This is a genomic window from Halomonas sp. 111, from assembly GCF_052379685.1.
In the GTDB taxonomy this organism is placed as follows: Bacteria; Pseudomonadota; Gammaproteobacteria; order Pseudomonadales; family Halomonadaceae; genus Vreelandella; species Vreelandella citrativorans.
Genome location: NZ_JBQSYV010000014.1, coordinates 1 through 113,378, shown reverse-complemented (window position 1 = coordinate 113,378; position 113,378 = coordinate 1). Strand labels below are relative to the sequence as shown.

The 113,378-nt window shown below is 55.3% G+C and carries 109 protein-coding genes, 4 tRNA genes, 1 CRISPR repeat array and 1 riboswitch (1 of these 115 running past the window's edge); of the genes, 87 read left to right on the top strand and 26 right to left on the bottom strand.

What is annotated here, in order from left to right; translation table 11 throughout:
• The 23 genes from ACT3T7_RS12050 to ACT3T7_RS11940 form a co-directional block, all read left to right on the top strand.
• Positions 1–852: the 3' portion of a flagellar hook-length control protein FliK gene (locus ACT3T7_RS12050; RefSeq protein WP_444631164.1), read on the top strand. It extends 417 nt beyond the left edge of the window; 852 of the gene's 1,269 nt are visible here — the last part of the coding sequence; the start codon falls outside the window, past its left edge; its stop codon occupies positions 850–852.
• Complete coding sequence (locus ACT3T7_RS12045; RefSeq protein WP_193056595.1) at positions 836–1,120, top strand: EscU/YscU/HrcU family type III secretion system export apparatus switch protein; 285 nt, start codon at positions 836–838, stop codon at positions 1,118–1,120. Before ACT3T7_RS12050 ends, ACT3T7_RS12045 begins: the two co-directional genes overlap by 17 nt.
• A 112-nt stretch (positions 1,121–1,232) precedes the next feature.
• A complete protein-coding gene (gene flhD / locus ACT3T7_RS12040) occupies positions 1,233–1,562 on the top strand; it encodes a flagellar transcriptional regulator FlhD (protein ID WP_193056594.1) in 330 nt (109 codons plus the stop codon).
• On the top strand, positions 1,559–2,116 hold the full coding sequence (flhC, locus tag ACT3T7_RS12035) for a flagellar transcriptional regulator FlhC (protein WP_193056593.1): 558 nt from the start codon (positions 1,559–1,561) through the stop codon (positions 2,114–2,116). The genes flhD and flhC overlap by 4 nt, the downstream gene beginning before the upstream one ends.
• Before the next feature lie 191 nt (positions 2,117–2,307).
• Positions 2,308–3,177, top strand: a complete 870-nt coding sequence (gene motA, locus ACT3T7_RS12030) for a flagellar motor stator protein MotA (protein WP_193056592.1) — start codon at positions 2,308–2,310, stop codon at positions 3,175–3,177.
• The gene (motB, locus tag ACT3T7_RS12025; protein ID WP_087109056.1) at positions 3,174–4,097 is read left to right on the top strand and encodes a flagellar motor protein MotB; all 924 of its coding nucleotides are present in this window, start codon (positions 3,174–3,176) and stop codon (positions 4,095–4,097) included. The genes motA and motB overlap by 4 nt, the downstream gene beginning before the upstream one ends.
• 43 nt (positions 4,098–4,140) lie before the next feature.
• The gene (gene cheA, locus ACT3T7_RS12020) at positions 4,141–6,222 is read left to right on the top strand and encodes a chemotaxis protein CheA (RefSeq protein ID WP_444631163.1); all 2,082 of its coding nucleotides are present in this window, start codon (positions 4,141–4,143) and stop codon (positions 6,220–6,222) included.
• Positions 6,219–6,719: a chemotaxis protein CheW gene (gene cheW, locus ACT3T7_RS12015; RefSeq protein WP_087109052.1), complete on the top strand. Its 501-nt coding sequence runs from the start codon at positions 6,219–6,221 to the stop codon at positions 6,717–6,719. Before cheA ends, cheW begins: the two co-directional genes overlap by 4 nt.
• Positions 6,720–6,849: 130 nt before the next feature.
• Positions 6,850–8,139, top strand: a complete 1,290-nt coding sequence (locus ACT3T7_RS12010) for a methyl-accepting chemotaxis protein (RefSeq protein ID WP_444631169.1) — start codon at positions 6,850–6,852, stop codon at positions 8,137–8,139.
• A 53-nt stretch (positions 8,140–8,192) separates the two neighbouring features.
• Complete coding sequence (locus ACT3T7_RS12005) at positions 8,193–10,361, top strand: methyl-accepting chemotaxis protein (RefSeq protein WP_444631162.1); 2,169 nt, start codon at positions 8,193–8,195, stop codon at positions 10,359–10,361.
• Entirely contained in the window at positions 10,358–11,224 is an 867-nt protein-coding gene (locus ACT3T7_RS12000; protein ID WP_087109048.1) for a CheR family methyltransferase, read from the top strand. Before ACT3T7_RS12005 ends, ACT3T7_RS12000 begins: the two co-directional genes overlap by 4 nt.
• Positions 11,225–11,317: 93 nt before the next feature.
• Positions 11,318–12,379 carry a protein-glutamate methylesterase/protein-glutamine glutaminase gene (locus tag ACT3T7_RS11995; RefSeq protein ID WP_444631160.1) on the top strand — a complete coding sequence of 354 codons (1,062 nt, stop codon included), beginning with the start codon at positions 11,318–11,320 and terminating at the stop codon, positions 12,377–12,379.
• Between the two features lie 41 nt (positions 12,380–12,420).
• Positions 12,421–14,136 (top strand): methyl-accepting chemotaxis protein, encoded by a 1,716-nt coding sequence (locus tag ACT3T7_RS11990; RefSeq protein WP_444631159.1) that lies wholly within the window; start codon positions 12,421–12,423, stop codon positions 14,134–14,136.
• A 51-nt stretch (positions 14,137–14,187) separates the two neighbouring features.
• Complete coding sequence (gene cheY / locus ACT3T7_RS11985) at positions 14,188–14,577, top strand: chemotaxis response regulator CheY (protein ID WP_087109043.1); 390 nt, start codon at positions 14,188–14,190, stop codon at positions 14,575–14,577.
• Positions 14,578–14,619: 42 nt separating this feature from the next.
• A complete protein-coding gene (gene cheZ, locus ACT3T7_RS11980) occupies positions 14,620–15,315 on the top strand; it encodes a protein phosphatase CheZ (protein ID WP_444631158.1) in 696 nt (231 codons plus the stop codon).
• Between the two features lie 116 nt (positions 15,316–15,431).
• Complete coding sequence (flhB, locus tag ACT3T7_RS11975; protein WP_444631157.1) at positions 15,432–16,598, top strand: flagellar biosynthesis protein FlhB; 1,167 nt, start codon at positions 15,432–15,434, stop codon at positions 16,596–16,598.
• Entirely contained in the window at positions 16,595–18,676 is a 2,082-nt protein-coding gene (gene flhA, locus ACT3T7_RS11970; protein ID WP_444631156.1) for a flagellar biosynthesis protein FlhA, read from the top strand. Before flhB ends, flhA begins: the two co-directional genes overlap by 4 nt.
• 54 nt (positions 18,677–18,730) lie before the next feature.
• Positions 18,731–20,908, top strand: a complete 2,178-nt coding sequence (flhF, locus tag ACT3T7_RS11965; protein WP_444631155.1) for a flagellar biosynthesis protein FlhF — start codon at positions 18,731–18,733, stop codon at positions 20,906–20,908.
• Positions 20,905–21,483, top strand: coding sequence for a hypothetical protein (locus ACT3T7_RS11960; protein ID WP_444631154.1), 579 nt, complete (start codon positions 20,905–20,907; stop codon positions 21,481–21,483). Before flhF ends, ACT3T7_RS11960 begins: the two co-directional genes overlap by 4 nt.
• A 16-nt stretch (positions 21,484–21,499) precedes the next feature.
• Entirely contained in the window at positions 21,500–21,901 is a 402-nt protein-coding gene (locus tag ACT3T7_RS11955; RefSeq protein WP_192527291.1) for a flagellar protein FlhE, read from the top strand.
• 26 nt (positions 21,902–21,927) lie between these two features.
• The gene (locus ACT3T7_RS11950) at positions 21,928–22,629 is read left to right on the top strand and encodes an RNA polymerase sigma factor FliA (protein ID WP_444631153.1); all 702 of its coding nucleotides are present in this window, start codon (positions 21,928–21,930) and stop codon (positions 22,627–22,629) included.
• A 43-nt stretch (positions 22,630–22,672) separates the two neighbouring features.
• Positions 22,673–23,491, top strand: coding sequence for a motility protein A (locus ACT3T7_RS11945; RefSeq protein WP_444631152.1), 819 nt, complete (start codon positions 22,673–22,675; stop codon positions 23,489–23,491).
• Positions 23,492–23,495: 4 nt separating this feature from the next.
• The gene (locus tag ACT3T7_RS11940; protein ID WP_444631151.1) at positions 23,496–24,167 is read left to right on the top strand and encodes an OmpA/MotB family protein; all 672 of its coding nucleotides are present in this window, start codon (positions 23,496–23,498) and stop codon (positions 24,165–24,167) included.
• Between the two features lie 190 nt (positions 24,168–24,357).
• On the opposite strand, the gene ACT3T7_RS11935 is transcribed toward ACT3T7_RS11940, so the two are convergent.
• The 3 genes from ACT3T7_RS11935 to uvrA form a co-directional block, all read right to left on the bottom strand.
• A complete protein-coding gene (locus ACT3T7_RS11935) occupies positions 24,358–24,903 on the bottom strand; it encodes a hypothetical protein (RefSeq protein WP_444631150.1) in 546 nt (181 codons plus the stop codon).
• Positions 24,904–25,023: 120 nt separating this feature from the next.
• Positions 25,024–25,767 (bottom strand): Crp/Fnr family transcriptional regulator, encoded by a 744-nt coding sequence (locus ACT3T7_RS11930; protein ID WP_087109021.1) that lies wholly within the window; start codon positions 25,765–25,767, stop codon positions 25,024–25,026.
• Positions 25,768–25,938: 171 nt separating this feature from the next.
• Positions 25,939–28,782: an excinuclease ABC subunit UvrA gene (uvrA, locus tag ACT3T7_RS11925; protein ID WP_172117746.1), complete on the bottom strand. Its 2,844-nt coding sequence runs from the start codon at positions 28,780–28,782 to the stop codon at positions 25,939–25,941.
• A gap of 169 nt (positions 28,783–28,951) precedes the next feature.
• Here uvrA and ACT3T7_RS11920 point away from each other — a divergent pair, with 169 nt between their 5' ends.
• The 4 genes from ACT3T7_RS11920 to ACT3T7_RS11905 all read left to right on the top strand — a co-directional run bounded on the left by ACT3T7_RS11920 (position 28,952) and on the right by ACT3T7_RS11905 (position 32,784).
• Complete coding sequence (locus ACT3T7_RS11920) at positions 28,952–30,328, top strand: MFS transporter (protein WP_444631149.1); 1,377 nt, start codon at positions 28,952–28,954, stop codon at positions 30,326–30,328.
• A 102-nt stretch (positions 30,329–30,430) separates the two neighbouring features.
• Positions 30,431–31,102 carry a single-stranded DNA-binding protein gene (locus ACT3T7_RS11915; RefSeq protein WP_444631148.1) on the top strand — a complete coding sequence of 224 codons (672 nt, stop codon included), beginning with the start codon at positions 30,431–30,433 and terminating at the stop codon, positions 31,100–31,102.
• A gap of 51 nt (positions 31,103–31,153) precedes the next feature.
• Entirely contained in the window at positions 31,154–32,044 is an 891-nt protein-coding gene (locus tag ACT3T7_RS11910; protein ID WP_444631147.1) for a sugar nucleotide-binding protein, read from the top strand.
• Positions 32,041–32,784, top strand: coding sequence for a lysophospholipid acyltransferase family protein (locus ACT3T7_RS11905; protein WP_172117742.1), 744 nt, complete (start codon positions 32,041–32,043; stop codon positions 32,782–32,784). The genes ACT3T7_RS11910 and ACT3T7_RS11905 overlap by 4 nt, the downstream gene beginning before the upstream one ends.
• A 116-nt stretch (positions 32,785–32,900) precedes the next feature.
• Here ACT3T7_RS11905 and fabB read toward each other — a convergent pair whose 3' ends face one another.
• Positions 32,901–34,118 carry a beta-ketoacyl-ACP synthase I gene (fabB, locus tag ACT3T7_RS11900; RefSeq protein WP_444631146.1) on the bottom strand — a complete coding sequence of 406 codons (1,218 nt, stop codon included), beginning with the start codon at positions 34,116–34,118 and terminating at the stop codon, positions 32,901–32,903.
• A gap of 12 nt (positions 34,119–34,130) precedes the next feature.
• Entirely contained in the window at positions 34,131–34,646 is a 516-nt protein-coding gene (gene fabA / locus ACT3T7_RS11895) for a 3-hydroxyacyl-[acyl-carrier-protein] dehydratase FabA (protein WP_172117740.1), read from the bottom strand.
• Between the two features lie 374 nt (positions 34,647–35,020).
• Here fabA and ACT3T7_RS11890 point away from each other — a divergent pair, with 374 nt between their 5' ends.
• Entirely contained in the window at positions 35,021–36,859 is a 1,839-nt protein-coding gene (locus ACT3T7_RS11890) for a putative bifunctional diguanylate cyclase/phosphodiesterase (protein WP_444631145.1), read from the top strand.
• Here ACT3T7_RS11890 and phrB read toward each other — a convergent pair.
• Both phrB and ACT3T7_RS11880 read right to left on the bottom strand, forming a co-directional pair.
• Positions 36,856–38,280, bottom strand: a complete 1,425-nt coding sequence (gene phrB, locus ACT3T7_RS11885) for a deoxyribodipyrimidine photo-lyase (protein WP_444631144.1) — start codon at positions 38,278–38,280, stop codon at positions 36,856–36,858. The two genes, ACT3T7_RS11890 and phrB, sit on opposite strands and share 4 nt — an antisense overlap.
• Before the next feature lie 102 nt (positions 38,281–38,382).
• Positions 38,383–39,303: a MerR family transcriptional regulator gene (locus ACT3T7_RS11880; protein WP_444631143.1), complete on the bottom strand. Its 921-nt coding sequence runs from the start codon at positions 39,301–39,303 to the stop codon at positions 38,383–38,385.
• A gap of 477 nt (positions 39,304–39,780) precedes the next feature.
• On the opposite strand from ACT3T7_RS11880, the gene ACT3T7_RS11875 reads away from it, so the two are divergent.
• Positions 39,781–40,692: a TIGR01777 family oxidoreductase gene (locus ACT3T7_RS11875; RefSeq protein WP_444631142.1), complete on the top strand. Its 912-nt coding sequence runs from the start codon at positions 39,781–39,783 to the stop codon at positions 40,690–40,692.
• Positions 40,693–40,696: 4 nt separating this feature from the next.
• Here the strand turns inward: ACT3T7_RS11875 and rapA are convergent, their stop codons facing one another.
• Positions 40,697–43,642 (bottom strand): RNA polymerase-associated protein RapA, encoded by a 2,946-nt coding sequence (gene rapA, locus ACT3T7_RS11870; protein WP_444631141.1) that lies wholly within the window; start codon positions 43,640–43,642, stop codon positions 40,697–40,699.
• A gap of 115 nt (positions 43,643–43,757) precedes the next feature.
• Positions 43,758–44,561 carry a TlpA disulfide reductase family protein gene (locus ACT3T7_RS11865; RefSeq protein WP_172117734.1) on the bottom strand — a complete coding sequence of 268 codons (804 nt, stop codon included), beginning with the start codon at positions 44,559–44,561 and terminating at the stop codon, positions 43,758–43,760.
• A 67-nt stretch (positions 44,562–44,628) separates the two neighbouring features.
• Here ACT3T7_RS11865 and ACT3T7_RS11860 point away from each other — a divergent pair, with 67 nt between their 5' ends.
• Together ACT3T7_RS11860 and ACT3T7_RS11855 are read left to right on the top strand one after the other, a co-directional pair.
• Positions 44,629–44,865 (top strand): hypothetical protein, encoded by a 237-nt coding sequence (locus ACT3T7_RS11860; protein ID WP_172117733.1) that lies wholly within the window; start codon positions 44,629–44,631, stop codon positions 44,863–44,865.
• A gap of 224 nt (positions 44,866–45,089) precedes the next feature.
• The gene (locus ACT3T7_RS11855; protein WP_172117732.1) at positions 45,090–46,298 is read left to right on the top strand and encodes an ABC transporter substrate-binding protein; all 1,209 of its coding nucleotides are present in this window, start codon (positions 45,090–45,092) and stop codon (positions 46,296–46,298) included.
• Positions 46,299–46,471: 173 nt separating this feature from the next.
• Here the strand turns inward: ACT3T7_RS11855 and ACT3T7_RS11850 are convergent, their stop codons facing one another.
• The 6 genes from ACT3T7_RS11850 to typA all read right to left on the bottom strand — a co-directional run bounded on the left by ACT3T7_RS11850 (position 46,472) and on the right by typA (position 54,008).
• Positions 46,472–47,797, bottom strand: a complete 1,326-nt coding sequence (locus tag ACT3T7_RS11850; protein WP_172117731.1) for a branched-chain amino acid ABC transporter permease — start codon at positions 47,795–47,797, stop codon at positions 46,472–46,474.
• A complete protein-coding gene (locus tag ACT3T7_RS11845; protein ID WP_172117730.1) occupies positions 47,797–48,801 on the bottom strand; it encodes a branched-chain amino acid ABC transporter permease in 1,005 nt (334 codons plus the stop codon). Before ACT3T7_RS11845 ends, ACT3T7_RS11850 begins: the two co-directional genes overlap by 1 nt.
• A 14-nt stretch (positions 48,802–48,815) precedes the next feature.
• Positions 48,816–49,541, bottom strand: a complete 726-nt coding sequence (locus tag ACT3T7_RS11840) for an ABC transporter ATP-binding protein (protein ID WP_172117729.1) — start codon at positions 49,539–49,541, stop codon at positions 48,816–48,818.
• Positions 49,542–49,603: 62 nt separating this feature from the next.
• Positions 49,604–50,374, bottom strand: coding sequence for an ABC transporter ATP-binding protein (locus ACT3T7_RS11835; RefSeq protein ID WP_172117728.1), 771 nt, complete (start codon positions 50,372–50,374; stop codon positions 49,604–49,606).
• A gap of 59 nt (positions 50,375–50,433) precedes the next feature.
• Entirely contained in the window at positions 50,434–51,867 is a 1,434-nt protein-coding gene (locus ACT3T7_RS11830) for a sodium-dependent transporter (protein ID WP_444631139.1), read from the bottom strand.
• A gap of 314 nt (positions 51,868–52,181) precedes the next feature.
• Positions 52,182–54,008, bottom strand: a complete 1,827-nt coding sequence (gene typA / locus ACT3T7_RS11825) for a translational GTPase TypA (RefSeq protein WP_444631138.1) — start codon at positions 54,006–54,008, stop codon at positions 52,182–52,184.
• A 163-nt stretch (positions 54,009–54,171) separates the two neighbouring features.
• On the opposite strand from typA, the gene ACT3T7_RS11820 reads away from it, so the two are divergent.
• The 47 genes from ACT3T7_RS11820 to ACT3T7_RS11590 all read left to right on the top strand — a co-directional run bounded on the left by ACT3T7_RS11820 (position 54,172) and on the right by ACT3T7_RS11590 (position 89,136).
• A complete protein-coding gene (locus ACT3T7_RS11820; RefSeq protein WP_172117725.1) occupies positions 54,172–55,155 on the top strand; it encodes a biotin--[acetyl-CoA-carboxylase] ligase in 984 nt (327 codons plus the stop codon).
• Positions 55,152–55,991 (top strand): type III pantothenate kinase, encoded by an 840-nt coding sequence (locus ACT3T7_RS11815; protein WP_172117724.1) that lies wholly within the window; start codon positions 55,152–55,154, stop codon positions 55,989–55,991. Before ACT3T7_RS11820 ends, ACT3T7_RS11815 begins: the two co-directional genes overlap by 4 nt.
• A gap of 119 nt (positions 55,992–56,110) precedes the next feature.
• A tRNA-Tyr gene (locus tag ACT3T7_RS11810) sits at positions 56,111–56,194 on the top strand.
• A 104-nt stretch (positions 56,195–56,298) separates the two neighbouring features.
• Positions 56,299–56,372 (top strand) — tRNA-Gly (locus ACT3T7_RS11805).
• A gap of 14 nt (positions 56,373–56,386) precedes the next feature.
• A tRNA-Thr gene (locus ACT3T7_RS11800) sits at positions 56,387–56,461 on the top strand.
• Positions 56,462–56,634: 173 nt separating this feature from the next.
• Positions 56,635–56,710: transfer RNA gene (locus ACT3T7_RS11795), tRNA-Trp, on the top strand.
• Positions 56,711–56,781: 71 nt separating this feature from the next.
• On the top strand, positions 56,782–57,165 hold the full coding sequence (secE, locus tag ACT3T7_RS11790) for a preprotein translocase subunit SecE (protein WP_172117723.1): 384 nt from the start codon (positions 56,782–56,784) through the stop codon (positions 57,163–57,165).
• An 8-nt stretch (positions 57,166–57,173) separates the two neighbouring features.
• Complete coding sequence (nusG, locus tag ACT3T7_RS11785; protein ID WP_172117722.1) at positions 57,174–57,707, top strand: transcription termination/antitermination protein NusG; 534 nt, start codon at positions 57,174–57,176, stop codon at positions 57,705–57,707.
• 104 nt (positions 57,708–57,811) lie between these two features.
• Positions 57,812–58,243, top strand: coding sequence for a 50S ribosomal protein L11 (rplK, locus tag ACT3T7_RS11780; protein WP_172117721.1), 432 nt, complete (start codon positions 57,812–57,814; stop codon positions 58,241–58,243).
• A gap of 2 nt (positions 58,244–58,245) precedes the next feature.
• Complete coding sequence (gene rplA, locus ACT3T7_RS11775) at positions 58,246–58,938, top strand: 50S ribosomal protein L1 (RefSeq protein WP_172117720.1); 693 nt, start codon at positions 58,246–58,248, stop codon at positions 58,936–58,938.
• A 303-nt stretch (positions 58,939–59,241) separates the two neighbouring features.
• On the top strand, positions 59,242–59,745 hold the full coding sequence (rplJ, locus tag ACT3T7_RS11770) for a 50S ribosomal protein L10 (RefSeq protein WP_106374976.1): 504 nt from the start codon (positions 59,242–59,244) through the stop codon (positions 59,743–59,745).
• 111 nt (positions 59,746–59,856) lie between these two features.
• Positions 59,857–60,228: a 50S ribosomal protein L7/L12 gene (gene rplL, locus ACT3T7_RS11765; RefSeq protein ID WP_087108966.1), complete on the top strand. Its 372-nt coding sequence runs from the start codon at positions 59,857–59,859 to the stop codon at positions 60,226–60,228.
• 257 nt (positions 60,229–60,485) lie between these two features.
• Positions 60,486–64,562, top strand: coding sequence for a DNA-directed RNA polymerase subunit beta (gene rpoB / locus ACT3T7_RS11760; protein WP_172117719.1), 4,077 nt, complete (start codon positions 60,486–60,488; stop codon positions 64,560–64,562).
• 10 nt (positions 64,563–64,572) lie between these two features.
• Positions 64,573–68,787 (top strand): DNA-directed RNA polymerase subunit beta', encoded by a 4,215-nt coding sequence (rpoC, locus tag ACT3T7_RS11755; protein WP_444631137.1) that lies wholly within the window; start codon positions 64,573–64,575, stop codon positions 68,785–68,787.
• Between the two features lie 190 nt (positions 68,788–68,977).
• Positions 68,978–69,352 (top strand): 30S ribosomal protein S12, encoded by a 375-nt coding sequence (gene rpsL / locus ACT3T7_RS11750; protein WP_009098973.1) that lies wholly within the window; start codon positions 68,978–68,980, stop codon positions 69,350–69,352.
• A 155-nt stretch (positions 69,353–69,507) separates the two neighbouring features.
• On the top strand, positions 69,508–69,978 hold the full coding sequence (gene rpsG / locus ACT3T7_RS11745) for a 30S ribosomal protein S7 (RefSeq protein WP_018917738.1): 471 nt from the start codon (positions 69,508–69,510) through the stop codon (positions 69,976–69,978).
• Between the two features lie 232 nt (positions 69,979–70,210).
• Entirely contained in the window at positions 70,211–72,334 is a 2,124-nt protein-coding gene (fusA, locus tag ACT3T7_RS11740; RefSeq protein ID WP_444631136.1) for an elongation factor G, read from the top strand.
• Positions 72,335–72,363: 29 nt separating this feature from the next.
• The gene (gene tuf, locus ACT3T7_RS11735; protein ID WP_444627780.1) at positions 72,364–73,557 is read left to right on the top strand and encodes an elongation factor Tu; all 1,194 of its coding nucleotides are present in this window, start codon (positions 72,364–72,366) and stop codon (positions 73,555–73,557) included.
• A 159-nt stretch (positions 73,558–73,716) separates the two neighbouring features.
• On the top strand, positions 73,717–74,028 hold the full coding sequence (gene rpsJ, locus ACT3T7_RS11730; RefSeq protein WP_087108956.1) for a 30S ribosomal protein S10: 312 nt from the start codon (positions 73,717–73,719) through the stop codon (positions 74,026–74,028).
• Between the two features lie 149 nt (positions 74,029–74,177).
• Positions 74,178–74,816, top strand: a complete 639-nt coding sequence (gene rplC / locus ACT3T7_RS11725; protein WP_172117715.1) for a 50S ribosomal protein L3 — start codon at positions 74,178–74,180, stop codon at positions 74,814–74,816.
• A 15-nt stretch (positions 74,817–74,831) separates the two neighbouring features.
• Positions 74,832–75,437: a 50S ribosomal protein L4 gene (rplD, locus tag ACT3T7_RS11720; protein WP_172117714.1), complete on the top strand. Its 606-nt coding sequence runs from the start codon at positions 74,832–74,834 to the stop codon at positions 75,435–75,437.
• A complete protein-coding gene (gene rplW, locus ACT3T7_RS11715; RefSeq protein WP_087108950.1) occupies positions 75,434–75,730 on the top strand; it encodes a 50S ribosomal protein L23 in 297 nt (98 codons plus the stop codon). The genes rplD and rplW overlap by 4 nt, the downstream gene beginning before the upstream one ends.
• 17 nt (positions 75,731–75,747) lie before the next feature.
• Positions 75,748–76,578: a 50S ribosomal protein L2 gene (gene rplB, locus ACT3T7_RS11710; protein WP_172117713.1), complete on the top strand. Its 831-nt coding sequence runs from the start codon at positions 75,748–75,750 to the stop codon at positions 76,576–76,578.
• A gap of 33 nt (positions 76,579–76,611) precedes the next feature.
• On the top strand, positions 76,612–76,887 hold the full coding sequence (rpsS, locus tag ACT3T7_RS11705; RefSeq protein ID WP_027337511.1) for a 30S ribosomal protein S19: 276 nt from the start codon (positions 76,612–76,614) through the stop codon (positions 76,885–76,887).
• 18 nt (positions 76,888–76,905) lie between these two features.
• Complete coding sequence (rplV, locus tag ACT3T7_RS11700; protein ID WP_009723900.1) at positions 76,906–77,238, top strand: 50S ribosomal protein L22; 333 nt, start codon at positions 76,906–76,908, stop codon at positions 77,236–77,238.
• Between the two features lie 11 nt (positions 77,239–77,249).
• On the top strand, positions 77,250–77,954 hold the full coding sequence (rpsC, locus tag ACT3T7_RS11695; RefSeq protein ID WP_087108946.1) for a 30S ribosomal protein S3: 705 nt from the start codon (positions 77,250–77,252) through the stop codon (positions 77,952–77,954).
• A gap of 15 nt (positions 77,955–77,969) precedes the next feature.
• Positions 77,970–78,383, top strand: coding sequence for a 50S ribosomal protein L16 (gene rplP / locus ACT3T7_RS11690; RefSeq protein ID WP_007112000.1), 414 nt, complete (start codon positions 77,970–77,972; stop codon positions 78,381–78,383).
• The gene (gene rpmC / locus ACT3T7_RS11685; protein WP_027337514.1) at positions 78,383–78,574 is read left to right on the top strand and encodes a 50S ribosomal protein L29; all 192 of its coding nucleotides are present in this window, start codon (positions 78,383–78,385) and stop codon (positions 78,572–78,574) included. Before rplP ends, rpmC begins: the two co-directional genes overlap by 1 nt.
• A 1-nt stretch (position 78,575) precedes the next feature.
• The gene (gene rpsQ, locus ACT3T7_RS11680) at positions 78,576–78,836 is read left to right on the top strand and encodes a 30S ribosomal protein S17 (protein ID WP_009723897.1); all 261 of its coding nucleotides are present in this window, start codon (positions 78,576–78,578) and stop codon (positions 78,834–78,836) included.
• Between the two features lie 51 nt (positions 78,837–78,887).
• Entirely contained in the window at positions 78,888–79,259 is a 372-nt protein-coding gene (rplN, locus tag ACT3T7_RS11675; protein WP_172117712.1) for a 50S ribosomal protein L14, read from the top strand.
• Positions 79,260–79,273: 14 nt separating this feature from the next.
• A complete protein-coding gene (gene rplX / locus ACT3T7_RS11670) occupies positions 79,274–79,588 on the top strand; it encodes a 50S ribosomal protein L24 (protein ID WP_009723895.1) in 315 nt (104 codons plus the stop codon).
• 18 nt (positions 79,589–79,606) lie between these two features.
• Entirely contained in the window at positions 79,607–80,146 is a 540-nt protein-coding gene (gene rplE, locus ACT3T7_RS11665) for a 50S ribosomal protein L5 (protein ID WP_087108941.1), read from the top strand.
• A gap of 10 nt (positions 80,147–80,156) precedes the next feature.
• Positions 80,157–80,462: a 30S ribosomal protein S14 gene (gene rpsN / locus ACT3T7_RS11660; RefSeq protein ID WP_172117711.1), complete on the top strand. Its 306-nt coding sequence runs from the start codon at positions 80,157–80,159 to the stop codon at positions 80,460–80,462.
• Positions 80,463–80,494: 32 nt separating this feature from the next.
• Positions 80,495–80,887 (top strand): 30S ribosomal protein S8, encoded by a 393-nt coding sequence (gene rpsH, locus ACT3T7_RS11655; protein WP_444631135.1) that lies wholly within the window; start codon positions 80,495–80,497, stop codon positions 80,885–80,887.
• A gap of 9 nt (positions 80,888–80,896) precedes the next feature.
• Positions 80,897–81,427: a 50S ribosomal protein L6 gene (rplF, locus tag ACT3T7_RS11650; RefSeq protein WP_193053641.1), complete on the top strand. Its 531-nt coding sequence runs from the start codon at positions 80,897–80,899 to the stop codon at positions 81,425–81,427.
• A 9-nt stretch (positions 81,428–81,436) separates the two neighbouring features.
• Positions 81,437–81,787, top strand: coding sequence for a 50S ribosomal protein L18 (rplR, locus tag ACT3T7_RS11645; protein WP_008959159.1), 351 nt, complete (start codon positions 81,437–81,439; stop codon positions 81,785–81,787).
• A gap of 11 nt (positions 81,788–81,798) precedes the next feature.
• Positions 81,799–82,299, top strand: a complete 501-nt coding sequence (rpsE, locus tag ACT3T7_RS11640; protein ID WP_172117708.1) for a 30S ribosomal protein S5 — start codon at positions 81,799–81,801, stop codon at positions 82,297–82,299.
• 6 nt (positions 82,300–82,305) lie between these two features.
• Positions 82,306–82,488, top strand: a complete 183-nt coding sequence (gene rpmD, locus ACT3T7_RS11635) for a 50S ribosomal protein L30 (RefSeq protein ID WP_087108933.1) — start codon at positions 82,306–82,308, stop codon at positions 82,486–82,488.
• A gap of 3 nt (positions 82,489–82,491) precedes the next feature.
• Positions 82,492–82,926: a 50S ribosomal protein L15 gene (gene rplO, locus ACT3T7_RS11630; RefSeq protein WP_444627775.1), complete on the top strand. Its 435-nt coding sequence runs from the start codon at positions 82,492–82,494 to the stop codon at positions 82,924–82,926.
• Positions 82,927–84,258, top strand: coding sequence for a preprotein translocase subunit SecY (secY, locus tag ACT3T7_RS11625; RefSeq protein ID WP_087108929.1), 1,332 nt, complete (start codon positions 82,927–82,929; stop codon positions 84,256–84,258).
• A 50-nt stretch (positions 84,259–84,308) separates the two neighbouring features.
• Positions 84,309–84,422, top strand: a complete 114-nt coding sequence (rpmJ, locus tag ACT3T7_RS11620; RefSeq protein ID WP_009099023.1) for a 50S ribosomal protein L36 — start codon at positions 84,309–84,311, stop codon at positions 84,420–84,422.
• 123 nt (positions 84,423–84,545) lie between these two features.
• Positions 84,546–84,902, top strand: coding sequence for a 30S ribosomal protein S13 (gene rpsM / locus ACT3T7_RS11615; protein ID WP_192536496.1), 357 nt, complete (start codon positions 84,546–84,548; stop codon positions 84,900–84,902).
• Positions 84,903–84,941: 39 nt separating this feature from the next.
• Positions 84,942–85,328 carry a 30S ribosomal protein S11 gene (rpsK, locus tag ACT3T7_RS11610; RefSeq protein ID WP_009099028.1) on the top strand — a complete coding sequence of 129 codons (387 nt, stop codon included), beginning with the start codon at positions 84,942–84,944 and terminating at the stop codon, positions 85,326–85,328.
• A gap of 12 nt (positions 85,329–85,340) precedes the next feature.
• A complete protein-coding gene (rpsD, locus tag ACT3T7_RS11605) occupies positions 85,341–85,961 on the top strand; it encodes a 30S ribosomal protein S4 (RefSeq protein WP_087108925.1) in 621 nt (206 codons plus the stop codon).
• Between the two features lie 120 nt (positions 85,962–86,081).
• Positions 86,082–87,077, top strand: coding sequence for a DNA-directed RNA polymerase subunit alpha (locus ACT3T7_RS11600; RefSeq protein ID WP_172117703.1), 996 nt, complete (start codon positions 86,082–86,084; stop codon positions 87,075–87,077).
• Between the two features lie 39 nt (positions 87,078–87,116).
• Positions 87,117–87,503, top strand: a complete 387-nt coding sequence (gene rplQ / locus ACT3T7_RS11595) for a 50S ribosomal protein L17 (protein ID WP_018917717.1) — start codon at positions 87,117–87,119, stop codon at positions 87,501–87,503.
• 274 nt (positions 87,504–87,777) lie between these two features.
• Positions 87,778–89,136 (top strand): D-alanyl-D-alanine carboxypeptidase family protein, encoded by a 1,359-nt coding sequence (locus ACT3T7_RS11590; protein ID WP_444631134.1) that lies wholly within the window; start codon positions 87,778–87,780, stop codon positions 89,134–89,136.
• 123 nt (positions 89,137–89,259) lie between these two features.
• On the opposite strand, the gene ACT3T7_RS11585 is transcribed toward ACT3T7_RS11590, so the two are convergent.
• From ACT3T7_RS11585 to thiM, 5 genes are all read right to left on the bottom strand, one after another.
• Positions 89,260–89,997 carry a DODA-type extradiol aromatic ring-opening family dioxygenase gene (locus tag ACT3T7_RS11585; RefSeq protein ID WP_444631133.1) on the bottom strand — a complete coding sequence of 246 codons (738 nt, stop codon included), beginning with the start codon at positions 89,995–89,997 and terminating at the stop codon, positions 89,260–89,262.
• Between the two features lie 103 nt (positions 89,998–90,100).
• Positions 90,101–90,517 (bottom strand): DoxX family protein, encoded by a 417-nt coding sequence (locus ACT3T7_RS11580; RefSeq protein WP_444631132.1) that lies wholly within the window; start codon positions 90,515–90,517, stop codon positions 90,101–90,103.
• Positions 90,518–90,603: 86 nt separating this feature from the next.
• The gene (locus tag ACT3T7_RS11575; RefSeq protein ID WP_444631131.1) at positions 90,604–91,524 is read right to left on the bottom strand and encodes a LysR family transcriptional regulator; all 921 of its coding nucleotides are present in this window, start codon (positions 91,522–91,524) and stop codon (positions 90,604–90,606) included.
• The gene (thiE, locus tag ACT3T7_RS11570) at positions 91,521–92,135 is read right to left on the bottom strand and encodes a thiamine phosphate synthase (RefSeq protein WP_444631130.1); all 615 of its coding nucleotides are present in this window, start codon (positions 92,133–92,135) and stop codon (positions 91,521–91,523) included. Before thiE ends, ACT3T7_RS11575 begins: the two co-directional genes overlap by 4 nt.
• A complete protein-coding gene (gene thiM, locus ACT3T7_RS11565; protein ID WP_444631129.1) occupies positions 92,135–92,935 on the bottom strand; it encodes a hydroxyethylthiazole kinase in 801 nt (266 codons plus the stop codon). The genes thiE and thiM overlap by 1 nt, the downstream gene beginning before the upstream one ends.
• Positions 92,936–92,959: 24 nt before the next feature.
• Positions 92,960–93,055, bottom strand: a riboswitch (TPP riboswitch).
• Between the two features lie 228 nt (positions 93,056–93,283).
• Between thiM and gloA the strand changes: the two genes are divergently transcribed.
• Both gloA and ACT3T7_RS11555 read left to right on the top strand, forming a co-directional pair.
• Positions 93,284–93,817, top strand: coding sequence for a lactoylglutathione lyase (gene gloA, locus ACT3T7_RS11560; RefSeq protein WP_172117697.1), 534 nt, complete (start codon positions 93,284–93,286; stop codon positions 93,815–93,817).
• Between the two features lies 1 nt (position 93,818).
• A complete protein-coding gene (locus ACT3T7_RS11555) occupies positions 93,819–94,184 on the top strand; it encodes a DUF6164 family protein (RefSeq protein WP_087108910.1) in 366 nt (121 codons plus the stop codon).
• Here ACT3T7_RS11555 and ACT3T7_RS11550 read toward each other — a convergent pair.
• Together ACT3T7_RS11550 and ampC are read right to left on the bottom strand one after the other, a co-directional pair.
• The gene (locus tag ACT3T7_RS11550) at positions 94,181–94,846 is read right to left on the bottom strand and encodes a cupin domain-containing protein (RefSeq protein ID WP_444631128.1); all 666 of its coding nucleotides are present in this window, start codon (positions 94,844–94,846) and stop codon (positions 94,181–94,183) included. The two genes, ACT3T7_RS11555 and ACT3T7_RS11550, sit on opposite strands and share 4 nt — an antisense overlap.
• 131 nt (positions 94,847–94,977) lie before the next feature.
• Positions 94,978–96,141 carry a class C beta-lactamase gene (gene ampC / locus ACT3T7_RS11545; RefSeq protein WP_444631168.1) on the bottom strand — a complete coding sequence of 388 codons (1,164 nt, stop codon included), beginning with the start codon at positions 96,139–96,141 and terminating at the stop codon, positions 94,978–94,980.
• Between the two features lie 147 nt (positions 96,142–96,288).
• Here ampC and ACT3T7_RS11540 point away from each other — a divergent pair, with 147 nt between their 5' ends.
• Entirely contained in the window at positions 96,289–97,161 is an 873-nt protein-coding gene (locus ACT3T7_RS11540) for a LysR family transcriptional regulator (protein WP_441678133.1), read from the top strand.
• On the opposite strand, the gene ACT3T7_RS11535 is transcribed toward ACT3T7_RS11540, so the two are convergent.
• The 4 genes from ACT3T7_RS11535 to ACT3T7_RS11520 all read right to left on the bottom strand — a co-directional run bounded on the left by ACT3T7_RS11535 (position 97,158) and on the right by ACT3T7_RS11520 (position 100,763).
• On the bottom strand, positions 97,158–98,186 hold the full coding sequence (locus ACT3T7_RS11535; RefSeq protein WP_444631127.1) for a metal ABC transporter substrate-binding protein: 1,029 nt from the start codon (positions 98,184–98,186) through the stop codon (positions 97,158–97,160). The genes ACT3T7_RS11540 and ACT3T7_RS11535 overlap by 4 nt on opposite strands.
• 21 nt (positions 98,187–98,207) lie before the next feature.
• Positions 98,208–99,098, bottom strand: a complete 891-nt coding sequence (locus ACT3T7_RS11530) for a metal ABC transporter permease (RefSeq protein ID WP_172117693.1) — start codon at positions 99,096–99,098, stop codon at positions 98,208–98,210.
• Entirely contained in the window at positions 99,082–99,816 is a 735-nt protein-coding gene (locus ACT3T7_RS11525) for a metal ABC transporter ATP-binding protein (RefSeq protein ID WP_444627991.1), read from the bottom strand. Before ACT3T7_RS11525 ends, ACT3T7_RS11530 begins: the two co-directional genes overlap by 17 nt.
• Before the next feature lie 293 nt (positions 99,817–100,109).
• The gene (locus ACT3T7_RS11520) at positions 100,110–100,763 is read right to left on the bottom strand and encodes a hypothetical protein (RefSeq protein ID WP_444631126.1); all 654 of its coding nucleotides are present in this window, start codon (positions 100,761–100,763) and stop codon (positions 100,110–100,112) included.
• Positions 100,764–100,916: 153 nt separating this feature from the next.
• Between ACT3T7_RS11520 and cas1f the strand changes: the two genes are divergently transcribed.
• The 6 genes from cas1f to cas6f all read left to right on the top strand — a co-directional run bounded on the left by cas1f (position 100,917) and on the right by cas6f (position 109,623).
• Positions 100,917–101,891, top strand: a complete 975-nt coding sequence (cas1f, locus tag ACT3T7_RS11515; protein ID WP_172117690.1) for a type I-F CRISPR-associated endonuclease Cas1f — start codon at positions 100,917–100,919, stop codon at positions 101,889–101,891.
• Complete coding sequence (cas3f, locus tag ACT3T7_RS11510; protein ID WP_444631125.1) at positions 101,888–105,214, top strand: type I-F CRISPR-associated helicase Cas3f; 3,327 nt, start codon at positions 101,888–101,890, stop codon at positions 105,212–105,214. The genes cas1f and cas3f overlap by 4 nt, the downstream gene beginning before the upstream one ends.
• Before the next feature lie 417 nt (positions 105,215–105,631).
• Entirely contained in the window at positions 105,632–107,020 is a 1,389-nt protein-coding gene (gene csy1 / locus ACT3T7_RS11505; protein WP_172117688.1) for a type I-F CRISPR-associated protein Csy1, read from the top strand.
• Entirely contained in the window at positions 107,017–107,988 is a 972-nt protein-coding gene (gene csy2 / locus ACT3T7_RS11500) for a type I-F CRISPR-associated protein Csy2 (protein WP_172117687.1), read from the top strand. Before csy1 ends, csy2 begins: the two co-directional genes overlap by 4 nt.
• Before the next feature lie 27 nt (positions 107,989–108,015).
• Positions 108,016–109,050 carry a type I-F CRISPR-associated protein Csy3 gene (csy3, locus tag ACT3T7_RS11495; RefSeq protein ID WP_172117686.1) on the top strand — a complete coding sequence of 345 codons (1,035 nt, stop codon included), beginning with the start codon at positions 108,016–108,018 and terminating at the stop codon, positions 109,048–109,050.
• A 3-nt stretch (positions 109,051–109,053) separates the two neighbouring features.
• A complete protein-coding gene (gene cas6f, locus ACT3T7_RS11490) occupies positions 109,054–109,623 on the top strand; it encodes a type I-F CRISPR-associated endoribonuclease Cas6/Csy4 (RefSeq protein ID WP_172117685.1) in 570 nt (189 codons plus the stop codon).
• A gap of 129 nt (positions 109,624–109,752) precedes the next feature.
• Positions 109,753–113,325: a CRISPR direct-repeat array (repeat unit 28 nt; unit sequence GTTCGCTGCCGCCCAGGCAGCTTAGAAA).
• Positions 113,326–113,378 lie beyond the last annotated feature (53 nt).

Here is a 113,378-nt window from a genome sequence, read left to right as displayed (position 1 = left end):
CGCGATAGCGGGCTGTTTTATGAGTCCCATTTAAAGCGTTGGTTTCAAGGCGATATGGCACGTCAGCAACTGCTACGAGAGCCGCAAATGCAGCCCGGCCCACGCCCGCTCGCACTGCCCTCAGGCGTTGCGCTACAGCCAGGTGCGCCGCTGCAGCTCCATGCTCCGTTACAGCCCGCCGAGCCGTTATCGCCTAATGTACCGTTTTTATTAAAGGCTTCTTTTTCCGAGTCGCCTTTAACCAAAGCAATAGTGCCCGGCAGCGCTTTGCAGTATGTATCCAATGATCAGACTGCCGCCACGCGTGCAGCCCCAATGCCGAATACAGCAGCTTTTATGCAAAGTGCGCCGCCCGGTATGGAGGATAATGCCAGATTAACGCGTGATGCCATGGCCTATGAGCGCGGCATGGAAGCTCTCAGCAATCGTGGGCACCGCGAAGTCGTCCATGAAAGTTTGCAAAGTATCGTACGTCAGCAGTTGGACATGCTGGTCATGCCAGTGGTTCGTTGGGAGGGTGACGTTTGGGCAGGCATTTTTATGGCGCTCGTGATCCATCTACCTGATCAAGAAAAAGAGGGGGACGGTGAGGGTGATAATAATAAGGAGGAGGATGGATGGCGCTCTGAGATGCAGTTGGACGTGCCTAATTTAGGGGCATTTAGCGTCTCATTGTGGTTTTATCGAGCGGTGTTAAGTATTGATTTAACAACGGCCGATAAAGCCACGCATCAGTACCTGGAGCAAGGTATCCCTGCTTTAGAGCAGCGTTTGAATGCGCTGGATTTGGACAAAGCGCAGGTGCGCGCGCGGTATATGCCGCAGGAGAGTAGTGATGTCCTTGCCGAATGAGCGTAGTCGCCAGGCGGTTGCGCTTGCTTACCAGGAAAATGAACGTGCGCCACGTGTTGTCGCAAAGGGGTACGGCGAGCTTGCCGAGCGCATTATGGCGGAAGCTCACCGGCAAGGGATTTATGTGCATGATGCACCTGAGATCGTAGCACTTTTAATGCAGCTGGATTTAGACGCAGAGATTCCTCCGCGCCTCTATCAAGTAGTGGCAGAGCTGCTGGTGTGGGTATTTGAACTGTCAGACGAAGGCCTAAAACGCCATGATTGAGCCAAGTAGCCAATATATAGATAGTGTGCAACCATGGCGAAGGGGCAGAAAAGTCATCAAGGCGTCCGCATAACGGTTACAAGATTGCGCCTGTGTCATTTGATGGAACATTATGAGTCACACCAATTATCTCGATGAAATTGAAGAAATAAATTTAGCCTATTTGCTTCTCGCGCAGCGCCTGTTAAGTGAAGACCGCGAGACAGCACTATTTCGTTTGAAAATAGATAATGACGTCGCTGAACTGCTGTCTTCGCTGAGTGCTCGCCAGTTGACGAAGTTGGCGCGTACTAACCAGCTGATATGTCGATTCAGCCAGACGAGTGCTCAGCGGTTACGCCAGATCACTGAGAATCCGCGCGATCAGGGACTCGCCGGTCTACACGCTTCGCTGCTGTTAGCTGGCGATACATTTGAGTCATTATCAGGAGATAAGGGGTGACCCAGAAAAGCCTGGTGGATGAAATGCACCAAGTGCAGCTGGCAATTGAGCTGATTGAGCTGGGCGCACGCTTGCAGGTGTTGGAAACGGAAACCGAATTAAGCCGTACGCGCCTAATCAAGCTTTATAAAGAAGTCTGTGGGATGTCGCCGCCCAAGGGCATGCTGCCGTTTTCGACCGACTGGTTTATTACCTGGCTGCCCAATGTTCATTCATCGCTTTTTTACAATATCTACGCCAGTCTGCTGCGAGACACCTGCTGCGAGAGAATCGAAGCGTTTGTAAAAGCCTATCGACTTTACAACGAGCAGATGATGCTAGAGGGCGCCGAGCCCGTATTGGGTTTGACGCGTGCCTGGACGTTAGTGCGCTTTTTTGAAAGCGACCTGCTTGAGTTTAGCCGTTGTACCCGCTGTGGTGGGCAGTTTGTGGCTCATGCCCATAGCCCGGCCCACGACTATATCTGTGGTATTTGTCAGCCGCCATCGCGGGCAGGTAAAACCCGTAAGGCGCAGCAAGCCAAGGAAGATAGCCACGGCATCAGTGAAGGGTAAAAGAATTATCAAATGCGCCTTTAACGAATAGATAGCGTTAAAAGGCGGCGTTACTTTTTAATTAGACTGTACATTAGCCCTGGTATGATAAAGCTAATTTGTACTTGAGCCGGAACGCCACTCAACCATCCGAACAGATGGCTAAGTTTTGGTTCCCTACTTAATACTGAAACACCGCAAGGACCCTGCTTGTGCTGATACTTTTAGGCTATGTAGTCGTTTTGTTATGTGTATTTGGTGGCTATGTGTTGGCAGGTGGCAGTCTAGGCCCTCTGTACCAACCACTTGAGCTAGTCATTATCGGTGGTGCTGGTGTTGGCTCATTTATCGCTGCCAACAACATCAAAGCGATTAAAGCCACCTTCAAACTACTGCCCAGACTCAGGGGAGCAAAAAAATATAACAAAGCATTTTACATGGAAGTGATGGCAATGCAGTACAAGCTATTGTCAAAAATCCGCCGTGAAGGAATGCTGGGCATAGAGCGAGATATTGACAACCCTCAAGAAAGTCCCCTGTTTCAAGAGCATCCTACTGTATTAGCTGATCCGCATGTCATGACGTTCTTGACGGACTATCTGCGCTTGATGGTGAGTGGCGGCATGGAGCCTATGGAAATTGATGAGCTGATGCTGCACGAAATCGAAGTATTTGAACAAGAGGCTCATGTCCCCGTCGATGCGATTGCAAAAGTGGGCGATGCCATGCCCGCCTTCGGCATCGTGGCGGCAGTAATGGGGGTCATCAAGGCATTGACCTATGCGGATGCCACTGCGCAACAGATGGGTGAAATGATTGCCCACGCGCTGGTGGGAACCTTCCTGGGTATTTTGTTGGGTTACGGCTTTATTAACCCCATTGCCAGCTTCGCCGGTCGGCAAGCCCAGGAAGCAGAAAAGATGATGCAATGCATTCGGATAACATTATTGGCAAGTTTGCACGGCTACGCACCTCAGCTGGCCGTTGAGTTTGGCCGTAAAGCGCTGTATACCGCCGAGCGTCCAACTTTTTTCGAGCTTGAAGAGTATGTGAAAAATGCCAGGAAGGGCGGTACTGCATGAGTAAGGGCGGTGAAAAGCGCCCGATTATTATCCGGCGTAAAAAGGTGGTGCATGCGCATCACGGCGGCGCCTGGAAAATTGCTCTAGCGGATTTCATGACCGCGCTGATGGCGCTGTTCCTGGTAATGTGGATTTTAAGTGTCTCCAGTGAAGAAACGCGGCGCGGCGTGGCAGAATATTTCAGTACGCCACTGGTGACGGCGATCACTGGTGGTGATCAATCAGGCAGTACCAGGGTTATTCCTGGCGGTGGCCCGGACCCGACACACAGTGATGGTGAAAGAGCGCGCATCGATACCATGCAGCAGACCCGGCCAAGCATGCAGGAGCGACGTTTCTTCACCGATCTACAGGAGCGCATCGAACGCGCAATTGAGGCAGACCCCGAGCTGCGTCAGCTACGCAGGCAAATGCGCTTTGATTTAACCCGTGAAGGGCTTCGTATCCAATTGCTGGATACCGAGCAACGCCCAATGTTTGAGTTGGGCAGTGATCAGGTAGCCCCGTATATGCGCAATTTACTGCGTACTATTGCGCCGTTGCTTAACGAATTGCCTAACGATCTTAGTATTAGTGGACATACCGATAACGTGCCCTATGCCGGAGGATATCGGGGTTATAGCAACTGGGAACTCTCTAATGATCGTGCCAATGCCTCACGCCGCGAGCTGGTAACCGGGGGGCTTGATCCTGATCAACTGCTGCGCGTATCAGGCTTTGCTAACCGTGTCGTGTTACCCGATACGGATCCTCGGGATCCGGTTAATCGCCGTATTGAACTTGTCGTCTTGCTACCCGAAATCGCAGAGGCGATTCGCAACCCGGGAACGATGAGTTCTGATGCCACGCTGCCTGCTTCTGCGGATGACCTGGTCGAAGACTTAACGCAAGAGCCCCTGCCGACAAATGCGTCGGATTAGCGTTGGCTTGTGACAAAAATATGACGTTAGAGTGGAGTGGTGCATGGATATAGCGGATTTTTTTGACACCTTTTTTGAAGAGGCTGAAGAGTTGCTTGCTGATATGGAGCAGCACTTGCTGGAGCTTAATGTCGATAATCCCGACGTTGAGCAGCTAAACGCTATTTTCCGCGCGGCGCACTCGATCAAAGGTGGAGCAGGTACCTTCGGCTTTAGCGTGCTACAAAAGACAACGCATATACTCGAAAATCTGCTGGATCATGCACGTAAAGGGGAGCTTGTACTGCGTGCTGAGCTCGTGGATACCTTTTTAGAGGCTAAAGACATCATGCATGAGCAACTCGATGCCTATCGCAACGAGGAAGCGCCCAATCAAGAGGCGTACGAAAGAATTTGCCAAGTATTACAGCAGATAGCTCTGGAAGAAATTGGTCAAACATTGGATGCGCCGGTGGAGGCAGCGGCACCTGCACCGGTCGTCCAGGCTGAAGAACCAGCGAAAGCCTCAGCCGGTCAAAACCAGCTGATTGTCGCCCTGCTTAATGTGGTTGAAAAAGAGCGTACGTTGCTGGTTGAAGAGCTTGAGCAGCTGGGCGATGTTCAGTCGCAGTCTGGCGATGAGAAATGTTACGAAGTCATACTGAGTGGCGATGTCAGCGCTGACGATATTGAAGCCGTCATGTGTTTCATCATTGAACCAGAGCAGATTGAGATTCGTGTAGCGAGTGGTGCCCCTGCAACTGCACAAGAGGAGGCTAAAAGCACGCCGCCGCCTGCTCCTGCTCCAGTAACACCGGAGCCTACAACGCCTGCACCAGAAGCTGCGCGCCCACCTGCAGAGGCCAAAAAGACGCCCGATAGCAGTGCTAAGTCGAAAAAGGCGGCCGCCGAGTCCTCTTCCATTCGCGTTTCGGTGGATAAAGTCGACCAGATTATCAATCTGGTGGGCGAGCTAATCATTACCCAGTCGATGCTTGATCAAACGGTTAGCGATTTGGACGATCAGTCGGTGGGCAACAGCTCGCTTCAAAATGGCATGAGCCTTTTGCAGCGTAATGCCCGAGACTTGCAAGAAGCGGTCATGTCGATCCGCATGATTCCCATGGAATTCGTGTTTAGCCGTTTTCCGCGTGTTGTTCGCGATACCGCGGGCAAGCTGGGTAAAGAGATAGAGCTTGTGACCGAGGGTAAGTCCACGGAGCTTGACAAGAGTCTGGTTGAGCGGATTACCGATCCCTTAACTCACCTGGTGCGTAATAGCCTTGATCACGGCATTGAAATGCCGGATAAGCGCGAAGCGCTTGGCAAGCCCCGTATTGGCAAGCTCGTACTTTCTGCTCGCCATCAGGGCGGTAACATCCTGATTGAGGTGCGCGATGATGGCGCCGGAATGGATCGTGAGCGACTGCTAGCCAAGGCACGTGAAAATGGCCTTAGCGTCTCTGACACCATGAGCGACGAAGACGTTTACCAACTTATTTTTGCGCCAGGCTTTTCAACCGCTGAGGCCGTGACCGACGTCTCGGGGCGTGGTGTGGGTATGGATGTGGTTAAACGTAATATTCAGGGAATGGGCGGTCGTGTTGAGATCCAGTCCAAAAAAGGCGAAGGCACCAACACGCGGATCGTGCTGCCGTTAACGCTTGCGATACTGGATGGCATGTCGATTAAGGTCGGTGGGGAGACGTTTATTCTGCCGCTTTCTACCGTGCTTGAATCGTTACAGCCAACCAAAGGCGAGATGTACGCGATGGCCGGAGACGACGTTGTCTTAAAGGTACGCGACGAGTATCTGCCTGTTATTGCGGTTCATGAAGTTCTGGATGTGGAAAACGCCATTACGGATCCTACCCAGAGTATCGCGGTGATCGTGCAGGGCGAAGGACGTCGTTATGCCATGCTGGTTGATGAGCTGGTTGGACAGCAGCAGGTAGTGGTGAAAAACCTTGAAGACAATTACCGCAAGGTGCCGGGGATTTCGGCGGCAACCATCCTGGGGGATGGCAGCGTAGCGCTAATTTTGGATATCACAGGACTGCATCGCTTGAGCAGGGTCAAGAAAGAAGCGAGCAAAGTGATTAATAATCAACCTATCTCTTTTTATAAGGAGGCTGAGCCGTCATGAGTCAAGCAAATAATGAGGCGGTTCTCGCCGCGGATGAAGCTGAAAACCGTGAGTTTTTAGTATTTTCATTAGGCGAAGAAGAGTACGCCATTGATATTTTGAAGGTGCAGGAGATTCGCGGTTACGAAAATGTAACGCGTATTGCCAACGCGCCTGACTTTATTAAAGGGGTTACCAATCTACGCGGCGTGATTGTGCCGATTGTTGATCTGCGCATCAAATTCCATCTTGAAAACGTGGAGTACGGCGGCCAGACCGTGGTGATTGTGGTTAACGTCGCCGATCGCGTCGTGGGTATCGTGGTCGACGGCGTTTCTGACGTCATGACGTTAAACCCTGAGCAAATTAAACCGGCGCCTGAATTTGGTGTCACCCTGTCTTCTGATTTCCTGAGCGGTCTTGGCAGCCTGGATGACCGCATGCTGGTACTTGTCGATATCGATAAGCTACTTACCAGTGAAGAGATGGCATTGGTGGACAGCACCAGTAATCGTTAAGGCGACTGCCGCTACTTTGTACTAAAAAGGCCACACGGAACGTGTCTTCCCGAGTTGAACGGCCCCTCTAGCGCCAAGGAATGCGCCTGCGAGTGACGTTGTGTTTGGAGAAAACATTGTGACACAGCTAATGCGGCAGATGTTGGGAAACATGACCGTGCGGCTCAGTTGGGGGCTGGTGCTTGCTTCCTTTTCGTTACTGGTGATTGTGGCCTGTGGCATCGGGTTTTATGCCCTTCAGCATGGGGCAGCCATCATGCAGGCCGCCAGTGACGGCAACGTTCAACAGGCTGAGTTCTCGGACTTTACCGGCCGCATTCGCTGGGCGCTCATTGCCATTGTGGTGATTACAGTGACGACCGTCGTGGTGGTGATTTGGGGCGTGACGGTCAATGTACTTAAGCCACTGGATCGTTTGGTTGGCTATTTCGAACGCATGGCTCAGGGCGATTTAAGCCAGCAGATCTCGGTACCGGGCAATAATGAAATAGGCCGGTTATACGTTGCGATGGCGCATATGCAGGCTTCTTTATCAGAAACAGTGAGCGTTGTGCGTGGCAGTGGGTCGTCCATTTATGCGCGCTCTCAACAGATTGCCAGCGGTAATAACGACCTCTCCTCGCGTACTGAACAGCAGGCCTCTTCGCTTGAAGAGACCGCCTCCAGTATGGAACAGCTTGCCTCAACGGTGGGCCACAATGCCGATAACGCACGTCAGGCTAGCCAGCTTGCGCAAAATGCTACGTTAACAGCGAGGCGAAGCGGTGAAGAAGTGAGCGGCATTGTTGAAACCATGCAGGATATCAATGCCAGCTCTCATCAAGTGGCCGATATCATCACGTTGATTGATAATATTGCGTTTCAAACCAATATCCTGGCGCTTAACGCATCGGTAGAGGCTGCCCGTGCGGGTGAGCATGGCAAGGGGTTTGCTGTGGTCGCTCAGGAAGTGCGTAGCCTGGCCAGTCGCAGCGCTAACGCGGCGAAGGAGATTCGTACGCTCATTGATACCTCGCTGGGTAAAGTAGAGACCGGCACGCAGCGGGTCAATCAGGCAGGTGAGACCATGCAAGCGCTGGTTGATGCAGTGCAGCGGGTCAGCGATATCATGGATGAAATTGCTGCAGCCTCCGAAGAGCAGAGCAACGGTATTGCTCAGGTTAATCAAGCGGTTGCACAAATGGACCAAGTGGTTCAGCAAAATGCCCAGCTTGTTCAGCATGCCGCTCATAACGCCAATGAGCTTGAAGATGAAGCGGCGCGGTTAAGAAATACCGTTGAGCGTTTTCAGGTTGCTCATAACCCAACGCCTGTATCCGCCTCATCCACGGCGGGGCCTGTCGCGTCCGTCACTTCCAAGCCTCTTTCTATCGGCACTGCTTCAAGAAAGGTGGAAACAGAAGCCTGGGAAGCATTTTAATAGCAAACGCTATAAACAACGATAGTTTAAGAACTGAACAATAAGGCCCCTAAATGCGCAATAACCAACCCATTTCGCAGTGTGAAATCGAGCTAAAAGAAGACGATTTTCTGGTCTCTCGTACGGATTTAAAAGGTCGTATTACGTACACGAACCCGGCATTTATTGAGATAAGTGGCTACACGCATGACGAGTTGATAGGTGCTCCGCATAACCTGGTTCGCCATCCGGATATGCCGCCTGCCGCGTTTGAGAATTTTTGGCAAACCGTACAGGGCGGAGATACCTGGCGTGGGTTGGTTAAAAATCGCTGTAAAAATGGTGATCACTACTGGGTGGACGCCAGCGTAACGCCAATTATTGAAGACGAACAGGTTGTTGGTTACGCCTCGGTGCGCGTTCAAGCCTCACGTGAGGCCATAAAGCGTGCTGAACAGGCTTATGCTGAGATACGGGAAGGACGTAACAAGCATCTCTACCTGGACAAAGGGCGTCTGCGACAGCGTGGTGTCGGCCAGTGGCTGAAAAGGATTCAGTTGAATACCATCCGCGCCAAACTGGTTGGCATGATTGTGGTCGCTGCGGCGTTGCTGTTGATTAGCGGGGGCTTGGGTCTTTACGGTCTTAACGCGTCAAGTGAGCGGCTTGAGAGGCTTAATAGCGATGGTTTGCGCGACGTCGTCAGGCTGCAACAAATTGACCAAATGATCGCCAATACGCGCCAGGGAATGATTGAACCAGAGCGTATGGAGTTGATCAATCAGCGTTTTGAAATAGGTGAAACCATTGAGCAGCGTGCTGAAGAAGTAGCCACCGTATGGCAGGGCTATTACACCCGTGCGGTCAATAACACGCCGCTTGCCAGTGCGTTTAACGATCAACTTCAGGCCTTTCTTGAGGAGGGAATGGGTCAGGCGGCCCGTGTGCTGCAAGCCGAAGAGACCTACCAAGCGTTTACTGGGCTGGACGCCGTCATCAGCGTCATGTCTGATGAGGGGCGGGCACTTTCTGAAAGCGTGAATCAGCTCATTGAGCAAAAACAGCAAGCGGCTGAACAAATGGCGGTTGATGCCCAGCACGCGCAAAACACCATTATCGCAACGCAAGCGGTGGTGCTGGGGGTTGGGTTGGCGCTGCTGATAGCGATTGGTTGGTTAACCTTCCGCGCAATTATACGTCCCCTAAAGGGCGCGTCACGTTTTACGCTGCAAATCGCGGGCGGTAACCTGGCGGCTTCCGCGCCCAAGCGTCAGCATGATGAAGTGGGCCAGCTACTTGATGGGCTTAATGCCATGCGTAAAAGCTTAAGCAGCATTATTGGCGACGTAAAAGGCGGGATAGATATCGTAACGCCTGCCGCACAAGATATTGCAACAGGTAATGAAGCGCTCTCTTCACGTACCGAGCAACAGGCTGCTTCGCTACAGCAAACGGCCTCCAGCATGGAGGAGATGACGGCCACCGTACGCCAGAATAGCGACAACGCTCAAGAAGCCCGCCGACTCGCCGATAATAACTCTACTCGGGTTTCTCAAACGGGTGAGCTAATGACGCAGTTGGTAGACAATATGCAACGCATTACCCAAAGCTCTCAAAAGATGGCCGATATCATCAACACCATCGACTCGATAGCTTTCCAAACCAACATCCTGGCGCTGAATGCCTCGGTGGAGGCGGCGCGCGCCGGCGAACATGGGCGTGGCTTTGCCGTGGTGGCCGAAGAAGTGCGTAATTTAGCCGGACGAAGCGCCGGTGCTGCCCAGGAAATTCGAGGGTTGATTGACGGTTCTAACAAGGAAGTCAATGCGGGCGCTGGGCTGGTTGAAAAAGCAGAAACCGCGATCAGTGAGGTCGCTGAGGCGGCACGCAGTATTACCAATATCATGCACGAAATTTCGGCAGCGTCTGAAGAGCAAAGCAGTGGTATTGCGGAGGTAAACCAGGCAGTCGCCGAAATGGATCAAGCAACGCAGCAAAATGCTGTTCGAGTCCAAGAGACCGCCCGCGCGGCTGCCGCGTTAGAGCAACAAGCAAGCCTGCTGGCGTTATCGGTTGAAGCCGTTCGGCTTAACCAGAAGAGCCCAGAACGCCCTGTTGCCTTGGCGAACACGTTACCTGCTAAACAAGCAACAACGCTTGCCAGCCCCACAGCGCGCAACAAAGTAGCCGCGCCTGCTGTGCAGCGACAAGCGACACCTGTAGAGGAATGGGAAGAATTTTGAGCGAACAACGCGAACCAGGTGTCGACGCCAATCAGTGGGCGTCTAGTCATCAGATTGAACGAGATCTGATGCTCACGGATGCGGATTTCTTACGAATACGAGAGCTTATTTACCAGCGTGCTGGCATCGTGTTGGCCGAGCATAAACGCGAGATGGTTTATAGCCGGTTAGCCAAGCGCCTTCGACATCATGGTTTGACACGTTTTAGCGATTACTTATTGCGCCTGGAGCGTCAGCCTGATGCAAAAGAGTGGGAGGCGTTTACCAATGCGCTGACCACTAATCTGACCGCGTTTTTTCGCGAGGCGCACCATTTTCCCCTATTGGCAGAGCATCTTCGCCATAAGCAGAGCCCGGTCACTATTTGGTGTTCGGCCGCTTCAACGGGTGAAGAGCCCTATTCACTGGCCATGACGCTTTTGGAAACCCTGGGGCCCAAAGCGGCGCAGGCGAAAATCGTTGCCACCGATATCGATACCGATGCCCTAAGCCGCGCGCGCGCCGGTATTTATCCACAAGAGCAGGTGCGCAAGTTAGATGAAGCCCGTGTGAAACGCTTTTTTCAGAAGGGTACAGGGCAGCAACAGGGGCTCGCTCGTGTGCGCCCGGAAGTTTCCGAGCTGGTTGAGTTTATGCCTCTTAATCTGCTGTCGACACAGTGGCCGATTAAAGGCCCGTTTGATGCCATTTTTTGTCGAAATATCATGATCTATTTCGATAAAGAGACGCAGGCAAAGATTCTTAAGCGGTTTGCGCCCCTTATGAAGCCGGATGGCCTGCTGTTTGCCGGTCACTCTGAAAACTTTTCGTATATTAGTGATGCGTTCAAGCTGCGGGGCCAGACGGTATACACGCGGGCTTAATGGAACCATTTTCGTGTTTTTTATACGCCTAATGCGTGGTTATCCGTGCAAAAAAGGCAGCATACCCGGCATTAACTGCAAAGGAGGCGTGCATTGAGCGCTGCCAAGATCAAAGTATTGTGTGTCGATGACTCGGCGCTGATTCGTGATTTGTTAACCGAAATTATCAACTCGCAGCCGGACATGGAAGTGGTTGCCGTGGCGCCTGATCCACTGGTTGCCAGGGATTTAATTAAGCAACACAACCCTGATGTGCTAACACTTGACGTTGAAATGCCGCGCATGGATGGGCTCGATTTTCTGGAACGCCTGATGCGCCTGCGGCCCATGCCGGTCTTGATGGTGTCATCGCTCACGCAAAGCGGTTCGGAAATTACGCTGCGTGCACTTGAGCTTGGCGCGCTGGACTTTGTGGCCAAACCAAGCCTGGGTATTCGGCATGGCATGATGGAGTACGCCAATGAAATCGCCGAAAAGCTGCGTGCGGCCGCACGTTCACGGCCGCGTCAGGCGCGCCATAAAAATGCTCCACCGCCTGCACAGTTAAAAGCGCCGTTAGTCTCAAGCGAAAAACTGATTATCATCGGAGCATCCACGGGCGGCACGGAAGCCATCCGTGCGGTATTAGAGCCGTTGCCTGCCAACTCCCCTGCCATTTTGATCACCCAGCATATGCCGGGGGGGTTTACGCGCTCGTTTGCCGAGCGCCTGGATCGGTTGTGTCGAATAACCGTCCAAGAGGCGACTGATGGTGAACGTGTGCTGCCGGGCCACGCCTACATTGCCCCTGGCGACCAGCACTTAAAGCTCGTACGCAGCGGAGCAAACTATGTGGCACGTCTGGACAGCGGGCCACCGGTCAACCGGCATCGGCCATCCGTCGATGTGCTGTTTCATTCCGCCGCGGAACAGGCTGGGCGTAACGCCATCGGGGTGATTCTGACCGGCATGGGCAAAGATGGGGCTGTGGGGCTTTTGGAAATGCGCCAGGCTGGCGCGCCTACCGTTGCTCAAAACGAGGCGACGTGTGTGGTCTTTGGTATGCCGCGTGAAGCGATAGCCATGGGTGGCGCTGTCGAAGTTGCTGCACTCGATGATATTCCCGCCCGGTTGATGGCAATGGTAGCTGCCTCCGGTCGCTCCCAGCGGGTATAAACCTTTTTACTATAAAAATGCTTGGCGAAGGGGATGATCCAATGACGCGTTTACTGCGCAACCTGAGTATCCATGCGGCCGTTGTGGCGGCATTAATGTGTTTTGCCATGCTGATTATCATGCTGGCGAGCATCAGTTTTCTATCGGAGAACCGAGCACAGGAAAATCTGGCGACTTACGGGCTTATTAGTAGCGATCAGCTGAATGAGATTAATCGGGCCGATTCGCTACTTAACCAGGCCATGCTGGCCATGGAGATTGCCTCAAATTACTTAATGGTCGGCCATATGGGCCGAACCAATGAGCAGTTGGCGATTGCTGCCGACCGTATTGAGCGTTCCGAGATGCGTTTTGAGAACTTTGTGGCGACTCCTCGTACGCCGCAGGGAGAAGTGTTAGGAAGTGAGTTAATCGAAAATTTTCGCGCCGTTATGACATTGGTAAAGCAGCAGCACGAAAGCTTTGCACAGATGGATATGAATACCTATAACGACCTTCGCGATGCGTTAAGTGAACCGCTGATGAGCCTTGCAGCCAGCACGACAGCGTTTGTTGAGTATGGCTTCCAGCGGGTTGATGGTATTGGCCAAGAGGCGCACGCCCAAGGCAACTTTTTTAAACTGGTTAGCGCCATTGCATTGGGTATAGCGTTGCTGGTTACGCTTGCCATTTATATTGGCTTACGCCGCATCGTGACGACGCCCTTAAACGATGCGGTTAAACGGTTAAATAAAATTGCCGAAGCGGATCTTACCCAACCACTACCTGAGGCGGGCAATAACGAGATTGGTCGCCTGTTTTCGGCGATGGCCACCATGCAGCAAAACCTGACGGGGATTGTTGCTCGGGTCCGAGAGGGCAGTTCTGAAATCCACTATGGCACGCGGGAAATCGCTAGCGGTAATGCCGATCTTTCCTCACGTACGGAGCAGCAAGCGGCGGCCATTGAGGAAACCGCAGCCAGCATGGAAGAGATGACGGCCACCGTGAAGCAGAACGCAGATAATTCGCGTCAAGCCAGCACGCTGGCGGCAGATGCCTCGACAACTGCTGAGCACGGTGGCCAAGTGGTCAGCCAAGTGGTTCAAACGATGCATGGTATATCGACAAGTTCGCAAAAAGTGGCCGATATCACCAGTGTTATTGACTCCATTGCGTTTCAAACCAATATCCTCGCACTGAATGCTTCTGTGGAGGCTGCACGTGCCGGTGAACAGGGTCGTGGCTTTGCGGTGGTGGCGGGTGAAGTGCGCAACCTTGCTAGTCGTAGTGCCGATGCTGCCAAGGAAATCAGAACGCTAATTGATGCCTCGGTGAGCCAGATTAAGCAAGGCTCAACGCTCGTGGAGCAAGCGGGCTCTACCATGTCAGACGTTGTCACTGCCGTGCGCCGTGTGACTGACATCATGGATGAGATATCGGCCGCTTCACAGGAGCAAAGCGATGGCATTGAGCAGGTGAGCCATGCGGTTGGGCAGATGGATCAGGTCACCCAGCAAAACGCTGCCCTTGTCCAGGAAGCTTCCTCGGCTGCCGCCTCATTGGAAGAGCAGGCCAACCAGTTAGAGCAGGCGGTTGCCGTATTTAAGTTGCTAGGATCTCAGACGCCTCAGCGCACTTCATTGCCACCGCGCACTTCACTGCCTAAGCAAGCGAGCTCTACGCCGCCTCGCGCTGCGGAAAAAAGTTTACCGGCGGCCTCCGCGCCACGATCAACGCCAACCCACAGCGACCACGCAGAGTGGGAAGCTTTTTAACCCTGACTATATAACTCGTCATCAAGACGTGAATTGATAAGAGGATGAACAATGGCCGACAAGAACATGAGCTTTTTGGTAGTCGACGACTTTCCTACCATGCGCCGGATTGTACGTAGCCTGCTTAAAGAGCTGGGTTTTACCAATGTCGATGAAGCAGAAGATGGTCAGGACGCGCTTAATAAGCTGCGTGCAGGTGATTTTGAATTTGTTGTTTCTGACTGGAATATGCCTAACCTGGACGGTTTGGAAATGCTCAAGGAGATTCGTGAGGATGACGGCTTGAAGCATTTGCCGGTATTGATGGTAACGGCAGAAGCCAAGAAAGAAAATATTATCGCGGCCGCGCAAGCGGGTGCTAACGGCTACGTCGTTAAGCCATTTACCGCGGCTACCCTTGAAGAGAAGCTTAATAAAATCTTCGAAAAAATGGGTAAATAAAGCGGCTGGGCCGAAGGGCCTAGCGAGCGAGGAGATAATACCATGAGTCAGAATGAGCAGGTCGACTCTAACCCGCTATCCGAGGAAGGCGCTGAAGAGCTAATTCATCGCATTGGCAAGCTTACTCGCATGCTACGCGATAATATGCGCGAGCTGGGATTGGATAAAGAGATCGAAAAAGCGGCTGAAGCCATTCCTGATGCGCGAGATCGGCTGCACTATGTTGCCACGATGACCGAGCAGGCAGCCGACCGCGCATTGAATGCGATTGATCGTGCTCAGCCACTTCAGGATGAACTCTCTGAGCGTGCTGAAGGGCTTGATAAGCAGTGGGCTGAGTGGTTTGAAGCGCCCAAGGATCTGGAAGATGCCAAGGCGCTCGTTAAGGATACGCGCAGCTACTTAAGCGATGTGCCTACGATGACGGCGGCGACGAGTAAAGAGCTTCTTGAAATCATGATGGCTCAGGACTTCCAGGATCTGACCGGCCAGGTGATCAAGAAAATGATGGACGTGATCCGTGAGATCGAACATCAGCTTGTTCAGGTGCTGATCGACAACGTACCGGGTGCTCAGGTACGTGAATCGATGCAGCGCAAGGCCGAAGATCAGTGGAAAAACGACAGTGCACGACGTAAAGAGGATTTGTTGAACGGCCCGCAAATCAAGGAGAATGCGCCTGATATCGTCACTGGTCAGGATCAGGTGGACGACTTATTGGACGAATTGGGCTTTTAATGCGGCGTTATTAGAGCATTGTAAAAAGCCGCATCTGGCAATATAAGCGTTTTGTTCAGCCGTCCCTTGGGGCGGCTGACTTTATGGTGCGCCACGCACGATAAGCCGGATGTAGCATGGCAGATAACGATAGCGATCAGGAAAAGACCGAAGAGGCCACGCCCAGGCGTAGGAGTAAAGCGCGTGAAGAGGGGCAGGTGCCTCGGTCGCGTGAGCTAACCACGTTTCTGCTACTGCTGGGCGGTGTTGGTGGATTATGGGGCATGGGGCAGATTCTTTATGATCAGTTGGGAATGGTCATGGAGCAGGCGCTGCTGTTTGACCGGCGTCAGGCCATGGAAGAGATGCCCATGCTGGTCAATGCGCTAAACCTGGGGCAGCGGACGCTGTTTACCATGATGCCGCTATTTCTACTGCTGGCGGTCATTGCGTTAACGGCTCCTGCCTTACTGGGGGGGTGGCTGATATCCGCAAAGTCCATGCAGCCCAAGCTCTCCAAGCTAAACCCTATCGCAGGGGTTAAGCGGATCTTTTCGACCCAAGCGCTGATTGAGCTGGCGAAAGCGATTGCCAAGTCGGTGCTGGTGGGTAGCGTGGCTGGGACGTTTTTGTATCTCAACCTGGGTAAGTTTTTAGCGCTAATGGATCAGCCCGTGCATCAAGCACTGGTCAGTGCGCTTAATATGGCGGCCCAGGCGGCCGGTCTGGTCGTACTGTCGCTAGTGATCGTAATTCTTATCGATGTGCCTTTTCAGCTGTGGAGTAACGCCAAGAAGCTGCGCATGAGTAAAGAAGAGGTGAAGCGCGAGCATAAAGAGTCAGAAGGTGACCCCCATGTTAAAGGGCGCATTCGTCAACAGCAGCAGACGATGGCTCGGGGTAGAATGATGAGCAAGGTGCCAGAGGCCGATGTTATTATTACCAACCCAACGCATTATGCCGTGGCCTTGATGTATCAAGAGGGCAGCATGGGAGCGCCGCGTCTGGTGGCCAAAGGGGCGGATGCTGTTGCGGCAAAAATACGCGAGCTGGGCGCCGAGGCAGGCGTTCCTCGGTTGGAGGCTGCACCGCTGGCGCGCGCCCTTTATCATCATGTGGATCTAGAGGCCGAAGTGCCTGCCGAGCTTTATACAGCGGTGGCAGAAGTGATGGCGTGGGCTTACCGCTTAAAGCATGTTGGACAACAAGGAGGCGAGGTGCCCCCAACTCCCGATAATCTGCCGGTACCCCCGGAAATGCAAACCCCTGGCCGTCAGGCCAGTGGCAATGAGGCACCGCCATGAAAGGTTTAAACCAACTGGTCTCTCAGCGTGGCTGGATGGGCGAGGTACGCATGAAGCTGCTTGCCGGGCCGGTGCTGATTTTAATGATTTTGGGCATGATGATCCTGCCCTTGCCGCCCTTTGCGCTGGATATGCTGTTCACCTTTAACATCGCCTTGGCCATCATGGTGTTGTTGGTCAGCATGTTTGCCGAAAAGCCTTTGGATTTTGCTGCGTTTCCTGCTGTTTTGCTATTTACCACGCTACTGCGTCTTTCGCTTAACGTCGCCTCAACGCGGGTAGTATTGATGGATGGCTACGCGGGCGGCGCATCGGCCGGCAAGGTCATCGAAGCGTTTGGTACCTTTCTGGTAGGGGGTAATTTTGCCGTTGGCCTAGTGGTCTTCTTGATACTGGTCATTATCAATTTCATGGTGATCACCAAGGGCGCTGGGCGAATTGCCGAGGTCGGGGCACGTTTTACGCTGGATGCAATGCCTGGCAAGCAGATGGCCATTGATGCCGATTTAAATGCTGGCTTGATTGGTGAAGAAGAAGCCAAAAAGCGTCGTTCAGAAGTCGCCCAGGAAGCCGACTTTTATGGCTCTATGGACGGTGCCAGTAAATTTGTACGCGGTGATGCCATGGCGGGCCTGGTCATCATGGTGGTTAATATTATTGGTGGCCTGTTGATTGGTATGATGCAGCACGATATGAGCTTCGCCGATGCGGGCCGTACGTATACGCTGCTAACGATTGGCGACGGCCTGGTTGCCCAGATTCCGGCGCTGGTTATTTCCACCGCGGCTGGTGTGACGGTATCGCGCGTTAATACCGAGCAGGATGTTGGTCAGCAAATGATCAGCCAGCTGTTCGTGAACCCTCAGGTGATGGTTCTGGCAGCTGCGGTTATGGGCCTGCTGGGTCTGGTGCCGGGCATGCCGAACTTTGTCTTTCTGTTTTTTACCGCACTGCTGGGCGGTTTGGCTTGGCTCTTGATGCTTCACAAGCAGAAAGCCCAAGTGCAAGAGGAGATCGCTACAGAAGCACCTGTTACCCAGGAAACTCCTGAGGCCAGTTGGGAAGATGTCCAACTGGTCGATACCCTTGGACTTGAAGTGGGCCATCGTTTAATCCCACTGGTCGATGCCCGCCAAAAAGGCGAGCTTCTGGGGCGTATTAAAAGCGTGCGTAAAAAGTTTGCTCAGGAGGTCGGTTTCCTGCCGCCGGTGGTGCATATCCGCGACAACCTGGAACTGCCGCCTAATACCTATGTGCTTTCCATGAAAGGCGCTGAAATCGGTCGTGCCGAAGCGCAGACAGGCAAGTGGCTCGCCATTGACCCGGGGCAGGTCTCTGGGGAACTGCAAGGGACTGCCACTCACGACCCTGCCTTTGGTCTACCCGCGGTTTGGATCGACACCAATCAGCGTGAGCACGCCCAGGTGTATGGCTATACCGTGGTCGATGCCAGTACCGTTATTGCGACTCACCTTAATCATTTGCTACATCGACATTCACCCGAAATGCTGGGCCGCCAGGAGGTTCAGAAGCTGCTCGACAAGCTGGGCGAAGAGCAGAAATCACTGGTAGAAGAAGTGGTGCCCAAGGCAATTTCTCTGACCATACTGCAACGTATTTTGCAGAATCTGCTGGAAGAGGATGTGTCTATTCGTGACATGCGCACGATTCTGGACACTCTGGCAGAGTATGCCGGTCAGCAAAAAGATCCTAATGAGCTTACCGCGCTGGTGCGTATTGCATTAGGCCGGGCCATTACGCAGCAGTGGTTTGCCGGACAGGAAACCCTCAATGTGATGGGGCTGGATGCCCAACTGGAGCAGGTACTGATACAGGCGATGAACGGGAATGGCGCGATGGAGCCAGGCCTGGCTGAAACCTTGATGGATCAGGCGCAGCAGGCTCTGGAGCAGCATGAAAGTAGCGGGGAGGCGCCGGTATTGGTGGTTCAGCACTCGCTGCGTGGCGTGTTATCACGCTTTTTGCGCCGTCGTTTGCGCCATCTTGTGGTCATGTCACAAGCAGAAATTCCGGATGACCGCACGCTGCGTGTGACCACCACAGTGGGTGGCCGCTAACCATGACTGCAAGCAGCGAACGTGTCAGCTATGTGTACAAACAAAAGGTAAGACATGAGCGTTAGGCGTTTTACGGGAGCAAACAGTCGTGATGTCATGCGCCAGGTGCGTGAAACGCTGGGAGATGATGCGCTAATTTTGGCGAACCGTCGTACTGATGACGGCGTTGAAATCATGGCGATGGCCGATGAGGCTGTCGAGCCTGTCGACGCCGCGTTAGAGGTAACCGCAAGTACGGTAGAACCCGCTGCAGCGACGGACCCTCTTCAGGCCATGAGTGAGCGCCTACTGCGTGAAATGCAAGATATGCGCGCGCTTTTAACTAACCAACAGGTAACTAGCCAACAGGTGCCTCGGCCCACCGGGTCGGTGCAACAAGCTGCCGACACGCACGCGCGGCTTTCTCAGTTGTTGACGCGTGTTGGCTTTAGCGCTGAGCTTGGTGATGAAGTGCTCGCGGGTCTGCCAGCATCATTGAAAGCGCTTGGCCCTGAAAGTGAGCAACCGCTTGATTGGCTGCGCCAGCAGCTGACAAGCAGGCTTCATGTGTTAAATGACGAGGCCAGTTTTTTTGACCAAACGGGCATCGTCGCCTTGGTCGGTCCTACCGGAATAGGCAAAACCACGACCACCGCAAAGCTTGCGGCGCGCTTTGTAATGCGACATGGCACACGCCCCGTCGCGCTGGTCACCACGGATAGCTTTCGTATCGGCGCCCATGAGCAGCTCAGGATTTACGCACGCCTGTTGGATACCCCCATGTACGCCCTTGATGCTGAGCAACCGGTCGATGATCTGTTGGGCCGTCTTCATGGCAAGCAGTGGGTCATGATTGATACGGTTGGGATGAGCCAGCGTGACCAGCGTGTTATTGATCAAATTGCGCATTTGCAGGACGGAAGTTCCACGGTAAGACTGGTACTGCTGTTGAACGCGGCTAGCCAGCCAGAAACCCTGGAAGAAGTCGTGCTGCGTTATCGTCAGGCCGCGCGGGCGGCAGGCGCTGAGCTTGATGACTGTATTATTACCAAGCAGGATGAAGCCGGCCGACTAGCCCCCGTGCTGGATATTGTTATCCGTCACGGTATGCGCGTGCTGTTTAGCTCTCATGGGCAGCAAGTGCCCGAAGATATGAGCGTGGCACTGCCGGATGCGCTGATCAACCAGGCGCTGGAAAGCCAGGCGAAAGCAGCGCCGCAGCCTGGCTTCACGGCACCGGCTAGCATGCCTCGCTGGTCGCGAGATGTGCTTGGCCAAGGGCGGAGGCTGTCACTACTACTGACGCGGCTGCGCCAGCGTTTGGCAGGCTTCGCCACGCTGGAAGCCATGTGGGATGTTAGCGCTTTGCCGAGCGAGCTACAGAGCGCGCAGCTTACTCGTCTGTTGCCGCACGCGTTACCCGCCCCCGGTGTGGTATGGGCGGCACGCCGTAACGAGCGTGGCTGTGATTGGTCGATGCCGGATATCAGCATGGACGAACGGGGCGCTTGGCATGCCGTCCCCATGCTTCAACATCGCCAACCTGCGGGTTGGCAGGCCAGGCTTGAGACACGAATGGAGGCGGGCGCCACGGTGCATCTATTGCCCGTGCTGCCTCCGGCAGAAACCGTGCAGTGGCTGAATGAGCAACAGCTGACTTGGGTCAGCCTTGTGACATCTGCACAGCGCGTATACTTTCATGGCGAGCGTTCTGCGCTACGTGGACTATTTGAACAAAGCACGCTCAGCCATCATGTCAGCGTGCGGTTTCGTGGCCAGTCCATGCAGTTATGGACCGCCTATGCCGAAGTGCAAAATGAGGCGGGCAGTGTACTGCTTGCGTGGTATGGGGAGGTTCGTGACCCCGAAAGTACCAAGGTCGTTGCCCGGCGCTACTGGTTGACGCCGGCTCGTTTAGGCGCCGATGTACTTTTCCAACTGGTCATTCAGCTGCAAAGTGAGGGCCTGGCAGCGCTCACCAAACGCGCGTTGCAGCAGTTTAAAGAGGCCGATAGCGGGGACGTGGATCCAGAAGTACGTCTACTGTTAGCCAGCGGCGTCGCGTCAGTGGTCGGGCATTTGGATAACGCGGATGATGATGAGGCGTCCAGTCTGCGTAGCGATCTACTCAGCCTGTTGGGCACGCGCCGAAAACGCCGCGATACGGCCATGCTGGATGCGTTGATGTACGCCTTTATGGCGCGCGACGCCATTCGCCAATTGGGCAGCGTTAGCCGAGAGGTGAATGTATGAGTCAGGATCAGGCGGCGGGCTTGCGCCAATGGGCCGACAGCCAGCGTCAGAAGCAGGCACCCAGCCAGCCTGATGCGCCGTTGGCAAGTGATACGGAGGTGATGAGCGAAGCGCCTGCGCCCGCGCCAGGTGCTGTTTCGCCCACCCCCACGATTGACGAGCAGCCGGTCGCGAAAGCCCCTTCGCGACCTAAAAAGCCCTTGTATATTATTGGTTTGCCCGGGCAGGGCGCGCAGGCTGTCAAACAGGCTCAACATCGCCTGGCTCAATGGTCTGCGCTGGGCCGTCACTGGGCAGGATCACCTGACGATTGGGATATACAGGCGGTTAGCGTTAATGCGCCTGACCTTGCTCAGCTAAGTGCTCGGCATGCGCGTTGGGCGCTCTGGATTAACAGCGATGCTGACGCATTTGCCGAGATGTACCGGCTACTTCGCCAGGCGCGTGACAATGGCGGGCCGCGCCGGTTGCTGGCACTGCACGAGCCCTCTTTGTCGCGCCAAGGCTTGTTGGAAAACCTGCGTGAAGCCGCTAGCCACTATTTGGCCACCGACCTTCTGGTGCTGGCGCGCTGATAAGGAAATATTCGACATGTTAAGCAAGCTATTCAAAATGATGGGTGTTTGCGGGTTGATAGGTCTCATCAGTAGTGCTCAGGCGGCGGGCAGCTGGAGCACCTCGGTGCCGGGCGTGATGGTGGCCATGAGTGACCGGGAAACCCGTAGCCAGTCAATGACGCCACCCGATTCTGTACAGGTGCACAATCGTGTGATTGATCGGATACACTGGCAGCTTGAGACGCCGCCGGGCAGCGCTATCAACGCATGGCTATGCCATCCGGAGCAGTGTGTGGCTCTCTCGGGAGGGCGCGGAACGGTCACCGAGCTGGCGGGAAGGCAGGTAAGTGCTCCTTTGCAGTTTCGTTTTAAGTTACTGCCTGGACAGCGGCCAGTTCGCGTTCAGGGTCTGCAAGTCATTGTGAACTATCAGTAAAAGTTGTATAGCCGCGAGGCAAAAAGATGTACACAGCACAAGGCAGAATCAAGCAAGGCGAGCTATTCACACAATACATGCCACTGGTAAGACGTCATGCCTTAACACTGCAGGTCAGGTTGCCAGCCAGCATTGAACTTGATGATCTTATCCAGGCGGGCACGGTAGGGCTTTTAGAAGCACTGGGCCGTTTTGATGCCGCTCATGGGGCCAGCTTTGCGACGTTTGCCAGCCAGCGTATCCGTGGGGCGATGGTCGATGAACTGCGTACGCGGGATTGGTTGCCACGCAGCGTGCGCCGCGCTGCGCGCGCTGTGGACGACGCGATCCGGCGGCTAGAGCAGCAGCTCGGGCGCTCGCCGGAAGAGAGTGAAATTGCCTTGGCGCTTGAGATGCCGCTGGGTGATTACCAACAACTGCTCAACGACACCAATAACGGTCAGCTATTGCCGTTTGAAGAGTTGGTTGCCGACGGTGGTGAGCCGGTAAGTTTTGATGTGAGCAACTTGCCGTTTGAAAAGCTGCTGGATGAGCAGCAGCGCCAAACATTGATTGCTGCCATTGAGGCGTTGCCAGAGCGGGAGAAACTGCTCATGGCACTTTATTACCAGGAAGAGCTGAATTTAAAAGAAGTGGGCGCCGTGCTGGGCGTGACGGAGTCGCGCGTGTCTCAGTTGCATAGTCAAGCCATTAGCCGTCTGCGTGCCCGGTTGCATGATTCAGCCTAAACAACCGATACGTTAACTCACAATAACCGGCGAGGAGCCGTTGATGAACCCGTCCACGTTGATAGGTATATTCGCCAGTATGCTGCTGCTAGTAAGCGTGCTGTTCTTTACTGCGGAGTCCCCTGAAAGTTTTATCAATCTGCCGGGCCTGGCGATTGTTATAACCGGTACTCTGGCCGCTACTTTTATAAGCTATCCGCTAAAAGAGGTGTTACGCGTTGTACGCCTGGTAGGGCTTGTCTTTCGGCGTGAAAATACCTATATACGCGACGATATCAACGAGCTGGTCGCTATGTCCCGGCTATGGTTTAAAGGCGATGTGCGTGCAGTCGAAAAAGAGTTGGAGCACACGCGCAATCCGTTTTTACGTACCGGTATTCAGTTAGTCATTGCCAATACCAAAGAAGATGAGATCTTCGACATGCTGCGTTGGCGGATTGCCCGGCTCAAGGCTCGCGAGCACGCAGAAGCCCAGATTTTTCGTACCATGGCGACCTACGCGCCAGCGTTTGGCATGATTGGCACGTTGGTGGGATTGGTTAATATGCTGGAAGTCATGGATGCCGGTGACCTGGATGTCATTGGCCCCCGTATGGCGGTGGCGCTGCTCACCACCTTCTACGGTATTTTGCTGGCGAACCTGGTGTTTAAACCCATCGCGGTTAAGCTAGAACGACGTACGGAAGAGCGCCTGATTACCATGAACATGGTGCTGGAAGGTATTTCACTGATCACCAAGCGCCGCCTGCCCTCTTTTATTGAGGAAACGCTCAATTCATTTATCGCCAACTATAACGATGAGATTCGCGATGCCACTATAAAGCCCCGGCCTGATACACCAAGCGCGACGGCAAAGGGCTAAGGCGATGCTGGATAGCAATACGCGCCATGCGCTGGAGCTTCCCGCCGGGCAGGGTGAAAGCGATGAGAGCTGGCTGACCAGTTATCTGGACGTGCTCACCCTGCTGATTACGCTGTTTGTTTTGTTGCTGGCTTTGGCTCCCCCCGGTGGTAATGAAGCACTTGAGGGTGAGGAGGCGTCCATGGCCAGCGTGATTAGCTCTTTGCCCTTGGCAACGCTTGCCACCGGTATTCACCCGCGCCATAGCGGGTTGCAGCCCCAGATGGCGGCATTGGATATTCCCGGCGTCAGCGTATCGCAAGGCCAGGAGGGCGTAACGCTACGCATTGATGATAGCCTTTTATTTCCCAGTGGCGAGGCAGTGCTAACCTCTCTAGGCCAGGAGGTGATAGAAAGCCTTATTGATGTGTTCGCGGCCTTTGATGGTCAGGTTTCCGTTGAAGGGCACACTGACAATCTTCCTATTGCGACCACTCGGTTCCCTTCCAACTGGGAACTCTCCGCCGGACGTGCGATTGCCGTTATGCGCCACCTGGAAGGTCAGGGCATAGCGATTTCTCGAATGCGGGCCGTTGGTTATGCGGATACTCAACCTATGGAGAGCAACGCAACACCTGAAGGGCGAGCTGCTAACCGGCGCGTTGAACTGTTGTTACGACAACAGCCAGAAGGGTGAATGGACTACTCAAGGCTGGGGTTGTGCCTAAGCATCCCCTCTGCTGCAGTCGTATGCTGCCCTGTTGGTGCTTGATGTCGATCGTCGGCGCATCCAAGCGACCAGTACAAATCTGGCCGCGCTGATGGGACTCTCACGCCCATCGGTAACGCTAACCCAATTGCTGGGGACGCGTTTAATCCAGCGACTTTCAGAGCGACGCGGTTTCACATAGCGTTTGCATGCGCTCAATCGCTTGATCGGCGCCTTCAAGCTGAAACGTCATGTACCAGGGGGGCTGTTCGCCTCGATCAAACCCCAGGAAAAGTTGCTCGCCTTGTTCCATCTGGTGCATTAGTGTCTGCATATCAGCAAGATAAAAGTGTACGTAAAAGCCGTTATCGCCTCGCTCGGTGATGAATTCTGCCATGGTATCGACCGCGGGCTGCTCATCGATACGCAGCCGGGTCGGCACCAGGTTGACGGTTTTACTTTCGCCTTGCTGCTCCTCCAGCGTGACACGCACTTCAAGCCACGGTAAATCACACACGTTTTGGGTGGCATTCAGGCTGAGTGTCGCGTCGGAATAACTATGGGTTTCAACGGCGCGAAAGTGGTGCTCATCACCCAGCGTTAACGCCATTGATTGCCACTGGCCATGCGACTGTATGTCCTCCATATTAAAGTTCGCCGCCTGTGTTAACGGTGCAATAAGTAGAAGGGTGGCGCTTGCCAAGGCTGTTGAATAGGGTGTCATGTCAGCACATCAAGGTTGGGTAAGAAAAGCCCAGCGTTTATGACGGGTTTGCCCGCAGCAAAAGCGCCGGGTGCTTTCTATAAACCACTACCGCCCGCAGGCAGCACGTGGTAATGGCCACTAGGCAGAAAGTTCGAATAATGGCCTAACGTCGTCATTAAGATAACAGTCATCAAACTCGCCGACTGCCGCCAGTGCTTGAAGGTCAGGAATCGTAACGTTGTGACGATCACGAAATACCAGGCCTTCTTCGCTCAGCAAGCTAAAGGTGCGGCTAACATGTACAGGGCTTAAGCCCAGAATGTCAGCCAGCTGCTCTTGAGAGAGCGGGAGTCGAAGCTGCCCGTCGGTATGGCGATTGGTCTGGCGCAGTCTCAAATACATTTCGTACAGGAAGTGCGCTGTTTTTTGCCGAGCACTGCGTCGGGCAAGCGTTACTAATCGTTCGGTGAGCAGTGCCTGGTGACGGCTGGTGATCGCAAATACCACTGAGGTTAGTGGCACCGACTGACGAAACACGTCAAGCAGGCGTTTGTGCGGAAAATGGCATATTACGCCATCGGTAATCATGCGAACACTTTCCAGACGTTGCGAAAACGCGAACTCACGCAGGCCAATAATATCGCCAGGCAAATAAATTTCCAGAATCTGTCGATCACCGTTTTCAAGGTGGCGATAGGAGTAGGCCCAGCCACTTTTCAAGGTACAAAATTCGCCAGCCGGATCACCGAGTTCCCATAGTAGTGAGCCCGCTGTGATATCCGTAGGGCTCTCTTCCAGGGATGCTAACAGGGCTTTATCTGCCGTGCTTAATGAGCAGTAGTGGCTGAAGTGGTGAAGAATGCAGCTTTGATCTTCGCTCACAGCTTGATCTCCATGAGTATTGCCTAACAAATATCAAGTTATTTGGCGAATGACGATAAGCAATTAATCGCGCACTGCACTGCCCGATGACCTTGATACAGGGGCGAATCGGCTAAATTATGGCATAAAATCACGTTCGGGGTGGGCGCATGCCCACCCTGAAACGCCCGATTACGAAGCGGCGCGGTTGCCGCGTTCAAGTAGCGGAGAGAGAAAGCGTCCGGTATGTGAAGCGTGCTGCTTGACGATCTGTTCCGGCGTGCCTTCGGCGATGATTTGCCCGCCGCCGGAACCGCCTTCCGGGCCCAGGTCGACAATCCAGTCAGCCGTCTTGATCACATCCAGGTTGTGCTCGATGACCACGATGGTATTGCCGTGGTCGCGCAAACGATGCAATACGGTCAGTAGCTGACGAATATCTTCAAAGTGAAGTCCGGTTGTAGGTTCATCCAGGATATACAGCGTCTTGCCGGTGTCACGTTTGGCAAGCTCACGAGCCAGCTTGACCCGCTGCGCCTCGCCACCTGAAAGAGTGGTGGCGCTCTGGCCCAAGCGGATGTAGGAAAGCCCTACATCCAGTAACGTTTGCAGGCGGCGCGCGATCGCCGGTACCGGGCTAAAGAACTCAAGTGCATCCTCAACCGTCATCTCCAACACTTCGTGGATCGTTTTACCCTTGTAGTGGATATCCAGCGTCTCGCGGTTATAGCGCTTGCCTTTACAAACGTCGCAGGGAACGTAGATATCCGGCAAAAAGTGCATCTCGACCTTGATCATGCCTTCGCCCTGGCATGCCTCGCAGCGGCCACCCTTAACGTTGAAGCTAAAGCGGCCTGGCTTGTAGCCACGCGAGCGAGCTTCCTGGGTACCGGCAAACAGCTCACGGATAGGTGTGAAAATACCGGTATAGGTGGCGGGGTTGGAGCGTGGTGTGCGGCCAATTGGGCTTTGATCAATATCGATCACTTTATCAAGCTGATCGAGCCCTTCGATTTTTTCGTAAGGTGCCGCCGTCAAGGTTGTTGCTCGATTAAGCTCCCGCGCGGCAATCGGCATTAGCGTGCCGTTAATCAGTGTGGATTTACCCGACCCGGATACGCCGGTAATTGCAATGAACAGCCCCAGTGGCAGGCTGAGCGTTACATCCTGCAGGTTATTGCCAGTGGCACCGCGTAGCACCAGCTGTTTTTCGGGATTGCCGGGAATGCGGTAGGGCGGCACGCTGATCTCGCGGGTGCCGGTTAAGTACTGGCCGGTCAGCGAGTTGGGGTTGTCCATAACGTCCTGAGGCGTGCCCTGGGCGACAATCTCGCCACCGTGCACACCGGCGCCTGGGCCAATGTCCAATACGTGGTCAGCGGCGCGAATGGCATCTTCGTCATGCTCTACCACAATCACGGTGTTGCCCAAGTCGCGCAGGCGCTCCAGGGTTTTCAATAGCCGGTCGTTGTCGCGCTGGTGCAAGCCAATGGAGGGTTCATCAAGAATGTACATGACGCCCACCAACCCCGCGCCAATCTGGCTTGCCAGGCGGATCCGCTGGGCTTCACCGCCGGAAAGGGTGTCGGCGCTACGCTCAAGATTCAGGTAATCAAGCCCTACGTTTACCAGAAACTCCAGGCGGGCCTGGATCTCGTGAACAATTTTGTCGGCAATTTCGCCTTTGCGGCCAGGCAGGCTAAGCGTTGCAAAGTAGCGCTGCGCCTCGCCAATTGGTGTGCGCACTACGTCGGCGATATTACGGTCATCCACAAACACATGACGCGACTCTTTGCGCAATCGCGTACCGTGACACGTGGCGCAGGGCTGCAGGGCGATGTACTTGGCCAGGTCTTCGCGCACCATGTTGGACTCGGTTTCCCGATAACGGCGCTGCATATTGGGCAGCACACCCTCAAAGGAATGCTCGCGAGTGACCTTGCGCCCCCGGTCGCCTACATAGGCAAAGGGAATCTGTTCATCACCGCTGCCGCTAAGAATGATGTCACGTTCGTGACGCGCCAAATCTTTCCAGGGCGTTTCCAGCTCAAACTGATAGTGCTTGGCGAGCGCTTGTAACTGAGTGAAATAATAAATATTGCGCCGATCCCAGCCTTTAATGACGCCTTCTGCTAACGAGAGCTCAGGATGGCTAATCAGCTTTTCAGGGTCGAAATACTGCTGTATGCCCAAACCATCACAGGTCGGGCAGGCTCCCGCAGGGTTGTTGAACGAGAACATGCGAGGTTCAAGTTCTGACAGCGAATAGCCGCAGACCGGGCAGGCAAAGCGTGATGAAAACGCCATGTCTTCCTGCTCACCGTCCATAAAATGAATCATGGCGGTGCCATCGGCGAGATTGATGGCCGTCTCAAAAGATTCTGCCAGGCGCTGGGCGATATCGTCGCGCACTTTGAAACGATCAACCACAACGCTGATATCGTGCTTTTTACGTTTATCCAGCGGTGCGATATCGTCAAGCTCCAGCACTTGACCGTCGATTAACGCACGCACAAACCCTTGAGCGCGAAGCTCGGCAAGCAGCTGCAAGTGTTCTCCCTTGCGGCCTTTAACCACAGGCGCCAACAGCATCAGCTTGGTGCCCTCGGCCAGATTCATTACCTGGTCGACCATCTGTGAAATGGTTTGGGCTTCAAGCTCTTCGCCGTGTTCTGGGCAGCGCGGGGTGCCCGCACGGGCAAACAGCAAGCGCAGATAGTCGTATATTTCGGTGATGGTACCCACGGTTGAGCGCGGGTTGTGAGAGGTGGATTTCTGCTCAATGGAGATTGCAGGCGAAAGTCCCGCGATGTGATCCACATCGGGTTTCTCCATCATCGACAGGAACTGGCGCGCATAGGTAGAGAGCGACTCTACGTAGCGTCGCTGCCCTTCGGCATACAGCGTATCGAACGCCAGCGACGATTTTCCCGAACCGGATAGGCCGGTAATCACAATCAGCTTGTCGCGGGGCAGTTCCACATCGATCTGCTTGAGGTTGTGGGTGCGTGCACCCCTGACCAGAATGCTGTCCATCAACACCTCGACTCGCGCGGCAAAAAAGTAATTATACGTTTGCCGCCCCCTCTCGGCAAAAACGCTTTGTTATCCGTTAACGCAGGACGGCGTTTCCAGCGTGGTTGCAAACCGCTAGAATGGGGGGTTCTCCGAGAAAATTACCTTATCCACCATACACAAGGGCATTATGCGCAAGGTTTCCGCACTGCTAATGGCCTCTGAGCGTCGTGCAATCAGCGGCTTGGCTGGGCTTTATGCGTCTCGTATGTTGGGGCTTTTCATGGTGTTGCCGGTGCTGGCGCTGTATGCCGACGCGCTTGAAGGGGCGACACCCTTGCTGGTGGGCTTTGCATTAGGTGTTTATGGGCTTACCCAGGCCATACTGCAAATTCCGTTTGGTTGGCTGTCAGACCGCATTGGGCGTAAACGGGTTATCGCCTTTGGGCTGCTTGTTTTCGCCATAGGCAGTGTGGTGGCCGCGATGGCCGACTCCATCGGTGGGGTTATTATTGGGCGAGCCTTGCAGGGTGGTGGTGCGGTGGCGGCGGCCATCATGGCACTGCTTGCCGACCAAACGCGCGAACAGGTGCGTACGGCGGCAATGGCGACCATTGGACTGTCGATTGGCGTCTCGTTTGGTATTGCCATGGTCGTGGGCCCTTGGCTTGCCTCATGGGCGGGGCTTTCCGGCGTGTTCTGGTTTACCGCGCTGCTAACGCTTTTAGGGCTAGTCGTTCTGTGGCGCTGGGTGCCGCCCGCTCCTCGGCGGCTGCGCCACCGTGATGTGGGGATGGATCGTCAGCAGGTTAAAAGTGTGATTATGCGCCCTGACCTGTGGCGTCTGGACCTGTCGATTTTTACACTACATCTGGTGCTGATGGCTATTTTTGTCGCGGTGCCCTTTCGGTTGCAGGAGGCCGGGATACCGCTGGCGCATCACGGTTTGGCGTACCTGGGCATTATGGGGCTTTCATTTGTTGCCATGGTGCCGCTCATGATAGTGGCCGAGAAAAAGCAGCAGATTAAAGTCGTATGCCTGTTGGCTATTGGCGCCATTACGGTAAGCCTGGGCGGGCTTGGGTCGTCGTTCTCTCATGGGCACTGGCTGTTTGTTGGGCTGTTTATTTTCTTTACCGGTTTTAATCTGCTGGAAGCGACGCTGCCATCAATGCTCAGTAAGCTTGCTCCCGCTGGCGCTAAAGGCACCGCCATGGGCGTGTACTCTACAAGCCAGTTTTTGGGGGCTTTTCTGGGCGGTACGCTGGGAGGACTATTGGCGAATGTGTGGGGCCTTGATGCCGTTTTTATCGGCTGTGCGGCACTGGCTCTGCTATGGTGGCTTGCGATGTGGAAAATGCCCTCACCACCGCCGCTCTCCAGCGAGGTGGTGGACTTAAATGATGCGCTGCCAGATACGCTGGATGTATTGATGGAGCGGCTGGCAGAGGTTGTGGGCGTCGAAGATGTCATGGTGGTGCCCGAAGAACATTTGGTCTATTTAAAAGTGAATCGTCAGCAGCTTGATAGGGCGGCGCTGGCCAGGCTGATTCCCCCCAAATCCTAGTGCGGCTGGCTGCCAGCCGCAGGCAATAATCAGTGATATCGGCAGTGTAGGCATGATCGCGTCGATGTTTATCTATACGTAACACAATGGAAGGAGCGCCTTATGGCTCGCGGTATCAACAAAGTGATTCTGATCGGTAACCTCGGGCAAGATCCTGAGATGCGCTTTACGCCCAGCGGTACGGCAGTGGCCAACTTGAATCTGGCCACCTCTGATACGTGGATGGACCGCCAAAGCGGCCAGCGCCAGGAGCGTACTGAGTGGCACCGGATCGTGCTGTTTAATAAGACGGCTGAAATTGCCCAGCAGTATTTGAAAAAAGGCTCCAAGGTCTATATCGAAGGGCGCTTGCAAACCCGTAAATGGCAGGATCAAAACGGCCAGGATCGTTACAGCACTGAAATCGTTGCCAACGATATGCAGATGCTGGATAGCCGTTCCGGTGACTTCCAGGGTGGCGGTGCACCGCAGAATAATTACCCTGGTAACCAGGGCGGCATGGCTCAAGGCGCGGCGCCTCAAGGGGGATATCCCCAGCAAGGTGGTGCTCCACAGGGCAATAACTTTGGCGGCCAAGGGTATGGCAATAACAACCCGGGCAACCAAGGGCAGGGCAATCCTCAGCAGGGTGGTCAGCAGGCTCCTCGCCCCCAACCTGCGCCCCAGCCCGCTCGCCAGGGAAATGCTGCCCCTCAGCAAGGCCAACAGAACAGCAACTATGGCGCGCCTGATCCGGGCAGCTTTGACGATTTCGACGACGAGATCCCGTTCTAAAGCGGCTGATCAAGCCCATTACGCTATGTTCGTTGATAGAAGGGGTCTGTCTTGAAACTGCTAATACTGAATTCCGGGCACTGCTTAAGTTTGGCACTGGCCCGGGAAGTAAGCCGTCGTGCGGATATGGAACTGGTGATTGAGCAGGACACCACCATAACGGCGGCGCAGTTACACGAGATTGCCCCGGATGCGGTGGTTATTCCAGCGCTGGCGCAGCCGCTGAACATGACACCCGCCGAGGTAGGCGCACATGCCGACGCGGTTGACCGCTGCCTGGAGGCATGTCTTGCGCAGTCGGTGCCGCTGGTGTGGTGTGTTTCAGACCAGCTCTATGAGGATGGTTTTGATGAGCCTATCGACGAGCACGTAGTACCTACTCCGCGTGATGAGTGCTTGCGGCGCCTGGTTGCCACGGGGGACCGTATTCGGGCAGAGCACCATCACCATCTGATCATTCGTCTGGGGCCCTTGTTTGCGCTTGAAGGTAGCCACGCCTGGTTGAATGAAATGCTGGATAGCCTGGTGACAGGGCAAAGTGTGCGGGCCGCAGAAGATGTCGTGTGTTGCCCAACGTCAGCCGATGCGGTCGCTATGGCACTGGTAGGCATGCTTCAGCAGCAGGCGTGTGGCGCCAACGCGTGGGGGGCCTACCATTTGGCAGGCACTGAACCTGTCAGTGTGTTTACGTTTAGCTCCATGGTGCGTACTCAGTTGGCAACGCATCTGGAAGGCCGTGGTGAGCAAATTGAGCTTGGCGAAGTCACGGCCCTTAATCATCATCACGATGCAAAACTGCGGCGTGTTTTAAATTGTCGCCGGGTATTGGATGTCTTTGGTGTACATCAAAAGCCGTGGCGGTTAGAGGTGGGGCGTATGCTGGATGCCTGGTGTTTAACGCGTGATGGCCAGCAAGACGCTAGTACAGGAGAGTCCGTTTGACCAATGTGGTTCGTAGCCTGGTGTTTTATGCCGGGTACTTTCTTGCCATGCTGATTATTGGCGTGCTGTTTCTACCCATCGCCCCTTTTTTACCGTTGGCAGGCCGCTACCGGCTGTTGAACCTGTATAACCACTTTTTAGTGGCCTGGTTTCAACTAGCCTGTGGGGTTCGCTACGATATTCAGGGGCGCGAGCGTATCCCGGATGGGCCTTGTGTGATTCAGGCGAACCATCAGTGCGAGTGGGAAACGGTTTTTCTTCAAGTCATGAAGCCGCCGGTATGCACGGTGCTTAAGCAAGAGCTTCTGCATATCCCGATTTTTGGCTGGGGATTGCGCCTGCTAAAACCGATTAGCCTGGACCGTTCCAAGCCCGCGCGTGCCTTGAAACAGGTGCTGACGCAAGGTGTGGAACGGCTAGGAACGGGTCTTTCAGTGCTGATTTTCCCGGAAGGCACGCGAGTCGACCCCGGTGTGCGTAAGCGCTATAACAAGAGCGGCAGCGTGGTGGCTTGCCGCGCGGGTGTGCCGGTGCTACCAATCGCACATAACGCAGGCGAACGCTGGCCTGGGCGCCACTGGGTGAAGCAGCCTGGGGTGCTGCGGGTACGCATTGGTCCGCCAATTGAGACCGAAGGGCGCACACCTGATGAGGTACTGGCCGACGTTGAAGCCTGGATAGAGGCGCAGTTGCAGGAGATTTCTGAAGTGCCGCGCCCGTCGACTAGCCAAAGACCTTGAGCCGATAAAGGGCGGGTAGCTCGGCATGAATAGCGACAAATGCTAACAGCAAAAACGGCGCCTTGATAAGGCGCCGTTTTATTACTGCTACAGCTCATCAGCCATTAAGGCATTGCTCAGCCGTTATAGCGCTGGAAGACCAGGCAGGCATTAGTGCCGCCAAAACCAAAGCTATTCGATAGGATGCGTTCAAGCGCCACATCGTCACGCCGTGTTGTCACAATATCAAAGCCGTCTGCCTGCTCGTCGAGGTGTTCAACATTGGCAGAGGCCGCAACAAAGTTGTGTTGCATCATCAGCAGTGAGTAGATGGCTTCCTGAACACCGGTAGCGCCCAGAGAGTGGCCCGTCAGCGACTTGGTTGAGCTCATCGCAGGCGTGGAGTTGCCAAACACGGCACGTACCGCTTTTAGCTCAGCTACATCGCCAACAGGCGTTGAGGTGCCGTGAGTATTGATGTAGTCAATATCGCCTTCCACGGTCGCCATCGCCTGATGCATGCAGCGCACCGCGCCTTCGCCGGAAGGAGCGACCATGTCATGGCCGTCAGAGGTGGCGCCATAGCCTACCAGCTCGCCATATATTTTAGCGCCGCGGGCCTTGGCATGCTCCAGCTCTTCTAATACCAGCATGCCGCCGCCGCCAGCGATAACAAAGCCATCGCGCGCTTGGTCGTAGGGGCGCGAGGCTTTTTCAGGCGTATCGTTGTAATGGGTAGAGAGCGCTCCCATGGCATCAAACAGGCACGAGAGGGTCCAGTGCTCCTCTTCACCGCCGCCGGCAAAAACCACGTCCTGCTTGCCGAGCTGAATCTGCTCCATCGCGCTGCCGATACAGTGTGCCGAGGTGGCACAGGCAGATGAGATTGAGTAGTTTACGCCTTTGATTTTAAACGGAGTTGCTAAACAGGCTGAGACCGTGCTGCCCATTGTGCGGGTAACGCGGTAAGGGCCAACGCGGCGCAAGCCTTTCTCACGCATGGCGTCAGCCGCTTCGACCTGATTAGCACTAGAAGCGCCGCCGGAGCCTGCAATAAGGCCGGTACGTTCGTTGGAAACCTGTTCTTCGGAAAGTCCTGAGTCTTCAATGGCCTGAGCCATGGATACATAGGCATACGCTGCAGCATCGCCCATAAAGCGGCGCAGTTTACGGTCGATAAGGGTATCCAGATCGATATCGACACTGCCCGCGACATGGCTACGAAAGCCACGTTCAGCGTACTCTTCCTTAAAACGAATACCGCTGCGCCCGTTTTGGAGAGCGTCCAAGACCTGTTGCTGGTCGTTGCCTAAGCACGACACAATGCCAAGGCCGGTGACTACCACTCGTCGCATGGGAGCCTCCTGTTAGAAATTCGCAGTAGAGGTGAATAGGCCAACGCGTAAATCATTAGCCTGGTATATATCGCGTCCGTCGACGGAAACGGTGCCGTCAGCAATGCCCAAAATAAGTCGACGGGTAATAATACGCTTTATATTAATGCGGTAAGTTACTTTTTTCGCATCTGGCATGATCTGGCCACTGAATTTTACCTCGCCACAGCCAAGTGCGCGTCCGCGCCCTGGGTGACCCAGCCACCCCAGGTAGAAACCCACTAACTGCCACATGGCATCCAGGCCCAGGCAGCCGGGCATCACCGGATCACCTGGAAAGTGGCAGTCAAAAAACCACAGGTCAGGAGAGATATCCAGCTCGGCGATCAGCTCGCCTTTGCCGTACTCACCGCCTTCTTCATGAATGTGTGCGATACGGTCGAGCATTAGCATGTTGGGAGCCGGAAGCTGCGCGTTACCGGGTCCAAATAGCTCGCCGCGTGAGCAGGCCAGCAGTTCTTCGCGATCAAAGGAATGTTGCTTGGTCACTGAATCGTTCCGAGTTTCAAAATGATTGTTGGCCGCGTGCGGCACCTATAGCTGAGGCGTAGCACCGGAGCATAGCACGGAAATGCAGTGTCGAGACACGGCCCGCAAGGTCTAGCTAGTCTACTTCCCGAAACAGACGAATGCACGTAAGTCACTACCTATCGCGTACATCGAACGTTTTTTTATTAAGTAATAGAGGTTTTAAGGTAAGCTTTTACGCCCCATCGGCATCAGTAAGTTGGCCTGGATAAACGGCTTATTAACGTTATATGCGTTATTCAAGCCTTTGCTCCAGGGCAAGATGGGTATGCTGCTAGAAAATTATGTTTATTTAATTAGTGTTAGTTTTTAGTGACAGGATATAGCGAACCGCCATGTGGCTACCAATTTCTCTTAATCGACCGTTGGTTTGGGTAGCATTAGCGGCGCTGCCAGCTTGTATCTGGTTAACCGATGCGATGTTACGCATGGTAGCTGCGAGCCTGGTTATTTTTGGGGTGTGGGATGTGTGGCGCCAAGTGCGTCAGCAGCGCCAGCGTTATCAACTGTCCCAAAGCGCAATTAACCTGGCAAGCGATGCGATAGTGGTCTGTGATGCCGATAATCGGATCATGGCCGTTAATCCAGCCTTTACAGAAATTACCGGCTATAACAGCCAGGAAATAGTGGGCCGCAAGCTGGAAACACTGGCCGCTCCTCGTCACGATAAAGTGTTTTATCAAAACTTTTGGAGCACGCTAAAAGCGACGGGACGCTGGGAAGGGGAAATGTGGAATCGCCGCAAACACGGCGATGAGTATCCTGAATGGTTAAAAGTACGCGCGGTTACCGATAAACAGGGCAATATTAGCCACTTTATTAGCTTGTTCACTGATATCTCAGCGCAAAAAGCCCGCGAACATGATTTGCGGCGCATTGGATACGAAGACCCACTCACCGGCTTGCCCAACCGTCGCCGCCTGCACGACTTAATGACATCTCGCTTGCGCCATTTACGCGCAGGCGAGAGTTTAGATATTGCTCTGATCGATATCGATGGTTTGAAGTCGGTTAACGACAGCCTGGGAGTCGAGCAAGGCGACCGCCTGCTGGCGTGTTTTGCCCAGCGGCTTGCAGGCTATGTCGCGGGTAGCGTGGTCGGGCGTTTGGGCGGTGATGAATTCATGGTTATCCGTACCACTACGTTTGATGATCACGACCCATGGATTGCATCACTGCGTGAGCATATGTGTCGGCCTTTTGAAGTGAGTGATCACCTGCTGCGTTTGGGCGTTACCATTGGCAGCTGCCGTGCTCCAGAAGATGGGCGTGATTCGGGGGTGCTTTTTCAGCGTTTGGAGTCGGCACTTTATAGTGCCAAACGATTAGGCCGTAACCATAGCCTGCGTTTTCGCCCGGCGCTGGATAAGCAGGATAACCCACAGCTTGCTCTGGTCAGTGACCTGCGTGCTGCGCTGATATCTGGCGATCAACTCGAGCTACATTACCAAACCCAGCACCACCCCGGCACCGGTGAGTTGTTGGGGATGGAGGCGCTATTACGCTGGCGCCATCCCTTGGATGGCATGATTTCACCGGGCGATTTTATCCCCTTGGCCGAACGCCATGGGTTAATGGCAGAACTGGGAAGCTGGGTAATTGAAAAGGCTTGCGCCCAGCAGGCCCATTGGCAACACAGCGGCATGTCAGGGTTGACCATCTGGATCAATATTTCTGCGCTGCAGCTCTTTCAGGGCGATTTGGAAACGCAGCTAAACACGTGCTTAAAACGCTACCAGCTGAAACCTTCACAGATTGGTTTGGAGCTAACCGAATCGGTGCTGCTGGATGAACGTGCAGGCGATATGGGGCCTCGATTAAAAGCCTTAAGTGATCAGGGCTACGCCATTGCCATCGATGACTTCGGAACCGGCTACTCGTCGCTTGGTTATCTTAAGCGGCTGCCGGTCGATAAAATCAAGCTGGATCGTGCGTTTATCCGAGAATTGCCCAATAGCAAAGCGGACGCCGCTATCGTCAAGGCGGTGCTCGCGATGGCCGAAGGTATGGGGCTTGACGTCGTCGCCGAAGGGGTCGAAACCCTGGAGCAGTGCCTGTTTCTGGTGGATGCGGGCTGCACTATCGTGCAAGGCTTCTATTTCGCCAGGCCGTTGCCTGCCGCTGAGCTGGAACAGCGCTGGGCACCGCCACTCCTTGCAGCGGCCGCGGTCTAGCCGCCTGGCGACTTGGAAAGGGCTTTAAAGGCATCTAACGCCCGCTGACGAGCTGCCTTATGCTCAACGATGGGCTCAGGGTAATCCAATTGGGTAAGCATATCGTGCGGCGGCGCATGACGTGCCCTAGCCGGCAATGTGCCAAGCTCAGGGAGCCAGCGAGCAATAAACTCCCCGTCTGGGTCAAAGCGTTTGGATTGGGTGGTAGGGTTAAAGATTCGAAAATAAGGTGCCGAGTCGGTGCCTGTTGACGCCGCCCATTGCCAGCCACCGTTATTAGCGCAAAACTCACCGTCTACCAGGTGGCGCATAAAAAACGCCTCGCCGCGTCGCCAATCGATCAGCAAATGCTTGCTCAAAAACATCGCTGTCACCATGCGTAGTCGGTTATGCATCCATCCCGTGGCGACCAACTGGCGCATCGCGGCATCCACCAGCGGGTAGCCTGTACGCCCTTCGCACCAGGCGTTAAAACCTGCGTCATCATCGCGCCAGGCAAGCTGTTGGGTATGCTTCTGGAACGGTTGATGGCGGCATAGCTCAGGAAAGCCTACCGCAACGTGCTGATAAAACTCGCGCCAGATAAGCTCGTTGACCCATGTGGTAAGCCCGGCATCGCCATCGGCCAAGTGTCCGCTGTTCTCGCTCATCACCGCTTGCATGCACTGGCGGTGCGATATCATCCCCAGTGCGAGGTAAGGTGAAAGCTCGCTGGTGCCGCATACACTTGGAATGTCGCGTTGCTGGCGGTAGTGGCGGCCACGAAAACGTAAAAACCGTGCCAGGTAATCGCCTGCTATTTCCGCTCCAGCAGGCCATTGTTGATGATCGACCGGTGTGTCATCGAGCCTGGAGAGACCTGGTAATGTATCGCTTTTAATCGGTAAGCGCTGTTGAGGTTCTGGCGTATCGCGTAAAGCCAGCTGTTCAGCACTGATCTGCTTATGCCAGGCCTTGGAAAAAGGTGTAAAAACACCGTAATAGTCGCCTTTGCCGGTTAGCAGCGTGCCGGGCGCGAACGCCACGCTGTCATGATATCCATGAGCGGTAATACCGGCTTCTTTAAAGGCGCCCAACACCGCGTTATCGCGCTGCTGTTCGTTTAACGGGTATTGGTAGTTAAAGTGCAGCTGTTTAACCGAATGCTCGCGGGCAATGTCGAGGAGCGCCTTGGGCGCCTCTCGATAGTGCCCGATGTCGCGGTGCAAGAGAGGAATGTTAAGCCCGTTAAGGGCATCTTTAACGGCCGCTACACCGCGCGCCCAAAAGTCGATCTTGTTAGCACCATGGTCGTGGGATTGCCACTGGGCCACGCTGCGAAGAAAGACGGCAATCACCGGGCCTTTAGTCGCTGCAGCGGCCAAGGCTGTGTTGTCATGAATGCGCAGATCGCTACGTAACCAAACTAATTGAACGTCCATGTTGCCTTCGGCGCGGTGAAAAACCATTTCAAAAACCATCTCCGTGCGGCCATTCATCTAACGACATTTAAAGCCCATCGCTGGCACAAGGGGTTAAATGGTCTATAAAACGCCAGACTCACGTAGCAGTGGGCGCAGGCGTGCAATGGCTTGGGGGAGCTCATCACCTAGCGTATGCACGGGGCTATCACGCAGCTCGCTATCACGCAGCCGGGCGACTTCACCGCAGATACCCAGTGGAACGCTAAGCGCCTCGGCTGCATTGGGTAGCGCCGTATGAATATAGCTATCGCTTTCTCGCTGGCCGCTCGCTAGCAGCACCATTGAGGCATGTAGCCGAGTCACCGCTTGGGGCAATGCTTCAAGAGGCAGCGTGTGATCAAACATCTGTATACGGTAACCCTGCTCGCTGGCCATCAAGGCGACGATCAATACCCATAGAGGGCCTTGATCGTCGGGCATGGCAGCCAGCAGCAGTAAAGGCCCACGCGTGGCCTGGTTCGCGTAATGAAGGCGTGTGCCCACTTGACTACGTAAAAAGGCTTCAAGTGTCCGTCGTGCCAAAATGTCTGGCTGAATCGTCCACTTGGCTTCCAGTGCCAGGATGACCGGCTGCCAGAGCTCGCTAACTGCTGTGCTTAGCGGGTACAGGGCCAGACTCTGATAATAAAGCGTCTCAAGCCTGGGTAAGTCGAGCGCTTCTATCGCCAACTGCAGTTGCTGACGCTGGCTAATCCAATCGCCGGCGTTGGGCGCGGGGGCTTCTACCGTTTCTGGCTGGTCAAGCAGGTCAACGACTTGGCTAACGGGAACGCCTCGGTTGAGCCACTGCAAAATACGTTCAATGCGGGTGATATCATCCTGGGCGTATAAGCGATGCCCTTTAGGTGTACGTTTAGGGCGAATCAAGCCGTAGCGACGCTCCCAGGCGCGCAGGGTGACCGAATTCACACCCGTTAAACGGGAGACTTCCCGGATCGGATAGAGCGGGGTGTCGGGTGGGTGGGTCGCCTTGATGCTCATGGGCGCCTGTGCCTCTTGGTTGTCTGAAGCCGCAGGATACAAAAGGCTATTTGCGTTCTCTGGGGCAGAAATGATTCACAATCCATGTTGTGTCGTTTGGAATAAACATAAGAAATAACGCGCTATCGTAGCTCTCTTTGTACAACTTGTCGCTATCAGGTACAACCTTTGTCTGTACAGGAGGTCTTGGTGAAACGTCAATTCGGGCCTAAGTGTGTGATGTTACAGGGGTGGCCGACTTGTTATGCTTCTATAGCCAAGGGTTATATTGCTATCAACTTCTACATAGATACTACCAAAGCTATCCTTGAGAATGTTTAGGTGCGGTTAGTGTATAGGTAGTGTACTTAACGCTACATTAGTGAGTAGTAAGCCAACCTGAGTGTTTGCCGTGCTGGGAATGGCCTGCTATGCCTGGGGAAGAAGCAAGCGCGTGGCTAGCGCGTATTTGCGCGGCGTCACAACAGGAGCAACACCATGCGTATATTAGTCACCGGAGGCAGCGGTTTTGTCGGAAAACGCCTTTGCGAAAAGCTGCAAGGCCAAGGACATACCGTACAAGTGGTATCAAGAGACCCGCAGAAAGCGCGTAAGCGGCTGCCTCGCGAGTGCGATATTTGCGCCAGCGTGCTTGATTTTTTAGCGGCGCCGCCCGAGGCAATCGTTAACCTCGCCGGTGAGCCGATTGCTGTTAAACGGTGGAGTGATGCGCAGAAAGAGACGCTTATTCAGTCACGCACCCACATGACTCACCAGCTCGTTACGCTATGTGAAGAGCTTCAGGCCAATGGGCAGCCCGTGCCCAAGGTTGTGGTAAGTGGCTCGGCCATGGGCTATTACGGTGATCAAGGTAGGCGTGTCGTTACCGAAGACACTACCGCGCACGATGAATTTGCCCACCGGCTATGCGTTAAGTGGGAGGCGGCCGCAAAGCCTGTTGAAGCGCTCGGCGTACGTTTGGCGCTTCTGCGAACGGGGCTGGTGCTGGATGCAGGAGGTGGAGCACTCCAGAAAATGCTGCCGCCGTTTAAGCTAGGGCTAGGCGGACGTTTTGGCAGCGGTGAGCAGTATATGCCCTGGATTCATCGCGAGGATCTGGTGGATGCGATTGTGTTCCTGCTGGAAAAAGAGGACCTTAATGGCGCCTTTAACGGCAGTGCACCGCATCCCACCACTAATGCCGAATTTTCCAAAACGCTAGCCAAACGGCTTAACCGCCCGGCCATACTCCCCGTGCCTGCCTTTGTCTTAAAAGCAGGCCTGGGGGAAATGTCTCGGCTGCTGCTAACCGGGGCTGACATGCGCCCGGCGCGCCTTATCGAGGCGGGGTTTGAGTTTCAGTACCCGACACTCGATAAGGCGCTGGCAGAGATATTAAGCCGAGATTGAGCGCTTAGGCGTTGGGGTCAACGGTAATCACGACCCGAACGGAGTCCAGCCGCAGGCGAGTATTTTCTATCGCCTCGCTCAGCGCCTGGCGCTCCTGCTTCAGGGCATCCAGCTCTTCAGCGCGTACCGAGGGGTTATGCTCGGCTAGCGCTGTTAGGCGGGCAAGCTCAGCATCCAATTGGGCGCGCATGCGCGTTTCAGCGGCCTCTACAATACTGGGCAGCTCACGTTCTGCCTCGCCTTCACCCTGAATAAGCAGCTCACGCAACTGATCGTGGCGGCTTTTAATTAAATCCCGCGCTAGCGATTTATTGACCTTTTGCAGGTTTTTGCCAAGCCCCGTGAACGAGATTTTGCTGGTCAGGTTGGCACCTGATTCATCCAGCAGAACGCGTACGGCGGTGGGCGGCAAGAAGCGGTTAAGGTGCAGTGACTTCGGCGCCGGACAGTGGGTGCGGAAGACAAGCTCTGCCATTAGCCGCCCACTGGGGATGGCCGTGTGACGCAGCAGTGCCAGGGCCGTGTTGCCCATGGTGCCGTCCAGAATACGCTCCATCATTTCGCGCAGCAGCGGATGCTCCCACGAAAGGCGTTGAATATCATCTCGCGCAAGCGCCTGGGCACGGCTATAGGTCGCAGTAAAGCCCTCTTCGCCTTTCACCAGGCCAGGCAGTCCGTCCAGCATATGCTGGCTGGGCTGCAAGTGAAGAAGCCCTTTGCCGATCTCCTGGCTATCCACGCCAAATACGTCCAGTGCGCGCTCTACATAACGTGGGAGTGTGGTATCTTCATCCAACTCACGTACAGCGCTAATCACCTCTTGGGCGCGTGCTGGCCTACAGGCGTTAAGCTCCAGCAATCGGTTGCGCCCGGCATCACGTTCGGCCAGCTTGGCGGTAAACATTTCCCGTGTTTCAACGATGATTTCGTCCAGCGTTTCATCGTCGAGAAGCGCATCGGCAAGTGCATCGCCAAAGGCCTCGTACAGGTCGCTACCGATGCCGTGGGGCGCGCTGAACGCGTCCATGCCTTCGTTATACCAGCGCAGCAGGCGCTCGCCGGGGCTGCCAATAAAGCTGGGCACGTGTAGCTCAATGGCGTGCTTCTGGCCGATACGGTCCAGACGGCCAATGCGCTGCTCCAGTTGGTCAGGATGCTGGGGCATATCGAACATGACCAAATGGCGGCAGAACTGGAAGTTACGACCTTCAGAGCCAATTTCCGAGCAAATGAGTACCTGTACGCCTTCTTCTTCATCGGCAAACGCGGCGGCGGCGCGGTCACGCTCAACCAGCGAAAGCCCTTCATGGAAGACCGGCGCCTGATAGCCGCCCAGCACGCGCAGCCCTTCAGCAAGCCCCTCGGCGGTTTCACGGTGGTGGGCAATGACCAATACTTTGTCATTGGCAAAGCCTGTTTCGCTATCGTCGCTGAGCTTATCCAGCAGCCAGTTAACCCGTGGGTCGATATGCCACCAGGCTTCACCGTTGAGCGGGTCGTTGCGCAGCTCACGGTACATGGCATCCGGGTAGATCAAGACATCCGGGTGATCCATGCCGGTTTCGATCAGCAGCTCGTCGAGGTAGTCGTCATCACGCTCCAGGCGGCGCAGCACGCGGCGATACGCGGAGGGTAGCTCAAGCGAGGAGAGGTGCAGGCGACGCTCGGGAAAGCCGCCAACATGACGGCGGCTATTGCGGAACATCACCCGCCCCGTGCCATGGCGGTCAAGCAAGGCGTCACGCAGTTGATGACGGGCCGCATCGTGCTGCTCTGTGCTGGCTTCCGCATTACACAGCGTTGCCAGCAGCGCCTGGCTGTCGCGGTCGTCGGCGACGGCATCTATTCGGGCGCGGGCGTCCGGCGTGGCAGGCAGTTCATCTAAAGCGTCAATGGCGCTGGCGACAGCGGTGTAGTGGCGCTCTTCGTCTTTGAAGCGCTCCAGGTCGTGATAGCGTTCGGCGTCCAGCAGGCGTAGGCGGGCAAAGTGGCTTTCAATACCCATTTGCTCAGGTGTGGCCGTTAACAGCAGCAGGCCAGGAATTTCAGCAGCGAGCTGCTCAACACATTGATAACCTGGGCCGCTGCCCTCGGCGCTCCAGTCCAGGTGGTGAGCTTCATCGACAATCAGCAGGTCAAAACGGCTGGCCAGCGCCTGGTCCTGGCGATGAATGTTGGCAAACAGCCAGCCTTGGCTTGCCAGCACTAGCTGGGCGCTCTCAAACGGGTTGGCGCTGCCATGGGCCTGGCTTTGATGCTCATCAAGCAGGCTGACATTCAGCGAGAAGCGGCGCAGAAGCTCCACCAGCCACTGGTGGGTCAGGCTGTCGGGCACCAAGATAAGCGCCCGCTCAATACGGCCGGTCAGCAGCAGGCGGTGCAGAATCAGTCCGGCTTCAATGGTTTTCCCCAGGCCTACTTCATCCGCCAGAAGCACGCGCGGTGCATGACGGCGAGCAACTTCGTCGGCGATATACAGCTGGTGCGGAATCAAATCGATGCGCGGCCCGGCAAAGCCCAGGGCGTTGTGCTGCTCGATGCGCTGGTGATGGTGCAGCGTCCGAAAGCGCAGATCAAACCAGTCGTTGCGGTCTACCTGGCCTGTCAGCAGGCGATCACGTGCCTGATCAAACTGCATGGTGTCAGCCAGCTTGGCTTCGGGAAGTTCGCGCGGCGTGCCTTCGCTGTCCTCACCGATATAGGTAATCAGGCCGTGAGACTCTTTGCTGCCATCAACGATCATCTGCCAGCCATCGGCCGACAGTACCCGATCGCCGCTGCCGAACATCACGCGGGTCAACGGCGCCTGGCGCGTGTTATAGGTTCGGGTTTCCTGGCTGGCACTGAACAAGATGGTAACGCTACGGAAGTCGCAGTTAAGCACGGTGCCAAGCCCAAGCTCGGCTTCGCCGTCGCTAATCCAGCGCTGGCCGGGTGAAAAATCGCTCATGATGCCTCGGGGAAGTCTACAAAAACGGGTCATACGCTGCCGAGGGCACGCCATCAGCAGCGGTAGGGCGGGGGATTCTAACGCAAAGGCGCCGGGGGATTAAGGTGTATCGGCGTCAATCTTCCAACCAGTGTTCAAGATGGGCACGGGTAAGCTCGCCAACGTGGATATCCAAGGTAGTGCCCTGGCCATCAAAAAGCACTGTAGTGGGTAGCCCGGGCGCTTCAAACAGGGCCATCAGCGTTTGGCCTGGGTCGCGCAGTGCATGGGTAAAATCCAACCCTTCTGCGTCCAAATAACGCACGATAGGCAACAAATCTTCCCCTTGGTTAACGACCGCGACGCTTACGCCTTCGCGCTGGGCAGCCTCTTCGAGTAATGGCATTTCGCGTCGGCAGGGTGGGCACCAGGTGGCCCAGAGGTTAACAATCACCCGGTCGCTGCCGTCTGCCAGGTCGGGCAGGTACACATCGGCGCCGTCCACGTTTTCCAGGTGGATTTCGGGTAATTGGCTGACGGCAGATGCGCTACCCAAGGGCGACAGGGATACCAGCATAAGCCATAGACCCGAGGCGCAGAGCAGAATGACGGTGCTCCCAAGTAACGCTGAAAGCCGCTTGCGAAGCGTCCAAGCGGACCATAGCAAGCCGGTCAATAATCCGCCGATGCCGTGGTATCCCGGTTGCCAGACTTTAAGTGCATCAAGCGGATTGGCACTATAGCTCTCCAGGTGAAGCGTAATGTGCGCGATACGCGCCCCGATTAACCAGGCAAGGATTAGTCCGGTGAACCAGCGATTTAACAGTGGCGGTGGTAGGCGCAGTAAGTAACGCGCCGACAGTAACACCAGCAGCGCACAGCCGATGGCGTATAACCTGGGTAATGAAATCAATAGCGGCCCAAGGGCAATGGCATTCATGGTCTTTCCGATAAGCAGGTACACTACGAGACCATACCACGTGAGTTGAAAATTACGGAGTCTGACTATGTCACAACCCGCCTTTGACGTGCTGCGCGCGCTGGCTATTGGTTCTCAGGCGTTGGGCCTGATCGTTATCATCACGCTGGAGACGCTATTGGAAAGTGCGGCACGGCCCTGGCAAGGACTCACCTTGGGCTTCATGTTAGCAGCGGCGCTAAGTATTGCGCTGGTGCGCGTGTACCGCCGTAATCGACAGCGTAAACAACAAGACCAGCGGCTTGGTAATAGCCGCCATGAGTAAAGGATGCAGGCGGTGGCTGGGTTGGCTAATGCTGTGCGTACTGCTCTTACAGATGGCGGTGCTTTAATGCCTGTAACGCTGGTTGTAGATACAGCGCGTCGTCGATAAACATCAAAGCAGCGTTAGAAAGCGTTGCTTGTGTTTTTAACGTTGTGGTTCCAGATTAGAGGAAGTTTCTGCGCGCTAGCGCAGGACGGGTTATCTCACTGGGAGCGACAAATAATATGATCAATAAGCGCGCATTAGCCACTGCCGTTGCGGCCTCTGCATTTGCCATAACGGGTGTGGCCCAGGCAGAAGTGAAAATTGGCTTCCTTGGTGGTTTTACCGGGGGAATTGAAAGTCTTACGCCGCCTATCTTTGAAGGGGCAAAGCTTGCCGTCCAGCAGGTTAACGACCAGGGCGGCATTCTGGATGGCCAAACGTTGGTAATGCCTTCGGGCGATACCACCTGCGCCGATGCCTCGGCAGCCTCGAACGCGGCTGACCGCATGGTCAACTCTGAGCAGGTCACCGCGATTGTGGGGGCACTTTGCACCGGGGCGACGATTGCCGCAGCCAATAACGCGGCGATCCCGGGTGGGGTGGTGATGGTCTCGCCTGCCTCGACGGCGCCTGCGGTCTCTGAGCTGGATGACAACGATTTGGTCTTCCGTACGGTGCCTTCTGACGCGTTCCAGGGCGAGATCCTGGCCAAGCTGCTGCTTGATAAAGGTATTGACTACGTGGCGGTGACCTATGTCAATAATGACTACGGGCGCGGACTCTCGGATGCGTTCAGCGTAGCGTTTGAAGCCGGTGGCGGCAAGATTGCCGAAAACCTTGCCCATGAAGATAACCGCGCTGATTACCGTTCTGAATTGGGCTCGCTCTCTGCTGGTGGCGCCGATACGCTGGTGGTGCTGGCCTATGCCGACACCTCTGGTCAAACCGTGCTTCGCCAGGCGTATGAAAGCGGCATGTTTACCCAGTATGTGGGCGCTGACGGTATGGTCGGCGATAGCCTGGTCGAGGCGATTGGTGCAGACGTGCTGGACGGCATGATTGCCACGCGGCCAGGCAGCCCGGACCTGCCCGGTACGCCTATTTTCAACGAGGCCGCTGAAGCCGCAGGCTTTGACCCCAGCGCGGTGTTTGCCGCCCAAGCGTATGATGCCGCTTTCTTGCTGGCGCTGGCCATTGAGCAAAACGGCAGCGCCGAGCGTGAAGGGCTTTCCGAGGCGCTGCGCAGTGTTTCCAGTGCGCCGGGCGAAGTGATTCTACCGGGGGAGTGGGAGAAGGCCGTCGAGCTAATCGCAGCGGGCACCGAGATCAATTACGAAGGTGCCTCAGGCGCCCACGATTTTGATGAATACGGTGATGTGCCTGGCGTCGTCGTAGAAATGGTGATTGAAGATGGCCAATTTACCAGCAAAGGGCAGGTAGATTTATAAGCGTGTTAGCGAGGCCGTTTGATCAGGATCGATAAGTCGTTTAAGCCCCGGTGTTTTGCACCGGGGCTTTTTCGTAGGCAGGTTTTTAAGGAGGCCCTTGAGATAGTCCTTGAGACTGACCTTGAAACAGCCCTTGAGACTGACCTTGAAACAGCCCTTTGGACCGTTCGCCATCAACCGTGCTGGGTGATTTTTTCGGGCAGCAACCCTTTAGGCGCAAAGCGCAGCACCAGCGTTATCAACATGCCGATCACCAACACCCGTGCCTGCAGGGCGCGGCTATCCATATTGTTCGGTGCATCCCAGCCAAACGTGCTTTCACCTACGCTGACGATCAACTGCATCAAAAAGAGCGCCAACGGCTCCGACATAATCCAGATAATATACACCGCGACGGCACCGAAAATAGTACCCAGGTTATTACCCGGCCCGCCCAGTATCACCATCACCAACACCAAAAACGTGTGGTTAAGCGGCAGATAGCCTTGAGGATCAAACAGGCTGTTAAACGTCCCCAGTATGCCACCGCCAAGGCCCATCAAAATGCACCCCAGTACAAAGATCTCCAGGCGGCGCTTGTTGATGTCCTTGCCCATGGCGGCCGCCGAGACTTCGTTATCGCGTATTGCTCGAATCATGCGTCCCCAAGGCGCGTGATAGGCCCGGTGAAGTAGAAAGAAAATCACCGCAATCACCACGGCCGTGATCGACAGGTACAGTGCCCTTGAGAGCGTAAAGCCAAGCTCTGCCGGCCCGGGCGTTGGCCAGGGGAGCGGTGATACCGTGGCGGTGCCGCGTGTCAGCCAGTCGGAGTTTTTCAAAAACGCTTTAATAATTTCCGCAATGCCCAGCGTGGCAATCGCCAGATAGTCGCTGCGAAGCCCTAAGCAGATATGTCCAATCAGGTAGCCTACGCCGCCTGCCAAGGCGCCACCTACGATCCAGCCGGTCCAGGCAGGCAGGCCAAAACCGCCCACAAACCCTGCCTGTGCTTGAATTTGGCTGGTCACATCGCGCAGCAGGCTAATCACCACCAGATACAGCACGACCGCGAGCACCACGGCAATCAGGGTACGCAGCTTTTTGGGGACGCCCAGCCGGTCAAGCCGGGTGGCACCTACCACCACCAGTGTGGCTGCCAGGCCATAGAGCAGCACACGGCCCAGCTCGCCTGGCAGTTCGGTGCCCCAAAAGGCATCGTTGACGGGCACGCTAAACAGCATGGCGCAGAAACCGCCCAGCGCCACAAAGCCCATCACCCCGGCATTGAATTGCCCGGCATAGCCCCACTGAATGGTCAGGCCCAGGGCAAGAATGGCGTAACAGGCCGCCTCAACCAGCATGCGCGTACTGTAGGCGGCGCCCATTAAGCCATAAACCGCCAAAATGGCGATGAGGAGTGTGCCAAACAGCACTACTTCGCGGACAGGAAAGCGCCGCTCAGGTGTCGCGTCTTTAGGTGTATAAGCGGGGTTGCGGGTGTTGCTTGAATCGCTCATTAGATCACCTTGCCTTTAAAGAGGCCGGTAGGACGCCACACCAGAATGGCCACCAGAATGAAAAACGGCACCACAATTTTGTACTCGGTACCCACAAACGCCAGGTTAGAGGGAAGTTCCAGCCAGGCAGGGAAGCTGTCCTGGAAGGGGCGCAGCAGCATGTTCCAGTTAAACACCGCCAGGGTTTCAGCAAAGCCGACCACAAAACCGCCGGCAATCGCCCCGTAGGGGTGGCCGACCCCACCGACAATGGCGGCGGCGAAGATAGGCAGCAGCAGGAAAAAACTTAAATCGGGCTTGAACGTCACATCCAGGGCAAGCAGCGTGCCGGCAATCGCCGCCAGGCTGCCTGCAATGACCCACGTGATGGCCACAATCGTATTGGTATTGATGCCCGAGGCCTGGGCAAGCTCCGGATTATCCGACATTGCGCGCATCGCTTTACCCAGCCGTGAACGGTTTAAAAACAGATGCAGGGCAACGACGGCCACCAGGGTAATGACAAACAGGTAGATTTGCGGCTCGGTGATCACAATCGGCGCGCGCACCCCTTCAAACGGCACGGCAATGCGGAAAATTTCCTTGCGATCATCCACGTACAAACTCTGGCCGCCGGTGCCTGCAAACAGGCGAATAAGCCCCTGCAGCATCAGCGTGACGCCAAGAGAGCCAATGACCAACACGATGGGTTTAACGCCATGCGCGCGCAGTGGCTTATAAAATACCTTATCGATGCCGACCGCCAGTAGCGCCGTCAGCAGCATGGCAACAGGTAGCATCAAAAGTGCGCTAGGGATGCCCATGCTGGCGCCTGCGGCAGGAAATAGCGTGGTCAGCAAAAGCACCATAAAGGCACCAAAGGTCATCATGTCGGCATGCGCGAAGTGGGCAAAGCGCATGATGCTAAAAATCAACGTTACGCCAATCGCACCAATCGCGTAAATCGAGCCGGTAACGCTACCTGCGATCACCACGTTATTAATAAAAAAGATCAGTTCGTTCATCGTATTCCCTCGGGCTAGCCGCCCAAAAAGCTCTTGGCCACGTCTGGGTCGGCAAGCAGGGCTGCCCCGGTATCAGTAAAGCGGTTTTGGCCGGCAGCCAGGACAAAGCCCTTGTCGGCAATGGCAAGCGCCTGCCTGGCGTTTTGTTCGACCATTAAAATGCCTACGCCCGCCGCATTGATCTGCTTAACCCGGTCGAAAATCTCGTTCATGTAAAGGGGCGAAAGCCCGGCCGTGGGTTCATCAAGCAGCAGCAGGCTTGGCTCTGCCATCAGGGCGCGGCCCATGGCGACCATCTGACGCTGGCCGCCTGACAGCTCACCGGCGGGCTGATGGCGCTTCTCTACCAATGGCGGGAAAAACGCGTATACCTGCTCCAGCATGCGCTTGACGTTGTGGGGCTTGAGATAGGCGCCCATCTCCAGGTTTTCCTTAACGGTAAGGCTTGGGAAAATGTTTTTCTCCTGGGGGACAAAGCCCATTCCGCGCTCAACAAGTTTATTGGAGGCCAGGTTATGAATGGGCTCGCCGTTGAGCAGAATGTCGCCCTGACTAACGTTTAACAGTCCAAATACGGCTTTGAGCATGGTCGACTTGCCAGCGCCGTTGGGCCCTACAATAACGCCCACTTCATGGGCATAAAGTGACATGTTCACCCCGTTAAGGATGTTCATGGCGCCATAACCACCGTGCACATTACGTGCCTCAAGCAGTGGCGTCGTTGATGTTGTTAATGACATGGCAAAAGTATCTCGCTGCATCGCTTTTAAGCGGCTTGTTGTCGTTTATAGGGAGCGTTTGATCAGGCAGCGTCGGTGCCAAAGTAAGCTTCAATCACCTCTGGGTCATTTTGAATATCCTGAATATGCCCCTCGACCATCACGCTCCCTTGAGCCAGGACAATCACCGGGTCGCATAGCCGGGCAATCATGTCCATGTCGTGTTCGATCACTAAAAAGGTGTAACCCAAATCGCGATTCAAACGCTCAATATTGCTGATCAAGTCGCCCAGCAGGGTGCGGTTAACGCCTGCGGCAATTTCATCAAGCAGCACGACCTTGGCGTCCGTCATCATGGTGCGGCCAAGCTCTAACAGCTTTTTTTGCCCGCCAGACAGGTTGCCTGCCAGCTCATTGCGGACATGGTGCAGGCCGACAAACTCGATGACCTCAAGCGCACGTTTTCGGACCGCCGCTTCTTCTTCACGCACCCGTGCCGGTTTAAACCACGTGTTGAATAAGCTTTCTCCCGCCTGATGAGGCGGCACCATCATCAGATTTTCCAGCGCACTCATTTGGCTAAATTCATGGGCAATCTGGAAGGTGCGTAAAAGCCCCTTGTGGAAGCGTTGGTTGGCGCTGAGCGCGGTAATATCGTCACCGTCGAGAAATACATGGCCGCTATCCGGCGTCAGGGAACCAGCGATCAGATTAAACAGGGTCGATTTACCTGCCCCATTAGGGCCGATCATGCCGGTAATTGAGCCTTTCTCGACGCGAATGGAGCAGTTGTTAATCACCTGTAATCCACCAAACGCCTTGTTCACCTGCTGTACTTCAATAAGAGGATGCATAGTGCCCTCGTGATGTAGGCGACCATTGGGTCGTCTGTGTTGTTATTGTAGGGCGCTGATCAGCGCGGTTTTTGGCGTCGTTGGCTAAGCGCAAAGAGGCCGACCAGTAGCAGGGCGCCAAGCGCAGGAATCATATAGCCCTCAACCTGAGGAATAGTGCGTAAAAAGACAAACGCCACTGCGGTAGGGGCAACAAAACGCACTAGAAACCGCCAGCTAATAAACCAGCCATGGGTAGTATCCAGCTCTTTCATCACTTCGCTTTGGGTGAGCACCCAGCCCGCGAATAGCGCAATCATCAGGCCACCCAGCGGCATAAAGATATTGGTCAATAGTTCGATAACATCAAAGGCGCTGCGGCCAAATAGATGGTGGAAAAGACTGTCTTCTGCGCCGATGTTAAAGCTTGCGACGGTGAGCAGTCCCGTTGCCCAAGCCGCCACCACCACGATGATGACTGCCTGGGGCCGGGTAAGGTTGAAGCGCTCGACCAGAAAAGCGGCCACGGGCTCGATAAGTGAGATAGAGGAACTAATCGCAGCCCCCAGCACTAAAATAAAGAAGACGCCGCCGATTAGCGCCCCCAGCGGCATTTCAGCGAAGGCAAGGGGCAGCGTCACAAACATCAGCCCTGGACCCTGGCCGGTTTCAAGCCCTGCCCCAAATACCAGCGCGAAAATCGCTAGCCCTGCCACCATGGCAATCGCCGTATCCACTATGGCCACGCCAATGGCGGTGCGCGTAAGAGAGGCATCGCCGGGCATATAGGCGCCGTAGGCCATAATAGCGCCCATCCCCAGGCTTAGCGTAAAGAAGGACTGCCCCACGGCCTGTAGCCAGCCCTCAAGGCTCAGGTCCGCGATGTTAAAGGTCAACAGAAAGCGCGCCGCCGCACGTATATCGCCATTCATCACACTGTAAGCAAGCACTACCGCCAGAATAATGCACAGCGCAGGCATCATAATGCGCAGGCCCGTCTCAATTCCTCGGTGAACGCCCATGCTGACGATGAGTGCAGACGCCGCAATGAACAGCGTGTGATACAGCGTCATAAGGGAAGGGGACGCCAGCAGTGCGTCAAAACTCGCCGCCATCGTTTGCGCGTCGGCACCCACAAGCGAGCCGGTCAGCATCAGCCCGGTGTAGTGCAGTGCCCAGCCAGCGATGACCGAGTAAAAGCTTAAAATCAAAAAAGCCGAAGCCGCGCCCAGCCAGCCGATTAACTCCCAGGCGCGCGAGGCTTTGTGCGTTTTGGTTAAGTGCCGCATGCCCATAATAGGGCTCTGACGGCTGGTGCGGCCCAGCATGGTCTCGGCGATCAGGATAGGAGTGCCGACGGCCAAAATGGTGGCGGCATACACCAGGATAAACGCCCCGCCACCGTTTTCACCGGTTAAATACGGGAAACGCCAAAGATTGCCCAAGCCCACGGCGGAGCCTACCGCCGCCAGTAAAAAAGTACCCTTGTGCGTCCAGACGTTGTGTCCACTCATGTACAGAGTGTTCCTGTGCAAGTGATAGGCAAAGATCGGTATCCAAATGCCTGTATGTATTGCAGTTTGGCAGAAAGCTTTGGCGTCGCCAGTTGTAAGCTACTGTGCGGTAGAATGCGTGCGCTTTCCAGCGCCTTGGCGTTTAGGCTGCGTTTATTGGTGCACTTGGCGGGGCTTTAAAAAAGAGTAGCGGAGGTAGCCGCGGGGCAATGAATGGCGCAAACGTTTGCAAAGAGCGCCCCAGATACAAGGAAGCCCGCACGGTGGCGGGCTTTCGGTCTTGCTAGAGCGCGTTGAGCGTTTGCTCAGCTGACTTATTTCTTGCCAGCGCGCTTACGCTCGTTCTCTGTCAGGTGCTTCTTGCGCAGGCGGATGTGCGTCGGCGTGACTTCCACCAGCTCATCGGAATCCAGGAATTCAATGGCCTGTTCCAGCGTGAACTTGATCGGCGGCGTCAGTACGATGTTTTCATCGTTACCGGTGGAGCGCATGTTATCGAGCTTTTTACCCTTGGTCGGGTTAACCACCATGTCGTTGGCACGGTTGTTAATACCGATCAGCATGCCTTCGTAGACTTCGGTAGCGTGATCGATGATCAGCTTGCCACGCTCTTGCAGCGCGTAAAGGGCATAGGCCAGCGCTTTACCGCCCACCATAGAGACCAGAACGCCGTTACGACGTTCGATAGACGCATCGGGCTTCAGCGGACCGTAGTGGTCAAAGCGGCTGGTCAAGATGCCGGTGCCGGATGTCAGGGTCAGGAACTGACCACGGAAACCGATCAAACCACGTGCAGGAATGATGAAGTCCAAGCGAACACGGCCTTTACCATCCGGATTCATGTTAGTCAGTTCACCCTTACGATAGCCAAGCTCTTCCATGATCGAGCCCTGGTGCTGCTCTTCACAGTCAATGATGACTTCTTCGTAGGGCTCCTGCTTAATGCCGTCGATCTCTTTGATGATAACTTCGGGGCGGCCAACGGCCAGCTCAAAGCCTTCACGACGCATGGTTTCGATCAGTACCGACAAGTGAAGCTCGCCGCGCCCGGAAACCTTGAATTTTTCAGGGGTGTCGCCCTGTTCAACGCGCAGTGCCACGTTGTGAATCAGCTCTTGATCAAGACGATCCTTGATATTACGGCTGGTGACGTACTTGCCTTCTTTGCCGGCGAACGGCGAGTCATTGACCTGGAAGGTCATGGACACGGTTGGCTCATCAACGGAAAGCGGCGGCAGGGCTTCAACGGCACTGTTGTCGCACAGCGTATCGGAAATCGCCAGATCTTCGATACCGGTGATACAAACGATGTCACCTGCGGTCGCTTCGGTCGTTTGTACACGCTCCAGGCCCATGTGCGTCATGACCTGGCCGACTTTACCTTTGCGGGTAGCGCCTTCCTTAGTGATGACGGTGATCTGTTGGCCCGGCTTGACACTGCCGCGCTTGATGCGGCCAAGACCGATAACACCCACGTAGCTGTTGTAATCCAGTGCGGAAATCTGCATCTGGAAGGGACCGTCGACTTCAACTTGCGGCGGCTTAACGATATCTACAATCGCCTGGAACATGGGGTCCATGTTCTCGGCAAGTGCGTCAGGCTCCATGCCGGCAATGCCGTTGAGTGCTGAGCAGTAGATGATTGGGAAGTCGAGCTGCTCGTCGGTGGCACCCAAGTTGTCAAACAGATCGAAAATCTGGTCGATAACCCAGTCAGGGCGTGCGCCAGGGCGGTCAATCTTGTTCACCACGACGATCGGCTGGAGGCCTTGAGAGAACGCTTTTTGAGTCACAAAGCGGGTTTGCGGCATCGGGCCATCAACCGCGTCAACCAGCAGTAGCACTGAATCCACCATGGACATAACGCGCTCTACTTCACCACCGAAGTCAGCGTGCCCAGGGGTGTCAACGATGTTGATGTGGTAGCCCGTACCATTGCCATCTTGCCACTGAATGGCTGTGTTTTTGGCCAGGATCGTAATGCCGCGCTCTTTCTCCTGGTCATTGGAGTCCATAACCCGCTCTTGGGCTTCGGCCTTGCGGTCTAGTGTGCCCGATTGACTTAACAGCTTGTCTACCAAGGTAGTTTTGCCGTGGTCAACGTGGGCGATGATGGCAATGTTACGAAGATTCTCGATCACGACGCGATCCTGCTGGGAAAATAGGGCGGCATTATAGGGTCTCGGTATGGTCGACTACCAGCCTTGTCTCAAATAAAGCGTTAAGTCAATAACCCAAACGCGGCAGTTTTCGCCTCCTACGTGCATCCGTTAAGATAGGCGTTTTCCCAGTTGGGGCAAGCACATGACCATCGGTAACCTGGTGCGTTTGTTGAGCGATGGCAATGTTCACTCTGGTGAACAATTAGGCGAAACGCTGGGCGTTTCGCGGGCTGCTGTATGGAAACAGCTAAAAAAATTGGAAGCCTTGGGCGTGGAATTGGTGGCGGTCAAAGGGAGGGGCTATCGATTAGCCCACCGCCTTGAGCCATTGGAAGGTGCCCGAATTGTTGAGCACCTGCCTGCTCAGGCACGCCATTTGTTGACACGATTATTTGTCGAAGACCAGTTGCCTTCAAGCAATGAGTATCTGCGTCAGCGATTTAATCAGGGTGCGGGGCATGGCGAAGTGTGCCTGGTTGAACTCCAAACCGCCGGTCGTGGTCGCCGTGGGCGCGTATGGACAACCCCGTGGGGGCAAAGTTTGATGCTCTCGTTGGGCTGGCGCTTTGACGCGGGGGTAGCCTCGCTTGAAGGGTTAAGCCTTGCGGTAGGCGTGGTTGTGTCTCAGGTGCTTGAGCAACTGGGCGCTGCGCCTAAGCTAAAATGGCCCAATGATATTCTGATGGTGGATGCAGGCGACGAGCTGGGCAAGCTGGCTGGCATATTGATTGAGGTGACGGGCGATGCGGCGGGGCCTTGCGAGGTTGTGATTGGCATGGGCATGAACCTGTCGTTAACCGAGTCTCAGCGCGCCGCCATTGATCAGCCGGTAGCTGCGCTGTTTGATGTGCATGCCGGGCATACGCGAAATCAGTTGGCGTCAGATGTTGTGGCGGGGCTTCTGAGCATGCTGGCAGATTTTGAGCACGTCGGTTTTGCCGCATGGCGCGATGAGTGGAATGCGCGCCATGCGTATGTAGGCGCGCCGGTACGCATCATTCAAGGGGAGCGCGTCAGCGATGCGATCGCAGGCGACGTCGATAACAGCGGTAACTTATGGGTTACTGAAAACGGTCACTCGCGGCGCTTGGCAGGCGGTGAGATCAGCGTACGCAGGCGCTTATGATTCTGGATTTGGATATCGGTAATACCTTGTCGAAATGGCGGCTCAAGGATGCCGAAAGTAGTGAAATACGCTCGCGCGGTGCTGTCTGGACGCGCGAAGAGTGGCGCCCAGGGGCGGATATTCCAGACCTTGATGTGGTTGAGGCCGTACGTATTTCAAGCGTTGCCCGGGCCGCTGTGTTGGAGGAGACGGTGACGCTGCTGCGCCACAAGGTGCGCCATGTCTATGTGGCGCACTCAACACCTGAAGCGTTGGGCGTTGTTAACGGCTATGAGGAGCCCTCTCGGTTGGGGGTCGACCGATGGATGGGAGCGCTTGCCGGGTACCAACTGGCCGGAGGCTGCTGTGCGGTCGACTGTGGTAGTGCAATCACTATTGATTTTGTGCTGCCTGGTGGTATGCACCTGGGGGGCTTTATTATCCCGGGACTGCGGCTAATGAAAGAGAGCTTAAAGCTGGGTACCCGCAATGTCGCGATTGATCCTGAAAGCGAGGCGGACGCTTTGCTGGAGCCTGGGCGTCGCACCGTCGATGCGGTTAATCACGGGATTTATATGGCGGCTGTTAGCGCGATTAACCGTATTTATAGCGAAGTGTGCGATCAGCAGGGCATTGCGCTACCCGTGCTGTTAACAGGCGGCGATGCACGCGTGGTTTCTCGAGGCGTGCAGGTGCCTCACGCGGTATGGCCTGATATGGTGTATGGGGGACTTGAGGCCAGTTTTCCGCTTACCTTCACTGAACGAGCAGGAAAAATGGCCGGTGCGCCGCGTGTGCCTGAGCCTGTATCGTTAGAAAAAATTCGCGCAGGGCTTGCATTCTCTATGCTGCTTTGACAGAATGCAGCGCGTTCCAAGGCAGCTAACAGATGCGCTAGCATCGCAAGCTACGATAAATTAAGTAAATATCTAGCTTGACAGTGTTTTGGAGGCTGGCATAATGTGCCGCCAACGCTGGAGAGATTCCCGAGTGGCCAAAGGGAGCAGACTGTAAATCTGCCGCGAAAGCTTCGAAGGTTCGAATCCTTCTCTCTCCACCAGATTTAAGCAGCAGCGACGTTTGTCGGTGTTGTGGGATGAAAGCCGGTAGAGGGCATTGTCTATCGTTCGGCGTGCAGCGGCTTGTAATCCATGCAGCAGTTACGCGGGCGTAGTTCAACGGTAGAACCTCAGCCTTCCAAGCTGATGGTGCGGGTTCGATTCCCGCCGCCCGCTCCAGTTGATGTGATTTGGCTCATGTAGCTCAGGGGTAGAGCACACCCTTGGTAAGGGTGAGGTCGACGGTTCAATTCCGTCCATGAGCTCCATATTTTGAGAAAAGCGAGCGAAGCTCGCTTTTTTTGTTTCTGAGTTCGTCTCTGTTTGTAGAGCGCTGCATGTTTTGAGTGTTCGATGCAGAGTGGGGTTGTCAGGTGGTTATTTCTCCGCTATCATGGCGCCCGCTGTTGTGTAGGCTTTTCTTTGCCTGTGCAGCGATGATAGGCCAGTGGCTCAATTGGCAGAGCAGCGGTCTCCAAAACCGCAGGTTGGGGGTTCGAGTCCCTCCTGGCCTGCCAACCTTCCCCAGGTTGGCATGTTTTTTTTCAGAATTCCTTTATTGTAGCCGCATCCCAAGGAGTCTCGTTTTATGAAGCCTGGTTCTGTAAAGCACGGTACCGAGGTGCAGCAGGCGCGCCATGACGGGCTTAAGTGGGCTGTGGTTGCAGCGCTGCTTGTCGTTGCTGTCGTTGGTAATACCTATTTCGCCGATATTGGCTTGCTCTACCGCGTATTAGGTGTGGTGGTGTTGTGTGTGCTTGCAGGTTTTATCGCACTTACCACTACTAAAGGTCGCGACTTAACAGAGCTTGCCGTAAGCGCCAAGAAAGAGATTCAGCGCGTTGTATGGCCGACCCGTCCCGAGACTATTCAAACCACTGCGATTGTTCTGGTGGCGGTTCTCGTGGTGGGGTTGATGCTGTGGTTGATTGACACTCTTCTTGGCTGGGCAATGTCCGGCGTCATTGGTTAGGAGTTTTCATGTCCAAACGTTGGTACGTCGTCCACGCCTATTCCGGTTTTGAGAAGCATGTTATGCGCTCACTGATTGAGCGCGTAAAAATGTACGGTATGGAAGATCGTTTTGGCGAAATTCTGGTGCCGACGGAAGAAGTCGTGGAAATGCGCGACGGCAAACGCCGCAAGAGTGAGCGTAAATTCTATCCCGGCTATGTATTAGTCGAGATGGAGATGGCCGATGAGACATGGCATCTCGTTAATGAGACTCCGCGCGTTATGGGCTTCATTGGCGGAACGAAAGAGAAGCCGGCTGCAATCACGACCCGTGAAGCGGACGCTATTTTGCGTCGCGTTAAAGACGGGACCGATAAGCCGCGGCCCAAGACAATGTTTGAGCCGGGCCAGTCGGTACGTGTTATCGATGGTCCTTTTGCCGACTTCAACGGTTTGGTTGAAGAAGTCAACTACGACAAGAGCCGTTTGCAGGTCAGTGTATTGATCTTTGGGCGTGCAACACCTGTCGAACTTGAGTTTTCTCAGGTCGAGAAAGAGTAAGGCGCAGGTTAAGAAAACGTCGTAAATTCGTAAGAGGCAGCCGTTGGCTGTCTCGCTAGTCCCGGGGAGCCGCAAGGCGCTATTACCCAATTGGAGTATTTACCATGGCCAAGAAAGTCCAGGCTTATATCAAGCTGCAGGTAGCTGCAGGTAAAGCCAATCCAAGTCCGCCCGTAGGCCCAGCACTGGGTCAGCACGGTGTGAACATCATGGAATTTTGTAAGGCGTTTAACGCAGCGACTCAAGAGATTGAGCCGGGTCTGCCAACGCCTGTCGTGATCACTGTCTACTCTGACCGTAGCTTCACGTTCGTTACCAAAACACCGCCTGCTGCCGTGCTGCTGAAAAAAGCCGCTGGTATCAAGTCGGGTTCTGGTGAGCCGAACAAGAAGAAGGTCGGTACCGTGACGCGCGAGCAGATTGAAGAGATCGCCAAAACCAAGGAGCCTGATCTGACGGCTTCTGATCTCGATGCCGCCGTACGTACTATCGCAGGCAGCGCTCGTAGCATGGGCCTTAACGTGGAGGGTCTCTGATCATGGCTAAACTGTCTAAGCGCGCGAAGGTAATTCGCGAGAAAGTAGATGCCAGCAAGACGTACTCTCTGGAAGAGGCGGTCGCACTGCTTTCTGAGCTGTCTACTGTTAAGTTCAATGAGTCTGTTGATGTCGCGATCAACCTGGGTGTTGATCCGCGTAAATCTGACCAGGTCGTTCGTGGCGCAACTGTCATGCCTAACGGTACTGGTAAAGATGTACGCGTAGCGGTCTTCACTCAAGGTGCTAACGCCGATGCTGCTAAAGAAGCAGGCGCTGACATCGTGGGTATGGATGAGCTGGCTGAGCAAGTGAAGAAAGGCGTGATGGATTTTGACGTCGTTATCGCTTCTCCGGACGCTATGCGCGTTGTTGGTCAGTTGGGCCAGATTCTTGGTCCGCGCGGCCTGATGCCGAACCCGAAAGTCGGCACCGTAACGCCTGACGTTGCAACCGCAGTTAAGAACGCCAAGGCCGGTCAGGTACGTTTCCGTACTGACAAAAACGGTATTATTCACACGACACTGGGTAAAGTGACGTTTGATGCTGCGTCTGTTCAAGGCAACCTGGAAGCGCTGGTTGCTGACCTTAAGAGGCTCAAGCCGAGCTCTTCTAAAGGTATTTACTTTAAGAAAGTCACCCTGTCCACTACCATGGGCCCAGGTCTGACTATCGACCACTCTGCGTTGGTATAAGCAGACCGTCGACAGGTTTAAGTAAGAACCGAGCAAGAACTTTGCGGTCCTCTGGTTAGGTAAGCCTACTGGAGCACCGTCAAAGACCGCAGGTGCCGCGTTGGATGTTTTTATCTCAGCGCGGCTTAATTGCCTAAAGCGCCTGCGCAGATGGTGTGGCCGCCAGTTGGTTGAAGCTTTTTAGCGACATTGCTTTCTGGTGAGCACCATCCCCTAAGGCTTCCAGTGCTGGTTAGAGTAGGCCTGGAAGAGATGGTAACCTCCGGCGCCTTAAAAAGGCTCCGGCACGAAGGAGTGATCACTGTGCCACTAGCACTTGAAGGCAAGAAAGCGATTGTTGCCGAGGTCAGTGAAGCGGCCAAGGGCGCACTCTCCGTCGTAGTTGCCGATTCTCGCGGTGTCACGGTCGGTAAAATGACCGATCTGCGCAAGCAGGCACGTGAGAATGGTGTAGAGCTGCGTGTTGTTCGTAACACGCTGGCTCGCCGCGCCCTCGAGGGCACTCAGTGGGAGTGTCTGAACGAGAGCTTTGTTGGTCCGACTCTGTTGGCTTTCTCTACTGATCATCCGGGCGCTGCCGCTCGTTTGTTCAAGGATTTTGCTAAAACTGAGCAGAACTTCGAAGTGAAGGCGTTGGCCTACGAAGGCGAACTGATCCCGGCTGCTGACATCGACCGTCTGGCAACCCTACCGACTTACAACGAAGCAATTGCCAAGTTGATGTCGGTAATGAAAGAAGCCTCCGCTGGCAAGCTGGTTCGTACCCTGGCCGCTCTGCGCGATCAGAAGCAAGAAGAAGCTGCGTAAGCAGACCTTTTTGCAGGCAGCGTGAACGCTATGTCGGTTGCGTTGCCTGAACCGAGCAATGAATCCCGAGTTCTCGGCCGACCGAGACTCCCGCAAAGTTAGGAATGAAAAATGGCACTGTCTAAAGACGATATCATCAATGCTGTAGCCGACATGTCCGTAATGGAAGTTGTTGAGCTGATCGAAGCAATGGAAGAGAAATTCGGCGTATCAGCTGCTGCAGCTGTTATGGCTGGCCCGGCTGCTGGCGGCGAAGCTGCTGCAGAAGAGCAAACTGAGTTTGACCTGGTTCTGACCGCTGCTGGTGACAAGAAAGTTAACGTCATCAAAGCAGTTCGCGAAATCACTGGTCTTGGCCTGAAAGAAGCTAAAGGCGCTGTTGACGGCGCTCCGGCAACGATCAAAGAAGCCATGTCCAAAGACGACGCAGAAGCAGCAAAAGCGAAGCTGGAAGAAGCGGGCGCAAGCGTCGAGCTCAAGTAATTCTTGTGCTGACGGCTTTACGCGCTGCGTAAGCTTCCACGGCTGGCGGCGGGTTTTCCCGCTGCCGGCCTTTTTCTGTTGCAACGTTAAGGTTGCAACAGAAACACAGTAATACCGTTGTTGTAATACTGTTATCGATCAAGATTTTCGACGGCGAGCTACCGGTTTAGGAGCTTGCTGTCTGCGTCTGACACGCCCGCGCAGGGCAGCGATGACCACGCATCGGTCACCCATGGTGAACAAGCTGGGGAATACAGATGGCTTACTCATATACTGAGAAAAAACGCATCCGCAAGGATTTCGGCAAACTGCCCCAAGTGATGGATGTGCCTTACTTGCTGGCCATCCAGCTTGATTCCTATTACGACTTTCTCCAGCAAGATCGTTCGCCTGATGAGCGTCACGAAGTTGGCCTGCATGCGGCGTTCAAGTCCGTTTTCCCGATCGAGAGTTTCTCGGGCAACGCGGCACTTGAGTACGTTAGCTATCGCTTTGGTACGCCGGCGTTCGATGTTAAGGAGTGTCAGCTGCGTGGCGTGACCTATTCCGCCCCGCTGCGCGTCAAGGTTCGCTTGATCATTTATGATCGCGATTCCTCGAACAAGGCAATCAAGGATATTAAAGAGCAAGAAGTCTACATGGGGGAAATCCCCTTGATGACTGAGAACGGTACCTTTGTTATCAATGGTACTGAGCGGGTTATCGTTTCCCAGCTCCACCGCTCTCCCGGTGTGTTCTTCGATCACGACAAAGGCAAGAGCCACTCTTCTGGTAAGTTGCTCTACTCTGCTCGCGTAATTCCTTACCGTGGTTCCTGGTTGGACTTCGAGTTCGACCCCAAAGACAACGTGTTTGTACGTATTGACCGTCGCCGTAAACTGCCGGCCTCGGTGCTGATGCGTGCGTTAGGCATGAGTACTGAAGAAATCCTTGGTGAGTTCTTCGAAACCAGCGTTTTCCACATCGAGAAGTCTGGCTTCTCCGTGGAGCTGGTACCCTCGCGTCTGCGCGGCGAAACCGCCACCTTTGATATCAAGGATGGCAACGGCGACATCATTGTTGAAGAAGGTCGTCGGATTACTCAGAAGCACATTCGTCAGCTTGAAAAAGCCGGCCTTGAGCGTCTGGAAGTACCGATGGAATACCTGTTCGGTAAAACGCTGGCCAAGGATCAGATTGACACCAAAACCGGTGAGTTGATCTGCCCGTGCAACACCGAAATTACCCCTGAAGTGCTTGAGCGCATGGCGCAAGGCAGCATCAAGCGCATTGAAACGCTTTACACCAACGACCTCGACTGCGGCTCGTTCATTTCCGACACCTTAAAGTTGGATACGACTGGCTCCGCACTTGAAGCGCTCGTTGAAATTTATCGCATGATGCGTCCCGGCGAGCCGCCCACAAAAGAGTCTGCCGAGACGTTGTTTAACAACCTGTTCTTCTCTGAGGACCGCTACGACCTGTCGGGCGTAGGCCGCATGAAGTTCAACCGTCGCCTGCGTCGTGAATCCGATACTGGTTCCGGCGTACTGGATCGCAAGGACATCCTCGATGTGCTGCGCGAGCTGATCAATATCCGTAACGGCTTTGGTGACGTTGATGATATCGATCACCTGGGTAACCGTCGTATTCGCTGTGTGGGCGAAATGGCCGAGAACCAGTTCCGTGTCGGCCTGGTACGCGTTGAGCGTGCGGTAAAAGAGCGTCTTTCCATGGCGGAAAGCGAAGGCCTGATGCCCCAGGACTTGATCAACGCCAAGCCAGTTGCAGCGGCGGTGAAAGAGTTCTTCGGTTCAAGCCAGCTGTCCCAGTTCATGGACCAGAACAACCCACTTTCGGAAGTTACCCACAAGCGTCGTGTGTCTGCACTCGGCCCGGGTGGTTTGACCCGTGAGCGCGCTGGCTTTGAAGTACGTGACGTACACGCCACGCACTACGGCCGTTTATGCCCGATCGAAACACCTGAAGGACCGAACATCGGTCTGATCAACTCGCTGGCCACCTACAGCCACACCAACAGCTACGGCTTCCTCGAAACGCCGTACCGTAAGGTGAATGCGGGTCAGGTAACTGACGATATTGTGCACCTCTCTGCTATTGAAGAGGGCGACTACATCATCGCTCAGGCTTCTGCAGCGGTAGATGAGTCCAATAAGCTTTCTGACGACCTGGTTCAGGTGCGTCACCGTGGTGAAACCACCTTTATGCGTCCTGAGCAAGTGACGCTGATGGACGTTTCTCCTCGCCAGGTCGTGTCGGTGGCGGCTGCCCTGATTCCGTTCCTGGAGCACGATGATGCTAACCGCGCCTTGATGGGTGCGAACATGCAGCGTCAGGCCGTTCCTACTCTGCGTGCTGACAAGCCGCTGGTGGGTACCGGCATGGAGCGTTTCGTTGCGCGTGACTCTGGCGTATGTGCCGTAGCGCGTCGTGGCGGCGTTATCGACTCGGTAGATGCGCGTCGTGTGGTAGTACGGGTTAGCGAAGATGAGATCATCGGTGGTGAAGCCGGCGTTGATATCTACAATCTGACCAAGTACACCCGCTCGAACCAGAACACCTGTATGAACCAGCGCCCCATTGTGCGTCCTGGCGACAGCGTTGCACGTGGCGATATTCTGGCTGACGGCCCGTCTGTTGACATGGGTGACCTGGCACTGGGTCAGAACATGCGCATCGCGTTCATGCCCTGGAACGGCTACAACTTCGAGGACTCCATTCTGCTCTCTGAGCGGGTCGTTCAAGAAGACCGTTTCACCACGATCCACATTCAGGAACTGACCTGTGTGTCTCGCGACACCAAGCTAGGGCCGGAAGAGATCACCTCTGATATTCCCAATGTCGGTGAGTCCGCGCTGGGTAAATTGGACGAGGCGGGCGTCGTGTACATCGGTGCTGAAGTTGGCCCGGGCGACATTCTGGTCGGTAAGGTAACGCCGAAGGGTGAAACCCAGCTGACGCCAGAAGAGAAGCTGCTGCGTGCGATCTTCGGTGAGAAAGCGTCTGACGTAAAAGATACCTCCCTGCGTGCTCCTACGGGCATGAAAGGTACGGTTATCGACGTTCAGGTGTTCACTCGCGACGGCGTTGAAAAAGATTCACGTGCGCTCTCCATCGAGCAAATGCAGCTGGATGAAGTGCGTAAGGACCTGCAGGAAACCTACCGTATTGCTGAAGACGCAACGTTTGAGCGTCTGCAGCGTACGCTGGATGGCCAAGCGGTTAACGGCGGTCCGAACCTCAAGAAAGGCGACGTGCTGGACGAGGCTTACCTCGACGAGCTGCCGCGTCAGCAGTGGTTCAAGCTGCGCATGCAGGATGAGGCTTACAACGAGCTTCTGGCACAGGCCGACGAGCAGTTGGAAAACCGTCGTAAAGAGATGGACGAGCGTTTTGAAGACAAGAAACGCAAGCTGACTCAGGGCGATGACCTGGCGCCTGGCGTGCTCAAAATCGTCAAGGTTTACATGGCGGTCAAGCGCCGTATCCAGCCAGGCGACAAGATGGCAGGTCGCCACGGTAACAAGGGTGTTATCTCCGCGATTATGCCGATCGAAGACATGCCGTTCGATGAGAAGGGCGAGCCGGTCGATGTGGTACTTAACCCCTTGGGTGTACCGTCGCGTATGAACGTGGGTCAGATTCTTGAAACTCACCTGGGAATGGCAGCGCGTGGTTTGGGTGTCAAAATCGACGCTATGCTACGTGATGCGCGCGGCCAGCAGGTTGCCGAGATCCGTGACTTCCTTGGCCAGGTATACAACACGCCGGGTGCGCGCCTTGAAGATCTGGATTCGCTCAGTGATGACGAAGTTATCGCGCTGGCGAAAAACCTGAAAGGCGGTGTCCCCATGGCCACGCCGGTATTTGATGGTGCCGAAGAGCACGAAATCAAACACTTGCTGAAGCTTGCTGACATCCCTGAGTCTGGCCAAATGGTGCTGCACGATGGCCGTACCGGTGATGCGTTTGATCGCCCGGTCACCGTCGGCTACATGTACATGCTGAAACTGAACCACTTGGTAGACGACAAGATGCACGCTCGTTCTACCGGCTCTTACTCGCTGGTTACCCAGCAGCCCTTGGGTGGTAAAGCACAGTTCGGTGGTCAGCGCTTTGGTGAGATGGAAGTGTGGGCGCTGGAAGCCTATGGCGCGGCCTACACCCTGCAAGAGATGCTCACCGTCAAATCGGACGACGTCGAAGGCCGCACCAAGATGTACAAAAACATCGTGGATGGCGACCACACCATGCAGGCAGGCATGCCGGAATCCTTCAATGTACTCGTGAAGGAAATCCGCTCGCTGGGCATCGATATTGAGTTAGAGAGCTAGGAGCCGTGCTATGAAAGATTTGGTGAAAGTACTCAAATCGCAGTCTCAGTCCGAAGAGTTTGACGCGATCAAGATTACTCTGGCGTCGCCGGACATGATTCGCTCCTGGTCGTTTGGCGAGGTGAAGAAGCCTGAGACCATTAACTACCGTACCTTTAAGCCGGAGCGGGACGGTCTGTTCTGCGCCAAGATTTTTGGCCCGGTAAAGGATTACGAGTGCTTGTGCGGTAAGTACAAGCGCATGAAGCACCGCGGCATCATTTGTGAAAAGTGTGGCGTTGAAGTCACCAAGGCAGCCGTGCGCCGTGAGCGCATGGGGCACATTGAGCTGGCCTCGCCGGTTGCTCACATCTGGTTTTTGAAATCATTGCCGTCGCGTATCGGCATGTTCCTCGATATGACCCTGCGTGATATCGAACGCGTGCTGTACTTTGAGTCCTTCGTTGTTATCGATCCAGGCATGACCACGCTTGAGCGTGGTCAGCTGATGAACGATGAGCAGTACTTTGAAGCCCTTGAAGAGTTCGGCGATGACTTCGATGCCCGCATGGGTGCCGAAGCGGTGCAAGAACTCCTCAAAGATATTGATCTTGAAGAAGAGATAAACACCCTGCGTGAAGAGATTCCGCAGACTAACTCTGAAACCAAGATCAAGAAGCTTTCCAAGCGTTTGAAGCTGCTGGAAGCGTTTTACCACTCCGGCAATGCGCCGGCGTGGATGGTCATGGAAGTGCTGCCTGTCCTGCCACCGGATTTACGTCCGCTGGTACCGCTGGACGGCGGCCGCTTCGCGACCTCCGATCTCAACGACCTTTACCGTCGTGTGATCAACCGTAACAACCGCTTGAAGCGTCTGCTCGACCTTAATGCGCCGGATATCATCGTGCGCAACGAGAAGCGTATGCTTCAGGAAGCGGTCGATGCTTTGCTTGACAACGGTCGTCGTGGCCGCGCGATCACGGGCTCCAACAAGCGCCCGCTGAAGTCGCTCGCCGACATGATCAAAGGTAAGCAGGGTCGTTTCCGTCAGAACTTGTTGGGTAAGCGCGTCGATTACTCGGGCCGTTCGGTGATTACCGTGGGTCCTACTCTGCGCCTGCATCAGTGTGGTCTGCCGAAGAAAATGGCACTGGAGCTGTTCAAGCCGTTTATCTACTCCAAGCTTCAGTCGCTAGGCTTCGCCTCAACGATTAAAGCCGCGAAGAAAATGGTTGAACGCGAGCTGCCGGAAGTGTGGGACATCCTTGCCGATGTTATCCGCGAACACCCGGTACTGCTTAACCGTGCACCGACGCTTCACCGTCTGGGTATCCAGGCGTTTGAACCGCTGCTGATCGAAGGTAAAGCGATCCAGTTGCACCCGCTGGTGTGTGCGGCCTACAACGCCGACTTCGACGGTGACCAGATGGCGGTACACGTGCCGCTGACCCTGGAAGCCCAGCTCGAAGCCCGTGCGCTGATGATGGCGACCAACAACGTGCTGTCGCCCGCCAACGGCGAGCCGATCATCGTGCCGTCGCAGGACGTTGTTCTGGGTCTTTACTACATGACCCGTGAGAAGATCAACGCCAAGGGCGAAGGCATGGTGTTCTCTGACCTCAACGAGGTTGAGCGCGCCTTCGGTACTCAGTCGGTATCGCTGCACGCCCGTGTCAAGGTGCGTCTGGACGAGGTCGACATCGAAGAAGAGACCGGCGAGAAGTCATTCCATCGTCGTCTATACGAAACCACGGTTGGCCGTGCGCTGTTGTTCCGCATTCTGCCTGAAGGCGTGCCGTTTGCGCTGATCGACCAGCCGATGAAGAAGAAGGCGATTTCTGGCCTGATCAACGAAGTATATCGCCGCTCCGGCCTCAAGCCGACGGTCATCTTCGCTGACCAACTGATGTACACCGGTTTCCGTCTGGCGACCTGGTCCGGCGCCTCTATCGGCGTTAACGACTTCGTCATCCCGGATGCCAAAACCGAGATCGTCGACGCGGCCGAAGCTGAAGTCAAAGAGATCGAAGACCAGTTCTCTTCTGGCCTGGTAACTGCGGGCGAGAAGTACAACAAGGTTATCGATATCTGGTCCAAGGCCAACGATAAAGTCGCCAAGGCGATGATGACCGGTATTTCCAAAGAGACCGTTATTGACCGCGATGGCAACGAAGTTGAGCAGGAATCGTTCAACAGCGTCTTCATCATGGCCGACTCCGGTGCACGGGGTAGTGCCGCTCAGATCCGCCAGTTGGCGGGTATGCGTGGCCTGATGGCCAAGCCGGATGGCTCGATCATCGAGACGCCGATCGTGGCCAACTTCCGTGAAGGCCTGAACGTACTTCAGTACTTCATCTCGACCCACGGTGCACGTAAAGGTCTGGCGGATACGGCTCTGAAAACGGCTAACTCCGGTTACTTGACGCGTCGTTTGGTGGACGTGGCCCAGGATCTAGTGATCACCGAGGTTGACTGTGGTACTGAAAACGGTCTGACCCTGCACCCGATTATCGAGGGTGGCGACATCATCGTACCGCTATCACAGCGCGTATTGGGTCGTGTGGTTGCGTTGGATGTGGTTGATCCAGGTACTGAAGAAGTCCTGATCCCACGTAACACGCTGCTTGACGAGAAGTGGTGTGCTGAACTCGACACCATGGGTGTGGATGAGATTATCGTACGCTCAACCATTACCTGTGACACACCGCACGGCGTATGTTCGTCCTGTTACGGACGTGATCTTGCCCGCGGTCACCAGGTCAACATCGGTGAATCTGTCGGTGTTATCGCCGCTCAGTCAATCGGTGAGCCGGGTACCCAGCTGACCATGCGTACGTTCCACATCGGTGGCGCGGCATCGCGTTCATCGGCCGTCGATAGCGTACAGGTCAAGCACGGCGGTAAGGTTCGTCTGCATAACATTAAGCACGTAGAGCGTACCGACGGTAAATTGGTCGTGGTATCGCGTTCTAGCGCCCTGGCGGTTGCTGACGATCACGGTCGTGAGCGTGAGTACTACAAGCTGCCCTACGGTGCTGAGCTTTCCGTGCGCGACGGTGACGTGGTTGATGCCGGTGCGATGGTTGCCAAGTGGGATCCGCACACCCATCCGATCATTGCTGAAGTAGAGGGTAAGGCGCAGTTCATCGATCTCGACGAAGGTGTCACCATGCACCGCTCAGTCGACGAGATGACCGGCCTCTCCTCTATCGAAGTCATTGAGTCCGCCGCCCGCCCGATGGCTGGCCGCGACAAGCGTCCGATGGTCATGCTGCAAGATGCGACCGGTGAGTACGTGTCGGTTTCCGGCTCGAACACGCCAGTGCAATATCTGCTGCCAGGCAATTCCATTATCTCCGTTGATGATGGTTCTACCATCGGTGTGGGTGAGGTAGTTGCCCGTATTCCGGTTGAGGCATCAGGTAACAAGGATATCACCGGTGGTCTGCCGCGCGTTGCTGATCTGTTCGAAGCACGTAAGCCGAAAGAGCCGGCAATCCTTGCCGAAATCAGCGGTGTGGTGAGCTTCGGTAAAGAGACCAAAGGCAAGCGTCGTTTGACGATTACGCCAGGGTCTGGCGATCCGTTTGAAGCGCTGATCCCGAAATGGCGTCAAATCGCCGTCTTTGAAGGTGAAAGTGTTGAGAAGGGTGAGGTCATCTCCGATGGCCCGAGCAACCCGCATGATATTCTGCGTTTGCTCGGCGTAGCGGAGCTTGCCAAGTACATTACGGCCGAAGTGCAAGATGTTTACCGTCTGCAGGGCGTAGGTATCAACGACAAGCACATCGAAGTTATTGTGCGTCAGATGCTACGTAAGGTCGAAATTGCCGATTCAGGCGATTCTGACTTCATCACCGGCGACCAGGCTGAGCTTGTGCGCGTGCTGGAGCAGAACGCTCGTCTCGAAAAAGAAGGTAAATTCCCGGCGAAGTATCAGCGCTTGTTGCTGGGTATCACCAAGGCCAGCCTTGCGACCGAATCGTTCATCTCTGCGGCCTCCTTCCAGGAGACAACCCGCGTACTGACCGAGGCGGCCGTTACCGGCAAGCGCGACTATCTGCGCGGTCTGAAAGAAAACGTGGTAGTTGGGCGTCTGATTCCGGCAGGTACCGGTCTGACTCACCACGCTGAACGTCGCCGCAAACGCGAAGACGTTGAGCGCCTGTTCAATCCCTCAGCGACTGAGGTAGAGCAGGAGCTTGGAGCACAGTTGACAGCACTTGATTCTGACGACGAGCTCTAAAAAACGAGTAGTAAAAAATGAGCATCTGACCCTGGAAGCGCTATCTTGCCGGTAAAGCCGCCGGCAAGACTTGACGTCGACTAGGGTCAGCCTTTAGAATGCGCAGCCTTTAACAGTGGGGTGGGTGCGCCCGCATCCGCTGCCCGTATTTGTTGAAAGGCTAGGCAACCATTGGAGTCAGCTAAACACCATGGCAACGATTAATCAGCTAGTGCGTAAGCCGCGCAAGCGCCCCGTTACTAAAAGTGACGTGCCCGCGCTTCAGGCTTGTCCGCAAAAGCGCGGCGTATGTACGCGCGTATACACCACTACTCCCAAGAAGCCGAACTCGGCCCTGCGTAAGGTTTGCCGTGTGCGCCTGACCAACGGTTTTGAAGTTTCTTCTTACATTGGTGGTGAAGGTCACAACCTGCAGGAGCACTCTGTTGTTCTGATTCGCGGCGGCCGTGTAAAGGATTTGCCAGGTGTGCGTTATCACACCGTTCGTGGCGCCCTTGACACCTCTGGCGTACAGAATCGTAAGCAGGGCCGTTCCAAGTACGGTACTAAGCGTCCGAAGTCTTAAGACAGCTTGCCGTCACGCTGTGTTTGCAGCGTATGTAACGTAATGTCCAACACGAATATGATGGTCTGATAAGAGTAAGGTCGGGCAGTGCGGGGTAGTCGATACTAAGCGCGAGTTCCGGGTTTACCTGAAGGATCCTTAATTGAGGGCTTATCATGCCTAGAAGAAGAGTTGTAGCTAAACGCGAAATCCTGCCGGATCCTAAGTTCGGAAGTGAGCGTCTGGCGAAGTTCATGAACCACCTGATGGTCAGCGGCAAGAAGTCCATAGCTGAGCGCATTGTTTACGGTGCGTTGGACAAGGTTGCCGAGCGTAGTAGTGAAGAGCCGCTGGAAATCTTCGACAAAGCGCTGGAAACCATCCAGCCGATGGTCGAAGTGAAGTCGCGCCGCGTGGGTGGTGCGACCTATCAGGTTCCGGTTGAAGTTCGTCCGTCTCGCCGCCAAGCGCTCGCTATGCGCTGGTTGGTAGACGCGGCGCGTCGCCGCGGTGAAAAAACGATGGTTCAGCGTCTGGCAGGCGAAATGCTGGATGCCGCAGAAGGTAAAGGTTCTGCTGTTAAGAAGCGCGAAGACGTGCATCGTATGGCCGAAGCCAACAAGGCTTTCTCGCACTATCGTTTCTAAGAGCGTCCCTTTCAAGAGTGACGTTTTTAAGTACGGCGTTTGTAAGCGCAGTGTTTATAAAGTTCGCGTTTATATATGCACGTTGTTTCAGCAGGGCGTCGTTGGAAGTGGTAGGTCGAGTCGCTTTGTTGCAACACCCCGCCGTTATCATTCTGTGATAGCGGCGGTAGCGTAAGGCTCACTTTTGCCACTGCTAAGTTAACGAGCATCGCCAACTAACGGGAGTTTCACCGTGGCACGCAAGACACCACTTAATCGTTATCGCAATATTGGTATCGTAGCGCACGTTGATGCGGGTAAAACCACAACGACCGAGCGGGTACTGTTCTATACCGGCTTGAATCACAAGTTGGGTGAAACACACGAGGGTGCCTCAACGACTGACTGGATGGAGCAGGAGCAGGAGCGTGGCATTACGATCACCTCTGCCGCTGTCACCACCTTCTGGCAAGGTATGGCCAAGCAGTTTGATGAGCACCGTATCAACATCATCGATACGCCTGGGCACGTTGACTTCACCATCGAAGTTGAGCGTTCATTGCGCGTTCTTGATGGTGCGGTTGTCGTACTGTGTGGGTCTTCCGGCGTTCAGCCCCAGACCGAAACAGTATGGCGTCAGGCCGATAAGTACGAAGTGCCGCGTATGGTCTTTGTTAACAAAATGGACCGTACTGGCGCTGATTTCTTCATGGTTGTTGACCAGTTGAAAGAGCGCTTGGGTGCGAATGCCGTGCCGATCCAGATTAACTGGGGTACGGAAGAAGACTTTAAGGGCGTTATCGACCTGATTCAGATGAAGGCTATCCTGTGGGATGAGGCTAGTCTGGGTATGAATTTCGAGCTCGTGGATATTCCGGCTGAGTTGCAAGAGACTGCCGAGAAGTATCGCGAACAGATGGTTGAGGCGGCTGCCGAAGGCTCTGACGAGCTGATGGATAAGTACCTGGAAGGCGTCGAGCTGTCGATCGAAGAGATCAAGGCGGGTCTTCGTGCGCGTACTCTGGCCAATGATATTGTTCTGGTTACCTGTGGTTCTGCCTTTAAGAATAAGGGTGTTCAGGCGGTGCTGGACGGTGTTATCGAGTACATGCCTTCGCCAACTGAAGTTAAGGCGATTGAAGGTGAGCTGGACGATAAAGATGGCACCATCGCTAAGCGTGAAGCCGATGACGATGCGCCGTTTGCGGCGTTGGCATTCAAGATCGCTACCGACCCCTTCGTTGGTACGTTGACCTTTATCCGCGTTTACTCGGGCGTTCTGAAGTCTGGCGACGGTGTATATAACTCCGTTAAGCAGAAGAAAGAGCGCGTTGGCCGTATCGTACAGATGCACGCCAACTCGCGTGAAGAGATCAAGGAAGTACTCGCTGGCGATATTGCAGCATGTATCGGTCTGAAAGACGTCACCACGGGTGATACCCTGTGTGATATCGATAACAAGATCGTTCTTGAGCGCATGGAATTCCCGGATCCGGTTATCTCGGTAGCTGTTGAGCCGAAGTCCAAGGCTGACCAGGAAAAAATGGGTATTGCGCTGGGTAAATTGGCCCAGGAAGATCCTTCTTTCCAGGTTAAAACCGACGAAGAAACCGGCCAGACGATTATTTCTGGTATGGGTGAGCTTCACCTAGATATTCTCGTTGACCGTATGCGTCGCGAGTTTAAGGTGGAAGCCAATATCGGTAAGCCGCAGGTAGCATACCGCGAAACTATTCGTGGCAGCATTGAGCAGGAAGGCAAGTTTGTACGTCAGTCCGGTGGTCGTGGTCAGTACGGTCACGTTTGGCTGCGTATTGAGCCGCTGACTGCTGAAGAGAAGGGTGAAGGCGAAGAAGAGATTTTCTTCAAATTCAACTCTGAGATCGTAGGTGGTACGGTTCCCAAGGAATACGTCCCTGCGGTTGAGAAAGGCGCTTACGAGCAGCTTAAAAACGGTGTCATCGCGGGTTACCCGATGATCGACGTTAAAGTGACGCTGTTCGACGGCTCCTTCCACGACGTAGACTCTAACGAGACTGCGTTCAAGATTGCTTCTTCTATGGCAGTGAAGGAAGGTGCCAGGAAGGCCAAGGCCGTGCTGCTGGAGCCGGTGATGAAGGTCGAAGTCGTGACTCCCGAGGAATTTATGGGTGACGTCATGGGCGACCTGAGCCGTCGTCGCGGTCTGGTGCAGGGTATGGATGACTCTTCTTCTGGTAAAGTCATTCGTGCGACGGTGCCGCTGGGTGAGATGTTCGGTTACGCAACCGACCTGCGCTCACAAACCCAGGGCCGTGCGAGCTACTCTATGGAGTTCTCGAAGTACGACGAGGCGCCCTCCAGCGTCGTTGAAGCCGTCATCAATCAAAACGGTTAACCGTTAGCTAACGTAAAGAGGTTATAGCAGTGGCTAAGGAAAAATTCGAACGTTCCAAACCGCACGTCAACGTCGGCACCATCGGTCACGTCGACCACGGTAAAACGACTCTGACTGCGGCCCTGACCCGCGTGTCTGCTGAGGTTTTCGGCGGCGATTGGCGTGAATTTGATACTATCGATAACGCTCCTGAAGAGCGCGAGCGTGGTATCACTATCGCGACTTCCCACGTGGAATATCAGTCTGAAGAGCGTCACTACGCGCACGTTGACTGCCCGGGACACGCTGACTACGTCAAGAACATGATCACCGGTGCTGCGCAGATGGACGGCGCGATCCTGGTATGTTCTGCTGCTGACGGCCCGATGCCGCAGACGCGCGAGCACATCCTGCTGTCTCGCCAGGTTGGCGTTCCGTACATCGTTGTGTTCCTGAATAAAGCGGACATGGTCGATGACGAAGAGCTGCTTGAGCTGGTTGAGATGGAAGTTCGTGAGCTCCTCGACGAGTACGACTTCCCGGGCGATGACACGCCGATCATCACTGGTTCAGCGCTGATGGCTCTGAACGGTGAAGATGAGAACGGTATGGGTACTACCGCCGTTGCTAATCTGATCAAGGCTCTGGATGCTTACATTCCTGAGCCGGAGCGTGCTATCGACCAGCCGTTCCTGATGCCGATCGAAGATGTATTCTCTATCTCTGGCCGTGGTACTGTTGTTACTGGTCGTGTAGAGCGCGGTATCGTTAAATCCGGTGAAGAAGTGGAAATCGTGGGTATCCGCGACACCACGAAAACCATCGTTACCGGTGTTGAAATGTTCCGTAAGCTGCTCGACGAAGGTCGTGCGGGTGAGAACGTTGGTGCGTTGCTGCGTGGTACCAAGCGTGATGACGTTGAGCGTGGTCAGGTTTTGGCCAAGCCGGGTACTATCAACCCGCACACCACGTTCGAAGCCGAAGTTTACGTACTGTCCAAAGAAGAAGGTGGTCGTCACACGCCTTTCTTCAAGGGCTACCGTCCGCAGTTCTACTTCCGTACCACTGACATCACCGGTACTTGTGAACTGCCGGAAGGCGTTGAAATGGTAATGCCGGGTGACAACGTTCAGATGGTTGTTACCCTGATTGCTCCGATCGCTATGGACGACGGTCTGCGCTTCGCTATTCGCGAAGGTGGTCGTACCGTTGGTGCTGGCGTTGTGGCAAAAATCGTTAAGTAATCGATTTACTTGATCGATGAAGGGGGCTCTCGCGAGCCCCCTTTTCTGCGCACCAATAGCAAATGTTTGACATGGGCTTTTGGCGTGCCTATAATGCGCATCCTTTGAATGCGTGGGTAGACGGCTCGCGCCGTCGACATCCATTGGAGTTTAGGGCAAATGCAGAACCAAAAGATTCGCATTCGGTTGAAAGCGTTCGACCATCGCCTGATCGATCAGTCCACAGCGGAGATTGTTGAAACCGCTAAGCGTACTGGTGCTCAGGTTCGTGGGCCGATCCCGCTGCCGACCAACCGCGAGCGTTATACCATCCTGGTTTCACCGCACGTTAATAAGGATGCGCGTGATCAGTATGAGATTCGTACGCACAAGCGTGTGCTCGACATCGTTGAGCCAACTGAAAAGACTGTTGATGCGTTGATGAAGCTTGATCTCGCCGCTGGCGTAGACGTGCAAATCAAGCTCAACTAATTACACTAGACACTTGCGGCCCAGCGTTCATCATTTATCGCATGAACAGCAGCCGCCGCGCCGTGAGGCGCCATACAATGTGCTAGTGGAATGCTCTGGAAAGGGCAGCCATAGCGGGTGATAGCCCCGTACACTATAGGAGACTGAGTATGACTATCGGTTTAGTCGGTACAAAGGCCGGGATGACCCGTGTCTTTACCGAAGATGGCGCATCCGTGCCCGTGACCGTTATTGAAGTTGATCCTAATCGTGTGACGCGCGTTAAGACCATTGAGTCTGACGGCTACGCAGCGATTCAGATCACTACAGGTTCTCGTAAAGCCAAACACCTCACCAAAGCGCAGGCTGGTCAGTTTGCCAAAGCGGGTGTTGAGGCTGGTCGTTCACTGATGGAATTCCGCCTTGCAGAAGGCGAAGAAGCTCCAGAAGTGGGTGGCGAACTCACCGTATCCCTCTTCGAAGCTGGTCAAATGATCGACGTGACCGGCACCTCTAAGGGTAAAGGCTTCCAGGGTGCTGTTAAGCGCTGGAACTTCCGTACCCAAGACAACAGCCATGGTAACTCCCTGTCGCACCGCGCGCCGGGTTCTATCGGCATGTGTCAAACACCAGGTCGCGTATTTAAAGGCAAGAAAATGGCCGGTCAAATGGGTAACGCCCGTTGCACCGTACAGAGCCTTGAGATCGTCCGTGTTGACGCCGAGCGTAACCTGCTGCTGATCAAGGGCGCCGTACCGGGAGCACCCGGCAGCGACGTTATCGTTCGCAGCGCCGTGAAAGCTGGCTGAAGGGGATAATTACCAATGAATCTGAATCTTGCTGCAGGCACGGGTACCGTTGAAGTAGCCGACGCCACTTTTGGCAAAGAATTCAACGAAGCGCTAGTTCACCAGGTTGTTACCGCCTATTTGGCTGGTGGCCGTCAAGGTACTCGCGCTCAAAAGAGCCGTTCCGATGTTCGCGGTGGTGGTAAAAAACCGTGGCGTCAGAAAGGTACCGGCCGTGCACGTGCTGGTACCATCCGTTCTCCGCTGTGGCGCAGTGGCGGCGTAACCTTCGCGGCACGTCCGCAAGACTATACCCAGAAGGTTAACCGCAAAATGTACCGCGCGGCGATGCGCTCCATCCTGTCTGAACTTGTCCGTCAAGAGCGTTTAGTCGCAATTGAAGAGTTCAGCGTCGAAGCGCCCAAGACCAAGCAGGTAGCTGCCAAGCTGAAAGAGCTCAACCTTGAGAAAGTGTTGATCGTCACTGAAGAAATGGACGAAACGCTCTATCTAGCCGCACGCAACCTTCCCCACGTTGACGTGGTGGATGTCGCGGCAGCTGACCCGGTGAGCCTGGTTGCCTTTGATAAGGTCCTGGTCACCGTCTCCGCCCTGCGTAAATTCGAGGAGAAGCTGGCATGAACCAGGAACGCGTATTCAAGGTTCTGCTTGGACCGCACGTGACCGAAAAGGCCGCGATGGCTGCAGAGCGCAACCAGTACGTTTTCAAGGTGGCATCTGATGCTACCAAGCCCGAGATCAAGAAAGCCGTTGAAATACTGTTCGGCAAACAGGTCGGCAGCGTTCAGGTGTTGAACGTTAAGGGTAAAACCAAGCGTACTGCACACGGCGTTGGCCTGCGTAAGGGTTACCGCAAAGCTTATGTGACCCTGGCTGCGGGTGAAACGCTCGAAGACTTCTCTGGCGCCGAATAAGGGCAGGAGTACGGATAATGGCAATCGTCAAGACCAAACCCACATCCGCCGGTCGTCGCCACGTCGTCAAGATCGTTGGCGAGGAACTGTACAAAGGCCGTGCGTATGCGCCGCTTTTGGAAAAACAGTCCAAGTCCGGTGGCCGTAATAATAACGGTCGCATCACCACCCGCCACGTGGGCGGTGGTCACCGTCAGCACTACCGTTTGATCGACTTCAAGCGCACCAAAGATGGCATTCCAGCCACTGTTGAGCGTCTTGAACACGATCCGAACCGTAGCGCGCATATTGCACTATTGAAATATGCAGATGGCGAGCGTCGTTACATCATTGCACCGAAAGGTGTCAGCGCGGGTGACGTGCTGGAATCTGGTGTCAACGCGCCCATCAAAAAAGGCAATGCCTTGCCGCTGCGCAACATTCCGCTTGGTTCTACCGTTCACGGTATCGAACTGAAGCCGGGTAAAGGCGCGCAGATTGCTCGCAGTGCCGGTACTAGCGCTCAGCTGGTTGCTCGTGAAGGTAACTACGCCACCTTGCGTCTTCGCTCTGGCGAAATGCGTAAGATCTTGGCTGAGTGCCGCGCAACACTGGGTGAAGTGAGCAACTCCGAGCACAGCCTGCGTCAACTTGGCAAGGCCGGTGCGAAGCGCTGGAGAGGCGTGCGTCCGACTGTTCGCGGTGTCGCGATGAACCCGGTAGATCACCCGCACGGTGGTGGTGAAGGCCGCACTAGTGGTGGTCGTCACCCGGTATCCCCATGGGGCGTACCGACTAAGGGTCACAAGACGCGTAAGAACAAGCGCACCGACAAGCTGATTATCCGTCGTCGTAACAAGACGCGTTAATCGAAATTGCCAAGAACTTAAGAGGTAACGGCTGTGCCACGTTCACTAAAGAAAGGTCCCTTCATTGACCTTCATCTTTTGAAGAAGGTAGAGGCTGCAGTGGAGAAGAACGACCGTAAACCGATCAAGACCTGGTCGCGTCGTTCGATGATCCTGCCCAACATGGTAGGTCTGACTATTGCGGTCCATAACGGACGCCAGCATGTCCCGGTGCACGTCTCCGAGGAAATGGTGGGTCATAAACTTGGCGAATTCGCTGCTACTCGCACATATCGCGGGCATGTTGCGGACAAGAAAGCCAAACGGTAAGCCAGAGAGGATTTAGAGATGGAAGTCACAGCTAAGCTGAGTGGCGCTGCTTTATCCGCACAGAAGGCCCGTTTGGTGGCTGACCAGGTGCGCGGTAAACCGGTCGCCGAAGCTATTGACCTGCTGACCTTCTCACCGAAGAAGGCTGCCAAACTGGTCAAGAAAGTGCTTCAGTCCGCCATCGCGAATGCGGAAGAAAATAACGGCATGGACATCGACGAGCTGCGTGTCTCGACCATCTGCGTCGATGAGGGCATGACGCTCAAGCGTATCAAGCCGCGCGCCAAAGGCCGTGCGGATCGTATCTTGAAGCGCACCTGCCACATCACCGTCAAGGTAGCCGAGAAGTAGGAGTCGACCAGATGGGTCAGAAAGTCAATCCAACAGGCATTCGACTGGGCATCGTCAAAGACCATGCTTCTGTCTGGTATGCCGAGCGCGGCGCCTATGCCGATAAGCTCAATAACGATCTCGAAGTGCGCAGCTTCCTGGAAGAGCGTCTTAAAAGCGCTTCCGTAAGCCGCATTCACATCGAGCGTCCGGCTAACAACGCCCGCATCACCATTCACACTGCCCGTCCGGGTATCGTGATCGGTAAAAAAGGTGAAGATGTCGACCGTCTGCGTCGCGATCTTACCGAAATGATGGGCGTTCCGGTTCATGTGAACATCGAAGAAGTTCGCAAGCCAGAGCTGGATGCCAAGCTAGTCGCTGCTAACGTAGCGGGTCAGCTTGAGCGTCGCGTCATGTTCCGTCGTGCCATGAAGCGCGCGGTACAGAACGCAATGCGTCTTGGCGCTGGCGGCATCAAGATTCAGCTGTCAGGTCGTCTTGGTGGTGCCGAAATCGCACGTACCGAATGGTACCGCGAAGGTCGCGTTCCGCTGCACACTCTGCGTGCGGACATCGACTACGCCACTTACGAAGCTCACACCACCTATGGCGTCATCGGCGTTAAAGTGTGGATCTTCAAGGGCGAAATCCTCGGCGGTATCGAGGAAGTGCGTGCCAAGGCTAAGCAACAGCAGCCTGCCGGCAACGCGCCCAAGAAGAAAGGTTCCAGGTAAGGGGAGAGCGAGTCGATGTTACAGCCCAAGCGTATGAAATTCCGCAAGATGATGAAAGGCCGCAACCGTGGCCTGGCGCATCGCGGAAGCAAGATCAGCTTCGGGGAGTACGGTCTGAAAGCTACTGGTCGCGGCCGCATCACTGCGCGTCAGATCGAAGCCGGCCGTCGTGCGATCACACGTCACGTTAAGCGTGGCGGTAAAATCTGGATCCGCGTTTTCCCTGATAAGCCGATTTCCAAGAAGCCGCTCGAAGTTCGTATGGGTAAAGGTAAAGGTTCTGTTGAGTACTGGGTAGCCCAGATCCAACCGGGTCGGGTCCTGTACGAAATTGAAGGCGTATCCGAAGAGCTGGCCCGTGAAGCATTTGAACTGGCCGCACAGAAGATGCCCTTATCCACCACCTTTGCGAAACGGACGGTGATGTGATGAAAGCCCAGGAAATTCGTGAAAAGTCAGCAGGAGAGCTCAAAGAGCAGCTCCTCGAGCTACTCCGCGAGCAGTTTAACCTGCGCATGCAGAAGGCCACTGGCCAACTGAGCCAGACTCATCTGCTCAAGCAGGTCCGTCGGGATATCGCCCGCGTTAAGACTGTGCTCAACGAGAAGGCAGGTGATTGAGATGGCCGAAGAGAAAAAAACCCGTACGCTCACCGGTAAGGTGGTGAGCGACAAGATGGATAAATCCATCGTCGTTATGATCGAGCGTCGTGAACGTCACCCGATCTACGGAAAATACGTTAAGCGCTCCACCAAGCTGCACGCCCATGATGAGGCGAACCAGGCTAAGGCAGGCGATACGGTTTCCATTCAGGAGTGCCGTCCGCTTTCCAAAAAGAAAGCCTGGACGCTGGTCGAGGTGGTTGAGCAGGCTAAGGGTTAATTACCTAAAGTCTGCCGATCAGTGCAGTCAGATTAGGTTTGGAGAAAACCGATGATTCAGACTCAGACAATGCTGGATGTCGCCGACAACAGCGGAGCGCGCCGGGTGCAGTGCATCAAGGTGCTAGGCGGTTCACACCGTCGCTACGCCCGCGTTGGTGACGTCATTAAGGTAACGGTGAAAGAAGCTATTCCGCGTGGCAAGGTCAAAAAAGGCCAAGTCATGAAAGCGGTAGTGGTTCGCACCCGTAGTGGCGTCCGTCGTAGTGACGGTTCGCTGATCCGTTTCGATGGAAATGCGGCGGTTTTGTTGAATAACACCAACGAACAGCCGATCGGCACGCGCATCTTCGGGCCGGTTACTCGTGAGCTTCGTAATGAGAAGTTCATGAAGATCATTTCCCTAGCGCCTGAAGTGCTGTAAGGAGCGAGGCGGATATGCAAAAGATCAAACGTGACGATGAAGTCATCGTCATCGCCGGGAAGGATAAAGGCAAACGTGGTACCGTTAAGCGGGTATTAGAAAACCGCTTCGTGGTATCCGGTGTGAACATGATTAAACGTCACACCAAGCCGAATCCCATGGCGGGAAATCAGGGCGGTATCGTCGAGCGTGAGGCTCCGATTCACGCGTCCAACGTAGCCATCTTCAATTCGGAGACCGGTAAGGCGGATCGCGTCGGCTTCCAAGTTAAGGAAGACGGTACCAAGGTACGTATCTACAAGTCGACGCAGACGCAGATCGACGCCTAACGCGAGTCGGGTAGCAAAATGGCGAACTTGAAAGAACGTTATCAAAACGAGGTCGTAGCTCAACTCAAAGAGCAGTTCAGCTACAACAACGTTATGCAGGTACCCCGGATCACGAAAGTGACTCTGAACATGGGTATCGGTGAAGCGGTTAGTGATAAAAAACTGATCGACAATGCCGTCGGTGACCTGGAGAAATTGTCCGGTCAAAAGCCGCTGGTGACCAAAGCACGTAAGTCCATCGCGGGCTTCAAGGTGCGCGAAGGTTGGCCGATTGGTGTCAAAGTAACGCTGCGCGGTGAGCGTATGTGGGACTTCTTGAACCGTCTGGTTAACATTGCGATTCCTCGCGTGCGTGACTTCCGTGGTCTTAACCCGAAGTCTTTTGACGGTCGCGGCAACTACTCCATGGGTGTGCGTGAGCAGATCATCTTCCCGGAGATCGAGTATGATAAAATCGATCGCATTCGGGGGCTGGACGTCACTATCACTACTACTGCCAACACCGACGAGGAAGGTCGTGCGCTGCTAGCGTCACTGAACTTCCCGTTTAAGAAATAAGGGTTGGATCATGGCTAAGAAAAGTATGGTAGAGCGTGAGCTCAAACGTACGCAGCTGGTCGAGAAGTATGCGGCCAAGCGTACTGAGCTCAAGGCAATCATCTCAAGCGTGAATACGTCTGAGGAAGAGCGCTTCGAGGCGACGCTGAAGCTGCAGCAACTGCCGCGCGACTCAAGCCCGGTACGTCAGCGTAACCGCTGCCGTATCACGGGTCGTCCGCACGGTTTTTACAACAAGTTCGGCCTTGGCCGCAACAAGCTGCGTGAAGCCGCCATGCGTGGCGACGTCCCTGGTCTGAAAAAGTCCAGCTGGTAACGCCACGTAGAATCATCAGGAGCGCACATTAAATGAGCATGCAAGACACTCTGGCGGATATGTTTACCCGTATCCGCAATGCGCAGATGGCCACCAAGGAGACGGCAGTCATGCCGTCTTCCAAGTTGAAAGTGGAAGTGGCCCGCGTGCTAAAGGAAGAAGGCTACATTACCGACTTTGCGGTTGCTGAAGGCGCTAAGCCTGCACTAACCGTCACTCTCAAGTACTTTGAGGGTAAGCCGGTCATTGAGCACATTCAGCGGGTTTCCAAGCCGTCTTTGCGTCAGTACAAGGGCAAGGACAACCTGCCCAAGGTTGCCGATGGTCTGGGCATCGCGATTGTCACCACCTCTAATGGTGTCATGACCGATCGTGCCGCACGCCAGGCGGGTGTAGGTGGCGAAGTCATCTGCACCGTATTCTAGGAGGCTGGAATGTCCCGCATAGCGAAATATCCGGTTAAAGTGCCTGCTGGTGTCGAGATCAAAATCGATGCTAGCCAGCTGACCGCCAAAGGCGGCCAAGGCACGCTGTCACTGCCCATTCACCAGGACGTGGTGATTGGTCAAGAAGATGGCCAGCTGACCTTCGCCCCGAGCGAATCTGCCAAGAGCTGGGCAATGGCCGGTACTACCCGCGCCTTGGTTCAGAACCTGGTAACGGGCGTATCCGAGGGTTTCACAAAAACTCTCGAAATTGTTGGCGTCGGTTATCGTGCCCAAGCTAAGGGCCAGACGCTCAATCTTTCACTGGGCTTCTCGCACCCGGTCGACTACGAACTGCCGAAAGGTGTCACAGCGGAAACGCCGAAAAACACCGTGATCGTGCTGAAAAGCGCGGATAAGCAGATGCTCGGTCAGTGCGCCGCGGAAATCCGCGCTTTCCGTCCGCCTGAGCCGTATAAAGGCAAGGGTGTTCGGTACGCCGACGAGCAGGTGCGTCGCAAAGAAGCCAAGAAGAAGTAAGGCAGGGTTATGAACGCGAAGAAAGAATCTCGTCTCCGTCGTGCCCGCCGTGCTCGCGCCAAGATCCGCGAGCTGGGCGTGTATCGCCTGTGCGTCAACCGTACCCCGCGTCACATCTACGCGCAGATTATCTCGCCGGATGGTGGCAAAGTGTTGGCCAGCGCTTCAACGCTGGACAAAGCACTGCGCGAGGGTGCGACCGGTAACTCAGATGCGGCCTCCAAGGTCGGTGCTCTGATTGCTGAACGCGCTAAAGAAGCAGGCATCACCCAGGTGGCCTTCGACCGTGCTGGCTTTAAGTATCACGGTCGCGTCAAGGCTCTGGCCGACGCCGCTCGTGAAGGCGGCCTGGAATTCTAAAGGGTTTTACGATGGCGAAGAACGAACAGCAAAACGGTGATCTGCAAGAGAAGTTAGTGCAGGTTAACCGCGTCGCCAAGGTGGTCAAGGGTGGTCGTATTTTCGGCTTCACCGCGCTGACCGTCGTAGGTGATGGTAAAGGTCGTGTTGGTTTCGGTCGTGGCAAGGCGCGTGAAGTGCCGGTCGCAATTCAGAAAGCAATGGACCAGGCTCGTCGCAACATGGTCAAGGTTAACCTTGCAGGCAACACGCTGCAGTACCCTGTGAAAGCCCGTCACGGTGCTTCCAAGGTCTACATGCAGCCAGCCTCCGAAGGTACCGGTATCATCGCCGGTGGTGCTATGCGCTCTGTATTAGAGCTTGCTGGCGTCCACGATGTACTGGCCAAGTGCTACGGTTCCACCAACCCGGTTAACGTGGTACGAGCGACTGTTAAAGGTCTCTCTGCTATGCATGCACCGGAAGACATCGCCGCCAAGCGCGGTCTGTCTGTCGACGCGATCACGGGGTAAGGCACCATGGCAGCAACGATCAAGGTTACCCAGATCCGCAGCACCATCGGCGTTTTGCCCAAGCACAAGGCTACTATGAAAGGCCTGGGCCTGCGTCGCATCGGTCACTCGGTTGAACTGGAAGACACCCCTGCCGTTCGCGGCATGATCCACAAGGTAAATTACCTTGTGCGTGTTGAGGGAGAGTAATCCATGAAACTTAATACCTTAAGCCCGGCCCCGGGCTCCAAACCCGCTGAAAAGCGCGTTGGTCGTGGTATCGGTTCCGGTCTTGGTAAGACCGGCGGCCGTGGCCACAAAGGTCAGAAATCACGCAGTGGCGGTAGCGTCAAGCCTGGTTTCGAAGGCGGTCAGATGCCCATGCAGCGTCGTTTGCCGAAATTCGGTTTTACGTCTGCTAAATCATTGGTCTCTGAAGAAGTACGCCTGGCTGAACTTGCCAAGGTTTCCGGTGACGAAGTCACTATGGAAACGCTGAAGCAAGCCAACGTGCTGAAGGATGCAACGCTACACGCAAAAATCATCCTTTCAGGCGAACTGAACAAGGCAGTTACCGTTCGTGGAATCAAGGTCACCAAAGGTGCCCGTGAAGCGATCGAAGCTGCTGGCGGCAAGGTAGAGGACTAAATGGCCAAGTCAGGAAATATGCCGGCGATGGGCAGCGGTCTGAGTGAACTGTGGGCGCGTTTGCGCTTCGTGCTCCTCGCCATCGTGGTGTACCGTATCGGTGCCCACATTCCCGTTCCCGGTATCAATCCTGACCAGCTTGCTGCCTTGTTTAGGGAGCAACAGGGCACCATCCTGGGCATGTTTAACATGTTCTCGGGTGGCGCCCTGGAGCGCATGAGCGTCCTCGCTTTGGGCATAATGCCTTATATTTCTGCGTCGATTATCATGCAGCTGATGACTGCGGTCTCACCCCATCTTGAACAGCTCAAGAAGGAAGGTGAGTCCGGCCGCCGCAAGATTAGCCAGTACACCCGCTACGGCACGGTGATACTGGCTCTTGTCCAGGCTACCGGTATGTCGGTCGGTCTGGCTAGCCAAGGCATCGCTTACAGCGCTGACTTCAGCTTCTATTTCACCGCCGTGATTACGTTTGTGTCAGGCGCGGTGTTTATGATGTGGCTAGGTGAGCAGATTACCGAGAAGGGCATCGGCAACGGTATTTCGTTGCTGATCTTCGCTGGTATCGTCGCTGGGCTGCCCAGTGCCGTGGGGCAAGCGTTTGAACTTGCTCGTAACGAAGGGGCCTGGAATGTCCTTCCGCTGTTAGCGCTGTCAGTGCTAGGTATTGCCACCGTCGCGTTTGTGGTGTTCATTGAGCGCGGTCAACGCCGCTTGAAAGTGAACTACCCACGTCGCCAGGTTGGCAACAAGATGTATGCAGGCCAAAGCAGCTACCTGCCTTTGAAAGTGAATATGGCGGGTGTTATTCCTGCGATCTTCGCGTCCAGTATCCTACTCTTCCCGGCTTCTATTGGTCAGTGGGTAGGTGCAGGTGAAGGTATGGAGTGGTTACAGCGTGCATCACAAGCATTAGCCCCTGGGCAACCGCTTTACATCTTGCTTTTCGCGGCGGCAGTGGTATTCTTCTGCTTCTTTTACACAGCGCTGGTCTTCAATCCGAAGGATGTAGCTGACAATTTGAAAAAGTCAGGTGCGTTCCTGCCGGGCATTCGCCCCGGCGAGCAGACCGCTCGCTATATCGACAAAGTCATGACGCGTCTGACTTTGTTCGGTGCCCTGTATATCACTGCGGTTTCCTTGATGCCCCAGTTCCTGATCGTTGCGTGGAATGTGCCATTCTTTTTTGGCGGCACCTCGCTCCTGATCGTGGTGGTGGTCATCATGGACTTCATGGCTCAGGTGCAGTCACACCTCATGTCGCATCAGTATGACTCGGTGATGAAGAAGTCCAACCTGAAAGGCTACGGTAGCGGCGGCATCATGCGCTGAGGCGCCGCCTTACGATTGGCGCGCCGCGAGCCGTTTTTGGAGAAAGAACGATGAAAGTTCGAGCTTCCGTAAAGAAAATGTGCCGTAACTGTAAGATCATTCGTCGCAATGGCGCTGTTCGCGTCATCTGCATCGAACCACGGCACAAGCAGCGTCAGGGTTAATTCCTACGTTGTTTTAAGTGGGTGTTCGGCATACCCCTTGCCTTAGGGCATTTAAAGGGGTATGCTGTTGCGCCTTTTGTAGATGAATAAACGAGCAAGCCGCTCAAATTTCGGAGTAAGCTGATGGCCCGTATTGCAGGCGTCAATATCCCGGACAACAAGCATGCGGCGATCTCGCTGACCTATATCTTCGGGATTGGCCGTACTCGCGCGCAGCATATCTGTGCTGCTGCCGGTATCGCGCTGACTACCAAGATCCAGGACCTATCTGGCGAAGAGCTGGATACCCTGCGTTCTGAAGTTGGTAAGTACACCGTAGAAGGCGACCTTCGTCGTGATGTTACGCTGAATATTAAGCGTCTCATGGACTTAGGCTGCTACCGTGGTCTGCGTCATCGTCGTAGTCTTCCGCTGCGTGGTCAGCGGACCAAGACTAACGCGCGCACCCGTAAGGGCCCGCGTAAGCCGATCCGCAAATAACACGCACGTTCTGGCGTAAAGACAGGAATAGACATCAACATGGCTAACCCGCGTAGTAACCGTAAAAAGGTTAAAAAGCAGGTAGTGGACGCCGTTGCGCATATCCATGCCTCTTTTAACAACACGATCGTGACGATCACAGACCGCCAGGGCAATGCTCTTTCTTGGGCAACTGCCGGTGGTTCGGGTTTTCGTGGTTCTCGCAAGAGCACCCCGTTCGCTGCTCAAGTAGCAAGCGAGCGTGCAGCGACTGCTGCAGCCGAGTATGGTGTGAAAAACGTAGACGTACTGGTTAAAGGCCCAGGTCCCGGTCGTGAATCCGCCGTGCGCGCACTCAATGCCGCAGGCTTCCGCGTGCAAAGCATCGTAGACGCGACGCCCATTCCCCATAATGGCTGCCGTCCGCCTAAGAAACGCCGCGTTTAAGGAGACAGATTCATGGCTCGTTATATTGGACCGAAGTGCAAACTGTCTCGTCGTGAAGGCACCGATCTCTTTTTGAAGAGTGGCGTGACTCCCTTCGAGAAAAAGTGTAAATCCGAGCAAATCCCGGGTGTACACGGCCAGCGTCGTCAGCGTCTTTCAGACTACGGCTTGCAGCTTCGTGAGAAGCAAAAAGTACGTCGCATGTATGGCGTACTCGAAAAACAGTTCCGTAACTACTACAAAGAAGCTGCTCGCCTGAAAGGCGCGACCGGTGAAGTATTGTTGCAGTTGCTTGAATCCCGACTGGATAACGTCGTCTACCGTATGGGTTTCGGCTCGACTCGCTCTGAAGCGCGTCAGCTCGTTAGCCACAAGGCGATTTCCGTGAACGGCCGCACCGTTAACGTTGCTTCCTACCAAGTGAAGCCGGGTGACGTTGTTGCTATTCGCGAAAAGGCGAAGAACCAGGCACGTATTCAAAACGCGTTGACCATTGCGGCCAACCGTGGCGATATCCTCTGGATTGAAATCGACGCCAAGAAGATGGAAGGCACTTTCAAGGCTCTGCCTGAACGCGGTGACCTGACTGCCGACATCAACGAAAACCTGATCGTCGAGCTGTACTCCAAGTAAGCGGCGTTAATTAATCTGCTTCTTGAAGCCTGGGCGGGATAGCAAAGCTAACCGCCCAGATGCTCTTGAGTACGGTTCTTAAGAACTCAGTATCCGTTTGGCAGCCTGAAAGGTGTTCATATGCAGCGTTCAGTGACAGAGTTTCTTCGTCCTCGCGACATCAAGGTCGAAGAAATCAGCGCACATCATGCCAAAATCGTTCTCGAACCGTTCGAGCGTGGTTTTGGTCACACCCTGGGGAATGCACTGCGTCGCATTCTGCTTTCGTCTATGCCCGGCGCTGCCGTGGTAGAGGCTGAAATTGCGGGTGTAGAGCACGAGTACAGTGCGCTCGAAGGGGTGCAGGAAGATGTCATCGAAATCCTCCTGAACTTGAAAGATGTTGCGATCAAGATGCACAGCCGCGATGAGGCGGTTCTCTCGCTGAACAAGCAGGGCCCAGCCGTCGTCACTGCTGGCGACATTGCGCTTGATCATAGCGTCGAAATCGTCAACCCGGACCACGTCATTGCACACGTCAATGAAGGTGCCGAGCTGAAAATTCAGCTTAAGGTAGCGCTGGGTCGTGGCTACGAACCGGCTGACGCCCGTGGCTCTGATGAAGAGACCCGTGCTATTGGCCGCCTGCAGCTGGATGCCACCTTCAGCCCTGTCCGCCGCGTTTCCTACTCGGTTGAAGCCGCTCGTGTTGAGCAGCGCACCGACCTCGATAAGCTGATTATCGATCTGGAAACCGACGGTACTTTGGATCCGGAAGAGGCTATCCGTCGCAGTGCGACCATTCTGCAAGAGCAGCTGGCCGCCTTCGTCGACCTTGAAGCTGATAAAGAGCAGGAAGTCGAAGAGGAAGAAGATCACGTTGATCCAATCCTATTGCGCCCCGTAGACGATCTTGAGTTGACCGTTCGCAGCGCGAACTGCCTAAAAGCCGAGAATATTTACTATATCGGTGATCTTATCCAGCGCACAGAAGTTGAGCTGTTGAAGACACCGAACCTCGGTAAAAAATCCTTGAATGAAATCAAGGACGTTTTGGCGGCGCGCGGCTTGTCCCTCGGCATGCGGTTGGAAAATTGGCCGCCCGCTAGCCTGAAGGACGACAAGGCCACCGCGTGAGTGTCGACTTGAGTCCCAGTTTGGTAAGGAATTACAACCATGCGTCATCGTAAGAGTGGTCGTCATCTGAATCGCACCAGCTCGCATCGTCAGGCCATGTTCAAGAACATGTCTGTCTCGCTGGTCGAACATGAAGTCATCAAGACAACCCTGCCCAAGGCCAAGGAACTGCGTCGCGTTATCGAGCCGCTGATCACCTTAGCCAAGCAGGATAGCGTTGCGAACCGTCGTTTGGCGTTCTCTCGCACACGTTCCAAAGAAGCCGTTGGCAAGCTGTTCAATGAGCTGGGTCCGCGTTACGCCGAGCGTCCGGGTGGCTACATCCGTATTCTCAAGTGCGGTTTCCGCACCGGCGACAACGCGCCTATGGCGTACGTTGAGCTAGTAGACCGTCCGGTTGCTGAAGAAGCCGCTGCTGAAGAGTAAATCTTTAGTTGCTGCCTCTTTAAAGCAGAATGAAAACCGACCCAGCTGGGTCGGTTTTTTTTATGCCTGGCGTATCGAGTAATGCCGCTATAAACGTTAAATTGTCCGACGAGCGTGCTAGTCTAGAGTGAATTGACGGGGCCATTGGCGCTGCAGTTGTTTACCCTTGGGAACTGATTCATGGCGCATTATTCAATGCGGGGGTGTACGCGTGCAGGCCGAGGAAGAAGTGTGCGTCTCGTTTCCAGCGTAAATGAATCATCAAGGGGCAGACATGGTGACGAGGGGAGTAAACGATAACAAGGCGTCGAGGGCATGGCTAGCGGTAACGATGTTACTGCTATTGATCATCACCACCTCGACCGTGCAGGCGAATCCACGTTACGCAGGTATTGTGGTCGACCTTGATAACGGTGAAGTTTTATACGCAGAAAATGTGGATGCACCGCGTTATCCTGCTTCGCTGACCAAAATGATGACGCTGTACATGACCTTTGAAGCGCTGGAAAGTGGCACTTTAACGCTCAATGAGCCCCTCGCTGTTTCTGCCCAGGCCGCGGCCATGCCCGCTACCAAATTATGGCTTTCTGCGGGCAGTACGATTCCTGTCGATACCGCTATCCGCGCCCTGGCTGTGCGTTCGGCGAATGATGTCGCCGTTGTGGTGGCTGAGGCGTTGGGCGGTAGCGAGCAGCGCTTTGCGCGGCTTATGACCGAAAAGGCGCGAGAGTTAGGTATGACGGCCACGACCTTCCGCAACGCCTCCGGGCTTCCTGATGACCAGCAAATCACCTCCGCGCGGGACATGCTCACGCTCTCGGTGCGTGTCATGCAGGATTTTCCACAGTATTACCATTACTTCGGTCTTCAGGAATTTACTTATCGCGACAAGCGCCACACCAGTCATAATCGGCTGGTGCGTGACTACCCTGGCGCTGATGGCTTAAAAACTGGCTTTATTCGTGCCTCTGGCTTTAACGTCGCGACGACTGCCGTGCATGATGGCCGGCGGCTGGTTGCCATTGTGATGGGAGGGTTTAGCTCTTCATCGCGTGATACTCATATGGCCGATTTACTCGACCGAAGCTTTATGCGCGCTGAGCTGCGTGATCAGCGTACATGGGTCGCCAATACCAGTTTTTCTCAGGAGTTTATGGGGTTTGGTGGTTCTACACCTCCCGTGGCACCTCCCAAGGCGCCAACACCTGCGCCAAGCCAAATGCTTGCCAGTATTGAAACGACCACGCTGTCACCTGCCCCCAATACCAGCGTAGACGAGCAACTGGCCACGATCACCGTTGAAGGCCCGGCCGAGGCGTCCCGCGCGTCTAACGCTGACCCTTTGCAGGACTTTATTCAAAGTGAGCGCTTGGTGGAAGCTCCCCCGACCGGCGCCTGGGGTATCCAGGTGGGTGCATTTAGCCAGCAAGGGCAGGCTCAACAGCTGGCCCAACAAGCGGCCCAACGCTTAACGCAAAACTTGGCCGGGCGCGTGGAGGTGGATACGCTTGAAGGCCAAACGCCGGTATACCGTGCTCGCCTGGTGGCTTTGGATGAGCATCGCGCCCGTGAAGCCTGCCGTGAACTACAACTGCAAGGTATGGAGTGCATGGTGGTCAACGCAAGCCTTTAAGCCTTGTTTTAAATGTCAAAAAACCCCACCAGCTTTTATGAGCTGGTGGGGTTTTTTTATGGTTGATGTCACGATCCACTACGGCTTTTCACCAGTGCACGTGTACGCGCGCAATCGCTTAGGCTAGGCAAAGGCGTACGCGTTCATTGCCAGCACGCCATGCTCAACGCTGCGGTGGAGCGGTGTGACATCACCGCCTGCGCCCATGGCTACCAGTAACGGCTGAAAATGCTCGGGCGTTGGATGGTTCCTGCTCGCTTCGGGGGCCGTTTGCCAGGCAAGCAACGCCTCACGGTCATTGTTCACAAGCTGAGTATCGACCCACTCTGCAAAAGCGCCGACCCAGTTGGGCATCGGGTTATCAAGCGGCATGGTTTCGTAAAGGTTATGGGTCAGGCTGCCCGACCCGATCATCAGAATACCTTCTTCACGCAGTGGCGCCAGGCGCTTACCCAGCTCAACCAGCTTGTCGTTAGACCAACGCACAGGCAGCGATAGCGTAACGACAGGAATATCCGCCTTGGGAAACATCAGCGAAAGAGGTGCCCAGGTGCCGTGGTCAAACCCTCGTTCCACTTCTGAGGCCCCCAGTAATTTGGCCAAGCGGTTGGCCAGTGCAGGCTCGCCAGGTGCCGGGTACTGCTGCTCGAACAGTTCGCGGGGAAAGCCGCCGAAGTCATGAAGGGTTTCTGGCCAAGGGCTGTTACTGACTTTCAGCGTCTGACTTTCCCAGTGCGCTGAAACCACAATGATCGCCTTGGGCGTCAGTTGCTTGCCCAGCGAACGTAAAAAGTGGTGGGCAGGCGTAGGGGTGAGGATCAGCATGGGAGAGCCGTGGGATATAAAAAGACTGGGTAGCATAACAACGTCTCCTGGCAGAAGTCCCTGGCAGTGACCAGGGCGCGAGCAAAGGCATGGCGGAGAAAAGGTGATAGATAAACTCGTTTTGGTGCGCCTAACGCGATTAGCTAATGCGGCGGTTCAGTGTAAAGCTGCCGCCGCCTAAACCTGCCTGCACGAGCAGGGCAACGGTCCAGAATGCCGGGAACTCCCAACCACCGCCAGCGTTGGTAAACGCCCAGCCGTTGCCAAGATGCACGGACGTAGCACCCAGTAGCAGAGGGATCATTGCAAGGCTAATCCAGCGCGTATAAATACCCAGAATCAAGGCCAGGCCGCCGCCAACTTCTCCCAGAATCGTTAAGTAGGCTATAACGCTTGGTAGGCCCAGTGACTCAAAGTAGGCGACCGTGCCCGGCAGGGTAAACACAAACACCTTGGTCAGGCCATGGGCGAGTGCCATCACGCCAAGTGATAGTCGCAGCAGTGCGATGGCGTGGGGTTGAAGGTTTGTGCTCATGGTGGAAGAAGATGCATTCATGGGGTATCTCCATTGGGCAGTGATGAAAGTTCAATGGGGACACTTTACGTTCATTGACGGCAGAGATAATCCACGCGTACCAAACATCACTGTTGCGAAATAGGCGACAATCCCATCTCCTGCTCCCAGTAAGGCGGGCTACCCCAAGCGTCCGTTAACAGCTCAATAAACCGCTCTACCTTGGCAGGTAAAAAGCGTCGCGCAGGGTAAATGGCATGAATATCCAGCATCTTGGGGGGGATGTGCGGCAGTACCTGAACCAGGCGCCCAGCGATAATGCTCTCCGTTACCAAAAAGCTGGGTTGATGAGCGATACCGATACCTGCCTCGGCGGCATGGGTTAAAACATCGCCATTGTTGCTTTCAAGCGGGCCTTGGGGTGTCAGCGTCATATTTTCAAAACGCCAGTTGCTATTGGCTAAATCGCTGCGGTAACGCAGGCAGCGGTGGTGCGCAAGCGCCTCAGCATTTGCCGGCACGCCATGGGTTTCAAGGTACGCCGGGGATGCGCAAAACAGCATTTGACAGCGCGTCAGACGCCTGGCGATCAGGCTTGAGTCGGGCAGGTTGCCAATACGAATGGCCACATCGTAGCCCTCTTCGAGAAGATCCACGCGGCGGTCACCTAAGTCCAGGCGTACATCCAGGCCAGGATACGCCACCATAAAGCGTGCCACCAGCGGGGAGAGGTGGCGCATGCCAAAACTCATGGGGCCGTTGATACGTAAACGGCCGCGTATTTCAGAAACACCGCTGCCTACGTCGGCGGCAGCCTCATCAAGCGCCTGTAAAATCGCTTGGGCATGCGCAAGGTAGCGCTCGCCCTCGGCGGTTAAATGCAGGCGCCGCGTGGTGCGCTGAATAAGCCGCACCCCGAGCGTCTCTTCAAGGGCCATGACAATACGTGATACCCGCGTGCGGGAAAGATCCAATGCTTCAGCGGCCCGCGTGTAGCTGCCAAGCTCGGCAACTTTGACAAAAGCGGCAATATGGTCGAGCTGGTTCATGGCCGAGCCAACGCCCGTGCGGCCTGGTAAGGATCAGGCTGGCCACAAATGGCGGAGATAACCGCCAGGCCATTGGCACCGGCTGTAACGACCTGCTGGACGTGTTCAGCCTTGAGCCCGCCAATGGCCACGCTTGGCAAGGTGCAGGCCGCGGCTAACTGAGCCAGGCCTTCAAACCCCAACGGTTTAGCATGGTCCTGCTTGCTTTGGGTGGTAAACACCGGGCCCAGGCCCACGTAGTCGAGCAGGGCCACGGGGGCTGCATGAAGCTGCTCAAGCGTATTAATCGAAAGCCCGATAATTGCCTCTGGCCCCATGGCCGCCCGTGCCTCTTGAACCGCTGTATCGCTTTGGCCGACATGCAGCCCATCGGCGCCGCTTTGCAAGGCAACGTTCAAGCGGTCATTAATCACCAGTGGTACCCCGCTACCCGCCAGGGCGGCTTTCAAGCGCTTGGCCTGTTCAATCATGTCGGTATCGCTTGCGTGTTTATCGCGCAGTTGAACAAAACTGACGCCCCCTTTGACGGCCTCAATAACGGTGCGCTCTAGCCCTGCGGCTTGACAGAGTTGAGCGTCAGTGACCAGATAAAGCGAAAGATCAAAACGCATTAGCCTTCCTCCAGCCCGGTAAACTGACGGACGTCTGTAGGTGTTAGCTGATACAAGGCGTCCAACAGGGCTACCTGAAAACTACCCGGGCCTGCCGCCTGTTGTCCAGCGCGGCTACCCGCGATAGCAAAGCTTGTAAGTGCGGCTAACGTGGCGTTCAAGGGAGCTCCGGGGCTGGCCGCTACAAAGGCGGCAACGGTGGCACTTAACGCGCAGCCAAGCGTAGTGACACGCGGCATAAGCGCGTGCCCGCCGTTCAAGCGCCAGTGCTGAGTGCCATCGGTAATAAAGTCCTGCACGCCGGTCATCGCGACAATACAGCGCTGCTGCTTGGCGAGGTTAATGGCGGCCTCACGCGCTTCATCCGTAGAGGCCGTGGCATCCACTCCTCGGCCCGCGTGGGTCAAGCCGGAAAGCGTCATGATTTCTGAGGTATTGCCACGGATCACGCTGGGCTTAAAAGCCAATAGCGTTTGTGAAAGCGTTTGACGGTAGTAAGTGGCGCCCACCGCAACCGGGTCCAATACCCAGGGGGTATTGCGCTCGTTGGCCGTTCTGGCGGCAAGTTGCATACCTTCTGCCCAGTGTGGTGAAGGTGTACCGATATTGATCGAAAGTGCCCCGGCCAAGCGAGTAAACTCAGCGACTTCCTCAGTTGAATGCAGCATGGCAGGGGAAGCGCCGACAGCCAGCAGGCAGTTAGCCGTGCTGTTCATCGCTACAAAATTGGTAATACAGTGCACTAACGGCGTGGTGCGTTGTACAGCGGAAAGCGCGTTGCTCAGCGGGAGTGATGTCATGGCCACCTCACAGCGTAGATCGGGTGTGATGACACCGCGACTTCCTACGCCGGTATTATCCGGTTCAGGTTCTAAGGGTGCATCTCAGCTTGAGCGTCTCAAGCGCCCCTGTCGTCAGGCTACTATCCTTGCCTTGGGCGGTGCTGTAAAGCGCAGGCGATGTGTAAGGGGAGGCCGGTAGGGTAAGCGGGGCTGGAATAATGGCTGCTCTGCCCTCATGGTATGTCATCACAACGGCATCATGCGGTGTGAAACGGTTAGCGATAGGCTTGTACACGGTATGGTTTTTGTCAAAGATAACCGCTCAATCAATTCATTTAACAGCATAATTCCCACAAGGAGCCCAAGATGACTTTGCAAGGTGAACAGCATAAAGGCGTTCGTCCGGCCCCTGCGCAAACCCAAGGGTTTCGCTTAAACCATACGATGCTGCGGGCGAAAGACCCCGAGCGTTCATTGGCCTTTTACTCCCAGGTATTTGGCATGCAGGTGCTGCGTCGGCTGGATTTCGAAGAGATGCAGTTTTCGCTCTACTTTCTGGCGAACCTGGAAGCCAACGACCAGGTGCCGGAAGATACCCAGGCGCGTACGGCCTGGACCTTCAGCCAAAAGGGGCTGTTAGAACTTACCCATAACTGGGGCACAGAAGACCAGGACGATTTTGCCTACCACGATGGCAATGCCGAACCGCAGGGCTTTGGACATATCTGCTTTAGCGTGCCGGACTTGGAAGCGGCCCAGGCATGGTTTGATGAGCACGATGTGACGTTCATAAAGCGGGCGGATCAAGGCAAAATGCAGGGCGTCATTTTTGTGAAAGACCCGGACGGCTACTGGATCGAAGTTATCCAGGCCGACCTAATGGCGGCGATGGGCGACTGATATGGCACACTTGCTGTTTCGGCTGCGCTACGTTACCGATGAAGAAGCCATGGAAGTCCGCTCACTACTGGCAGAACATGGTTTTGATACCTATGAAACGCAGGCCGGTTTTTTCCGCTTAGGGGTGGACGCGATCTGGCTGCGTGATGAAACCCAGCGTGAGGCGGCCGAAGCAGCACTGGCGGTGTATCAAGCCGAGCGCTTCACCAAGGCTCGGCAAGCGCACGCCGAGGCCGTGAGCCAAGGCGATGCACCTACCTTATGGCGCCGCCTGGCGGCGCATCCCTTTCAGGTCACCCTGGTAATGGTGGCGGTCGTCATGGTGGCACTGCTTACGCTGTTGCCATTTCTTGGCCTGACACGTTAATCAAGCCGCAGGTGCCCGCGTTTTAAGTAGAGCTTGACCCCTTCGCTGCCCGCGCTAAGTTGGGGAGCGGCGCCGGGAGGGTAGCGACACCAGCTGCCCGTCGGGTATTCGGTATCGCCGTCGCACAAGGTGCCTTCCAGAACAAACGCTTCCAGGCCACCGCCCAGCGTTGGGTAGACAATCGTCACGCCCGCCTCCCACCGCTCCAGGCTGGCGCGCTCTTGGCCAAAGGTATGCAGCATTTTATAGGTAATGCCTGGGCGACGGTCCGGCTGCCAAGGTAAACGGTGGGCAGGTACGGCCAGTTGAAGAGTGTCATTGGCTGCAAACTGGTGAAGCTTCACCAGGATGAGCGCGCCCTCATCGCCTATGTGCGGGGTGTGGCCCGTACCGATAGGATTGCGCAGATAGGTGCCCGCGGGGTAGCGGCCGTGCTCATCACCGAACACGCCCTCTAGTACAAGAATCTCTTCCCCGCCGTCGTGGGTATGTGCGGTGAACTGGCTGTTGGGCGCGTAGCGTACCAGGCTGGTCGCTCTGGCGACTTCCTCGCCGATGCGATCAAGCATCATGCGTGTGACGCCTGCACTGGGCGAATCGACCCATTGATATTGGTCCGGCGTTACGCAAGCAAAGTGGCTAAAGTCGGCGTTAAGGCGCATGGTATTGGCTCTTTGCAGTGGGGGGATCGCGGTAGTGCAAGTCTCCTTATCCACCACCCAAAATGCAATGCATAAAAGAGCGCTTTAATGACGAGCCTTTAGGAAGGCTCGTTGCATAAAGGCGGTTTTTTTCAGGGCGTCGCCGCAAGCGTCGTCAGAATATGGTGGGCGGCCTCAATACGTGCCTGGTTGGGATAATTGCGGTTGGCGAGCATCACGATGCCTATTTGCTGGCTGGGTACAAAGGCGACATAGGCGCCAAAGCCATTGGTTGAGCCCGTCTTGTTAAACCACACATCGTCATCTGCCGGTAACGGTGGCTGAAGCTGCTCGGCCTCGTTAGCCTCCAGCACCATCTCCATCGAATTGCCTGCTTGTAGCTGGTCAAGCGACACAGGGTAGGCATAGCGCTCCCAACCGAGGCCTTGGGTCATATCGTCCATGTTGACGTAACCCATCCGGGTTGCTTCCAGTGCTTCGCGCAGCGGTTCATCCACCGCTGAGTTGTCCATGTTGGCGTTAATGAACGCTAGCATATCGGCGCTATTCGACTTTACCCCGTAGGCCTCTGCATCCAATACGCCGGGGTTCACCCGAATCGGCTCATCCTCTTTTGAGTACCCGAAGGCGTAGTTCGCCTGGGCGTCTTCAGGTACCTGCAAGTAGCTGTGTTCAAGGCCGAGTGCTGAAAACACATGCGCTTCCATCAACTGGGCGTAAGGTTTTCCAAGCCGCTGGGTGGTCAGGTAACCGAGTAATCCAATGCTCGGATTTGAATAGAGCCGATGGGTGCCTGGCGCATACGTCGGTGCCCACTGGCGGTAGTAGGCGACCATGTCGTCTTCGTTGTTGACGTTATCTGGAAACTGCAACGGCAGCCCGCCCGCCGTATAGGTGCCCAGTTCCAACAGGCTGATGTTATCAAAGGCGCTCCCTTCAAGGGCTGGCAGGTACTGGCTGGCGGGGTCAGAAAGTGACAGAGCACCGCTGGCCTGAGCGTAAGCCGCCAGCGTCGCCGTAAACGTCTTGCTGACGGAACCCAACTCAAACAGCGTATCGGTAGTTACCGGCACACTAGCCTCTTGATCGGCTATCCCATAATTAAAGTAATAGGGCGTGCCCTTAACGCTTACCGCTACGGCCATGCCCGGGATACTGTGCGCGTCCATCAAGGCCACGATAGTGTCGTTGACCACCGACGCCACCGGGAGACTGCGCGGATCATCATTCGCATAGCCAAAAGCGCTGATAAGAAACGAACCTGCCACAATAAGCGCATTCTTTGCTGTTAACATCTTGTTCATCAGAAAACCCGTTACGTGTTGTTGATTAACATCGGGCGTTGGCCCCGCTGATTCGTTGCTTACGTTACGGCGAACCGTACAAGGTGACAAACAGCGATATTTTGCATAAGCCATTAGAAAAATTTGGGGGTCTGTGTCGTGCGTCCCTACTTACCACTAAAAGCCCTGCGCGCCTTTGAAGCGTCGGCCAGGCACTTGAGTTTTACCCGAGCGGCTGCCGAGCTGTGCGTGACGCAAGCGGCCGTTAGTCATCACGTAAAATTGCTGGAAGGCCAGTTGAAGGTAGCACTGTTCACCCGCCTGCCGCGCGGGCTGATGTTAACGCAAGAGGGCGAAATGCTACTGCCGGTCCTCAAGGCGTCGTTTGATCAGATTACACACACGCTGGATCAATTAGGCGAGCAGAACTATCGGGAGGTATTGAATGTGGGCGCGGTGGGCACGTTCGCCGTCGGCTGGTTGCTGCCCAGGCTTGCTGACTTTCAGGAGCGCTATCCGTTTATTGATCTGCGCCTTTCGACCCATAACAATCGCACGGATATGGCCGCGGACGGGTTTGACTTTGCTATCCGCTTTGGAACGGGCGCTTGGCACGGTATTGCGGCCCAGCCCTTGTTGCCAGCCTCGCTGTCGGTCATGTGCACGCCCGACATCGCCACCCGGCTAAAGACGCCGGCCGATGTCGTGGGTGAAACATGGCTACGCTCTTATCGCACCGATGAGTGGACGCAGTGGCTACTGGCGGCGGGGTTATCCAGCAGTGTTTCTGTGCCAAGAAGTATCGTGTTTGACTCTTCTATTGCCATGATAGAAGCCGCACAGCAGGGCGTAGGCATTGCCCTGGCGCCGCCTTCAATGTTCTCACGCCCGCTCACCAGCGGTGCTTTGGTACAACCGTTCAGCACCGCGGTGAGTTTAGGCGGGTACTGGCTGACGCGCTTACAATCGCGGCCAGAAACCCAAGCCATGGCCTGTTTTAGAGAGTGGCTGACCCTGGCAACCAATGCCTAGTGGCTATGGCTATGCTCGCTGTGATCATGCCCGTGGTCATGGTCATGATCGTCATGTGTATGGTCGTGGCCGTCATGCGCATGGTCATCATGGCCCGGCTGGGCCAGTGCTTCGTGCAGCACTACCGCATTGTGGCGCATCATGCCAAGGTAGGTGCTCGCTTCGCCCTCGGAAGAAAGCGCATCGGCATACAGTGTTCCGGCAATCGGCAGGTTCGTCTCTTCAGAAAGTTGCTGAATGACCGCAGGATTGGTCATGTTTTCATGGAACAGGGCTTGTACGTTCTGGTCGTTGATCACGTCCACCAGCTCGGCCATGCTGGCGCCGCTGGGTTCTACTTCGGTTGATAAGCCGGTAGGTGCCAAAAAGTTGACGCCGTAAGCATTCGAGAAGTAGCCAAAGGAGTCGTGGCCAGTAATCACGCTGGTTGAGGCCGGGATCTCGCTGATGAGCTCACGAATTTCAGCATCGACTTCTGCCATGCTGGCCAGGTAATTATCGGCGTTAGCTTGGTACTCATCGGCGTTAGTTTCATCGGCCTCAATCAACCCGTCACGAATATTGGCAACGTAAATCCGCGCTTGGGCCATATCCTGCCAGGCATGAGGATCAAATTCACCATGCGCATGGTCGTGTCCGTGATCATGGTCGTGGTCGTGGTCGTGCCCATGATCATGGTAGTCGAGCTTGTTAATGCCATCGGTGGCCGTTATCAATGCGCCGTTGTAGCCGCTGGATTCAATGAGCCGCTCCATCCAGCCTTCGAACAGTAGGCCGTTGAATACCACAAGATCCGCTTCTGTCAGTGCGCGTGCATCGCTTGGGCGAGGGGAGTAGACGTGCGAATCACCGTCAGGCCCCACCAGCGATGTTACTTCAACGTGCTCACCGCCCACGTTCTCGACCATATCGGCCAGGATGGAGAAGCTTGTCACCACCTGAACGCGGTCTGCTGCGATGGCCGCGGGCAGTGCCAACATGGCGGATACGCCAACCAATAAGCGCGAAGATAACCGTAAAGACATACCGACTCCTGTTGAATGATGTTACGTAGATGCCTCAGCACTGAGCGGGGCTGTTTTACGCCTTAGCCGGGCAGCCAGGCTGTGGTAGCGCCCAAACATCGCCGAGAAAAGATAGCCCACGCCGGCCAGCAGAATAATGCTCGGCCCCGAGGGAATATCCAGATGAAAAGAGAGCAGCAAGCCACCGGTACTGGCGACCATGGCGATCACAACGGCAATGGCCATCAAGCCTTCAAGGCGCCTACTCCAAAAACGCGCGGCAGTGGCGGGCAGCATCATTAAACCTACCGCCATCATCGTGCCCAGCGTTTGAAAGCCCGCCGTCATGTTGAGCACCAGCAAGGCTAAAAACACGCTGTGCACCCAGCCGTTGCGGCGGTTTTGGCCGCGTAAAAAAAGCGGGTCCAAACACTCCACCACCAGCGCGCGGAAGATGATCGCTAGGGTCACCAGAATCAGCGTGCTGATGCCTGCAATCAGTAGTAATGCAGTGGCGTTAACGGCCAAAATCGACCCAAACAGAACGTGGGTTAAGTCAACGCTGCTGCCTCCCATCGAGATCAGCATGACCCCCGCCGCCAGCGAGATAATAAAAAAGCTCGCCATGGCCGCATCTTCACGCTGGCCGCCTATCTTCGATACTGCCCCGGCAAGTAGCGCCACCATTAACCCGCACAATACGCCGCCAATACTCATAATGGGCAGCGAGAACCCGGCCAGTAAAAAGCCGATTGCCACGCCCGGCATAATGGCGTGCGCCAAGGCATCGCCGATCAGACTCATGCCGCGTAGCACCAGAAAAACGCCCAAGGGCGGGGCCGCAATGGACAGCGCTAACCCACCGACCACCGCGCGGCGCATAAAGCCGTAATCAAACGGCGCAATCAGCCACGTATTAAGCAGTTCCAGCATGGTGCTCCCCCAGTGTAAAAGGTACTGCCTGGGCGGGCAGTGGCTGATGATGTAGTTCACTGGGTGCCACCCAGCGGGCATGGCCGCCGTTTAACATCAATATTTCATCGGCCAAGCGGCGTAAATGGTCCATATCGTGCAGAACAATAATAATCGTCGTACCGTCATCGGCCATCTGGCGCAGGATACGGATTAAAATATCGACCGTGTCGCTGTCCACGTTGGCAAAAGGCTCATCCAGCAGTAACAGCTCGGCTTCCTGCATTAACGTACGCCCAATCAAGGCCCGCTGGCGCTGGCCACCGGAAAGCTCGCCTAACGGGCGGTGAGCCAAGTGCGAAATACCCAAGCGCGCCATGATGTCGCGACCTTTACGGTAGTGCGCCGCACAGTAGCCTTTTAGTGCCCCATGGCTTGGCCAACTGCCGGTCATGACCAACTCCTCCACGCTCATGGGAAAGGTTAAGTCCAGCGCCAACTGCTGGGGCAGCCAGGCACGGCGCTCAGAAGGAACGCTGCATATGACGTTGCCACCTGCCGGGCGAAGTTCGCCCATAATGGCCTGGATCAGAGTGCTTTTACCGGCCCCATTGGCACCCACTAACGCCGTAATAGCCCCCGGCCTGATATCGCCATCCACATGCTCAAGCACGGTGCGATGCCCTTGGGCCAAGTGCAAATTCTTAAGCTGTAAGCGTGATGTTGTGCGCTGACTCATTTAGGCCACCCACCAGCCCACACCACCAGCGCCCACAGCGCCACAAGCGGTATCGTCACCAGTAGCAGCCGTTTCGTGGCCGACAATGACATTAAAGAGAAGTGGCAAGGCCCCTCCCGGTTATGGCGGTGCGTGCGATGACTCACAGAGTACCCTCTTAATAATAGAATAAGTTATAACATAACAATTGGCGAAGCCAAAAAAATTGCTGAATATTTTACGTGCTTACCGCGTCGTGACAATGACAAACGCGCTCACACACTCATCCCAAAGTAACTTATCCACAGGGCGTTTTAGTAACGCCATGTAGCGCTAATCTGCTGGGGAGAGACCAGCAGCGCATATTCACCGTCCATCGTCACTGGGCCAAGCGAAACGCGGGCGGGCTGAAAACGGTTAATAGCGGATGACGCCTGGTTGGGCTGGGTCCAAATCTGAAGCTCATTGACCAGCATGCCCATGGCAAAGTTCATCGCCCCGTCGCGCTCGCGGCCATCGGCCGCAATAATACCGCCCGCAATGCTGTTGATCACCAGTGAGTTCACCCGCTCACCCCAGCCACGGCGTGCCCGCTCGGCCTGGGCAAGTTCCAACCCTAGCGCTTGCACACCGCTTAGCTCACCACGGGCTTTTAAACGCTCGTACTGCGCCAACGCCGTTTGGTGTGGCTGGCTATCCAGCAACACCCCGCCAAGCGCCAAGGCTGATTTCACCACACCGATCCGCGCATCAAAACGGTCATCGCGGTCGCTTGCTTCGCTTGCCTGGTAAGCATCCACCACAAGGCTTGCGCCATAAATACCTGTCCAACCCCACTCCCACACATTGGCCTGCCGCGCACCGCGCTCAAATACATCGTCATAACCCGCCCACTCATCGGTTGTTTGCGCCAAAGCTGGCAGTGCCACAACGCACAGCAGTACGCCTAAAAGAGGGTGTAAACGCATCGGGAAAGTCCTGTCATCAAAGGGGGATGGCATTAAGCGTAGCATGTACTGGAAGGGGATTTTCACGGAAGCCTGACGTTAAGTATGACTAAGGTCAATGGCGCTTAAAGGCGAAGGATGGTTAGATGTTGAAAAGAGCAAGAGGTGCACGTAATGGATGATTTCTCACCATCAGATCTAAAAACGATCCTGCACTCCAAGCGTGCAAATCTCTATTACTTGCAGCACTGCCGGGTGCTGGTCAATGGTGGTCGTGTTGAGTATGTCACCGATGAGGGGAGCAAATCGCGCTACTGGAATATCCCCATCGCCAATACCACCTCGCTACTTTTGGGCACCGGCACCTCCATTACCCAAGCTGCTATGCGCGAACTGGCCAAAGCAGGCGTGTTGGTTGGGTTCTGTGGGGGTGGTGGCACGCCGCTGTTCGCTGCCAATGAAGTCGATGTAGACGTCGCTTGGCTGACCCCGCAAAGCGAGTACCGGCCCACCGAGTACCTTCAATACTGGGTGCGCTTCTGGTTTGACGATGTAAAGCGCCTAAACGCCGCTCGGGCATTCCAGCAAGCCCGTTTAACGCGTATTGAAGCGCTTTGGACAAGCCGCGTAATGAAAGATGCTGGATTCAATATTGATAAGGAGCATCTACACAGCGCACTTCATCACCACCGCCAAGCGATCACACAAGCGCCCAGTACCGTGGATTTACTGACGCTGGAAGCACGCTTAACCAAAACGCTCTTTAAATTGGCGGTTAATGCCACCGATTACGGCGACTTCACCCGTGCCAAACGTGGCACAGGCGCCGACCCCGCCAACCGCTTTCTCGACCACGGCAACTATCTGGCTTACGGCTTGGCCGCGACCGCCACGTGGGTGCTGGGCATTCCGCATGGCCTTGCCGTACTGCATGGTAAAACCCGCCGGGGCGGCTTGGTGTTTGACGTGGCGGACCTGGTCAAGGACGCCGTTATTTTGCCTCAGGCGTTTATCTCCGCCATGCGCGGTGATGAAGAACAAGAATTTCGCCAAGCATGTATTGAGCGCTTAACGCGCACTGAATCCCTCGACTTTATGATCGACACGCTCAAGGACGTGGCACAAGCGCTAGGGAGCGGTGAACCATGAACGTGCTGCTGATTTCCCAGTGCAATAAAAATGCGCTGAAAGAAACCCGCCGCATTCTCGACCAGTTCGCCGAGCGCCGGGGCGACCGCACCTGGCAAACGCCCATCACCCAAGCGGGGCTGGATACGTTAAGAAAGCTGCTGCGCAAATCCGCCCGCAAGAACACCGCCGTGGCCTGCCACTGGATTCGTGGGCATGACCACAGTGAGCTGGTTTGGGTAGTGGGGGATGCCGCGAAGTTCAACCGGCGCGGCGCTACGCCGACCAATACCACGCGGCGTAATATCCTTCGTGCAGAAGACGAAAACGATTGGCACAGCGGCCAGCTGATTCATCTGCTGGCCTCGGTGGCCGCGCTCTTTCACGATTTGGGTAAGGCCAGCAAGGCCTTTCAGCTTCGCTTGCAGGGCAAACTTGAAGGCCGCAATCGTTACCGCCATGAGTGGGTATCGCTGCGCTTGCTGGAGGCTTTCGTTGGCGAAGATGACGATGCTGCGTGGCTGGCGCGTCTTGAAAGCTTCGATGAAGAAGACGATGCCCACTGGCTTGAAACCCTCCGGTGTGACGCGCCGGATGATTCGGGGCAAGTGCAGCCATTCGGTCATTTACCTCCGTTGGCAGCGGCGATTGGTTGGCTGATCGTCAGTCACCACCGTCTTCCCGCTTTACCCGCTTACGATGATGATGGCAACCAGAAATGGCTAGGCGCCAAAGCGCCACTCAATACAAGTAATTTGCCAACGTTGCCAAAGGCTATTACCGCCGCTTGGAACGAGCGCGTGGAACCCGCTGCCGAGAAAGACGTAGCCCCTTACTGGCGCTTTCTTCACGGCTTGCCGGTAACGGAAAAAACGTGGCGCGAGCGGGCACAGCGTTTGGCCCGCCAGCTAGGAAAGTTACAGCCTGCACAGCCCCCGCTTGAATCTCCTTACGTGATGCACTTGGCCCGTATGGCATTGATGCTGGCGGATCATTACTACTCCAGCCTGACGGGGATGGGGCGGCTAACCGGACCTTGGAAGAAAACGCTGTATGCCAATACGGCCACGGTTAACGGCAAGCGCCAGATGAGCCAGCCATTAACGGAGCATTTGCTGGGTGTGACACGTGCAGTGGGGGAAATTGTTCACCGCTTACCTGATATGACCAAGGCGATGAGTGGTATTACCGGGCATAAAGGGTTTAAGGCCCGTAGTAAAAACCCGCGTTTTCGCTGGCAGGATAAAGCCTATGATTTAGCCGTAGGCTTGCGTGAGAAAAGCCTCCGCCAAGGATTTTTCGGTATCAATATGGCCTCGACTGGGTGTGGCAAGACGATTGCCAACGGGCGAATCATTTATGGTCTGAGCGAGCCTGACCTTGGCGCGCGCTTTTCGATTGCGCTGGGACTTCGCACGCTAACGCTGCAAACGGGGCAAGCCTACCGTGAGCGCTTGGGGCTGGGCAGCGATGATCTTGCAGTACGCGTGGGCGGGTCTGCCAGCCGTGCGCTGTTCGAGCACCAGCAGGCGCAAGGTGGTTCGGATTCGCGGGCTGATTTGTTAGACGAGCAAAGCCATGTTCACTTCGAAGGCAACGTGGATGCGCACCCTCTCTTGAGCAAGGCGGTGGCCGATCCTCGTGCACGTTCCCTCATCTGTGCCCCCATTCTCGTTTCTACGATTGATCATCTGGTACCCGCCACCGAAAGCCTGCGTGGCGGCCATCAGATCGCCCCGATGCTGCGTCTGATGAGCAGCGACCTGGTACTGGATGAGCCGGACGACTTCGATATTGCTGATTTGCCTGCGCTTACAAGGCTGGTCTATTGGGCGGGCATGTTGGGTTCAAAGGTACTGCTTTCTTCCGCCACGCTGCCTCCTGCGCTAGTTCGCGGCCTTTTTGACGCCTACCGGGAGGGCCGTGCTGAATACCAGCGGCACCGGGGTGAGCCGGGTGCGCCCGTCGAGCCGGTTTGTGCCTGGTTTGATGAGCACAGCTGCACACAGGAAAGCTGTGCCGATGGCGCACGCTTTGATGCCGCACACGATACGTTTGCCCGCAAGCGTGCTGCCAAACTAGCGTCTCAGCCGCCACTACGCCGTGGTTACCTCGTGCCTTTTTCGGCGCCTTCATCACTGGAAGCCATCGCTGGCGCTTTGGCACAAACGGTAATTGACCAAGCCATCGCGTTGCACAAGGTGCATCACACGCAAGATCCGCAAAGCGAAAAACGGGTTAGTTTCGGTTTGGTACGCATGGCCAATATTGCGCCACTGGTCACCGTGGCGCAGGCGCTTTATCGATCCGAAATTCCCGACGGTATACAGGTTCATCTATGCGTTTACCACTCGCAGTTTCCACTACTGCTGCGCTCGCGGCTGGAGGCGAGGCTTGATCGTGTGCTGGACCGCCGAGATGAATGGGGCGTTTTTACGCAGCCGGATATTCAAGCGCAGTTAAAGGGCGAGGCAGCTGATCACTTATTTATCGTATTGGGCTCGCCCGTTACTGAGGTAGGGCGCGATCACGATTACGATTGGGCTATCGTTGAGCCGTCTTCCATGCGCTCGATTATCCAACTGGCAGGGCGTGTTCGCCGCCATCGTCCAACGGCTGTCAGTAAACCCAATATCGCGCTGCTTGATACCAACGTGAAACATCTTGAAGGAAGGCGACCCGCTTTCAGCCACCCAGGCTTTGAGACCGAGCAATTCTGGCCATTAAGTACGCACAGGCTCACCGATCTGCTACGTGAAAATGAAATCGATCCGATTGATTCACGTCCACGCCTGACACCCGCTGAGGCGCCTGAGCCCACCGGCAAGCTGGTCGACCTGGAGCACGCACGGCTGGGGTCGTTGATGGTTGAGAGCGCAGAACCGGTAGGCGCACCAAGGCGACGCAAGCGCCGGGGCGAGGCGCCCAAGGTCGATCTCGGTGCTTATCTTTTCTATCGGCCTGCCTCGATGACACTCAGCGCCGCTGCTCTACAACACGCCCCATTTCGCGAGGATAACGCCCAAGAGAGCGAATTTGTGCTGCTGCCGGATGAGGCGGAAGAGGATTACCTGTTTTACAGCATCGAACAGAGCGGCCTTGAAGAGAAGCTGACCCCGGCAGAGCGAGAACTGGATCGGTTGCCGAATACGCTACTGGAAAATTCGCGCATCACGCCTTGGAACGAACCGGACTATATGACGGCTCTTACAGAACAAGCGGACGCCATGGACATGAGCCTTGAACGCTGCGCCAAGCGCTTTGGCCGCATTCGACTGAAAACCGACTACGCCCCTTACGGATGGCACTTCCATCCTGCGTTGGGGTTTGTGAGGAAGAAATGAGGCAGTCGGCCTTATACGGCCGACTGCGGCTGCCTGGGCGGCAGCGAACGATATTGGTTGTTATTTCTAAGCAGCCTAATCGGCAGCGGTGCTGATTCTAACACTTTCTCAGCGCAGCGTAACGTCTCTAAAAGATATTGGTTGTTAGGATTGATTTTATTTGTTGAAGAGTATACGCTTGCCTTCAAGCTCGCGATAGCGGGTGAAATGCTCACCCCAAGAGTTGCAGCTCTGGGGCGAGCTGAGCACTGAAAACGTTGAGACCGCTGTGGAAAAGCGAAAGGAGGTATGAGGATGATTGGCTATTGTCCCGTTAGAAGAGACTGACAGCACCCTAACCAAGCCCCAAGCGTTAGCAGCGCTTGGGGCGCATTATGCCATGCCACTGGCATGTACCCCAACTAGGGCAGAGAGTTTATGTCAGAACCCCAACTCCCAGATTCACTGCGGGAGCTGATTGATTCCTTCATTCAGAACCGCTTTGCGACCAAAACAGAAAAGCTTACGCCGGATGATCCCGTCTATCTCAAGCTACAAGAGCAGTTCGCGCCGCAAACTTGGCTGGCCGATGCCGCGAGGCGTGTCAGTCAGCTTCAGGTCGTCACGCATTCGCTCAAGGCGGTCCATCCGGATGCCAAGGGCACCAATCTTTACGTGGAGCCCCGCTCGCTTGACCAAGGTGATCTCGTAGGTAGCCACTGCCTTCCTGAAAACTTCCAAGGGGATGTCACGGGAAACGCAGCCGCCCTTGATGTCTACAAGTTTCTGAAGCTCGAATGGCAAGGACGTTCGCTGCTGGAACGGGCGCTTGACCAGGATAGTGAACTAATCAATACGCTCAGTAAGGACCGTGAAGAAGCGCAGGAGTGGGCGCGTGCCTTTGCCAATATCGTTGAGCCAAAAGGAACGCCTAGTTCTCATGCGCGGGGCAAGCAGGTGTACTGGCAGGTGGGCGATGAGCCTGCCGATGACGCCGGTTATCATCTATTGGCTCCGCTGTATGCCACCGCCTTGACGCACCCGTTCCATGCCCAGCTCAGCGAGGCGCGCTTCGGCGAACACGCCAAGGGCGGGCGCAAGGCCCGCCGCGATAGCGTTGCCTTCGAGGGTGGATACAGTGACTATCTCAATCTAGCCGTACAAAAACTGGGCGGCACCAAACCACAGAATATTTCTCAGCTCAATAGTGAGCGCGGTGGGCAAAACTACCTGCTTGCCTCACTTCCGCCGAACTGGGTTTCCCGTGACGTAACCCCGCCACTTCGCACGGAGTCAGTTCTACCCCGCTTTGGCCGACGAGCGCCGGTTCGCCAATTGGTTAATGATTTGGTCAGTTGGGTAAAACAAAGTATGGAAGAGGATGAGCGGCGCGCTTTATCTGGAAAGACGCCAAGGAAAACGTATCAGGATAGAGATTTGCACGACGATCTAACGGCAATGTTATCCGATGAGCTTTTGATGTTTACCCACGAGCTTCATCGTTTAACGCCGGGCTGGTCAAAAGACAGTGAGTGTCGATTAGTAATGGCTGAGCGCTATTGGCTCGACCCTGGCCGAAGTGAGTTGGACGCCGAGTTTGCAAGCGCACGACGTCAATCTGATTGGCATGAAGAAGTTTCCCGGCGTGTCGCGGGTTGGCTAAAAAACACGCTGACCAAGCGTCTGAAGATCAGCCTGGGCGACCCGGAACATGATTATTGGACGAGCAGGGTTGAGATGGTTTTGGAAAAATTCCGACGCCAGCTGGAAGATATAGAGGACGCTTTGCGCGACGATGAGGAAAGCCTTCCAGGAGAGTCCCCATGATCGATCATCTCCTGTTACTTCCTCGGCTGCGCATCCAGAACGCCAATGCCATTTCCAGCCCGATGACCTGGGGCTTTCCCGCCATGAGCGCGTTCGTCGGTGTTCAGCAAGTGCTGGAGCGCAATCTGCCTGACGACATCAAACTGGTCTTTAACGAGATTGGCGTGGTGTGTCACCACATCGAGCCCCAAGTGACCGAAGGCGGCTTCATCAAGGCGTTTCACCTGACGCGCAACCCGGTCGATAAAACCGGCAGCACGGCAGCCATCGTCGAAGAAGGGCGCGCGCATCTGGATATCAGCCTGTTGATTGGCGTGGAGTCGGAAGGCGATGACCTTGGCAGCGCCGAGCGTCGTAATGCTATTGCGCAGACGTTATACGAGCAGGTTCAGGGCATGCGTATCGCGGGTGGCAGTGTCATGCCTTCGCTCGATACTCAAAAGCGCCACCGCCCGGAGCTGATCAGCTTTAGCGCCATTGAAGTAGACAGAAAAAAACAGTGGCAGCGCCTCAAGCGTCGTCTTCTACCCGGTTTTGCACTGGTGCTGCGTGACGATCTACTTGCTGAACACACCGCCACGCTAAAAGCTCACGATGCAAGCGCCACGGCGCTGGACGCCTGGCTCGACCTCTCCCGGCTTAACCACGAATGTCACGTCGAGCAGGTGAAGGGCAACAACGACGACAAAGAGAAAGAGGTGGTGCGATGGAACGTGCGCCGACCTTACCCCGGCTGGCTAGTGCCGATTCCGGTTGGCTACGGTGCTATCTCGGAGCTATACGCGCCCGGCGATGTTACCAACGCCCGCGACCCTAAGGTGCCATTCCAATTCGTGGAAAGCCTCTACTCCATTGGCGAGTGGGTAAGCCCGCATCGCTTTCAAACACCCGAGGATCTGATGTGGTTCGTGGAGAATGACCTGGATCGCGGTATTTATCGTCTGCAAAACGACTACGCCAAGCGCTGACACAAGACTAATCAAAGGGGAAACGACATGGCCAAGAATGACACACTCAAAACCGCTTCTGTGCTCGCTTTCGAGCGCAAGCTCGATCCTTCCGACGCGCTGTTCCGTGCCGGAAACTGGGAAGACCGCGCGCAGGTAGCACAATGGAACTTCGTACCGGTACGTGAAAAATCGGTGCGCGGTACGATTTCCAATCGTCTGAAAGCCAAGGACCAAGACCCGCTCAAACTCGATGCCGCTATTGAGAACCCCAACCTCCAAACAGTAGATGTCGCGACTCTGCCTCACGACGCCGATACGCTGGCGGTTCGCTTTACGCTACGGGTACTGGCTGGCGCCGGTACACCTTCTGCCTGCAATAACGCTGAATATCAGAAGAAACTGGCGCAGACAGTATCGGGCTACGTGAGCGAACACGGCTTCGACGAGCTGGCTCATCGCTACGCCTGCAACCTTGCCAATGGCCGCTTCCTGTGGCGCAATCGCATGGGCGCTGAGGAGGTTGAGGTTGTCGTCAGCCAGATGAAGGAGGGCCAGCCGGAAAAGACCTGGACTTTCGATGCACTTGAACAATCCACTCGCGACTTTAGCGGCGATAAACAGACCCAAGAGCTGGGGACCGCTATCGCCCAAGCGTTGGCAGGTAAGCAGTACCTGTTGCTTGATGTTGTTGCGTTCGCCCGTATTGGCGCCGGTCAAGAAGTATTCCCTTCGCAGGAACTGATTCTGGACCGCTCCCGTGGCGACAAGAGCAAGACGCTCTACAGCATCGGCGACGACAAGCAGGCGGCTATTCACTCCCAGAAACTCGGTAACGCCTTGCGCACTATCGATACCTGGTACCCGGCGCCGGAAGATGGCGGCGATCTAGGCCCCATCGCTGTCGAGCCCTACGGCTCGGTGACCACACAGGGTACGGCTTATCGTCAGCCTAAACAGAAAGTGGATTTCTACAACCTGCTGGATAACTGGCTGCTGAAAGACCAGGTTCCGCCCGCCGAGCAGCAGCATTTTGTAATGGCCACCCTGATTCGCGGCGGCGTGTTCGGCGATGCGGGGTAAGCCATGGATCACTATATCGATATCCGCCTAAGGCCAGACCCGGATTTTCCCGAGCCAATGCTGATGGGCGCGCTTTATAACAAGCTGCATCGGGCGCTTTTCGATCTGGAATCAAATGCTATCGGCGTCAGCTTTCCGCTGTGTAAACACGGCGTTCGCGCCCGCAGCTTGGGCGGGCACCTACGCTTGCACGGCACCCAAGCGAGCCTTGAACAACTGATGGCTGTTCAGTGGCTAACCGGTATGCGTGATCACGTTAGTGTTAGCGACGCGTTGGCGACCCCGGCCAATGCTAAGCATACCAACGTAGCGCGCAAGCAGTTCAACACAGGAAGCCCCAGCCGCGCGAAGCGCTATGCCAAGCGGCATGACATTTCAGAAGAAGCAGCGCGTGATATCTACGCAAAAGTAGCGGAAAAGCGTATTGAGCTGCCGTTTGTGCAGATCAATAGCCGCTCTACACAGCAGCGCTTTTGCTTATTCATTGAACATGGAAAGCCGCAGGAAAAAGCGGTGGCAGGCACATTTAACCATTATGGCTTAAGCAGTAACGCCACCGTGCCCTGGTTTTGACCCTTTTTCTTTGTATGAATAAGGACCGCGATTAATCAACCACTTAGCGGTATCTCCCAGGAAAGGGTGATACCGCTTTTTTTGGGCAAAGTTCTTTAACAATCAGTAGATTATTTTTGGTAAGCTCTAGTTCGCTGCCGCCCAGGCAGCTTAGAAACACCATGCCTTCCACCTCACGCATGGCCATCATGTTCGCTGCCGCCCAGGCAGCTTAGAAAGCCTGGAGCGTGCGTTCGAGCGTGCGTTTGCCGTTCGCTGCCGCCCAGGCAGCTTAGAAAAACGGCTGCACCACAACAAGTTGGCACTGCGCGTTCGCTGCCGCCCAGGCAGCTTAGAAATCAATGCCATTCTGCGAGCTGTCACTGACAGGGTTCGCTGCCGCCCAGGCAGCTTAGAAAGTTCACAAGTTTCCACATGCCTGCGTAGTCGGGTTCGCTGCCGCCCAGGCAGCTTAGAAACGGCAAAGCCAAGGGGTCAGCCGCTGACCTACCGTTCGCTGCCGCCCAGGCAGCTTAGAAAAGTGCCCTGGGCTGCTTCGGCAATGCGGCGGGGTTCGCTGCCGCCCAGGCAGCTTAGAAAACCAGCACCGGGGCCAACTGCATGGCTGCTGCGTTCGCTGCCGCCCAGGCAGCTTAGAAAGCAAAACTGGCAGCACGCCGGGCACAAATTGAGTTCGCTGCCGCCCAGGCAGCTTAGAAAGCAAAGCGAATGGGTGTTCGCGAAGTCCGACGGTTCGCTGCCGCCCAGGCAGCTTAGAAATGGCTAACAGGATATGACGCTGAACGGTCGCGGTTCGCTGCCGCCCAGGCAGCTTAGAAAGGCCCCCAGATAGACCCAATTGCCGCGCCCACGGTTCGCTGCCGCCCAGGCAGCTTAGAAATGACGGGAGGATAGAGAAAGGTGGAGATACTAGTTCGCTGCCGCCCAGGCAGCTTAGAAAGCCGAGGACGAGTGACGAGTGGGCACGCGACAGTTCGCTGCCGCCCAGGCAGCTTAGAAATGAACCTGACAGAAGCGGGCGACCAGTTCGCCGTTCGCTGCCGCCCAGGCAGCTTAGAAAAGGAGACTACCTTTCTCTCATTCCCAGCCGTGGTTCGCTGCCGCCCAGGCAGCTTAGAAAATACAGGGCAATCGTATAGCACCGTATTCCGGGTTCGCTGCCGCCCAGGCAGCTTAGAAATATAGCGCCTGAGGTGCTGGCGCCACTGCCAAGTTCGCTGCCGCCCAGGCAGCTTAGAAAATTTCGACATCATGCGCCGTTCTGGCCAGTACGTTCGCTGCCGCCCAGGCAGCTTAGAAACTGCTGCAAAAACTCGACCTGATCCAGACAGTTGTTCGCTGCCGCCCAGGCAGCTTAGAAAACGGTTTAGCGGTGGCGGCGTTAGTCATGAGCGTTCGCTGCCGCCCAGGCAGCTTAGAAAATGTAGACACGGGCACTGCCCCAGTCATTGGCGTTCGCTGCCGCCCAGGCAGCTTAGAAATTTTGTGATGGCTGCCCGAAGATAGACCTCCTGTTCGCTGCCGCCCAGGCAGCTTAGAAATGTGACGCTCTACAGCAAACAATATCCAGACTGTTCGCTGCCGCCCAGGCAGCTTAGAAAAAAGCAACCAGGCTATCCGGTTGATTCCCGGCGTTCGCTGCCGCCCAGGCAGCTTAGAAAATCCCCTAAGCTCACCCGCCAGCCATCATGATGTTCGCTGCCGCCCAGGCAGCTTAGAAATTTGCGGAAAATAACGTTGCGACGAACTAACTGTTCGCTGCCGCCCAGGCAGCTTAGAAAATACGTCAAGCGGACGACCGCTAGCACTACGCGTTCGCTGCCGCCCAGGCAGCTTAGAAATCGCAATGCCGCGACCATTCGTGCCATTCAGGGTTCGCTGCCGCCCAGGCAGCTTAGAAATACGAACCTGGATATCAAGTGGTCATGTTGAGGTTCGCTGCCGCCCAGGCAGCTTAGAAAATTACGAGTCACAACTTTTTTTCGAATAAGGCGTTCGCTGCCGCCCAGGCAGCTTAGAAATCGGCACCACTGGCCGGGTCAATCAGTTTGACGTTCGCTGCCGCCCAGGCAGCTTAGAAAAATTGGACGCCGCGCTATTCGAGTCTGCCAAGGTTCGCTGCCGCCCAGGCAGCTTAGAAAACGAAGTTCTCAAGAAGCTGCAATTTGAGTCGGTTCGCTGCTGCCCAGGCAGCTTAGAAAACCCTGGCACATCGGTATCAGCGCAGCGTGGCGTTCGCTGCCGCCCAGGCAGCTTAGAAAGTCCGAAGCCATCACCGCATGATCCAACCTGTGTTCGCTGCCGCCCAGGCAGCTTAGAAATTGCTGGGCGGCGTGAATATCGGCGGCGGTGAGTTCGCTGCCGCCCAGGCAGCTTAGAAAGGCACGCCAGACAACTGGCAGCTAAAAAACAAGTTCGCTGCCGCCCAGGCAGCTTAGAAAACTGACCTGTGACTCAAGGAGGTCACCCCAAGGTTCGCTGCCGCCCAGGCAGCTTAGAAAATCACCCTTGCGTACCATTTTCGATAGGCGGCGTTCGCTGCCGCCCAGGCAGCTTAGAAAACCGAACTGGAAGCCCATCGGCTCCGAGCGCGGTTCGCTGCCGCCCAGGCAGCTTAGAAAAAAACGCTTGCCCTTTTGCCTGATAGTCAGCTGTTCGCTGCCGCCCAGGCAGCTTAGAAATGGCGACGATGATGTGGGCTTTGACCCGTTGCGTTCGCTGCCGCCCAGGCAGCTTAGAAATGAGCCCAAGCGTCGCGCAAAATCCGCCATGGGTTCGCTGCCGCCCAGGCAGCTTAGAAAATCATCCAGCAGCACTTCCATAGAGTGGTTGGTGTTCGCTGCCGCCCAGGCAGCTTAGAAATTGGTGGATGTATCCACCTTGAGATCCACCACGTTCGCTGCCGCCCAGGCAGCTTAGAAAAATGGCGTAGCGTTTTTGCGTGCCGCCGCCGGGTTCGCTGCCGCCCAGGCAGCTTAGAAATCGCTGAGAACGGATGGACGAAGTTACCCAACGTTCGCTGCCGCCCAGGCAGCTTAGAAATGCATCATGAGCGCGTCACTCATGGGCATATCGTTCGCTGCCGCCCAGGCAGCTTAGAAAGAAGCCAGTCTAGTGGCTACTAAAAAGAAAGCGTTCGCTGCCGCCCAGGCAGCTTAGAAATAAATCCGATTCACCATCAACAAGATAGCTTAGTTCGCTGCCGCCCAGGCAGCTTAGAAAGCCAGCGGACACCATGCAGCCTGCGCCAGACAGTTCGCTGCCGCCCAGGCAGCTTAGAAACCTGCGGCGATGCTCAGGTTGCGTGTTGCCGTGTTCGCTGCCGCCCAGGCAGCTTAGAAAAAAAAGCGGGAGATCAGACTGCTATAATGGCAGTTCGCTGCCGCCCAGGCAGCTTAGAAACGCAAATGATGGAAGCTTACCCGGCGCATTAGGTTCGCTGCCGCCCAGGCAGCTTAGAAAGTTACGTGCTGTTGACGTTGACCCATCACTGTGTTCGCTGCCGCCCAGGCAGCTTAGAAACGCTCTATTTCCGACCGACATCAACGCTATCCGTTCGCTGCCGCCCAGGCAGCTTAGAAAATCATAGGAATGCGCTTTCGACCCACTTCTTTGTTCGCTGCCGCCCAGGCAGCTTAGAAATCACCGTCCTGGACCCGCGAATACAGCTTGAAGTTCGCTGCCGCCCAGGCAGCTTAGAAATCCTCGTTCCTTCAAGGCGGGCTACTCAAGCTGTTCGCTGCCGCCCAGGCAGC

What these genes read in the sequence shown, in the direction of transcription:
- ACT3T7_RS12045 (WP_193056595.1), top strand. Translation starts at nt 836, where the DNA reads ATGTCCTTGCCGAATGAGCGTAGTCGCCAGGCGGTTGCGCTTGCTTAC.
- flhD (WP_193056594.1), top strand. Translation starts at nt 1,233, where the DNA reads ATGAGTCACACCAATTATCTCGATGAAATTGAAGAAATAAATTTAGCC.
- motB (WP_087109056.1), top strand. Translation starts at nt 3,174, where the DNA reads ATGAGTAAGGGCGGTGAAAAGCGCCCGATTATTATCCGGCGTAAAAAG.
- cheA (WP_444631163.1), top strand. Translation starts at nt 4,141, where the DNA reads ATGGATATAGCGGATTTTTTTGACACCTTTTTTGAAGAGGCTGAAGAG.
- cheW (WP_087109052.1), top strand. Translation starts at nt 6,219, where the DNA reads ATGAGTCAAGCAAATAATGAGGCGGTTCTCGCCGCGGATGAAGCTGAA.
- ACT3T7_RS12010 (WP_444631169.1), top strand. Translation starts at nt 6,850, where the DNA reads ATGCGGCAGATGTTGGGAAACATGACCGTGCGGCTCAGTTGGGGGCTG.
- ACT3T7_RS12005 (WP_444631162.1), top strand. Translation starts at nt 8,193, where the DNA reads ATGCGCAATAACCAACCCATTTCGCAGTGTGAAATCGAGCTAAAAGAA.
- ACT3T7_RS11990 (WP_444631159.1), top strand. Translation starts at nt 12,421, where the DNA reads ATGACGCGTTTACTGCGCAACCTGAGTATCCATGCGGCCGTTGTGGCG.
- cheY (WP_087109043.1), top strand. Translation starts at nt 14,188, where the DNA reads ATGGCCGACAAGAACATGAGCTTTTTGGTAGTCGACGACTTTCCTACC.
- cheZ (WP_444631158.1), top strand. Translation starts at nt 14,620, where the DNA reads ATGAGTCAGAATGAGCAGGTCGACTCTAACCCGCTATCCGAGGAAGGC.
- flhB (WP_444631157.1), top strand. Translation starts at nt 15,432, where the DNA reads ATGGCAGATAACGATAGCGATCAGGAAAAGACCGAAGAGGCCACGCCC.
- flhA (WP_444631156.1), top strand. Translation starts at nt 16,595, where the DNA reads ATGAAAGGTTTAAACCAACTGGTCTCTCAGCGTGGCTGGATGGGCGAG.
- flhF (WP_444631155.1), top strand. Translation starts at nt 18,731, where the DNA reads ATGAGCGTTAGGCGTTTTACGGGAGCAAACAGTCGTGATGTCATGCGC.
- ACT3T7_RS11960 (WP_444631154.1), top strand. Translation starts at nt 20,905, where the DNA reads ATGAGTCAGGATCAGGCGGCGGGCTTGCGCCAATGGGCCGACAGCCAG.
- ACT3T7_RS11955 (WP_192527291.1), top strand. Translation starts at nt 21,500, where the DNA reads ATGTTAAGCAAGCTATTCAAAATGATGGGTGTTTGCGGGTTGATAGGT.
- ACT3T7_RS11950 (WP_444631153.1), top strand. Translation starts at nt 21,928, where the DNA reads ATGTACACAGCACAAGGCAGAATCAAGCAAGGCGAGCTATTCACACAA.
- ACT3T7_RS11945 (WP_444631152.1), top strand. Translation starts at nt 22,673, where the DNA reads ATGAACCCGTCCACGTTGATAGGTATATTCGCCAGTATGCTGCTGCTA.
- ACT3T7_RS11940 (WP_444631151.1), top strand. Translation starts at nt 23,496, where the DNA reads ATGCTGGATAGCAATACGCGCCATGCGCTGGAGCTTCCCGCCGGGCAG.
- ACT3T7_RS11935 (WP_444631150.1), bottom strand. Translation starts at nt 24,903, where the DNA reads ATGACACCCTATTCAACAGCCTTGGCAAGCGCCACCCTTCTACTTATT.
- uvrA (WP_172117746.1), bottom strand. Translation starts at nt 28,782, where the DNA reads ATGGACAGCATTCTGGTCAGGGGTGCACGCACCCACAACCTCAAGCAG.
- ACT3T7_RS11920 (WP_444631149.1), top strand. Translation starts at nt 28,952, where the DNA reads ATGCGCAAGGTTTCCGCACTGCTAATGGCCTCTGAGCGTCGTGCAATC.
- ACT3T7_RS11915 (WP_444631148.1), top strand. Translation starts at nt 30,431, where the DNA reads ATGGCTCGCGGTATCAACAAAGTGATTCTGATCGGTAACCTCGGGCAA.
- fabB (WP_444631146.1), bottom strand. Translation starts at nt 34,118, where the DNA reads ATGCGACGAGTGGTAGTCACCGGCCTTGGCATTGTGTCGTGCTTAGGC.
- ACT3T7_RS11890 (WP_444631145.1), top strand. Translation starts at nt 35,021, where the DNA reads ATGTGGCTACCAATTTCTCTTAATCGACCGTTGGTTTGGGTAGCATTA.
- phrB (WP_444631144.1), bottom strand. Translation starts at nt 38,280, where the DNA reads ATGGACGTTCAATTAGTTTGGTTACGTAGCGATCTGCGCATTCATGAC.
- ACT3T7_RS11880 (WP_444631143.1), bottom strand. Translation starts at nt 39,303, where the DNA reads ATGAGCATCAAGGCGACCCACCCACCCGACACCCCGCTCTATCCGATC.
- ACT3T7_RS11875 (WP_444631142.1), top strand. Translation starts at nt 39,781, where the DNA reads ATGCGTATATTAGTCACCGGAGGCAGCGGTTTTGTCGGAAAACGCCTT.
- rapA (WP_444631141.1), bottom strand. Translation starts at nt 43,642, where the DNA reads ATGAGCGATTTTTCACCCGGCCAGCGCTGGATTAGCGACGGCGAAGCC.
- ACT3T7_RS11865 (WP_172117734.1), bottom strand. Translation starts at nt 44,561, where the DNA reads ATGAATGCCATTGCCCTTGGGCCGCTATTGATTTCATTACCCAGGTTA.
- ACT3T7_RS11860 (WP_172117733.1), top strand. Translation starts at nt 44,629, where the DNA reads ATGTCACAACCCGCCTTTGACGTGCTGCGCGCGCTGGCTATTGGTTCT.
- ACT3T7_RS11855 (WP_172117732.1), top strand. Translation starts at nt 45,090, where the DNA reads ATGATCAATAAGCGCGCATTAGCCACTGCCGTTGCGGCCTCTGCATTT.
- ACT3T7_RS11850 (WP_172117731.1), bottom strand. Translation starts at nt 47,797, where the DNA reads ATGAGCGATTCAAGCAACACCCGCAACCCCGCTTATACACCTAAAGAC.
- ACT3T7_RS11845 (WP_172117730.1), bottom strand. Translation starts at nt 48,801, where the DNA reads ATGAACGAACTGATCTTTTTTATTAATAACGTGGTGATCGCAGGTAGC.
- ACT3T7_RS11840 (WP_172117729.1), bottom strand. Translation starts at nt 49,541, where the DNA reads ATGTCATTAACAACATCAACGACGCCACTGCTTGAGGCACGTAATGTG.
- ACT3T7_RS11835 (WP_172117728.1), bottom strand. Translation starts at nt 50,374, where the DNA reads ATGCATCCTCTTATTGAAGTACAGCAGGTGAACAAGGCGTTTGGTGGA.
- ACT3T7_RS11830 (WP_444631139.1), bottom strand. Translation starts at nt 51,867, where the DNA reads ATGAGTGGACACAACGTCTGGACGCACAAGGGTACTTTTTTACTGGCG.
- ACT3T7_RS11820 (WP_172117725.1), top strand. Translation starts at nt 54,172, where the DNA reads ATGACCATCGGTAACCTGGTGCGTTTGTTGAGCGATGGCAATGTTCAC.
- ACT3T7_RS11815 (WP_172117724.1), top strand. Translation starts at nt 55,152, where the DNA reads ATGATTCTGGATTTGGATATCGGTAATACCTTGTCGAAATGGCGGCTC.
- secE (WP_172117723.1), top strand. Translation starts at nt 56,782, where the DNA reads ATGAAGCCTGGTTCTGTAAAGCACGGTACCGAGGTGCAGCAGGCGCGC.
- nusG (WP_172117722.1), top strand. Translation starts at nt 57,174, where the DNA reads ATGTCCAAACGTTGGTACGTCGTCCACGCCTATTCCGGTTTTGAGAAG.
- rplK (WP_172117721.1), top strand. Translation starts at nt 57,812, where the DNA reads ATGGCCAAGAAAGTCCAGGCTTATATCAAGCTGCAGGTAGCTGCAGGT.
- rplA (WP_172117720.1), top strand. Translation starts at nt 58,246, where the DNA reads ATGGCTAAACTGTCTAAGCGCGCGAAGGTAATTCGCGAGAAAGTAGAT.
- rplL (WP_087108966.1), top strand. Translation starts at nt 59,857, where the DNA reads ATGGCACTGTCTAAAGACGATATCATCAATGCTGTAGCCGACATGTCC.
- rpoB (WP_172117719.1), top strand. Translation starts at nt 60,486, where the DNA reads ATGGCTTACTCATATACTGAGAAAAAACGCATCCGCAAGGATTTCGGC.
- rpoC (WP_444631137.1), top strand. Translation starts at nt 64,573, where the DNA reads ATGAAAGATTTGGTGAAAGTACTCAAATCGCAGTCTCAGTCCGAAGAG.
- rpsL (WP_009098973.1), top strand. Translation starts at nt 68,978, where the DNA reads ATGGCAACGATTAATCAGCTAGTGCGTAAGCCGCGCAAGCGCCCCGTT.
- rpsG (WP_018917738.1), top strand. Translation starts at nt 69,508, where the DNA reads ATGCCTAGAAGAAGAGTTGTAGCTAAACGCGAAATCCTGCCGGATCCT.
- rpsJ (WP_087108956.1), top strand. Translation starts at nt 73,717, where the DNA reads ATGCAGAACCAAAAGATTCGCATTCGGTTGAAAGCGTTCGACCATCGC.
- rplC (WP_172117715.1), top strand. Translation starts at nt 74,178, where the DNA reads ATGACTATCGGTTTAGTCGGTACAAAGGCCGGGATGACCCGTGTCTTT.
- rplD (WP_172117714.1), top strand. Translation starts at nt 74,832, where the DNA reads ATGAATCTGAATCTTGCTGCAGGCACGGGTACCGTTGAAGTAGCCGAC.
- rplW (WP_087108950.1), top strand. Translation starts at nt 75,434, where the DNA reads ATGAACCAGGAACGCGTATTCAAGGTTCTGCTTGGACCGCACGTGACC.
- rplB (WP_172117713.1), top strand. Translation starts at nt 75,748, where the DNA reads ATGGCAATCGTCAAGACCAAACCCACATCCGCCGGTCGTCGCCACGTC.
- rplV (WP_009723900.1), top strand. Translation starts at nt 76,906, where the DNA reads ATGGAAGTCACAGCTAAGCTGAGTGGCGCTGCTTTATCCGCACAGAAG.
- rpsC (WP_087108946.1), top strand. Translation starts at nt 77,250, where the DNA reads ATGGGTCAGAAAGTCAATCCAACAGGCATTCGACTGGGCATCGTCAAA.
- rplP (WP_007112000.1), top strand. Translation starts at nt 77,970, where the DNA reads ATGTTACAGCCCAAGCGTATGAAATTCCGCAAGATGATGAAAGGCCGC.
- rpmC (WP_027337514.1), top strand. Translation starts at nt 78,383, where the DNA reads ATGAAAGCCCAGGAAATTCGTGAAAAGTCAGCAGGAGAGCTCAAAGAG.
- rpsQ (WP_009723897.1), top strand. Translation starts at nt 78,576, where the DNA reads ATGGCCGAAGAGAAAAAAACCCGTACGCTCACCGGTAAGGTGGTGAGC.
- rplN (WP_172117712.1), top strand. Translation starts at nt 78,888, where the DNA reads ATGATTCAGACTCAGACAATGCTGGATGTCGCCGACAACAGCGGAGCG.
- rplX (WP_009723895.1), top strand. Translation starts at nt 79,274, where the DNA reads ATGCAAAAGATCAAACGTGACGATGAAGTCATCGTCATCGCCGGGAAG.
- rplE (WP_087108941.1), top strand. Translation starts at nt 79,607, where the DNA reads ATGGCGAACTTGAAAGAACGTTATCAAAACGAGGTCGTAGCTCAACTC.
- rpsN (WP_172117711.1), top strand. Translation starts at nt 80,157, where the DNA reads ATGGCTAAGAAAAGTATGGTAGAGCGTGAGCTCAAACGTACGCAGCTG.
- rpsH (WP_444631135.1), top strand. Translation starts at nt 80,495, where the DNA reads ATGAGCATGCAAGACACTCTGGCGGATATGTTTACCCGTATCCGCAAT.
- rplF (WP_193053641.1), top strand. Translation starts at nt 80,897, where the DNA reads ATGTCCCGCATAGCGAAATATCCGGTTAAAGTGCCTGCTGGTGTCGAG.
- rplR (WP_008959159.1), top strand. Translation starts at nt 81,437, where the DNA reads ATGAACGCGAAGAAAGAATCTCGTCTCCGTCGTGCCCGCCGTGCTCGC.
- rpsE (WP_172117708.1), top strand. Translation starts at nt 81,799, where the DNA reads ATGGCGAAGAACGAACAGCAAAACGGTGATCTGCAAGAGAAGTTAGTG.
- rpmD (WP_087108933.1), top strand. Translation starts at nt 82,306, where the DNA reads ATGGCAGCAACGATCAAGGTTACCCAGATCCGCAGCACCATCGGCGTT.
- rplO (WP_444627775.1), top strand. Translation starts at nt 82,492, where the DNA reads ATGAAACTTAATACCTTAAGCCCGGCCCCGGGCTCCAAACCCGCTGAA.
- secY (WP_087108929.1), top strand. Translation starts at nt 82,927, where the DNA reads ATGGCCAAGTCAGGAAATATGCCGGCGATGGGCAGCGGTCTGAGTGAA.
- rpmJ (WP_009099023.1), top strand. Translation starts at nt 84,309, where the DNA reads ATGAAAGTTCGAGCTTCCGTAAAGAAAATGTGCCGTAACTGTAAGATC.
- rpsM (WP_192536496.1), top strand. Translation starts at nt 84,546, where the DNA reads ATGGCCCGTATTGCAGGCGTCAATATCCCGGACAACAAGCATGCGGCG.
- rpsK (WP_009099028.1), top strand. Translation starts at nt 84,942, where the DNA reads ATGGCTAACCCGCGTAGTAACCGTAAAAAGGTTAAAAAGCAGGTAGTG.
- rpsD (WP_087108925.1), top strand. Translation starts at nt 85,341, where the DNA reads ATGGCTCGTTATATTGGACCGAAGTGCAAACTGTCTCGTCGTGAAGGC.
- ACT3T7_RS11600 (WP_172117703.1), top strand. Translation starts at nt 86,082, where the DNA reads ATGCAGCGTTCAGTGACAGAGTTTCTTCGTCCTCGCGACATCAAGGTC.
- rplQ (WP_018917717.1), top strand. Translation starts at nt 87,117, where the DNA reads ATGCGTCATCGTAAGAGTGGTCGTCATCTGAATCGCACCAGCTCGCAT.
- ACT3T7_RS11590 (WP_444631134.1), top strand. Translation starts at nt 87,778, where the DNA reads ATGGTGACGAGGGGAGTAAACGATAACAAGGCGTCGAGGGCATGGCTA.
- ACT3T7_RS11585 (WP_444631133.1), bottom strand. Translation starts at nt 89,997, where the DNA reads ATGCTACCCAGTCTTTTTATATCCCACGGCTCTCCCATGCTGATCCTC.
- ACT3T7_RS11580 (WP_444631132.1), bottom strand. Translation starts at nt 90,517, where the DNA reads ATGAATGCATCTTCTTCCACCATGAGCACAAACCTTCAACCCCACGCC.
- ACT3T7_RS11575 (WP_444631131.1), bottom strand. Translation starts at nt 91,524, where the DNA reads ATGAACCAGCTCGACCATATTGCCGCTTTTGTCAAAGTTGCCGAGCTT.
- thiE (WP_444631130.1), bottom strand. Translation starts at nt 92,135, where the DNA reads ATGCGTTTTGATCTTTCGCTTTATCTGGTCACTGACGCTCAACTCTGT.
- thiM (WP_444631129.1), bottom strand. Translation starts at nt 92,935, where the DNA reads ATGACATCACTCCCGCTGAGCAACGCGCTTTCCGCTGTACAACGCACC.
- gloA (WP_172117697.1), top strand. Translation starts at nt 93,284, where the DNA reads ATGACTTTGCAAGGTGAACAGCATAAAGGCGTTCGTCCGGCCCCTGCG.
- ACT3T7_RS11555 (WP_087108910.1), top strand. Translation starts at nt 93,819, where the DNA reads ATGGCACACTTGCTGTTTCGGCTGCGCTACGTTACCGATGAAGAAGCC.
- ACT3T7_RS11550 (WP_444631128.1), bottom strand. Translation starts at nt 94,846, where the DNA reads ATGCGCCTTAACGCCGACTTTAGCCACTTTGCTTGCGTAACGCCGGAC.
- ampC (WP_444631168.1), bottom strand. Translation starts at nt 96,141, where the DNA reads ATGTTAACAGCAAAGAATGCGCTTATTGTGGCAGGTTCGTTTCTTATC.
- ACT3T7_RS11535 (WP_444631127.1), bottom strand. Translation starts at nt 98,186, where the DNA reads ATGTCTTTACGGTTATCTTCGCGCTTATTGGTTGGCGTATCCGCCATG.
- ACT3T7_RS11530 (WP_172117693.1), bottom strand. Translation starts at nt 99,098, where the DNA reads ATGCTGGAACTGCTTAATACGTGGCTGATTGCGCCGTTTGATTACGGC.
- ACT3T7_RS11525 (WP_444627991.1), bottom strand. Translation starts at nt 99,816, where the DNA reads ATGAGTCAGCGCACAACATCACGCTTACAGCTTAAGAATTTGCACTTG.
- ACT3T7_RS11520 (WP_444631126.1), bottom strand. Translation starts at nt 100,763, where the DNA reads ATGCGTTTACACCCTCTTTTAGGCGTACTGCTGTGCGTTGTGGCACTG.
- cas1f (WP_172117690.1), top strand. Translation starts at nt 100,917, where the DNA reads ATGGATGATTTCTCACCATCAGATCTAAAAACGATCCTGCACTCCAAG.
- cas3f (WP_444631125.1), top strand. Translation starts at nt 101,888, where the DNA reads ATGAACGTGCTGCTGATTTCCCAGTGCAATAAAAATGCGCTGAAAGAA.
- csy1 (WP_172117688.1), top strand. Translation starts at nt 105,632, where the DNA reads ATGTCAGAACCCCAACTCCCAGATTCACTGCGGGAGCTGATTGATTCC.
- csy2 (WP_172117687.1), top strand. Translation starts at nt 107,017, where the DNA reads ATGATCGATCATCTCCTGTTACTTCCTCGGCTGCGCATCCAGAACGCC.
- csy3 (WP_172117686.1), top strand. Translation starts at nt 108,016, where the DNA reads ATGGCCAAGAATGACACACTCAAAACCGCTTCTGTGCTCGCTTTCGAG.
- cas6f (WP_172117685.1), top strand. Translation starts at nt 109,054, where the DNA reads ATGGATCACTATATCGATATCCGCCTAAGGCCAGACCCGGATTTTCCC.